This is a genomic window from Streptomyces sp. NPDC059850, assembly GCF_042731515.1.
Taxonomy (GTDB): Bacteria; Actinomycetota; Actinomycetes; order Streptomycetales; family Streptomycetaceae; genus Streptomyces.
On sequence record NZ_JBHWJI010000015.1, the window covers coordinates 39,638 to 129,759 of the forward strand.

Sequence of the window (90,122 nt, forward strand, 5' to 3'; positions counted from 1 at the left end):
CCCTTTCCGGAACTGGGGGCAAGCCCCCAGGCCCTGGACCGTCTGGGGCTCGCCCTGGCGGGGCGGTGCAAGGGGCGTGGTGGCTGGGCGTGGCGTTATTCCCTATCCCGCCCCTTTCCGGAACTGGGGGCAAGCCCCCAGGCCCTGGACCGTCTGGGGCTCGCCCTGGCGGGGCGGTGCAAGGGGCGTGGTGGCTGGGCGTGGCGTCATTCCCCACCCCGCCCCTTCCCGAACCTGGGCCCCCCGGCCCGGATGGGGCCATCCCCCAAGCCCGGGCCCCGGGCACAGCCCCACCCCGTCCGGGGCGCGGGTCCGGCAGGGCACAGCGGGCGGCGCCGCGCCCGCTGCGCCTGCCCGCTGGGGCGGATGGCTCGGGGGCTTGCTCCCGGTGTCGGGGAGGGCCGGGCGCCGCGTTGGCCCGTCTTGCCATCGCAGCGTGCCCGCCGGGTCGGGGGCCTGGGGGCTTGCCTCCAGTTCGGGAAGGGGCGGGGTGGGGAACAAGCCGTGCCGAGCCCTCGCCGCCACGTCGCGCCCGTCGCGCCGACCGGGCCGAGGCCGGGGGGCGGGCGCTCCCGGTTTCGGGAACGGCGGGGCGGGGGGAGTGGTGCCGCGCGCCCGCTGCGCCTGCCCCCGCCGGGGCGGGGCGGGGGAATGACGCCGCGTCGGGGCACCGCCCCGCCTGGCCGGGGTCTGGGGGCCTGCCCCCAGTTTCGGGAAGGGGCGGGGTGGGGGAAAACGCGGCGCCGTCCACCCCATCCGCTTTGTCCTCCCCGCGGACCAAGCCAACCCACCCCGTGTCAAAGGGGTTTCCGAACCGGACAAACCCCGCTACCGTCCTTGAGATGTACCGGTCACATGGGGCCCCTCACCCCGAACCGGTCATCGAACGGCGCGACGGCGCGCGCCTGTGCCAGGTCGGGTGGTCAACGGCCCCCCGTCCGTACACCCCCTCTTTTCCCGGAGGATCAGCGTGCACAGGAAACGGCATGGACTGCGCGGCTCCCTCGCGCTCCTCACGAGCGCGCTGCTCGTGGGCACGGGGCTCGCGTTCACCGCATCACCGCCCGCGGAAGCGGAACAGGCGGACGAGAAATTTCAGCAGGTCACGCTCGCCAAGGGCGCGGCCGAGACCGGTGAGCCCATGTCGCTCGCCGTGCTCCCCGACCGCTCGGTGCTGCACACCTCCCGCGACGGCACCCTCCGCCTGACCGACGCGGGCGGCGACACCAAGGTGTCCGGCAAGCTCCCGGTCTACTCGCACGACGAGGAAGGGCTCCAGGGCGTCGGCATCGACCCCGGCTTCCAGGAGAACCGCGCCATCTACCTCTACTACGCACCCCCGCTGGACACCCCGGCGGGCGACGCCCCCGAAGAGGGCACGGCGGCCGACTTCGCCAAGTTCGACGGCGTCAACCGCCTCTCCCGCTTCACCCTCAACACCGACGGCACCCTGAACACCACCAGCGAGAAGAAGATCCTCGACGTCCCCGCCTCCCGTGGCACCTGTTGCCACGTCGGCGGCGACATCGACTTCGACGCGGCGGGCAACCTCTACCTCTCGACCGGCGACGACACCAACCCGTTCGCCTCCGACGGCTTCACCCCCATCGACGAGCGCCCGAACCGCAACCCCGCCTACGACGCCCGCCGTTCCGCGGGCAACACCAACGACCTGCGCGGCAAGATCCTCCGTATCAAGGTGGCCGCGGACGGCTCGTACACCGTCCCGGACGGCAACCTCTTCGCGCCCGGCACCGACAAGACCCGTCCCGAGATCTACGCGATGGGCTTCCGCAACCCCTTCCGGATGAGTGTCGACAAGCCGACCGGCACGCTGTACGTAGGCGACTACGGACCGGACGCGGGCGCCGCCGACCCCAACCGAGGACCGGCGGGCATGGTGGAGTTCGCGCGCGTCACCAAGCCGGGCAACTTCGGCTGGCCGTACTGCGTCGGCGACAACAAGCCGTACCGCGACTACGACTTCGCCACCGGCACCTCCGGCCCGGCCTTCGACTGCGCCGCGCCGCAGAACACCTCGCCGTACAACACCGGCCTGAGCGAGCTGCCGCCCGCCCAGCCCGCCTGGATCCCGTACGACGACGGCTCGGTCCCCGAGTTCGGCACCGGCTCCGAGTCGCCTATGAGCGGCGCGGTCTACCGCTACGACGCCGCGCTCGACTCGCCGGTCAAGTTCCCCGAAAGCTACGACGGGGACTTCTTCGCGACCGAGTTCGGCCGTCAGTGGATCAAGCGCATCGAGCAGGGCGCCGACGGCACCGTCGAGAAGATCAACGACTTCCCGTGGACCGGCACCCAGGTCATGGACTCCGCCTTCGGCCCGGACGGCGCGCTGTACGTCCTCGACTACGGGCTGAACTGGTTCGGCGGCGACGAACACTCCGCCCTCTACCGCATCGAGAACGCCACCGACGGATACTCCCCGGTCGCCGAGGCCGCCGCCGACCGTACGTCCGGCAAGGCGCCCATGAAGGTCGCGTTCACCTCGGCGGGCACCGCCGACGCCGACGGCGACACCCTCACGTACCGCTGGGACTTCGGTGACGGCCACACCGCCACCACCCCCAACCCCTCCCACCGGTACTCCAAGAACGGCACCTACACCGCCACCGTCACCGCCACCGACCCCTCCGGCCGCAGCGGCAGCGCCAGCGTGCACCTCACGGTCGGCAACACCGCCCCCAAGGTGACGCTGCAACTCCCGGGCGATGGCCAGCTGTTCACCTTCGGCGACGAGGTGCCGTTCAAGGTGAAGGTGACCGACCCCGAGGACCGGAAGATCGACTGCGCCAAGGTCAAGGTCACCCATGTCCTCGGCCACGACAGCCACGGCCATCCCATCACATCGGCCACCGGCTGCTCCGGAACGCTCAAGACCAGCGCCGACAGTGAGCACGACCCCAACGCCAACATCTTCGGGGTCTTCGACGCCGAGTACACCGACAACGGCGGGGGCGGCCAGCCGTCGCTGACCACCCACGACCAGAACGTCGTCCAGCCCCGGCACCGCCAGGCCGAGCACTACGACGACTCCAAGGGCGTCACGGTCGTCAACCACACCCCGGCCAACGGCGGCAAGACGGTCGGCGACATCGACAACGGCGACTGGATCGCCTTCACCCCGTATCTCCTCGGCAACGCCAAGGACTTCACCGCACGCGTCTCCTCCGCGGGCGCGGGCGGCACGCTCGAAGTGCGCGCCGGGTCCGCGACCGGGCGGCTGCTGGGCCGGGCCACCGTGCCGGTGACCGGCGACTGGGAGACGTTCCAGGACGTCAAGACGACGCTGCGCAAGCCCCCGACTCGTACCACCACGCTCTACCTCGTCTTCAAGGGCGGTGCGGGAGCGCTGTACGACGTGGACGACTTCACCATCGGCACCGGCTGACAGCCCGTGGCCCAAGGGCCGGTCGTCCGCCCTTGGGCCACGGTTCCGCACCCGGAGGAAGGAGTACCCGGCCATGCCCGCTCTGTTCCGTACATCCGCCGTGGCCGCACTGCTGCTGGCCGCCACGGCCCTGCCCCCGGCGGCCTCCGCCACGCCGTCGCCGCCGGGCGACCGCGTCCTGGTCTTCTCCAAAACGGCCGCCTACCGCCACGACGCGATCCCCGACGGCATCGCCGCCATCCGGGAACTCGGCGCGCAGCACGGCTTCGCCGTCGACGCCACCGAGGACGCCACCGCCTTCACCCGCGCCAACCTGGCCCGCTACGACGCCGTTGTCTTCCTCTCCACCACCGGCGACGTCCTCGACGCCGCGCAGCAGACCGCCTTCGAGCGCTACATCCGCGCGGGCGGCGGATACGCCGGGGTGCACGCGGCCGCCGACACCGAGTACGACTGGGCGTTCTACGGCGGCCTCGTCGGCGCGTACTTCCAGACCCACCCCGCCATCCAGCAGGCCACGGTCGCGGTCGAGGACCGCGCCCACCCGGCCACCGCGCACCTGGGCGCGCAGTGGCAGCGCACCGACGAGTGGTACGACTACCGCAGCAACCCGCGCGAGCGCGCCCACATCCTCGCCACCCTCGACGAATCGTCCTACGAGGGCGGAGCGATGGGCGAGGACCACCCCATCGCCTGGTGCCAGGACTACCGAGGTGGCCGCGCCTTCTACACCGGCCTCGGCCACACCAAGGAGTCCTACGCCGACCCCGCCTTCCGGCAGCACCTCCTCGGCGGCATCCGCTACGCCACGGGCGCTCTGCGGGCCGACTGCCGCCCGGAGCACGGCTACCGGCCGCTGTTCGACGGCACGTCGGTGGCGGGCTGGAAACAGGCGGGCCCGGGCTCCTTCACCCACGACCCGGCGAACGGCACCCTCACCTCGGCGGGCGGCATGGGCCTGTTCTGGCACGAGGCGCGGGAGCTGCGGTCGTATTCGCTGAAGCTGGACTGGCGGATGGCCGGACCCGCCGGGGACGACAACTCGGGTGTCTTCGTGGGCTTCCCCGCCTCCGACGACCCCTGGTCGGCGGTCGACCGGGGCTACGAGATCCAGATCGACGCGACGGACACCCCCGACCGCACCACCGGCGCGATATACGGCTTCCACTCCGCCGACCTGGAGAAACGGGACGCGGCCCTGAACCCACCGGGCGAGTGGAACACGTACGAGATCCGGGTACGCGGCGAACGCCTCCAGGTCTGGCTGAACGGCGTACGCATCAACCACTTCACCAACCACGACCCGGCCCGCAGCCTGCGCCGAGGCCACGTCGGCATCCAGAACCACGGGGACGGCGACGAGGTCGCGTTCCGCAACATCCGTGTCAAGGAACTGCCGTCCTGACGGACGGCCGCCCGATGGCCCGAGGGGAGCCGCCGGGCGGCTTCAGGCGGCGGGGAGGAGTACGCCGCCTCCTCCCCGCCGCCCCACGCCCCCAACAACGGGACGGTCCCCCGCAACACCCCACAACCCACGCCAGCCCCCTGCCCTCCCGCCGCAGCAACGCCCCGACCCCCGTCCGCCCCAACCACCGCACCGCCACACACGACCTCTGCCCGCCCTCCGCAACCACAGCACCCGCACCAACGCACGGCACCCGTACCCGCACGGGTCACCACCGTCACCGCGTACCCGCACAGCCGTCACCCGGGAGGCAGCCAGTGACCACCGGCCCCGACACCACCCACCGCCACCGCCACCTCGACACCCACCTCACCGGCACTCCGGGCGGGAGGCTTCGCACCGGTGTTTGGCTCATCGGCGCGCGTGGTTCGGTCGCCACCACCGCCATCGCCGGGTGTGCCGCCGTCGCGGCGGGGTTGCAGCCCGCGACCGGGATGGTGACCGAGACCGCGCCGTTCACAGACAGCGACAGCGACAGCGGCAGCGGCACCGGCTGTGGCCTGCCCGCGCTCGGCGACCTCGTGTTCGGTGGCCACGACACCGCCACCACCCCGCTCCTCAAGCGCGCCGAGGCGCTGGCCGCCGAAGGGGTGTTGCCGTACGGTCTGCCCGACGCCGTACGCGCCGAGCTGACCGCCGCCGACGACGCGATCCGCCCCGGCGGCCCGCAACCCGGGGACACCCGCGGCGACGACGAGCTGGTCGCCGCCTTCGCCGACGACCTCGACGACTTCCTCCGTACGCACTGCCTCGCCCGCGCCGTCGTCGTCAACGTCGCCTCCACCGAACCCGCCCCCACCGAAGCCACCCCCGGGAACCGGCTGCCGCCCAGCTCCCTCTACGCCACCGCTGCCCTCCGCGCCGGGTGTCCGTACGTCAACTTCACCCCCTCCACCGGCCTGCACCACCCCCGGCTGCGCGCCGAAGCGGCCCGCGCCGGACTGCCGTACGCGGGCCGCGACGGCAAGACGGGGCAGACGTTGCTGCGGTCCGTCCTCGCGCCGATGTTCGCGCAGCGGGCCCTGCCCGTACGGGCGTGGTCCGGCACCAATCTGCTGGGCGGCGGCGACGGCGCCGCGCTCGCCGACCCCGCCGCCGCGGCGGCGAAGAACGCGGGCAAGGCGCGGGTCCTCGCCGACACCCTCGGCGAACTCCCGGACGGCGAACTGCACATCGACAACGTGCCCGCGCTCGGCGACTGGAAGACGGCGTGGGATCACGTAGCGTTCGAGGGCTTCCTCGGCTCCCGTATGGTCCTGCAGACGATCTGGCAGGGCTGCGACTCGGCCCTCGCCGCGCCCCTCGTCCTCGACCTGGCCCGCCTCGCGGCCCGCGCCCACGAGGCCGGTCTCACCGGGCCGCTCACCGAACTCGGCTTCTACTTCAAGGACCCGGACGGCGGCCCGTCCGCCCTCGCCGACCAGTACGCGGCCCTGACCGGCTTCGCGGCCCGCCTGCGGGAGCACTCATGACATCGGCGCGGGGACGGGCACGCGCCTGGGCCGAACTGCTGCGGATATCCGCCGTGTTCACCGTCCCCGGGGACGCCCTCGCGGGCGCGGCGGCCACGCGGACCGCCCCGAACCGTGGCACCGCGCTCGCCGTGGGCGCGTCGGTGTGCCTGTACGAGGCGGGCATGGCGCTCAACGACTGGGCGGACCGCGACATCGACGCCGTCGAACGCCCCGCCCGCCCGCTGCCGTCGGGCCGGATCACCCCGGCCGCAGCCCTCACCGCAGCGAGCACTCTGACCGGGGCGGGGCTGGTGTGCGCGGCACTCGCGGGCCGCCGGACGCTCGTCACGGCTACGGCCCTGGCGGGCACGGTGTGGGCGTACGACCTGGGGCTGAAGAACACCCCGGCGGGCCCGTACGCGATGGCCACGGCCCGCTCCCTGGACCTCCTCCTCGGCGCGACGGCCACCCACGCCCCGTCCGGCCGCCAGGCGGTAGCCCCGGCGGCCCTCCTGGGCGCGCACACGCTGGCCGTGACGGGGGTCTCCCGCCACGAGACGACCGGCGGCTCGTCGAAGGCCCCTCTGGCGGCCCTGGCCACGGCCGCGACGATCGCCTGGGCAGCCACAAAAGCCCCCACCCGCCCCCCAGCCACCCACGACCCAAGGGCCACCAACCCGGCCACGGCACCGCCAGCTTCCGCCTCGTCGAACCACGCCACCCCGGGCGCCGCCCCCACAGCCGGTAGCGGCGCCGCCCTCGCAGCCAGCAGCCTCCCGGCGTCCAGCGGTGGGCAGCTCGGCAGCCGTCGGCCCCGGTGGGCGTCGCCCATGGCCCGCGCCGTGGCGGCCATCGGCCCACGGCCGGGCGCCGATCCCACGGCAGTCCGCCCGAGGCCCGGCCCGGCCGGGGTGCTTGCCCGGCGAGCCGTCGCCCCCATAGTCAGCCGCGCCCCGGCGGCCCCCGGGGGGCTGGCCGCCAGGCCACGGCGGGGCGTGCCACTCACCCCGCAACCCGCCCACCGCCTCGCCGCCGCGCTCGCCGCCGCCTACCTCGCCACCGCAGCCCGCCCGCTCGCGCACGCCGCGCTCAACCCGTCCCCCTATCTCCTCCAACGCGCCGTCGGCGGCGGCATTCGGGCGATGATTCCGCTTCAGGCGGCGCTGGTCTCGCGCGCGGGGGCGGGGCGGGTCGGGGTGGGGCTCCTGCTGTTGATGCCCGTCGCGCGGCGACTGTCCAGAAAGGTCAGCCCGACATGACCACCCCGACACCGGCCGCCGCCGCCCTCCGCTTCGCCTACGGGACCAACGGGCTCACCGACCTCCGGCTCGACGATGCCCTCACCCTGCTCGCCGACCTCGGCTACGACGGGGTGTCGCTCACGCTCGACCACATGCACCTCGACCCCCTCGCACCGGATCTCGCGGCGCGGACCCAACGGGTCGGGCGGCGGTTGGCTCGGCTGGGGCTGACCGTCGCCGTCGAGACCGGGGCGCGGTACGTGCTCGACCCGGGCCGCAAGCATCACCCGACGCTGCTCGACCCCGACTCCGAGGCCCGCGCCGCGCGCGTGGGGCTGCTCCTGCGGGCCGTGCGGGTGGGCGCGGAGCTGGGGGCGCACGCGGTGCACTGTTTCAGCGGGGTGCGGCCGCCGGGGACGGACGAGGACGCCGCGTGGCAGCGGCTGGCCGACGCCCTGCAACCGGTGCTGGAGGCCGCCGCGTCCGTGGGCGTTCCGCTGGCCGTCGAGCCCGAGCCGGGGCATCTGCTGGGCGATCTGGCCGGGTTCCACCGGCTCCGCGAGACGCTCGGCGACCCGCCCGCCCTCGGGCTGACGCTCGACGTCGGCCACTGCCAGTGCCTGGAGCCGCAGTCGCCCGCCGACTGCGTCCGGGCGGCCGCGCCGTGGATCCGGCATGTGCAGATCGAGGACATGCGGCGCGGTGTGCACGAGCATCTGCCGTTCGGGGAGGGCGAGATGGACGTCCCGCCGGTGCTGGAGGCGCTGCACGCCGTCGACTACCAGGGCCTGGTCGGCGTCGAGCTGCCCCGCCATTCGCACGCCGGACCCGCACTGGCCCGCTCCTCCCTGGCGTACCTCAAGGCGGCGGAGGACGTAGCGGTCAGGGGAGGCGTCGCGTGCTGATCGCCGACCTGCGCGCGACCGTACGCGACCAACTGCACGGCGACGCGGCCACCTGGCTGGACCGCGCCCTCGCCGAGGCGGCGACGGCGACCAGCAACCACTGGGAGGCGGATTTCGCCGCCGCGGCCCGCCACTGCCGCCGCGGCGGTCACGGCGAACTCGCCGACGCCACCCGCGTCCTGCTCCTCCACGCGGCCCGCCCCGACGTGCCCACGCTCACCCGCCTCTACACGCGCGGGACGGCCGCCGAGCGCCGGGCGGTCCTGCTCGCGCTGGCCCATATCGAAGACGTAGGCCCGGCCGCCCTCCCCCTCATCGAGGACGCCCTGCGCACCAACGACACCCGCCTGGTGGCCGCCGCCGTCGGCCCGTACGCGGCTCGCCACCTCGGCGCGCACGGCTGGCGGCAGGCCGTACTGAAGTGCCTGTTCACCGGGGTACCGCTGGACGCCATCGCCGAGTGGCCCGCCCGCGCCAAGGGCGACGCCGAGCTGGCCCGCATGCTGACCGACTACGCCCACGAGCGCACCGCCGCCGGGCGGGACGTGCCCGCCGATCTCCGACGTGTCCTAGCGCTGGCGCACACCACCCCCGAGGAGCCCTGATGCGCATCTTCGACCCGCACATCCACATGACCTCCCGCACCACGGACGACTACGAGGCCATGTACGCCGCGGGCGTGCGCGCCCTCGTAGAGCCGTCCTTCTGGCTCGGTCAGCCCCGCACCTCACCCGCCAGCTTCTACGACTACTTCGACGCCCTCCTCGGCTGGGAACCCTTCCGCGCCGCACAGCACGGCATCGCCCACCACTGCACGCTCGCCCTCAACCCCAAGGAGGCCAACGACCCCCGCTGCCTCCCCGTCCTGGACGAACTGCCGCGCTATCTCGTGAAGGACGGCGTGGTCGCCGTAGGCGAGATCGGCTATGACGCGATGACCCCCGCCGAGGACACCGCACTCGCCGCGCAGCTCCAGCTCGCCGCCGACCACGGGCTGCCCGCCCTCGTGCACACCCCGCACCGCGACAAGGCCGCGGGCCTCGCCCGCACGCTCGACGTCGTCCACGAATCCGCCCTCCCCACCGACCGCGTCCTGCTCGACCACCTCAACGAGACCACCGTAAAGGCCGCCACCGACAGCGGCTGCTGGCTCGGCTTCTCGATCTACCCGGACACCAAGATGGACCCGGACCGCATGGTGCGCGTCCTGCACGAGTACGAAGCCGAAAAGCACCGCATCCTGGTGAACTCAGCCGCCGACTGGGGCCGCAGCGACCCGCTGAAGACACGCCACGTGGGGGAGGCGATGCTCGCGGCGGGCTTCACCGAGGACGACGTCGACCAGGTGCTGTGGCGCAACCCGGTGGCGTTCTACGGGCTCAGCGGGCGACTCGATCTCGACCTCGACGTCGAGACGACCACACCCCAAGCCACCCACGAGGGGAACTCCATCCTCCGCGGCGCCCCGGTGACCACAGCGGTACCGAAGACAGAAGGCCGGTGACCCCATGCGCTTCCGCCACCCCGACGGCTCCACCGTCCACCTGGCCTACTGCACCAACGTCCACCCCGCCGAAGACCTCGACGGCGTCGTGGACCAGCTCCGCCACCACTGCGAGCCGGTACGCCGCCGCCTCGGCCGCGACCGCCTCGGCATCGGCCTGTGGCTGGCCCGCGACGCCGCCCGCACCCTGACCGCCGACCCGGCCGCCCTCCGCCGCCTGCGCACCGAACTCGACCGGCGCGGCCTGGAGGTCGTCACCCTCAATGGCTTCCCGTACGAGGGGTTCGGCGCGCAGGAGGTCAAGTACCGCGTGTACCGCCCGGACTGGACGGAGGCCGAGCGGCTGACGCACACCGGCCACCTGGCCCGGCTGCTGGCCGCGCTGCTCCCGGACGACGTCACCGAGGGCAGTGTCTCGACGCTCCCGCTCGCCTGGCGCACCCCGTTCGACCCCGACCGGCGGCGGGCCGCGCTCGGCCACCTCACCACCCTCGCCACGCGCCTCGACGCGCTGCAGGACCTCACCGGCCGTTCGATCCGCGTCGGTCTGGAACCCGAGCCGGGCTGCACCGTCGAGACCACCGCCCAGGCCATCGACGCGCTCACCGCGCTCCCCGACGGTCCGCCCCGCCGCCGTATCGGCCTGTGCCTGGACACCTGCCACCTCGCCACGCAGTTCGAGGATCCGCACACCGCCACGGAAGCCCTCACCGAGGCCGACGTCCCCATCGTCAAGGCGCAGCTCTCGGCCGCCCTGCACGCCGAGGAGCCGCACCGCCCCGCCGTACGGACCGCCCTGGCCGCGTTCGCCGAGCCGCGCTTCCTCCACCAGACCCGCACCCGCACCTCGGCGGACGGCGTACGCGGTACCGACGACCTCGACCAGGCCCTCGCACCGGGCGGGCTCGACACCACCGCGCCCTGGCGCTCCCACTTCCACGTGCCGCTGCACGCCCCGCCCGAGCCGCCGCTCACCTCCACCCTCCCCGTCCTCACCGACACCCTCGCCCACCTGGTCGGCGGCCCGGCGCCGCTCACCCGCCACCTGGAGGTCGAGACGTACACCTGGCAGGCGCTGCCGCCCGAGCTGCGGCCCCGCAACCGCGACCGGCTGGCCGACGGCATCGCCGCCGAACTCGCCCTGGCCCGCGACCTGTTGACCGACCTCGGCCTCAAGGAGCTGCCGTGAGCGCCCCGGGTAGGCCAACCCCCCTCCTCGTCCTCGACGTCGTCGGCCTCACCCCCCGCCTCCTCGCCCATATGCCCCGGCTGCGCGCCCTGGCCGACTCCGGTTCGTACGCCCCGCTCGGCACCGTGCTGCCCGCCGTCACCTGCGCCGCCCAGTCGACGTTCCTCACCGGTACGACCCCCGCCGAACACGGCATCGTCGGCAACGGCTGGTACTTCCGCGAACAGGGCGACGTCCTGCTGTGGCGCCAGCACAACGGCCTGGTCGGCGGCGACAAGCTGTGGGACGCGGCCCGCCGCGCCCACCCCGGCTATACGGTCGCCAACATCTGCTGGTGGTACGCGATGGGCGCGGACACCGACATCACCGTCACCCCGCGCCCCGTCTACTACGCCGACGGCCGCAAGGAGCCCGACTGCTACACCCGGCCGCCCGCCCTGCACGACGAACTCACCGCCGCCCACGGCACGTTCCCCCTGTTCCACTTCTGGGGCCCCGGCGCCGATCTGGTCTCCTCCCAATGGATCATCGACGCGACCCGCCACATCCTGCGCCACCACCCCACCGACCTCACCCTCACCTACCTCCCTCACCTCGACTACGACCTCCAGCGCTACGGCCCCGACGACCCCCGTTCCCACGCCGCCGCGGCCGCGCTCGACACCGCCCTCGGCCCGCTGCTCGCCGACGCGCGGGCCCGGGGCCACACCGTCGTGGCGCTGTCCGAGTACGGCATCACCCGCGTGTCCCGTCCGGTGGACATCAACCGGGCGCTGCGCCGGGCCGGGCTGCTGGAGGTGCACACCCAGGACGGCATGGAGTACCTGGACCCTGGCTCCTCCCGCGCGTTCGCCGTCGCCGACCACCAGCTCGCCCACGTCTACGTACGCCGCGCCGAGGACCTGGCGGCCACCCGGGCCGCCCTCGACGGCCTGCCCGGCCTCGCCGAACTCCTCGACGACGAGGCGAAGAAGGCGCACGGCCTGGACCACCCCCGCGCCGGGGAGCTGGTGGCGGTGGCCGAGCCGGACGCCTGGTTCACGTACTACTACTGGCTGGACGACGCCCGCGCGCCCGACTTCGCCCAGCTGGTGGACATCCACCGCAAGCCCGGCTACGACCCGGCCGAACTCTTCCTCGACCCGGTCGATCCGTACGTACGCGTCAAGGCGGCCACCGCGCTGGCCCGCAAGAAGCTCGGGATGCGCTACCGGATGGCCGTCGTCCCGCTCGATCCGTCCCCGGTGCGCGGCAGCCACGGACGGCTGCCGGAGCGGGACGAGGACGGTCCGGTGTTCCTCTGCTCCCAGCCGGACGCCGTACCCGGCCGGGTGGCCGCCACCGACGTCAAGTCCCTGCTCCTCCGCCTCGCCGGTCTCGAAAACGCCTGACCCAACCGACAGGAGACACGCACGTGACAAGCGCCCAGCACCCGGAACTCGCCGCCAGACTCCGCCGCCGCGGACTCCTCGGCGTCGCCGCCGGAGCCACCGCGGCCACCCTGCTCGGCACCACCACCGCGCACGCCACCGGCGGCGCCAGGGGCGGTCCGATCGTGCCGCGCGGCCACCTCGGCATCCAGCTCTACACCCTTCGCGACCAGGTGCAGTCCATCGGCTTCGCCCGCGTCTTCGAGCAGCTGGCCCGCTACGGCTACGACCAGGTGGAGTTCGCCGGATACACCCAGGGGTCGGCGGGCGCCATCACCCTCAAGCAGCTCAAGCGGCTGCTGCGCGACCACGGGCTGCGCGGCATCGGCAGCCACGTCGGCTACTACTCCGACGACCCGAACGCGTACACCTTCGCCACCAACCTCACCAAAGTGCTGGACGACGCCCAGGCCCTCGGCCTGCCGCACGTCGGCACCGCCTCCGGCCCCTGGCGGTACGGCACGACCGTCGACGGCTGGAAGCGCTGCGCGGAGGACTTCAACACCTACGGCGCGGCCGCGAAGGCGCGCGGGATGAAGTTCTACCAGCACAACCACGCCGAGGAGTTCTCCTTCGCCACCGACCGGCCGGACGTCCGCCTCTACGATGTGCTGCTGGCCGAGACCGACCCGGAGCTGGTCCATCTGGAGATGGACATCTACTGGGCGTACGTCGCCCAGCACCGCTTCGGCAAGCGCGCCGACGGCACCCCGGCGCCCTTCGAACCGCTCGACTACGTCCTGGCCGACCCGGACCGCTATCCGCTGTTCCACGTCAAGGACGGCGAGCGCGACGAAACCGTCCCCGACGGCTACCGCATGGTGGACGTCGGGGACGGTGACATCGACTACGTACGCTTCCTCGGCAAGGTCGGCAGGACCCACGGGGGGCGCCGGAACCACCACTGGATGGTCGAGCACGACGCCCCGGCCGACTCGCTCACCACCGCCCGCCGCTCCGCCCGCTATCTGCGCACCGGGCGCTGCGGCGACTGAGCACGCGGAGGACGGCTCACACCGCCTCGCGGCTGATCGGCCGCGGGTTCGGGGCGATGTCCCGGGCCCGTGGCCGCCCCGGCTGCCGCAGCAGCAGGGCGACCGCGGCGGCCAGCATGGAGATGCCCCCGGCGAGCGCGTACGCCCCGTCGTAGCCCCAGCCGTCGACCACCATCGAGCCGAGCCCGCCGCCGAACAGCCCGCTGATCAGCTTTCCGCTGTACACCAGGCCGTAGTTGGTGGCGTTGTAGTTCTCGCCGAAATAGTCCGGGGTGAGGGCCGCGAACATCGGATAGAAGGCGCCGCCGCCGAATCCCGAGAGGAAGGCGAAGAACAGGAACAGCCACTCACTGCGGATATTTCCCGCCCAGATCACCCCGAATTGCGCAAGACCCAGCACCACGATGACGAACACCAGGGTCGTCTTGCGCCCCCAGAAGTCCGAGAGCCACCCCACCAGTCCCCGGCCCACGCCGTTGATGACCGACATGATGCCCATCGAGGAGGCCGCGACCAGCGGGCCGAAGCCCACTTCCTTCGCGTAGTCGACCTGGAAGGAGATGCCGAAGATGGACACCCCCGCCGTCAGGACGAGTGAAAGCCACATCAGGGGCAGCACGCCCGTCCTGATGGCCTCCTTGGGGGTGTACTGACGCACCGCGGGTGGATTCTTCGCCAGGCTCTTCGCGCTCTTGGCGTTGCCGCCGAAGGTGAGCGGATCGATGTGCGCGGGCCACCAGTTCTTGGGCGGGTCCTTGAAGAACCAGCCGCAGAGCGCGACGGCGGCCAGCACATAGAAGCCGATGAGGTCCAGCACCTCGTTGTAATTTCCGGTGTCGAACCAGTAGTTGAAGATGAAGATGAAGGGCAGCGAGCCATACGCGAAGCCGCCGTTCACGAACCCCGTCTTCGCCCCGCGCCGCTCCGGGAACCACTTGCCCACCATGTTGATGCAGGTGGCGTAGACGAGCCCGGAGCCGAGCCCGCCGATGACGCCGAATCCGCAGATCGCGGCGAAGACGTCGTCCATGTGCGACAGCGCGAGGAATCCGATCAGGCAGAGCCCCGCCCCGATCAGCATCGCCCGGCGCGCGGTCAGAATGCCCTTCTCCCGCAGCCAGCCCGCCGGAAAGGCGATTCCGGCCTGGAAGAAGACCCAGACACTCAGAATCCAGAAGGTGTCGCTCTGGCTCCAGCCGTGGGCCTCCGACAGCGTGTCCTCCGCGGAGCCGTACGCGTACTCGGACACGCTGATGGCCATCATCGCGATCCACGGCAGATACACCATCAGCTTCCGGTTGAAGCCGAGAATGTCGCGGTCCGTCTCACCGACGCGATACACGCGCCCCTTGCTGTCCCGTATCTCCCGGAAAGCGACTAATCCCTCCGGTCGTTCCGCTGTGCTCATGTGCGTCCCCTTGGCTTCGGGTGCGGTTTACGTGAGCAGCCCCGCCGACCGGGCCCAGCGGTATTTCGCGCCGAGCACGGCCACCGGCTTTTCCGTGGTGTAGGGATAGGCGACGACGCCGCGCTCGTAGAGGTACTGGCACGCCTCCTCGACTTCGGTGTCACCCGCGAGCGAGGCCACCACCGGTTTCGCGATGCCGCGCTCCCGGAATTCCGCCACGACCCGCGCGGTCAGTTCGGCGAAGACCATGGGCGGGGTGACGATGGTGTGCCAGTAGCCGAGGACGAGCGCGTGGATGCGCGGATCCTCCAGACCCAGCCGGATCGTCGCCTCGTACGTGGCGGGCGGCTCGCCGCCCGTGATGTCCACCGGGTTCCCGGCCGCCCCGAACGGCGGGATGAAGCGGCGGAAGGCGGCGTCCAGATCCGGCGGGATCTCCATCAGCGACAGCCCGTTGTCCACGATGGCGTCCGACAGCAGCACCCCCGAGCCCCCGGCGCCGGTGATGACGACGACGTTGTCCCCCTGCGGCGTCGGCAGCACCGGCAGGCCCCGCGCGTACTCCAGCATCTCGTTCAGCCCCGGCGCCCGGATCACCCCGGCCTGCCGCAGGATGTCGTCGTACACCGCGTCGTCCCCGGCCAGCGCCCCGGTGTGCGACCCGGCGGCCCGCGCGCCCGCCGCCGTACGGCCCGCCTTCAGCACCACGACCGGCTTCCTCGGCACGGTCGCGCGCGCCGCCTCCACGAAGGCGCGGCCGTCCTTCAGGTCCTCCAGGTGCATCGCGATGCACTGGGTGTGGGGGTCCTCGCCGAACCAGGTGAGCAGATCGTCCTCGTCCACGTCCGACTTGTTGCCGAGCCCGACGATCGCCGAGACACCGGTCTTCGTCGTCCGCGCGAAACCGAGGATCGCCATCCCGATGCCACCGGACTGCGAGGTGAGCGCCACCGGCCCCTTGACGTCGTACGGGGTGCAGAACGTGGCGCACAGGTCCTGCCAGGTGGAGTAGTAGCCGTAGATGTTCGGCCCCAGCAGCCGCACGCCGTGCTCCTCGGCGATGGCCACGATCCGGTCCTGCAGCGCGTGTTCGCCGGTCTCGGCGAAGCCGGACGGGATCAGCACGGCGTTCGGGATGCCCTTGCGGCCGACCTCCTCCAGCGCGGCCGGTACGAACTTCGCGGGGATCGCGAAGACCGCCACGTCCACCTCGCCCGGCACGTCCGTCACCGACCGGTACGCCTTGCGGCCCAGGATGTCGTCGGCCTTCGGATTGACGGGGTGGATCTCGCCGGGGAAGCCGCCGTCGATGAGGTTGCGCATCACCGAATTTCCGATCTTGCCCGGCTCGTTGGAGGCGCCGATCACCGTCACCGAGCGCGGCCGCATCAGCCGCCCCATGGCGCTCAGGATCTCCTCGCGGGAGTAGCGGCGCCGAGCGGGCGGCGCGCCGTCGCCGAGCAGCAGCCGGACATCGGCGGCGAGCACTCCGCTCCCGGCCGCGAAGACCGGGTTGAGATCGACCTCGGCCACTTCGGGAAAGTCCGTGACCAGGTCGGAGACCCGCACGATCAGATCGGCCAGCGCGTCCCGGTCCACCGGCTCCCCGCCGCGCACCCCGCGCAGTACCTCGGCGGCCCGGATGCCGTCCAGCATCGACAGCGCGTCGTCCCGGCTCGCGGGGGCCAGCCGGAAGGTGATGTCCTTCAGCACCTCCACCAGCACCCCGCCGAGCCCGAACGCGACCACCTTCCCGAACGTCGGATCGGTGACCGCGCCGACGATCACCTCCTGCCCGCCGCCCGGAACCATCCGCTGCACCTGCACGCCCTGGACGCGCGCCGCCGGGTCGTACGCGCGGGCGTTCGTGACGATCGCCGTGTACGCGCCGCGCACCTCGGCCGCCGAGCCAAGACCGACCCGTACGCCGCCCGCGTCCGTCTTGTGCGAGATCTCCGGCGAGACGATCTTCAGCACGACCGGGAAGCCGATCCGGTCGGCGAGCTTCACCGCGTCGTCGGCGGACTCGGCCAGCCCCTCGGCGGGGGTCGGTATGCCGTACGCGTCGGTGATCCGCTTGCCCTCGGGCGCGGTCAGCGTGGTGCGCCCCTCGGCGCGCACGGCGTCCAGCACCGCCCGTACGGCGTCCGTGTCATACGTACTCACGGTCAGATCACCCCGTTCGTCTTGAGCAGCCGCACTTCCTCGTCGCCGAGCCCCAACTCGCCGTAGATCTCCGCGTTGTGCTCGCCCAGCAGCGGGGAGCGGTCGACCTGGACGGGGGAGTCGGAGAGCTTCAGCGGGGAGCCGACCGTGGTGAACGGGCCGCGCTCGGGATGGTCGACCCGGACAACCATCTCGTTGGCCGCCAGCGAGGTGTCCTCGACGATCTCCTTGGTGGACAGGATCGGCCCGCACGGGATGTTGTGGGCGTTCAGCTGCTCCAGCACCTCCCACTTGGGCAGCGTGCTGGACCACTCCTCGATCAGCTGGAACATCTTCCCGAGCTTCGGCAGCCGCACGTCCGGCGTCGCCCACTCCGGGTCCCCGGCCAGCTCCGGCCGCCCGATGAGCCGGGTGATCGGCCCCCAGCCGACCGGCTGCACGATCACGTACACGTAGTCGTTGGGGCCGCCCGGCGCGCACTTGACCGCCCAGCCGGGCTGACCGCCGCCGCTCGCGTTGCCGCTGCGCGGCACCTCGTCGCCGAAGCTGTCGTTCGGGTACTCGGCGAGCGGGCCGTGCGCCAGCCGCTGCTGGTCGCGCAGCTTGACCCGGCACAGATTGAGCACCGCGTGCTGCATCGCCACGTTCACCCGCTGGCCGCGCCCGGTGCGGGTGCGCTGGTAGAGCGCGGCCAGGATGCCCGCCACGCAGTGCACCCCGGTGCCCGAGTCGCCGATCTGCGCGCCGGTCGCCAGCGGCGGCCCGTCCTCGAAGCCGGTCGTGGACATCGACCCGCCCATGGCCTGCGCGACCACCTCGTACGCCTTGAACTGCGTGTACGGGCCCTCGCCGAACCCCTTGATCGACGCGTACACGATCCGCGGATTGATCTCCTGGACGCGCTCCCAGGTGAAGCCCATCCGGTCCACCGCGCCCGGTCCGAAGTTCTCCACCATGACGTCGCTGCGGCGGATCAGCTCGGTCAGGATCTCCTTGCCGCGCTCGGACTTGGTGTTGAGGGTGATGCTCCGCTTGTTGCAGTTGAGCATCGTGAAGTAGAGCGAGTCGACGTCCGGGATGTCGCGCAGCTGCCCCCGTGTGATGTCGCCGGTCGGGGACTCCAGCTTGATGACGTCCGCGCCGAGCCAGGCGAGCAGCTGGGTGGCGGACGGACCGGACTGTACGTGCGTCATGTCGAGGACGCGGACGCCCTCCAGAGCCTTGGTCATGGTTGGCGGGCCCCTCTACTTGTACATGGTCTGGTTCATCGTTCCGGGGGCGTACGCGTCCGGGTCGACCCAGACGTTGATGAGCGACGGCTTGCCGGACTCCCGGGCGCGGCGCAGCGCGGGCGCGATGTCGGCCGGGTCGCGGACCTCCTCGCCGTAGCCGCCGAGCATGCGCGCGAACTGGTCGTACGGAACGTCGCCGAGGGTGTTGCCGATCCGCTCGCGGGCGTCGCCGTACTTGGCCTTCTGGCCGTAACGGATCTGGTTCATCGACGAGTTGTTGCCGACGATGCCGACGAACGGCAGATCGAAGCGGACCAGCGTCTCGAAGTCCCAGCCGGTCAGCGAGAACGCGCCGTCACCGAAGAGCGCCACCACCTCCTTGTCGGGGCGGGCCTTCTTGGCGGCCATCACGAACGGAACCCCGACGCCGAGCGTCCCCAGCGGTCCCGGGTCCATCCAGTGGCCGGGCGTACGGGGCTGGACCACCTGCCCGGAGAACGTGACGATGTCGCCCCCATCGCCGATGTAGACCGAGTCCTCGGTCAGGAAGTCGTTGATCTCGCTGACCAGGCGGTACGGATGGATGGGGGAGGCGTCCGACCGCAACTGCGGCAGCCGCTTCTCCAGCGCCGTCTGCTCGGCGGCCCGCAGCTCGTCCAGCCACTCCTTGCGCTTGCGCGCCCCACCGTTGATCCGGCCGGAGGCCGCCTGGGTGACGGCTGACAGAATCTGATGACTGTCACCCACTATCCCGAGATCAATATCCCGATTCTTGCCGACCGTCCGGTAATCCAGGTCGATCTGAACCACCGTCGCATCGGGCGACAGCCGCTTCCCGTACCCCATCCGGAAGTCGAAGGGCGTGCCGACGATCACGATCAGGTCGGCGTTGGAGAACGCGTACCGGCGCGACAGCTGGAAGTGGTGCGGATCCCCGGGCGGCAGCGTGCCGCGCCCCGCGCCGTTCATGTACGCGGGCACGTTGAGCGTCCGCACCAGCTCGGTCGCGGCGTCGGTCGCCCGGCACGTCCACACCTGGCTCCCCAGCAGGATCGCCGGTTTCTCCGCGCGTACCAGTAGATCGGCCAGCCGCTCGACCGCCTCCGGATCGCCCGCGCTCCGCGTCGACGCCCGATACGCCCCCGCCTTCGGCACCCGCGCCTTCTCCACCGGCACCTTGGCGTCCAGCACATCGCGCGGAATCTCCAGGAACGACGGCCCCGGCGCCCCGTGGAAGCACTCCCGGAACGCCATCGAGACCATGTCCGCGGCCCGTGCCGTGTCCGGCACGGTGGCCGCGAACTTGGTGGTCGGCGCCATCATCTCCACGTGCGGAAGGTCCTGGAGGGACCCCATCTTGTGCTGCGTACGCGCCCCTTGCCCGCCGATCAGCAGCATGGGCGACTCGGCCCGGAAGGCATTGGCCACCCCGGTCACCGCGTCGGTGGTCCCCGGCCCGGCAGTGACCACCGCACACCCGGGCTTCCCGGTGATCCGCGCATGCCCATCGGCGGCATGCGCGGCCACCTGCTCATGGCGCACGTCGACGACATCGATGCCCTCGTCGACGCACCCGTCATAGATGTCGATGATGTGGCCGCCGCAGAGGGTGTAGATGACATCAACCCCCTCCGCCTTGAGCGCCTTGGCGACTAAGTGCCCGCCGGAGATGAGGTCCTGGCTGTCGTCGGGCATGGCGAATCGCGTCCCTTCGTAGGGGTCGGGTCTCGCGTGGATTGCATACAGTCGACGTTATCCTGTATGAAACCCGTTATCCCGCATCGGCCGAACGATGTCCAGGGGTCGTACATCAATCGTTCGACGACGCCGGGCAGGACCGAACAATGCCCGCCGTGTTACCTGCCGTTGGCCCCCGGTTCAGCTCTCGGCGCGAAGATCGGAGCGATTGCGGCCGTGGAGAACGCCGGGGCCGTCGGCGCGCGGCGCAGGCCGCGCGCATGGACGCGTGCCCGGCTGTGAACAGGAGGGACCGAGCGTGGTCAACAACCTGCGGTGGAGCGAGTTGCTCCCCTCCGTCGCCACGGACGTGTCGCCCTTCGTCAAGAGTCTCGGCAAGTTCCAGGACAGCCTGGGCCTCTACGGGGTGGGCACCGGTATCGCCGGTCTCGAAGGGCTGAACCGCATCATCCAGGAGACCCACGCCGCCTACACGGTCTGGATGCGCCCCGATCAGGAGCACGTCAAGCCGAGCCTCCCGAGGTTCGCCTTCGGAGTTCTCAACGTGGCGGGCTACGGGATCTACGGCGCCGGCGCCGGGGGAGTCCTCGGCCGGTACGCCACCGGCGGCGGCCTGCTGCTCGTCACCGCCTCCAACGTCATGAAGCAGCACTTCCTGCCGGAGGAGGAGACGCACCGCCGGCGCGACCCGATCCTCCCGCTGCACCGGAGCGACGTCGCGGCGGACATGCGGCCCGCCGCCGGTGGCGTACCGGACCCGGGTGACGTGGCCCGGTACGCGGCGCTGTCCCCCGCGACGCCCACGGCGGCACCGGGTCCGGACGACCGCTGGCTCATGGCCGGTGGCCTGGAGAGCGGCACGCTGCGGCGGCGGGTGCCCTCCGGGGCACCCGGCCACGCACCCACCCCGCCGACCGGAGCACCAGTCACCGGCGCTCTGCCGCCCCCGGCGGTACGCCCGGGCACGGGGACCCCGGTCGGCGCGCCCGCCGTTCACCGTGCGAACGGTGCCGGGACGGAACCGCGACCCGCTGCGGGCGACGCCCCGCCCCAGGCGCCTGCCGCCGCGTCCGGCGTGCTGCCCGCTCCAGGCGCCGTGAACCCCGTGGCGGCGGCCGCTGCGGCCTGCCTGCCGCAGCGGGGCAGGTCCCATTCGCTGCCGAATCTCAATCCGGCGCCGCAGGCGGACACCGCGGCGCCGCGCCGGGGCAGCACCGGCTCGACCGTTCCCGCCGCCGCGTACCCGGTGACCTCCTCCCGAGCCAACGGCGCACGCCGCCGGTCCCGTTAGGCCGTTGCGCGCGGGCACTCCGGCCGCACGGGCAATCCCGCGATCCGGGGCCCCGCGCCCCTGTCCGGCCGAGATCGCCCCCGCCCGCGCACCCTCCGGCGCCCATCGCTCACCCTCGGTGACACCCCGCCCTCACTCCGTCCGCCCCGCGTCACCGCAGGTCGGAGCGGGGGCGGGCCCCGCGCATACGCGGGTGAAACGCACTCCGAATCCTTGGTATCGTTATCCATGTCGCCGCGGGGAACCGCGGGGCACACCTGGTCCGGGTGGCGGAATGGCAGACGCGCTAGCTTGAGGTGCTAGTGCCCTTTATCGGGCGTGGGGGTTCAAGTCCCCCCTCGGACACGTACCAAATCCCTACGGTTGCTCGTCGACCGTGGGGACTTTTTGTTGTTCGGGTCGAGCGTGACCTCGGCATGTACCGTCGCTTGGGCCGGGACGTAAGTGAGTCGGATGCCCAGCTGCCGGTAGATCTCGGCTTTGTCTTCGGGCTCGGCCTGCTGGATGACGGCGGCCAGGTCGCTGAGGGACCGGACGACTGCTGCCGGAACGCCGTCCGGACCGCCGCGAGGACTCCGCCCGGGCCGGATCTGCCATCCGGTCCGGTACGCCCCGCCGCTCAGCCCAGTACGTCGCGCAGCAGCCTCGCGTTCTTCACTGCCTGGCTCGATCCAGTGCGCGCAGCCGCCGCTGTGACCTCGGGTATCTCCCCCCTCGCCGCGCAGCGCGAGGCGCAGTCCACGCCGAGGGCGAGCAGGGCTCCGGCGCCCCGGACCATGGGGTCGTGCAGCAGATGGGGCAGTGCGGCTTCGAGTACGGACCAGACGGTGGCGTATGCGCCGGTCTCGGCCGCCGTGCGCAGGGCGCCGGTCACCCGGTTCGCCTCGATCGACGTGGTGCGCAGCATCTCGGCCAGCTGTCGCCCGAGGAGGCCGGTGTCGAGCTGGCCCCGTGCGGCGAGCACCAGGAGTGCGTCCACGGTCGCGTCGCGTTCACCCTGCCGTTCATAGGAGAGCGTATTCACCAGTGCCAGGTGTAGCGCGAATCCCGCCGGGCCGCCGGACTCCGCGGCGTACGGCAGCGCGTGGGCCCAGCCCCGGTCGGAACCGTAGCGCCACCTGAAGTAGTCGCGGGCCAGCACGGTTTCACGGTGGTGGGGCAGCTGGGCCAGCCAGAATGGGACCATCGGTTCCATGATGCCCTTGTTGTACTCGTACGGCCCGAGCAGTGCGGCGGCGGCCGGGAGGAGCGGGGGACCGGTGGCCGGCTCGGGTCCCAGATGGCTTACCAAGTCGTTCGGATGGCGGTCCGGGCAGGCGTCGGGCCAGCCCGCCGGCACCGGGTCCGGGTGCGGCAGGCCGCCTTCGCGCAGCCACTGTGTCAGCCGGTGCCCGGCCTCGGACGTGAGTTCCCCGGCCGCTTCCAGCACCTTCTCGTCCACCGTCGGGGTGACGCGCAGCAGCGCCTGGGCCAGGTCGACCGGCGCCGGTGCGACACCGAGCCCGTCGAGAGCCGAGATCCGCCGTACGAGCGCGGCGGCGTCCAGCGCTCCGGTGGCATCGGTCGGCACGGCCAGCAGGAACGGCTGCGCGCCGGCCTCGATGATGTCGATCGCCTCGGCGAGACGAGCGGCCAGCAGAGCGCCGGCCGGCGAGAACGGGAAGTCCTGGCCGAGACAGGCGGTGATGCCGTGGTCCCTCGGCTTGTCGCCCCGCAGCGCCGCGGCCACGTCATAGACGTCGGACTGACCGGCGTCGTCGCGGTCTCGGGGCTGCTTGCGCATGACCGGCTTCAGCGCCTCGGCCAGCGCGGCCCGGTCGAGGTGGGCGTGGCGGACCAGCCCGTCCAGAACCCGTTCGAACACCACCACGTCCTTGTCGTTCGCGACCACCGCCGCGAGCTCCTCGGCGACCTCGACGGCCGTCCCGATGGGGTCCGGCACCGGGCGCGGCTCGGGCACGGTGGGCAGTGTGTCGGTGTACTGGCCGGCGAGCGGGTCCGGTCCGACGCCGAACAGGCCGGCGGCGCGGGCCGCGAGACCGGGATTGATCCGGGCGGCGGCCGTGCGCAGCTCGGGCAGTACGGAGTCGCCCGCGGCCCCGATGTGCCGGGCTACCACGTCGAGGGCGCGCTCCTGTAGGTCGATGTCCCGGTGCTCGAAGGCGGTCGCCGCGTCGAGCACGGTGCGGCCGGCGCGCGTGGGGTCCCGGCGGGCCGCGCGGTCGAGCCGGGTGAGCTGGGTGCGGACGAGCTTCTTCTCCGGGCGGAGCAGGAGGCGTTCGCACATCTCGGTGAGCACGTCGGGCTCCAGCAGACCGGCCTCGTCCATAGCGTTCAGGGCCTCCTGGGCGTAGGCGGCCACCGGTGACGACAGGTCGAGCAGCGTCACGAGGTCCCTGAGGAAGGGCGCGTTCTCGGCCGGGGTGAGGGCGAGCGCCCGCAGGTAGGCGAGTGGCTGCGCGGTCTCCACCCGGGTGCCGTCCTGGAGCAGCGCCGTGCGCAGGGGCTCGGCGAGCGCGAGGCGTTCGCGGGCCACCGAGGCGTGTTCCTCCGGGGTGAGGGCGAGTTCCTTCAGCGAGAGGGCCACGTCCTGGCTTTCGTTGTCGACGGTCAGGCTGGTGAATACGTGCCGGATCAGCGCGGCGCGGTCGACCAGTCCCTCAGCGCTGAGCGTGATGAACACGCCCAGCCTGTCCTCTTCCATCATGTCCGGCAGGCCGCGCGTCATCTCGAATGAGATCAATCCGAGGTAGACCCCCGGCCGTTCCGCGGCCAGCGGGAGGAACTTCGGCGACAGGCCGTCCGCACGCAGCCGGTCCAGGAGGGTGGTGCCCGGGCGTCTCCCGCTCCGCAGGTGCGCGGGCTGTTCAGGGTAGTGGCGGCTGCTCAGCCAGCCGTTGATGAACCAGTCGGTGGTCGGAACCGGACAGCCTGTGTCATGGACCAGGTGTTCCGCCAGGTCGAATCCGGCTGCGTGCCCCGGCGCATTCTCGGCGATCCGTGCGGCCAGTTCGGCCCGCCAGGTGACGGAGTGGAGGTTCACCACGTCGACCATCCAGGCGCTCCTGAGGGGCAGCACGAGCGCGGCCGAGTCGTTCTCGTCCCGCAGGATCCACTCGGCCGCGCTCGCGGGATCGGTCCGGCAGCCGAGTTCGGCGGCGAGCTGGGCGGCCTTCTCCTCCTCGGGGCGGCGATACCAGCCGTCCCGCAGCAGTTCGCGTCTGGCCTCCAAGGCCTCGGTCTGTGCCGCGCGCTCGTCCGGCGTCAGGGCACCGAGTTCCCGGAGCACCCCCTCGACGTCGCATGCCTCCGCGAGTTCGACCAGGCTCATCGTGCCATCTCCGATCGTGTCGAATCCGTCGTCGCTCCGGCGTCCGCATGCGGGAGCACGGCCGCATCCGTGGCCGTGTCGCGTGCCATGCCCACCGCGAGCACGTGCTTGCAAGGGCCGCGACCGCCCCGGTACTTGGCCCACCAGAAGCAGGTACAGCTCAGCTGTCCCGACGCTTCGTCGGAGCGGACCACATGGGCGTCGTCGCCCTGCCCGACCCGGGCGAGCGGGCCGTCAAACCGCACCGCTCCGTCCGCGACGAGTGCCCGCGCACCCCGCAGCCGGGGGTTACGGGTCTCCGCGGCGCCCGCGCTGTACGGGAGGTGGCGGTGGAAGTACGCCTCCTCGGTGAGGTCGTAGCCGATCTGGCCGGACGTTCCCAACATGGTCAACGCGGCCCGCACCCGATGGGCGGGCAGACCGGACTGTCCGGACAGCTCGGCGACGTCGATCCTCGGCTCCCAGGCCAGCAGCTCGGCGACCTGCTCCGCGTCCGCCGCCTGCCCGGTGGCGAGGTCGTGGAGGACACCGCCCTCGCCGGAAAAGCCGCGTGAGGCACTAGAGGAGAGCATCAACGTCAGCCGCATGCCCGGCAGTTCGACCTCCCAGGCGACAGCGGCGGCCCCATCCGCGGCGGGTAGGGCGGTCGGCGCGTACACCCGTACGGTCGTCGCGTGCCGCAGTACCGTCTGTAGGGTCAGCAGCCGCTCGGGGCCCGGCAGGCACACGGCACCCGGCGCCGGCCTGCTCGTAGGCCGCAGGGTGCGGCCCGCGGGCACCACCCAGCGGGTCGTGCGGGCACCGGACCGGCCGGTGGGCCGGGGCAGCGACCGCAGCAGGGCGGCCGCCTCCGCGGCGGGCACTTCGGCCCGCGGGGCGAAGCCCGCCGCGAGCACGTGCGCCTCGGCGAAGCCGCGCAGCCAGCGCTCCGGCAGCGGGACCTTCTTCTCGACGAACGCACCGTCGAAGGTCCTGACCGTCAGTTCCTCGGGTCCGACGGCCAGATGGAGCGGATCGAGCCCGCCGATGCCCGCCAGTGCTCGTCGCAGCGGCGGGTTCACGTCCACGTTCGTGGTGCCGCGGCCGACGTCGTCACCGTCCAGGCCCGGCGCGAGGACGTCGAGCCGGGCGTAGACACCGCAGCAGCCGGAGAACGACTCCAGCCGCAGCCGGTCGCCGTCGGCCGTCACCACCGGGTCGAGCGAGGCCCCTCCGGTCGACCGGTAGTAGCGGGCGGCGGCCACGTCGGCGACCGCGAGGAGCGCCGTCGCCGCGGCGGCCGGCGCGGTCAGGAAGCCGCTGAAAAAGTGGGGGTTGGCTGCCTCTCCCGCCGGGGTAGCACCGCCGGACGTCTCCAGTGCGAGACTGCGCCCGGTCGCGGAGTCGTGCACCGCGGACGGACGTAAGTACGAGTAGGTCTGCATGAGTTGGCTCACATTCATACGCTACGACCGAGGGCTGACAACGAGCCGCGGGGGCGGCCCCGATCGTCTCGGGAGCGGCTGCCCCACCGATCGTCGCTCCTCGGCAAGGACGGCCTCGCTCAGGCAGGAAGCCCTGCCGCGGTGGCAGCGGCTATCGCGGCCGCGCCGTGAGTGGTAGAACGGACGATCACTTGGCTGGGACGGTGCCGCCGTCCGTCGAAGGACTACGAGTGCCCGCGTGTGTGTTCGGAGAACGCCATCTGCCTCACCATGGCCTTGCTCCTCGTGCGACGCCTCGCAGGAACGATCCGCTGACCAGCTTTTCAGACGCCCTCTAAGCTTGTGCTTCATCTTCCGGTCCGTGATCGTTCCTTGATCTCCTGGAGCGTCCTGGCGACCGGTACGGCCCCCCCCAACCACGGCAGCGAACGTCTACGCCGTGGGTGCCTCGCTCTTCATCAGCGCAACCGGACGGCGTTTCCCGGAGTCGTGGGTGTGCCGCACTGGGGTGGGCGGCCGGGCGTTCTCCGGGGCGCATATGGGGACGAGAGGGGATGGCCTCACTTGACCCTCTTGGGCTGATGCTTCTGTAGTTTGTGAGGACCGCTCTGACTCTCCGTGGTGTTACTACGCGCACTCCCGGAGGCCGGTGGCTGAGCCTTCAGAGCCTCGCGGCCCTGTATGTCCAGCAGGTGGCTGGGCGGTACGGGGGCTCTCCTCGGGTTCTCGAATGCCTCGGTCAATATTGGGTTTCCTCCCTCCGGTCCCGGCATGGGTGAGCGGCGGGGCGGTTCAGGGGCCATCCTCGGGTTCTCGAATGGCGGGTTTTCGGTAGGGGGCGTCGGTACAGGAATGGGTGCGCTGATCAATTTTGGGTTGCTCGGAAGGGGCGAGCGGCTGGGCGGTGATCCTTGCTGCGGCTGCGGCTGCGGCTGCGGCTGCGGCTGCGGCTGTGGCTGCGAGCGGAGCCTCTCCGAGGGGAGCATGTACTCCGGCCACCTCTGCATGAATGCATACGGGTCGCTTACATTTGGCTGCCACGTAGTTCTACGTATGGGTGGACGCTGACTTTCTCCTTGCTCAGGTGTTGACTTTCCGCTTGTCAAGCCTGGGCTCTCTTCCTCCCTTTCCGAAACGGGCGAGAGGTCGGCGCGAGCGCCGCGGTGGTAGCGGTACGCCTCTAGTATGTCGTTCAGTGTGTGATCGTATGACGTATCCGATGAACCCGAGCCACGCAGCTCGCTCTCTGGGGAATCTCCTGGGGGAGAATCCTGGCCTGGCATACAGCTACGCCCCTATCTTCCGGTCGTGGGGCAGGAGAGATGCGCTAGACGCTCTTTAGCCTGCACCCTGTTGGCGGTGTGCTTCAGGGGTAGACAACGGAATCGTGCTCGGTGCGGTTCAATGAGGCCCTCGGGGGCTGGAAACGAGGCGTCAGCCTCCGTTCCAGTCCCCGAGGGCCTCAGATCTGCCGTGCCCGGGGCCAGGCTTCACGGTGCGAGGGATCCCGCCAGAGTCCCAGTGCGGCTGCCACACGCCGACCGTCCCGCCTCCGCGTGTGCGGGTGGTGTGGTCGACGTGGTGGTCATCACGGCGGCGGGCATCATCTACGTCGGCTGGGTGAAGCCGGCCGACTTTGATCGCTCATTCCGCTCATTTGAGTTGTGCGACGGGTGATCTGGCCCGGCTCCGGCACGGCGGTGGATCTACCTGTGGGCTGGAGGTCGCGCACATTGGATGCTTGGACAGGGGAGGTCGCGCGCCCGGCTGCGGTCTGCGCGATCTGGTCGGTTACCTGGCTCGCCCAGTTCTCTCCCACCACTTGAACTACCTGGCCAGTAGCTTGCAGGACGAGCCCCGTAAGTTGCCCGTTTTCATTGGAAGTGAAGGCGCCCACTGCGGCACCAACAACCTGAGCTGCGCCCGCAGTGACGTTTGCGGCGCTCCACGGCTCTCCCCGGTATACTTTCTTTCCTTCTATCCACAGGAGGCCGAGGCCATTCAGGCCGCTTATGAACGTACCCCAACGCTCCACAGATTCGTCTATCTTCCCCCCCGCCTGCAAACCCAGCCCAATCGCTGGTAATGACTTGAAGGCGGTATCCCTGATTTTTGTCTCATTTGCAACCGCCCATCCAAACCCGTCTACAGCCTTGCGGCTGAATAGCTGGGTACCCTTAAGCATGAATTCGTAAGTCTCCTCGAGTGCCGTTGTTCCGAACCACGGCTCGCTCTGGAAACCTTCAAGAGGGGCAGCCCTGCTGAGCGGCCGCGCCGGATCCTCGTCGCGCCGCTCCTCGGTGATAGGCAGAATCGACTGTGCGTTGTTTCGGGGCATGGCGAGGATCTACTCCTTCTTATCGGACCTTCGCCTCGTAGCAACGGCCCAGGAGGGCGATCGGTTCAGCAAGCCGCACACTTCCTGCGTCACACGGGTGGTCAGCGGGGGTGGTGAGGCGACAGAACCCCTCGTCGCCGGGGTGGCGATCTCACTCATCCCACCGGCGACCGAGGGGCTCTGTGGGTTCCGTGCGACGGGGCGTCGAAGCCCTGGCCGCGTTCGTGGGTGTGCTTGCGAGCAAGACTCCGCGTTATGAACCACTCGCCTCCCGTACACCTAGTGGCGGTGGATCCGTAACGCGTACTGCAGAGACCGTCTTTCTGCCGACGGCGGCCTTCGCGCCGGACAGCTCTCGTGCTCCGCGGTCACTTGCGGTTGCCCGGTGACTGGCCGACCGACCGCGACGACGGGCTGGGTGGGCGCCCGAGGCGGCGGGGCCGTCGCTCCCCGGATCAGCGGCGCTGCCGTTGCCCCGTCGGCGCCTTCCCGTTCCCCCCGTAGCTTCCGCCGGCGGGTGGCTGCGCACTGCTGATGCCGTGGCTGGAGGTGATGTCCGCGCTTGGCCGCATCACTCGGGTGCCCAGCGCTTGGCCGCCCAGCGCTGGGGCGGAATGCGGAACTGCCGGGGTGGTGTCCTGGGATGAGTGGACAGTCGTCGGCGCGGCTCCCGGCTGGAACTGGCCCGCCCGGTACCCGAGCGGCGGGTTTCTGTGCAGCCCGGGATACATCTCCCTCGGGGCCGCCTTCTCGCGGCTCTGATGGAACCTGTTCGTGATATCCGCGGTCGTCGCGGCCGTGGCAGCCGCGGTTCCCAGCGCGTTGAACGTGTTTGCCGCTGCGCCTCCCTTTGGCAGGGCGACGCCGAGAGCGTTGGTCACCGCGGACGTAATCCGCCCCAGGCTCGCGAGTAACGCCTCTTTGTTGATGACGCCACCCGCGCGGTTCTCCAGGTATTGGTTGGACAGCTCATACAGGCCCTTGCCGGTCTGCAATACGATTCCTGCTGCGCTCACATATATACCGGCCCTGCCCGGAATGTATTTCGCTATCCCCTGTACGAGAGTGGGAGTGAGGTCGAGCACGGCCTCCAGAATCACCCTGCGATGTTCCGTGGACCACGTCTTCGTCGTCGTGGGCCAGGAGACGAAGTCGTCGCCGTCGTGGCTGAAGAACTGAGCGCGCTCCGAGTCGTACAGGCCGATCGCGGCTCCTTGGGGGAGGTCTGGCGCCTCCGCGGGGATTGGTCCCGGCGAGCGCTCCAGCTGCCCCCATCCTTCGGGAGTCGGACTCATCCGGCAGGACACGTAACGGCCGGCGCTGGAGCCCGAAGGGTCTGGCCCTGGCATGTCTCTTCCTTCCCGGAGTGCTCCGTTCGACTCCTGTTCGACGGAAACGTTCTCCGGTCGGGATTCACCACGGCTCCGCCAGGTGTTTGGTTCAAGCTCACTTGCCACCGATGGAAGGTGAACCGCATCCGGGGTCCGTACGTGATGCTCGTGCACCACCCACCACGTCGAAGCACGCCACAGGGAAGGCAGGACGGCCATGTCCACGGCAACCACCGAAGTCGCTGAGAGCGATCGGGACGCTGCTCCCACCCAAACCGCTCCCGCCGAAGGGGGTGACGCAGCGAAGGAGGAGACCCCGAGTCCGCCCAACTTCATCCTCTACAAGGAGGGTCCTGAATACGTACAGGAGCTGCGCCAGCTGACCTTGTGGGCCCACCATGTGCTGCTGCCCGTCTACGGCAGGGAGGTCACCTCGTCGTATCCCTGGTGCTCCAGCTGGTGGGAACACCCTGAAGCGGTTGCCCAACTCCATGGCCTGTGGCTGGCCTGGGCCGAGTTGACCGGTCCCGGCTCGGGGAGGTGTGGGCCCGCCAACTGGCACCGTGACTACCTGCAGCAGGTGATGACCAGTCTGCGGGATCCGTCGGGTCCCTTCGCGGGCTGCAAGGCGGGCTCCCACCGGCCGAAGGAGACCCCACGCATCGAGAGGGCCGACCCGTTCGCGCCCCCTCCCCCTCCGCCCGCCCAGGCCTGACGGAGACGAGAGCGGACAGGGAAGCGGAAGGTGAAGGGTGGTGTGCTCGGCCAGTAGGTGAGTGAGCTTCGGTGAGGGGCGGCCCTGTTCTGTTCTGTAGCAAGAACAGGGTACTTCCGCAATTTTCCTTCACTAGAGTTGTACATGTGAACACGAGCCAGAGGCCCTCCATACGCTACGCCGTACTGGGGCCGATCCGTGCATGGCAAGGGGAAGCGGAGTTGGACCTCGGGTCACCGCAGCAGAGATCAGTGCTGGCGGTACTGTTGTTACGCCATGGGCACCCTGTAACAGCCGGCGAGTTGATCGACGCCGTCTGGGGGGAGAGCCCACCGTCGGCGGCGCTGTCCGTCCTGCGTACGTACGTGTCACGGCTGCGCAAGGTGTTGGACGCGGACCGGGGCGCGGATGGGGCGCCGCAGGTGATCGTATCTGTGACAGACGGCTACGTGGCCCACGTCCCGGAAGGCGCCCTGGACTTGGCCGCGTTCGAGCAGCGGGTCGCCGAAGCGGGCAAGCGACAGGCCGCCGGCGAACTGTCCGCCGCCACGGACTTGCTGCGCGACGCGCTCGACAGCTGGGAGGGCGTACCGCTGGCGGGGCTGCCCGGCCCGCTGGCCGAGACCGAACGCTCGCGGCTCATCGAGAAGCGGCTGAGCACGCTGGAAGCCCTGGTCGATATCGACGTTCAACTCGGGCGGCACCGGGAAGCGATCGCCCAGTTGACCGCGCTGTCCGCCGAGCACCCGCTGCGGGAGCGGCTGTGCCAGCTACTCATGCTGGCGCTGTACCGGTCCGGGCGACAGGCCGAGGCGCTGGCGGCCTACCGCAGGACCCGCAGCATCCTCGTGGAGGAGCTGGGTATCGAACCCAGTGCGCCCTTGCGGACGTTGCACGACCGTATCCTGGCGGCCGACGAGTCCCTGGACCCCGCTTCGCTCTCCCTCCCGGCGGACTTTCCGGCGGATGCCGCTCCGCAGCCGGCCACGCAGGAGTTCCGCCCCGCACAACTGCCCGCCGACCTGCCCACGTTCACCGGTCGGGCCGTCGAACTCGACCACGTGCGCGCCCTGTTGCGGGAAGCCGAGGGACATCCGCCCGCCGTGGTGATCTCCACGATCGGCGGCATGGCCGGGATCGGCAAGACCGCGCTGGCGGTGCACTGGGCCCACTCCGTGGCCGACCGTTTCCCCGACGGACAGTTCTTCATCAACCTGCGCGGCTTCGATCCCACCGGCTCCAGTGTGACGCCGCAGGAAGTGGTCCGTATTTTCCTCGACGCGCTGGGCGTCCCCGCACAGCGGATCCCCGCCGGGTTCGACGCCCAAGTGGGTCTGTACCGAAGCCTGCTCGCCCACCGACGGGTGCTGATCCTTCTCGACAACGCCCGCGACACCGAACAGGTCCGCCCCCTGCTGCCCGGATCTCCCGGCTGTCTGGTCATCGTCACGAGCCGCAACCGGCTCACCGGCCTCATCGCCAAGGACGGGGCGCGTCCGCTGACGCTGCACCAGCTGACGCGCGAAGAAGCACACGAGTTCCTGGCACGACGACTCGGCGCCGGTCGCCTGGCGGCGGAACCTCAGGCGGCCGCCGAGATCCTCACCTGCTGCGCCCGGCTACCGCTGGCTCTCGCCATGGTCGCCGCCCGAGCCGCCGAGACCGGGTTCGCACTGGGGTCCATCGCGGACGAACTGCGCGAGAGCCACGGCAGTCTCGACGCCTTCGCGAGTGACGACAGCGACCTCGACGTACGGGCGGTGTTCTCCTGGTCGTACGAGGCGGTGTCCGCGGCGGCCGCGCGACTATTCTGCCTGCTGGGCCTGCACTCCGGCCCCGACATCTCCGCACACGCCGCGGCAGCCCTGGGCGGGCTGCCGCTCCGGGAGGCCCGCTGCCTGCTGACCGAACTCACCCGTGCCCACCTGCTGACCGAACACTTTCCGGGTCGCTACGCCCTACATGACCTGCTGCGCGCCTACGCCACCGAACGCCTCCTCGCCGAGCGGCAGACGAAGGAACGGGACCAGGCCGTGGAGCGGCTGCTGTCCTGGTACCTGCACACCGCGGAGGCCGCCTACCAGGTCATCACACCGCATCGTCAGCCGGTCCCCCTGGAGCCGCTTCCCCCCGACTGCCAGCCCCTGGCGTTCACGTCGTACGACCAGGCCCTGGACTGGTGCGAAACCGAACGGCCCGGCCTCGTCGCCGCGGTCCATCAAGCCGCCGCGGCCGGTCTGCCGGGTATCGCGTGGCGACTGCCCGCCGCCCTGTGGGGGTTCTTCTACCTCCGTAGCCATGTGCATGACTGGCTTGACACCACCGGAACGGCAGTCACGGCCGCCCGCAGGGCCCGCGATCTGCTGGGCGAGGTCCGGATGCTCGCGGAGAGAGCCAATGCCCTGCGGGTGGCGGAACGTTACGACGAGTGTGTCAACGATCTCTTTCAGGTGCTGGCGTGGTACCGAAAGCTCGGGGACAGCGAAGCGATGTCTACGGCGCTGGGCAATTTGGGCGACGCCTACCTGCACTTGGGCCGACTCGACAAGGCCGTCGAGTACACCCGACGGGCACTGGCCAGGGACCGGCTCCGTGGTGACGCCTGGGGAGAGGGAATCCTTCTGGCCAATCTGGGGGACGCGTACCAGCGACTCGGCCGGTTCGACGAGGCCATCGGCAGCCTGGAGGAGGCGCTGACCGTCCTGCGCGGTATCGGCGATCGCTGGGTCGAAGGCGTCGCCCTCGACATCCTCGGCACGGTCCACCATCGGCTTGACCGCCACGATGAAGCGGCCGCGTACTGCGACCAGGCGCTTGAGGCGCACCGTGAATCCGGCAACCGAGAGGCGGAGGGGCGCGCCCTGACCCGCCGCGGCGACGTGCACCTGGCGGCCGGTGAGCCGAAGGCGGCCCGGGCGAGCTGGGAGCAGGCACTGGTGATCTTCGAAAAGTTCGATCACCGGGAGACACAGGAGGTCAGGGACAGGCTGCGACGCCTGGACGGACTTCCCCCCGGCGCCCCGCCGGATTCCGCCTCCGGCGGGACGGCGACTGCTCGCGCCTGACCGTGCGGCGCCGCTCCGCGGGATGCCGTTGAACCGGTTGGCGCGCCTGACCGTTGTTGCTCGTACGCCTCCCCGTTCGTACCCATGGACACGGTAGGCGGGCTGTAGGCGTCAGCCCGCACGGCCTGGAAGGTCGCGGCATGGCCAACGAGAACGTCAGCACGAGCAGCGAGGCAGGGCGGAACGGTCGAAGTGGATGGCGTGATCGGCTAGCCGCGGGATGGCGGCTGCTGAAAGCTGCGGCAAAGTCGCCAACGTCCTACGAGGCCATGGGAATCGGCCTGCTGGTGGGCGGAGTCATAGCCACGGCTACCGGGGCCGGTGCCGCGGTCGGAGTACCCATGATGGCTGCTGGAGCGGCAGCCCTCTACGGGGGTTACAAGTATCGCAAGTATCGCGAGACGCAAGATGCGGCCAGGCAGGCACAGGGCCAGCAAGCGGGCCTGGGTGGGCAAGGGGCACACCAGAGTGCCTCCATGAGGTCGCAATTGGGCGATGATCCGCAGATTGTGCGGGTCGACGGCAAGGCTTTGCAGGCTCTCCTCGCGGAGGTGCGCAAGCGTCGTCAATCTGACGCGAGGAATACCCAGGAGGGAGCGCACGAGCCCCCGCGGGCGCAGCAGCACGCGGCTCCGTCTCCGCAGCAGCAGGTGAATTCTCAGGAGTGGGCGTTCCAGGGCCCGGCGCCGCAGGAGCGCCCGGGGCCGCAGCAGCGCGCAACCTTGGTAACGCCAACCTCAACCCCCCGTGGCCTTAGCGCCAGGTTAGAGCGCAGCGCCGCGTCGCCGACGCCCAGCGCGTCGTCCGGTACGCCGGAGAATCGACCAGTCTCACGTACCGCCAGCATTGGAAGCCGTGCCGATTCTCCGACGCCCAGCGCGTCGTCCGATGCGCAGGAGAGCGTGGCGGCGTTCGCCCGTTCTGCTGTGCCGAACTTCTCCCGGCCGTTGAGACACCAGGCCTCGACACCCCAGGCCTCGGCGTCGTCACCGCCACCGGCAGTTGCGCAACAGCGGCCTGCCTCACGGCAGGCGCGGGGGAAGTGATGGAGGAAGACCGTCTGCCGCGATCAAGAAAGGCTTGAGCATGGGCACGCCGCCCCAGCCCCCGGGCGCGGGTAATGAAGCGATAACGAACGCGTTGGCCGCTGCTGGAGAGGCAGCGAGGACGAGGAGAAGTTCTGCGCAACAGGACAGGGCGAACGAGCAGGAGTTGAGACAGCTCGTTTACAACGCGCGAGAGTGGATATTCGGTCCGGACAGGCCAGTGCCTGGACGAGAGCGGCCGGGTAGCGAAACCCCGATGCCCCAGGGGGTGAGGGAGGCTGCCAGGGTGGTCGCTCCCCAAATCAAGGACAATCCGCGCCAGGGGTACAAAGACGATTTTGAGCAACCCGCTCATCATCACGCTCGGGGAGAGCCCACTGCCGACAGGCCGAAAGCGGAGACGACAGCCGAGGCGTGGGCTGATCGTCCCAGCCTCCTTACCCGAGTCGGGAAGAGGATCAGAGCCGCGTTTGGCGGGAGCGACTCGCGCAGTGCTCACCAAGGCAAGATCCACGTCACCACCGAGGTCTCTGTGAGCTACAGCCAAGAGCGGCCTACGACACCGGTGTACGGGAACAGGCCCGAGACCAGATCATCGTCACCGGGAACCCCCAGCCCGCGGCTCGTCAACCCCCTCGCCAACTTCCTTCGGGAGCACACACCTCCCGGCCGACCGGGGAGCGGGAACGGTCCCACCGCCGGAAGCTCCCCGAGTGCGGTGCCTCCGGTAAAGAAAGAGAACGTGTCGGCGAGAGGACGAAGGTGACCCCGCGCGCCGGGTGGCGAGGGGTCTGCCGACGAGCTGGCTGCCGTCCTGATCGACCGCGGTCAGCTCGTCGGCCCGACGCTCGAGCTCATCGCAGATCGCGCTCGTAACTCGCCCAAGCGACGTGAGACTCGTGAAGTGTGACCGAGATGCCCGTCAGATCCCTCGCCCCCTCGCCCAGCGCGCCGTCGCAAGCCCGCTCGGTGAGACGGTCCGCGATGACTTTGGCCAGGTATTCGGCTGAGGTATTGATGCAGGTGAACTCGGGTACGTCGTCAAGGTTGCGATAGTTCAGCGGACCGATCGTCTCGCCGAGTTCCTGCGTAGCCAGACCGGTGTCGACGACGATGCCGTCATCGTCAAGCTGCTCGCGCCGGAACGTGGCGTCCACCACGAACGTCACGCCGTGCAGGCTCTGCGCGGGTCCGAAGGCGTCCCCTTGGAAGCTGTGGGCGATCATGATGTGATCGCGGACGGTGACACTGAACAACTGACGACCCTCCAGGTGCTGCGTTGGCGCTCAGCCGGTTCTTGAACGAGAGATTCCGATCGCCACAACGTCCCGCCGGTTCTGCTGGTTCACCCGCATCCCACTTGTCTGGCAACGGTGCAACCGGTGAACCGTGGTGGCGTGGCGTGCGTGGTCCCTTTTGAGCCAGGGAAAGGGGAATCCATGACTGAGTCCGAGCTGCCGCAGTCTGCTGTGCCAGATGAACGTGAACTGACCATGGCTTTGCAGGAAGGGCAGGTGATCTACAAGGGTGAATCACCGCGCAGCATGAGAGGGGAAGATCAGTCGCTGCACGATCTGTGGGATGCACGGCAGAAGCACGGTGCCCAAACTGTAGGCGATGGATATACGCACCATGAACCGCCTAACGTCCACGGTTTGGCGCGATGGCGAGTCCTGAACGGTGAGGCGCGATATCCTGGAGATGGTCAAGAAGAGGTTGTTTTCCTTGATAGATTGAGGGTGCAGGCACAGCTTTTCGGTAAGCAGGTTCGCAAGGCTGGCTCGGAAGAAAAGGTCCTTAAGGCGCGACGTGAAACCAATCTTCGGAGTGAAACTCGGGCGGAAGCGGAGGCAAGGGCGCGGCCGAACGAGGAGGTTGAATCCTTCCGCTCGCTCCTTAAGACACTTCAGAACCCAACCCTCGTCCCGCCGCGAGTCTCACCGCACCCCTCGCCCCCGGCTACTCCCGCGCCAGCCACCAACCGCACCCCCGCAGCGGGTTACCTTCCCAGCGGGGGCCCGCCTCTGAGTCCTCAGAAGGACAGCGCTGCACGGCCCGCTGGCCCGGCGGACACAGACAAAGGCCCACAGCCGAAAAAACGGCGGTAACGCCGATAGCGGCTGCGGGCCCGATCGTATTGCGGTGTGGGTCAGGCGGTCTGGCCACCGGCGTGCCTGGCCCGGCTCTTCGTCTCCTTGTTCCACCTCTTGTTGGTGTTGTTGACCTCCAGCTCCGCCGCCGTCAGCTCCACATGCAGGGGAATCCCAGGACGGTTTCCCACCTTGATGAGGAAGTTGCCGAGGCCGGGCGGGTCGGCTCTGCGGCCGTTCGCGCTGTCCCAGGCGGGCGGCGTAGACCAGTCCGTCAGCAGGCGCTTCTCCGCCTCCGTCAGCTGCACGATCTGGGCCAGCTGTGGCATTTCCGCTGGCGGCAGGCCCGCGCTGATGACCATGCCCGCGCGCTCCACGAAGCCCTTGGCCTTCGTGCGGTCCTCCTCCGTCGGCAGGGCGAGGAGGTCGTCGAGGCTGTGGGTGATCATGGCCAGTCCCACGCCGCGCTGCCGGTCCAGCCGGGTGAGGGCGTTGACCCGGTCGACCAGCCCGCGGCCCGCCTGGAGGACGCGCCACAGCTCGTCCATGACGAGGAAGTAGTTGCGCTGCGGCTCCAGACCGGCGTCCGCGAGCGCGTGGGCGGCGGAAACCGCGCCGAACCCGTACGACCAGCACGACAGCAGCGCCGCGGCCTGGAGCAGGAGTTCGCTGTCGTCGATGCCGCTGATGTCGAAGCAGACGGGGCGGTCCAGCTTCATCGCCTCGGTCGTCTGGTTGGCGAATGTACCCCCCAGGCGGCCGTCGCCGAGCAGGGCCGTGAGCGACGCTTCGAGGTCTTCCGTGATGTCCCGGTAGCGCGTGATGTCACCGCGGTCCAAGGCGACCGAGCGCAGGGCCTCCGGAGCTTCCCTGATGACCCGTACCAAGTCCCCCAGCACCGGTACGCCCCGGCCCGAGCCCGCTCCGTGACGGTCGTCCAGGACGTTCAGCGCCGCCGAGAGGATCGTCTCCTCGCGGTCCGTCGGGGGCGCGGAGCGCAGGATGGTCACCAGGGCGGAGACCATGTGGAGACGGCGGCCGTGGATGTCCGCGAGGAGCCGGTGGCGGGCGCCGCCGGTGAGCCGGGCGGCGGCCTCGAGGGACGCGCCGGGGTCCAGCACGTTGAGGTTGCCGCGGCCCCGCCCCAGGCTGATGACTTGGCCGCCGATGGCCCGGATCAGGTCCACGTAGTCGGGCTTGAGGTCACCGAAGATCATCGGGTGGACGCCGTACCCGGACAGGCCGAGCGCCATCCGCCGTACGACCGTCGACTTGCCGAGCCCGGGGCGGCCCAGGACGAACATCGACGGGTTCGCCAGCAGGCTGGTCCGCGTGAACCACGACACCGGGTCGCAGCACACGGTCGCCCCGGAGCCGAGGTCGCGGCCGAGCGGCACCCCGACCATGGGGGTGCCGGATCCGGCGCCGAACGGCCACAGGCCGCAGACCTGTACGGACGTGCCGCGCCACTCGGGGGCCGGGTCGATGTAGCCGACCATGCCACCGCCGGGCCCGGGCCAGCCCCGTGAGGTCGGGCGCGGTTCGCGTGATTTCTTCGTCGTGCGTGCCATCGAGTCAGTTCTCCGTATCCCGTTGCGTCCGTATCCCGTTACATCGCGTCCCGGACGGTTTGCGGCACGGCCGTGTGCAGCGGCAGCACCAGTCCCAGCGGAAGCGCCGCCGCGAACGCGGCCGCCTGGGAGCCGTGGACCCGGCGTACGGCGATGCGCGCGGCGGGAGCCAGGTTGTCCACGGCCGAGGCCGCCGCCGGCAGTTCGTCTGCGGAACCCACCGTGGCGGTGACCAGCAGACCGAAGCGGATCACTCCATGCCCCTGGGCCTGTTCCTCGGTGGTCCGCCGCGCCGCGGTGACCTCCACGTCGTCGCGAGCCTGGCCGATCTGCGACTGCTGGGCGTTGAACAGGGCGTTCTTGTAGTCCTGCTGGACGACGCGGGCACCCTCTGCGCGGGAATGCGGGCGGTACAACAGGGTGACGCGCTTGCGGGCGATGTCACGGTTCGGCTGGACCAGCGCCGTCAGGACGTTGGAGAACACTTCACCCTGCGGGGCCTCGGTCATGGCCCAGGTCACGCTGAACGCCCCGTCGTGCCGGTAGTGGTCCCAGGCTTCCTGCGTCGCCGTGGGCCCGGCCTCGTCCCAGGTCAGTCCGGTGCCGCCGGTGGCTCGCGCCTCATCCACGAGGGCCGCCACGGACGGGTCGTAGGCGACTCGCACCGCCTCGGCGAGCTCGGTCGCGGTCATCGGTACGGCCGCGCCGGCGCCGGTCATGGACAGACCGGCGGTCAGGCCCGGCAGCCGGGTGCCGATGTGCAGGGCCATGTCCTCGACACTGCGCCGGGGTGAGCCCGGGCGGGCCGTGCCGGAGAAGGTCAGCGCGACCCGGGTGGCGATCTGCGCCGAACCGGCGGGATAGGCGGCCAGCACCTCTCCGAGCATCGACGTGGCCAGATCCGGGGCCTCGGCATGGGTGTTGGCCGCCATCTCCTGCTGGAGCCGCACTCCGGAGTCGGGGGAGGTCTCCACGGTCACGCTCGCGGCGACGAGGCCGGGCTCCGAGCCCAGGGCGGACAGCCACTGGCCCCAGTGGGCCACCCAGGTGTCGACTTGCCGCTCGTCGACGAGGACGGCCCCGTCCGCCTCGCAGGAGAGGACGACGGTGTGGTGCCCGGTCGCCGGGATGGTGATCATGGCGAACGGACGTCCGTAGCCGTCCCGCGCCTCCAGCAGGGCGGACTGGGAGGCCAGACCGGGCAGTTGACAGCTGCCGTAGCCGGCCCGGCCCAGCAGGCCCGAGCGGTACAGATGGCCTCCGGAGGAGGTGGTGCGCCACCAGGCCAGGCGGACCGCGCCACGCTGCATCAGCGTGCGGCCGTGCCGGTCCTTGAGCGCCAGCGGAGCCAGGACCACGGCCAGCGCCACCGCCAGGGCCAACGCGACCCATATGGAGACCAGCATGGCCAGGACCACGGCGATCAGCCCGGCGAACAGCAGCAGGGTCGCGCCCAGGGAGAAGCCGCGCAGACCGAAGGTGCGGGGCTTGCGGAAATTGCCGTACGTGCGGGGGGCGGCGTCTTCAGTGGCTGTCACGGGCGTTCTCCTGCTGGTCATCGGCGTGGTGAGGCGGTCCGGACACGAGGGCCGATGCCGCCTGCCGGTGGTCGGACGGTGTCTCGTCGCTGTCGTTCGGGGCGGTTGCCGGAGCCGCCGGACCGGTGCGGGTCGGTCCGGCGGGGGAGTGCTCGGCGTCCGCGGCGCCGCGTGCCCCGCCGGGGCCCGGCGCGGGCCGCTGCTTGCCCGCTACCGCGCCGCTGGGGGCGGTGCCCGCGGCGGCACCGGCCGCCGGCAGGCCGGTGGGCGACGGGCCGGCGGGCGCGGAGCCCACGGCGGCCCCCGCCACCGATCGGCCGGTGGCCAGGCTGCCCACGTGCGGCACGGGCAGCGCCCCCACCGGCGCGGCGGCCGCGGCACCGGCCCCGGCGGCCCCACGCGCCATGCGGCCCGTACCGGATGCCGCCGCCTGCACGACCGGAGCGGCGAACCGCATCAGGGCGGGGAGGGTGAAGCAGGCCAGGACGATCAGTACCACCCCGGAGACCATGGAGATGACACCGTCGTCCTGGGCCTGTTGTCCGGGCATCGAGAGCGCGGCCGCGTAGACGACGGCCGCGGCCGGTTTGTAGAGCACGAAGGCGAGAAGCCACCCCGCCGACCTGCGGAACCAGATCCGGCCGGTAGGGGTGGAGCTGGCCGCCGCCGCGAGGGGCAGCGTGCCGGTGAGGATCACCAGCATGGCGATGCGCACGATCATCAGGGCGATCTGGGCGATGGCGGCGAGGACCACCAGCACGGCCATGATGAGGACGAGGAACGAGGAGTCCGTCTCGCCCAGTGCCAGCATGGCGGAGATGCGTTTGTCGAACTCGGCCACGCACTGGGCGACCGGTTCGCCACTGGCGCTGATCTGACGGCAGCCGGTGGATCTGTCGATGATCCAGATGCTGAACTTGTCCCCCGCCGAGGTCAGGACAGAGACCGTGGCAACGCCGGCCGACGAGACCAGCACGAGGTTGACCAGCCCGTGGAGGGCCTGCCGCGCGGGTTCGCTGCGGCGTCGCCAGGCGAGGTGCCCGGCGGCGATGAGCAGACACAGCACGGCGATGAACGACGTGAACCACAGCGTGGAGCCGCGCAGGAACGCCACCGGGCCGTCGATGTCGCCCAGGTCGGGGCTGCTCAGGTCCATCCAGGCGCTGCCGAGCGCCTTGACCGTCGTACTCGCCGCCTTCGCGGCGCTCTCCGCGATGTCGTCGAACGCGCTGTCGCCGAGGTCCTTCGGGGCGGTGCCCGATCCGTTCCCCACGCAGTAGCCACCGATCGTGGGGGAGACCCAGCCGAAGTCGCAGCCCGCCATCACACACCTCCCCACTCGACGTATCCGGCCAGGGAACCGACCGGGGTGGGGTCAGGAGGGTCGGCCGGGTACTCCAGCCGCCAGTCCCCGTCCTGCCACAGCACGGTCGTGGTGGCGGCCTGCATCCGGCCGTTCTGGAACCGCCACACGGTCTGGATCACCGCGGTCGTGTCGTTGTACGTGACGAACTTGAACCCGGCGACCTGCCCTTGGGCGCCACCGGGCCCGTCCACGGGTTCGGTCTTCTCCGCCTTGGTCCGAGCGGCGATGTAGGCGTCGCGGCCCGCGCCGACGGTCTGGAACCGCGCCACCTCCAGCCAGTCATCGGCGGCCACGTAGCGCACGCTGATCTGGACGGTGGCCAGCAGGGCGCCGATGGGCGTGCGCGCGTAGCAGCGAGCCACGCCGTCCTTCCCGGCCACGGCAGGGCCCGACTCCTTGGACGAGGGGAGGGCCACGGTTTCGTAGAGGGCCCAGGTCGTGTTCTTGGGAGCGGACGTGGGCACCTTCCGTTGCCGGTCGGGCAGTTCGGGACAGGAGCCCTCGCCGCCGGCGGGTCTCGCGGACGGCAGGGCGAGGCCGGACGGGCGCGCCGTGACGGGCTTGCCGTCCTCGCCGGGCGTTCCCGACGTGGCGATGACCGCCCCGGCGATGACGGCCACGAAGCCGATGAACGTGGCGGCGAGGACGAAGCCGTTGCGCAGCCACGGGCTGGGCGGGCCATCGCCTGGTGTGGACTTGCTGGGCTCTGCCATGTGCCCTCCCCTCATGGGTTGTCGGATGACGGCGGCCGGTCAGACGAGCGCGCCGACGATGCCCGAGGCGGAGCCGACGAGCACACACGCGCCCAGCACGAAGCCGAGCCCCCGGGCGTGTTCGCGGCCGCCGCCACGGGAGTGGTCGATGGCCATCCTGGAGGCGACGCCGAAGATGCCCGCGACGCACAGGGCGGTGACGCTCCAGGCCACCCACCTCAGGACTTGCAGCAGATCATCGGCTCCGGGCGGGGCTTCTCCGCCGCCGACGTCCGGTACGCCCGTGGGCCGGGAAGCGGCGGCGAGTGTGTGAGCCACATGGGGTGAGACGTCCGTAATGGCCGCCAGCAGGCTGGACAAGGTGTTCCCCTCTACGCGGGTCGGGTCAGTCGGGTCAGGTCGTGCGCGAGCGGCGCGCACTCCTTGGGCAGGTGTGCCAGGGGCGGTTCGCCGAGCCTCCAGGGCTCCGACCACGGGATCTCCCACAGGCGAGGCACCGCGCCGGAGACCAGCAGCACCAAGTCCCGCAGGGCCTTGGGGCGTTTGCCGGGAGCATCGGCGACGACGACCAGGCCCAGCAGGTCGACCCCGCTGACCATGCCCGACGCCCACTGCTGCGCGGCGTTCTGCGCGGCCCGGAGACCGTTCGCGCCGGAGCGGGCGACGAGCACGACCGGCTGGGACCCGCCGGCCGCGGGCCAGGCGCGGCCGGCGTCACGGCCACCGGGTACGGCCTGCTCCAGCGTGCTGACACCCGCGCCGCCGTGCACGCCCAGCCACCACCAGGCCTGCCCGTTGTCCAACCGCGGTCGGGCGACGGGCAACGCCCGCTCGGGCGGTGGCACCGCGGCGCCCTGTGGTGCCGTCGGGCCGGTAGGTCCCGTCGGGGTCTGAACCGATCGTCCAGGTTTCCCGTTGGTACCCCGCGGCGGGCGCGATTGCGGCAACCAGGGATTGGCGACCTGCACATCCCCTCCCACGGCATCTCCTTTGGTGAGCGTCACAACGCCCTAAGAATACATATAAGTTGAGAATCTGCCATAGGGTCTATGTTTAAGGCGAAATGTACGATGTTGGGGGTTGCTGATGGACGGCCATACGGCGCAGGCGAGATCGACCCTGCTGGTGACGGGCTGCGCCGTCGTGGGGCTGGTCATGTCTCTCGTCGCGCTGTCGGTGCTCGGAGCCGCGGGTAACGGACAGAGCGATGACGCCGCGCCCACGGGTTTCGTCGGCGGTACCCTCAGCGCCGGACACGTCCCCTCCGAGTACGTGTCATGGATCGAGAAGGCCGCCCGGACCTGCCCGGAGGTCAGCGCTCCGCTGATCGCCGCGCAGATGGAGCAGGAGTCCGGCTGGAAACCCGACGCGGTGAGCCCCGTCGGTGCCCAGGGGCTGAGCCAGTTCATGCCCGGCACCTGGGCGACGTGGGGTGTGGACGCGGCGGGCAAGGACGGCAGCCCTCAACCGGACGGCAAGGCCGACCCGTTCACCCCGGGCGACGCCATCATGACCCAGGCCCGTTACGACTGCTGGCTCGTGGGCAAGGTCGGGAAGACGAAGGCCGGGGACCCTACCCGGCTGATGCTCGCCGCCTATAACGCGGGCCCCGGAGCGGTCGAGCAGTACGGCGGCGTGCCTCCCTATCCGGAGACCCAGACCTATGTCGCCACCATCACCCAGGCGATGGCCAAGTACACCGGCGGCGAACCGGCCGACGAGGGGGAGGGTGCCGGTGGGGGCGGTGGCGGCGGGTTCGGTGAACGGGTGGTGGAGGCCGCCAAGAAGTGGCTCGGCACCCCGTACTCATGGGGCGGTGGCGGACCGGAGGGCCCCGGACGCGGATTCGCGCAGGGCGCGAACACGGTCGGGTTCGACTGCTCCAGCCTTGTGCAGTACGCGGTCTATCACGCCAGCGGCGGCCGCTCGATCCTGCCGCGGGTCAGCCAGCGCCAGGTCACCGTGGGCCGGGGAGTGAGCCGCGACGATCTGCGGACCGGTGACGTCATCGGGTTCAACCTCAACGGCAGTTTCGATCACATCGGCATCTACATCGGCGGTGGGCAGTTCATCCACGCGCCGAAAACCGGCGACGTAGTCAAGATCAGCAACCTCGATGAGCCGTACTACGCGAGCAAGGCACAGAAAATGAGGCGGTTCGGATGACCCCCTTCAGCACACGGAGAACCTTCGCGGTGACGACAGCGCTGACCCTCATGTTCATGGTCGGCGGTTGCGGTCTTGGCGGTGGGGACGACCGGGCCGCCCGTACCGCGCCGTCCGGCCGCCACGAGGCCGCGTCCACGCCGTCCGTGGAGGTTCCCTCTCAAGAGCGTGGCCGGACCGGTGGCGTTGCCCTCGACGATCTCGATCAGAGGGATGCCGACGCGTTCAGCGGGGGCGTCCTCGAAGCGCTGTGGACGTTCGACACCACCGTCGACAGCCGGCCACACGACGCCAGTGTGCGGGTCGCGGACCAGGGCTGGCTGACCAAGGAGTACGCGGCCCGGATACGCGCGGACCGGCCTCAGTCGGTCCCCGGTGCCCAGTGGGAGGAGTGGACCAAGCACCGTGCCCGCACCGTCGTCACGCTGGCGCGGGCGGAGGATGCGGCCAAGCCCGCGGACACCGCCACCGAGGGATGGCGGCAGTGGGAGGTCACCACCAGCCCGCAGGGCCGCGACGGGTGGGCCGGCGAGTCCCGCACCTTCGTGGCCTACGTGCACCTCACCCGCACGGCAGCCAAGGGGGAGTGGCGTGTCGCCAGCATCGCCGTCTCCTAGTACGGACGTCACACCGTCACAGGGTGGAGGTAGCCCATGCACACGACTCACGACCCCACGGATGTTCCCGCCTGGCCGGTCTACGCGCTGACCATGAGCCAGGACGGCCGGGTCGCCGTCTCCGGCCTCTCGGTACCCACCTCGTGGCACCCCACCCGCGCCGCGGCCGTCGGCGAGGTGGCCGGCGCGGCCGCCCGGCTCGGGCGCGCGGTACGGGCCAGGGCCACCGAACAGGACGGCACCGTATGGCACTTGGCCATCTTCCCCGACGGTGAGGTGGGCGAACTACCCGGCCCGGCACCGGGCCCCAAGGCGGGCAAGAAACGCCATGACAAGCGCCCGGCGAACGCGTCCGCCACCACCGATTCGCCCGCCGTGCCCGTCGCGCCCGCTCTGCCGCGTCCCGGACCGCCTCCGGCCGGAGCCGCGGCCCCGGCGCGGCGGCAACCGGAGCCCGAGGCGGGACCTGCCACCTACACCGAGATCCTGGCCTCGGTCCGGGAGCATGTGGAGGCGGGCCGTACGGGCCCGGCCGCCGAGCTAGCCGCACGGCTCGACGAACGGGCCGCGCAGGACTTCGGCGTCTCCCACCCCGACGCCCTGCGTATCCGCGAGGTCCGGGCCCAGTTCACCGCCCTCGCCGGTGACACCGTCGCAGGGGTCGAGCTGTACCGGGACATCGCCGAACGCTGGCACTACCAGAAGGCGGACGAGCAGGCCGAGGAGGCGGCGGTCCGCGCGGAAACGCTGTGGCTGGAGATGACGGACCTGGAGATGGCGCTGGCCACCGGAGGCTCCGTGATCCGCATGCGCAACCAGATTCCGGGCGAGGAGGGCCGTGCGCTCATCGCCGCCCTGGAACGCCTGGCGTGGCTGCGGGAGACGTGTGGCGCACGGCGGGCCCAGGTCGGGTACGTTCCGGCGGTGGATGCCGGTACCCCGATGGCAGGCTGAGCCCGGCTGGCCGAGGGGAGCGGGACCGCGGGTGAGGCGGTCCCGCTGTCGGTGAGTCAGGCCGCGGACATCTGCACGGGCCTCTCGCCGGCCTCCTCGTCAGCGGTCTCGACGACGTTCATAGCCATCCGTAGCGCGCGTACCGCGTGGAACGCGCGCGACTTGACCGTGCCCGGCGGCACGCCGAGCACCAGGGCCGCCTCCCGGACCGACCTGCCGGCGTAGTACGTCTCGTACAGCACTTCCCGGTGCTTCGCCGGCAGTTGCAGGATCGCCTCCTTGAGGATGAGCGAGGAGAGCAACCGCTCGACGTCGTCGGACGCGGGCGTCAGGTCGTCCAGCCAGGAGTTGCCGTTGACCTCCTGGGGGCGGGCCATGCGCGACCGATGCTGGTCGATGACGAGGTTGCGGGCCACCCGGAACAGCCACGGTCGCAGCGGCTGGTCCTCATCCAGTCCCTGAGTGCGCCAGCAGCGCAGCATGGTCTCCTGTACGACATCCTCCGCGCGCTGCCGATCGCCCCCCAGCAGCCGCACCACAAACGCGAACAGATCGTCCACCTGCTCGTCGTAGAGCGTGCGTAGTACGCGCTCCCGCGCAACGACCGATCCAGTGGATCCCATCACGGTCCAGCTCACTTCCGTACTCCCTCGTGTGCAACCCCAGTGGGGCGAGGCAGGCCGCCGGGCGGACCCAGCGGCTGCGAATACGCGAGGAGTTTGGCGAGCGTCAGTCCACGTCGCGTCTACGTTCGATTGATGTCGTGCTTGACGGCGCGTTTGACAGCGTGATGAGTGGGGTAACTCCCCCGCCCGGTCGGCTGTTATCCGCTTGTCGCGAGGGTTCCCGCGGAAACCGGTCCGGGCTCGCTCGCGGCCGTCATGACGGCGAGCTTGCGCAGACGGCGATTGACATGGCCTATCAACTCGGCTTCCCGACCGGTCCGGCCGCGCTGTTCCGTGAGTTCGGACCACACAGCGGCAAGTGCCTTGCCGTGGTCGATGGCGGGCAGCGGGTCGTCGATCAGCCACCATGCGGCCGCCGCGCGCGCGAGTTCCTCGGAAGCATGTGGATCGCCCAGCTGATGCCGGATCCGGGCGAGTTCGAGGCACGTGGTCATCGCGGTGCCGTAATCCCCCCTTTGGTGTGCGGTGTACGCCTCCAGGGAACGTGCTTCGAGGGTGTACGGATGGTTGGCGCCGAAGACGCGCATGGTGTGCGCCCGCAGCCGGAAGGAGAGAGCCGCCGCCCGTTCCAGGGAGCCGGACCGCAGCGCCTGGGTGACCGGGCTGACGAGATCGGCGAGCTGGTTCGGTACGGAGAGCGGGGTGTCCACCTCGGCGCGCTGGAGCTCGGCGGCAGAGGGTTCGAGATCCCATGCCGGACCGGCGGCCGGCGGATCGGATGGCGGGGCAGCGGATGGTGGCGGTCCAGAGGCCGGTCCGGGCTCGGACGGGGGCTGCTCCTGGTATTCGGCGTCTCGCAGCATCCGGCTGGAACCATCGGGGGCGACCTCGATGTGGGTGACCGAACCCTCCTGCCGGTCGTCGATCGCCGCCTCGACGGGGGTGCCCCGGGTCAGCGCGTGGTGGTGGAGCGCGTCGAGCACCACGCCGTGGACCGGCTCGCCGCGTGGCACGGCGACGGGCGCTCCGGCGATCATCGCGCTGCCGTCGCGGCGGATCAGTACTTCCAGCACTTCCGTCACCTCCAGCGCCTCGGGCCCGTCCTGGTCCTGGCGCGTCTTCTTCGTGAACATGTGGTGGTCACCTCGCTGTCCTTGCTGTCCTTGCTGTCCTGGTCACGGTTCGGCCCTGGTCACGACGAGGGCGTGGGCCGCGGGCTGAGGGAGGGGGGTGACGTCGCCCCGGGCAGACCCCCGTCCGCGGAGTACATGGCGAACCCCGACCTGACGCCGACGACGTAGCTTCCCGTGCGCGTGTCGCCCTTCGGCACGCCCTTGGCCTGCTTGACCGCGTCCAGGCCCAGTTCGTACGCCGCCAGCGTCATGTTCAGGCGGTCTCCCCGGATCTCGTTGTTGTCGGCGAGGCGGTCGATGTCCTTGGCCAGCGCGCACATATACCTGGCCTGCGCCATGATCGAGTCCTCGGCGTTCAGGGCCGAGGTCTCTCCGCTGTCGTCGTCGTCCTCGCCGAACTCCGTGAACTTGTCCGGCGGCATCTGGGAGATGCCCTTGGCCCCGTCGGGGCCGACCAGGCTCGCGTTGAACCCGGATTCCTGCTGGATCTGCGCGGCGATGACGATCGGGCCGATCTGCGGGCACTGCGCCCCGGCTTCCTTGACGTACGCGAGGTACTCCGAGGGCACGGTGGCTTCATTCAGCGCGCCCCGGCCATCGCTGTTGTACGCCGCCACGACCTTGTCGTTGTCGACGCCTCCGCCGCTGTTCGCGTCGCAGGACAGGAGGCCGATCTTGCAGAGCAGTACGAGGGGCCAGAAGATCCACCCGAGGGCGGCGACGACGAACGTCCCGAAGAGGAGCACCAGGAAGAGCGAGCAGCCCAGGCATCCCAAGGTGCCGCCCGCTGCCCACTTGGTCGGGTCGGTCTGAGTCTCCCCACCGGCTTCCGCGCCCACGTTCCGTCACTCCTCTTGCCTTCACCTGTACGACATGGCTCATCTCCGGATGCCGTGAACCGCGGCACCCGATTTCCCGTAGTGGCTGCCCGACGGACCACTACGGCCTCGCATGCCGCAACGCAGACAGCGGCCCAAGAGTTCAATCCGGATCCGTCGCCTACACGAATCGAGGGAAGGAGGGGGTGTGCATGGGCGTCCCTACGGCGCCATCCGCCGGCTCCCAGATGTGGGTCCGCGGGCCCACCGCGCAGCAGGCCGCGCCGGCGCCGGTCCGGCCATCGGCGGCAGCCGAGGAAACCGTGCTGCTCGAGCAACCCGCGGTGGCGGGCCGAGCGCCGTCACCCCACCAGGGCCAGCAGGTCGCGTGGATCACCACGCACGGCGGCGCCGGGGCGAGCACGCTCGCCCGGATCCTGGGCGGCGCGGACATCGGCAGGCGGTGGCCCGACCCGGCCAGGGGAGAACCCGGTCAGGTGCTGCTGGTGGCACGTACCCATCACGCGGGCATGCGAGCGGTCTCCCACGCGCTGAACGCACTGCGCAAGGGGGAGCACCCCGACGGGGTGCGGTCCCTCGCCGTGGTGCTGGTCGCCGACGCGCCGGGGCGGCTGCCGCGCCCGCTCGGCCGGCAGGTGCGGGTGATGCGTTCGGCGGCCGAGGTCCACCGCATCCCGTGGGTACCGGCCTGGCGCCTCGGTGAAGACCCCGACCGTCTGCCGAGGCAGGTGCGTGTTCTGGCACGGCTCGTCTCGGCCCAGAGCGAATCCGCGGGCGAGTGGTGATGAACCTCAACCTGATCGCCGCGCCGGCGGATAAACCCGTGTTCAATCCGGGGACCGAGGGGGCCGAACTGCTCGGCATCCTCGCCTGGTGCGTGACGGCCGCCGCGGTGGCGGGCCTGATGATCGTGGGCCTCCAGCTGGCCCTCCAGCTGCGCCGGGGCGAGATGGGTGAAGGGGCGACGTACTTCCGAGGCGGAGTCATCGTCATGGCCGCCTGCACCATCGGCGCCACCGCGCGCCCGATCTTCGTCTTCGTGGTGGAGCCTTTCCTCCTCCGCTAGCGGTAACCGTCCCATTCCAATTTATTTTTCAGCAACGGAGAATCTCATGAAGGAAGCCCTCCTTTCCCTCTACACCAAGGGCTTTGTCAACCTGGCCGCCGGCGGCGGCAACAACGGCGACATCCCCGACCCGAAGCGAAACGCTCCGAGTTCGCTCGCCAACGCCGTCGATATCGTCCTGGGGATCCTCGGGTGGGCCGGGACCGCGGCCGGCGTGGCGGGCATCATGATCACCGGGACCATGATGGCCGTGTCCATGAAGCGCGGAGAGGGATCGGAGCACATCAGCCGCCTCGGCATGGTGCTGGGCGGCTGTGTCCTGGTGGCCGTAGCCGGACCGACGGTCGTGTTCTTCTTCGGCAACGTGGGGGGCAAGGGCGGCGGTGGTGAGTAAGCCGGCACAGGGGCGGTCGGAGTGTTCCGCGTATTCGGCCCACGGCGGAAAAAGGCCCCGCCCGTCGGGCCTTTCTACAAGCAGGGCGGCTGGATCAACGCGGCCGCGTTCCTGGGGTGCCTCGTCCTCATGGCGTTGGTGGGCCTCGTGACGGGAACCACGGGCCCCGACACAGCGGCCGACAGCCGCGAGGAGTTGGCCGGTCTCAGCGGCCCGCTGTCACCCGGTGATCCGCAGCGGGTCCGTGGCGGCCCGGGTGGCCGGCCGGGGAACTGCCGTACCGACGACCGGGACACGGCGCGGCCGGTCTCCGCGCCGAAGGAGGTGAAGTGGCGCAAGCTCGTTTCCCTCATGGTGCCCACCTCGCCGGTAGCCGGACCGCTGCACACCAAGGGCGCCATGTGGTGGTGCTTCGCCCACACCCCCACCGGGGCGGTGCTGGCGGCGCACACCATTCCCGTCCAGTTGAGCGGTACCGCCTGGCGTGTCGTCGCGGAGCAGCAGATCGTGCCCGGCGCGTCCCGCGACACGTTCGTCACCAGCAAGGCCGGGGCCGCTACGGAGTCCCCGGGGGAGAACGCGCTCGGACGGTTCGTGGGCTTCTCCCTGGCGTCCTACTCGGGCGGCTCCGCGAAGGTACGGCTGCTCCTGACCAATCCCATGGGCGGCTACCTGTCGACGTCGATATCCGTGCGCTGGCGGGACGGTGACTGGAAGGTGGCCCTCTACGGCGACGGGGCCCTCTATTCATCCGTGAAGCGAGTGGGACCCAACGGGTTCGTCATGTGGGGTGCGTGAGATGGCGAAGTGCGAAGGCGGCGTCGACTTCCTGGGGATGTTCAGCGACCCCGTCGGCGAGATGATCGGCGTGGTGGCCAGGTACCTCATGAACGCCGCCTACGAGGTCATAGGCACCTCGATGGGCACACCGTCCGAGAACCAGGATGTGTCGGCGGACATCACCCGTCAGACACAGTGGATCGTCGTGTATCTCTCCATCGGCTCGATGCTGTTCGCCGCCACCAAGATGGCTTTGGACCGGCGCGGAGAGCCGGGCCAGACGATGGTGAAGGGCATCCTGCGCATCGTCGTGGTCAGCACGTCGGCCAGCGTCGTGGTCAACCTGTTCGTCAGACTCATGAACAACTACTCCGACCATCTGCTCCAGGGCGCCACGGAGGACCTGCGGAAGGGCATGGGGTGCGATGGGCACATCGAGAGCATGCTGCTGCTCGTCATCGCGGGGCTCATGCTCCTCTCGGGTCTCCTCATGGCCGTCCTGATGTGGGTCCGGCTCGGAGTGGAGATCATCCTCATGGGCACGCTCCCCGTCGCCGCCGCCGCCTCGATGACGGACTGGGGCCAGACGTGGTGGCGCAAGCACATCGGCTGGCTGGTCGCCTGGCTGCTGTACAAGCCCACAGTCGCTCTCATCATCTGGTCGGGGACCCTCATGATGACGGGGGCGAAGGACGACCAGGCCAGCACGCAGATCGCGGGCATGGCCGTGCTCCTGCTCACGGCCATCGCGCTGCCGGCCCTGATGCGAGTCGTCGTCCCGGCGACGGGCGCCCTCGGCGGCGACTCCGTCGGGCAGACCACCATGGGCATCGCCTCGGGTGCGCTCCAGAGTGTCAAGTCAGGCGGCGGCTCCTCCGGGCCTCAGGGCCCCTCGGGAGCGAGCGGCGCCAGCCCCTCCGGCGCGGGAAGCCGTGGCGGCGGTGCGGCCGCGGGCGGTGGCAGGGCGGCCGCGGCGGCGGGAGGTCCGGCCGCCGTGGCGATCGTGGCCGCGCAAAAGGCGGGGGCGGCTGCCAAGACCGTCGCGGATGTCGCCAGGAGCGGGGTCGATACCCCCGACCGGGAGCAGTACTGAGGAACCAACAGCTGACCGCGCGTTGCACTTCACGGAAAGGAACAGGTAACACCCATGTCCACTGATGCCGTTGTCGCCGATCCCACCTACGGGAACTGGCGCAGGCCCAGGCGGCCCGGCCTCGGGCCGTTCGGCCTTATCGGCACCGTCGGGGTGTTCGGCGGGCTCCTCTTCGACCTGCTCGCATCGCTGATCTCACTGAAGATCACGATTGTGCTGGTCGTCATCCAGGTCATCTTCCTGGTGCCGATGGCCGTGCGGACGCAGGACGGGCGCAACGTCTACCAGATGTTCGCCGTACGCATCGGCTGGTTCCGGCGCAAGGCCAAGGGGTCGGCCACCTATCTCTCCGGGCCGCTGTCCCGGCGGCCGGACGGCAAGTTCCGTCCGCCGGGGCTGCTGAGCCGGGTGAAGGTCATGGAGGGCAGGGACGCCTACGACCAGCCGTTCGGGGTGCTGCACCACCGCGGCCGCAATCTGTACACCATCGTGCTCGGCTGTGAACCCGACGGCGGATCCCTGGTCGACCCCGACCAGATCGACAACTGGGTGGCGTCGTGGGGCCAGTGGCTGGCCCGGCTCTCCAACGAGCCGGGGCTCCGCGGAGCCACCGTGATCGTGGAAACCGCTCCGGACACCGGAACCCGGCTGGCCAGCGAGATTCTGCCGCGCATCAGCCCCGACGCCCCGCCGGCGGCGCGGGCCGTGATGGAAGAGGTGGTGCAGCGGTATCCGGCCGCGTCGTCGGAGATGCACACCTACATCGCGCTGACCTACGGCACCCAGCCCGGTCAGAAGCGCAAGACCGAGGACCTCATCGCCGACCTGGCCATCCGCATCCCCGGTCTGCTGGAGGGAGTGGTGAGCGCGGGTGGCGGGGCCGCCGCCCCCCTGTCGGCCGAGCGCATCGCCGAAGTCGTACGGGTGGCCTACGACCCGGGCGTGGCGGGGGATGTCCTCGAGGCCCGTGCCGTCCACGGCGGCACCGGCCTCGAGTGGGAGGACGCGGGACCCGCGGCGACGGTCGAGAAGGTCAACGCGTACCAGCACGACTCGGCGGTGTCGCGGACCTGGATGCTGACCCTCGCACCGCGCGGATCGGTGCGCTCGCAGGTGCTGCGCGGCCTGCTGGAGGACGCGCCGGGCACCCGCCGCAAGCGGGTGGCGCTGCTGTACCGGCCCATTGACCCGGCGACCTCGGCGCGCATCGTCGAGGCCGACCGCCGGGCCGCGCAGTTCATGGCCACCTCCAAGCGCGGCATGGTGCAGGCGCGGGCCGCCAACGAGGTGCGGGCCGCCGAGCAGACCGCGGTGGAGGAGGCCACCGGCGCCGGCCTGGTGGAGTTCTCGCTGATGGTCACGGTGACGGTCGACTCCGACTCCGAGCTGGAAGACGCGAACGTGATGGTGCGCAATCTGCTGGCCGGGGCGCGGCTGCTGATGCGCCCGGCCGACCGGATGCAGGCGGCGGCGTTCAGCTGCACCCTGCCCGTCGGAATCCTGCCGTGGGAGCACACGCTGGTGCCGCGCGAACTGAAGGAAGCGCTGTGAAGACGAAGGCCGCACACGAGGAGAGCAAGCTCGCGCCCCAGGAAGGGGACGACGCCCCGATCAGATACAAGGACGAGGGCCCGGACTGGAAGCCCGCCAAGGCCGCGAAGCAGAACAAGAAGCAGCAGGCCAGGAAAGAGCAGGCCGCGAAGAGGCCCGCCGCGACCAGGGAGGCGATGCCGCCCGCTCGCGGCTGGCACGGCCCCGGCGGTGGCCAGGTCGCCCACATGGACCCGCCGTCGATGTGGCGGGCCACCACCGTGCAGGCCTGTGGGCTGTGGCCGTTCGCGGCCGGCTCGGGCGCCCCCATGACGGGCGTACCGCTCGGCCAGCACCTCTACACGGGGGCCACCGTCTGCGGCGACCCCCTGTCCTGGTTCACCCGCGCCCACTACATCTCCAACCCGTCGCTGTTCATGCTCGGCATGCCGGGCCTGGGCAAGTCCACGCTCGTCAACCGCATGCTCATCGGCCTGGCCGCCACCGGAGTGGTGCCCTTGGTCCTCGGCGACCTCAAGCCCGACTACGCCGACACCGTGCGCGCCCTGGGCGGACAGGTCATCTCCATCGGCCGTGGGGTGGGCGGCATCAACGTCCTCGACCCCGGCGCCATGGGCGCCGCCGCCCAGCGCATCGGCGGGGACGCGGGGCGGGTGCTGGCCGCCGAGACCCACGGCCGCGTGCTCAACATGGTCGCCGCGCTCATCACCATCGTGCGCGATCGCGCCATGGACGACCATGAGCAGTCCGTGCTGTCCGCGGCCCTCCACCACTTGCGGGAACGCACGCCGCCGGACCGTGCGCCGCTGCTGCCCGACCTGGTGCGGGTCATCGTCGAAGGACCGGACCGGGTGCGGGCGGTGACCCTGGACCGGGGGGAGGAGACCCGGTACCGCGATGCCGTCGACCCGCTGCACCGCTCCCTGCTCGGCATCCTGGACGGGCCGCTGGGCGACACCTTCGCCGCCGAGACCTCCACCCGCATCAACCTGAACGCGCCCGCCGTGTGCGTGGACATCTCCCGGATCGGCGAGGCCGACACCCAGCTCACCGCGGCGGCCATGCTGGCCGCCTGGTCCGACGGACTGGGCACGGTGGCCGCCTCGCACGCCCTGGCGGACGCCGGTCTCGCGCCCCGGCGCTGGTTCTTCACCGTGCTCGACGAGCTGTGGCGGCCGCTGCGCTCGGCCTCCGGCATCGTCGACCGCATCGACGCCCTGACCCGCCTCAACCGAACCCTCGGCCTGGGCGATGCCAAGATCACGCACACCCTGAAGGACGCCGAGGCGCTGGGCAGCGACGCCGACCGGGTCAAGGCGCGCGGCTTCGTCGAACGCGCCGGCATGGTGGTGTGCGCGGGACTGCCGCGCCAGGAGATGGAGGACCTCGGTCAGGTCGTCGGCCTGTCCGAACGGGAGATCTCCCTGGTCTCGTCCTGGTCGTCACCGCCGGGCTGGGCCGCGCACGGCGAGCGTGAGGAACCGCCCGGGCGGGGCCGATTCCTGATCAAGGTCGGTGGCCGTCCCGGTATCCCGATCCAGGTCGCCATCACCGACACCGAGCGGCATCTGCACGACACCAACAAGCGGTGGGCGGCGAACAAGCCGATCGCCGACGGCACATCGCTCCGCGTCCCCGACCTCTCGAAATCAGCGGCGGAAAGCAGGTGGGTCCGATGACGGGCGGCGCGGCCAAAGGGGGGATGTACGGCAGCGACCAAATCGCGTGGGCGATCACGGCGGTGGCCGGCGCGTGCCTGGTGGTCTTCGGGGGGATCTGGCTGGGCGGAACGACGGGCGCCGCGCTGTCCGGCGCGGGCTGGGCCCCTCCGCCCTTCTCCCTCGCCACGTTCGCCACCCTGATGTCGGACGGTCCGGCAACGCTGTGGCCGGCGGCGTCACCAGCCGCCGTGGTGGCCGGGATCGTCGGGTTCTTCGTCACCCTCCTCGGGATCTGCTTCCTGGTCGTGCGCAAGGTGATGCGCTTCGTTTCCCGGCCCAAAGGACTGGCCGGGCGCCGTGAGCTGGCGGGCCTGGCTCCGGCCGGCATCACGGCGCGCGCCCGCGAACTGCGCCCCACGCTCAAAGGCCGGGCGCAACTCCACCCCGATGAGACGGGCAATCTCCTGGGCAACCTGGAGCCGAACGGCCCCGAACTGCGGTCCTCGTTCGAGGACGTGGAACTCGACCTGATGGCTCCGCGTGCCGGCAAGTCCACCGGTATCGCCGTACCCCGTGTGCTGCGGGCGCAGGGGTCGGTGCTGCTGACCTCCAACAAGTCCGATGTGTACGCCGTCACCCGGGCCGAACGCGAGAAGTCCGGCCGGGTGTGGACGTTCGACCCCCAGGGCATCGCCCATACCCCGCGCGCCATGTGGTGGGACATCCTCTCCGACTGTCACACCATCGAGGGCGCCCGCCGACTGGCCGGGCACTTCGTAGCATCGGTCAACGATGACCAGTCCAAGAAGGACTTCTGGATCTCCGCGGCCCAGAACACCATCACCGCGCTCTTCCTCGCCGCCGCCCGGGGCAAGGCATCTGTGACCGACCTGCTGGGCTGGCTGGCCGACCCCGCCGACCGCACCCCCGTCGACCTGTTGCGGGACGTCGACATGCTCGCCATGGCCGAACAGTTGCAGGGCACGGTCCGCGGCGCCGTCGAGACCCGCGACGGCATCTACGAGACCGCGCGGCAGTGCGTGGCCTGTCTGCTCGACCCCGAGATCGTGGCCTGGGTGATGCCCGATCCCCACCTTCCGCAGTTCAAGCCGCATGAGCACGCGGTGAGCACGGACACGCTCTACCTGCTGTCCAAGGACGGCGGTGGCTCCGCCGCGGGCGTGATCGCGGGCCTCGCCGACGCGACGATGCGCGCGGGCGTCCTGGCCGCCGAACGCATGGGCGGCCGCCTGGATCCTCCGATGACGGCCGTCCTCGACGAAGCCGCCAACGTGTGCCGCATCTCCGACCTGCCCGACCTGTACAGCCACTTCGGCTCGCGCGGCATCAACGTCGTGACGCTGCTGCAGAGTTACCGCCAGGGCAGCCGGGTGTGGGGCGAGGCGGGCATGGACGCGATGTGGAGCGCGGCCACGATCAAGCTGCTGGGCGCGGGTCTGGACGACGCGGATTTCGTGGAGAAGATCTCCAAACTCGTCGGCCAGGCCGACGTACGCACCCCGTCGATCTCCAAGAGCAAGGACGGGACCTCCCGCTCGTACTCCTACCGCCTGGACCCGGTGCTGCCCGCGGACCGCATCCGCGCCCTGCCCAAGGGCACCGCCCTGCTGTTGGCCACCGGCGTGCGGCCTGCACTGATCCGGCTGCGCCCCTGGTACAAGGAGCCCAACGCGGCCGTCATCTCGGCGGCGGCCAAGGCCGAGACGGACGCCATCACCGAGCGGGCCGCCCGCTCGTGGTCCGGCCATGCGGTCGTCGACGCGGTTGGCGACGCGAAGAGCAGGTGGGAGCGGCAGGGAGCGCCGCTGCGGAAACCGTAGGCCTGAAGAGGTGGCGCCCGGCGGCCTCATGGCCTGCGTGCCAACGTCGCCGTGCGCAACAGCCACTCGGCCGGGCCGTAGCGAACGTGGCGCAACAGGACGCGGCTGACAGCCAGTTGCGCCACGTACAGGAAAAGGCACCCGGCCAATACCGCTGTCGTCCCGTACCGGCCGTACCAGGCCAGGCCGTATCCGGTGAAGACCAGGGCCATCACCAGGGACTGGCCGAGGTAGTTGGTCAGGGCCATCCGGCCAGCCGGGGCCAGGGCGCGGCCCACCCGGCGTCCGGGCCCGGTGCGCAGCAGGAGCAGCAGGCCGCAGACGTACACCGCGGACAGGAGCGGGGCGGTGAGGACGCCGATGGCCGAACCGACGTCGTACCAGCGCGCGTCCAGCGGCCCGTTGCGGCAGATCGCCATGAAGACGCCTCCGGCCAGGCCGATCGGCAGGCACCACAGAACGATCCGCCGCATCTGGGCGCGGTACCTGCCGCTGTCGGCGAGCAGGTGACGCCGGCCCGCGACGAGTCCGGCCAGGAAGGCGGCCAGCATGTCGGCGCCGTAGACGATGTTCCAGCCCAGCATGGTGCGCAGCGACCGCAGATGGGTTTCGACGACCGAGCCGGGACCGCCCCGGTAGGCCGCCACATTCGTCTCCACCGCGGAGGCGATGTCCTGCGGACGCAGCGGCTCCCCGAACGAGACCGTAACGGCGCCCCAGGCCAGCAGGCACACCGAGGTACCGACGACGAGCCAGGCCGCGGCCCGCAGCAGGGTGCGCGCCGGGGTGTCCCGCAGCGCGAACAGTACGAGGCTCAGCACCGCGTAAACCGTCAGGACGTCACCCGAGAACAGCAGCACGCCGTGGGCCAGCCCGAGTAGGAACAGACAGATCAGGCGGCGCAGATGCCGGGGTGCGAAGGGCTCGCCCGCGCGCTCGGCCGAGGCTCGCTGCAGGGCGAAGCTGTACCCGAACAAGAACGAGAACAGCAGATAGAACTTGGCGGAGATCAGGGCCGTGACCAGCCACTCGACCACCTGGTCCGGATGTGAGGCGACCAGCACGCCCCCGGGTCGCACCTGTGGCCCGGCCATCATCTGGACGTTGACCAGGAGGATGCCCAGCAGCGCGAACCCGCGCAGCACATCCACCTCCCAGACGCGGGCTCCCGGTGGAACCGGGTGGGGACCGGCAGGTGTTCGCGTAGGAGGAAAAGAGCGCAAGGGAGTCTCCGTGGCCGGTCCGCAAGCCGCCGGGCGCGGCTCTGGAGGCCACGACGAACCACCCGCCGAGGTGGTTCAGTCCGTACCCCCTCGGTTGGGTGCTCTCGGTGCCACGGTTCGTCAGGTTCTCAAAGTCTCCGCAGCGATGGCGGGTCGGTTGAACCATTCCCGCCGCACAGCCGTTTGTGACCCCTGTCGGGGCCCGATGGGCCTCTTGCATTGAGCAAAGGGAAGAGAAGCGGATGAGCGTACGCGGTGTAGCGGTGGCGGGTGCGATGGTTCTCGCGGTCGTCGGTATCACTGGTTGCGGCAAGGGCGACGGCGCCAAGGAGAGCGGTACGGGCAAGGTCTCGGACAAGCGGACGGCAGGCTCGGCCGGTTCCAAGGCGAAGCAGCCGAAGCAGCCGGCGCAGGCGGCCAATGGTGTCGCGCAGCTGACGCCGAAGGAGATCCTGACCAAGGCCGAGGATGCGCTGGAAAAGGCCCCGTCATGGCATCTCGTATCGGAGGGCGGCACGAACAAGATCGACTTCTCCGTGGACGCCCAGGACAACTGCCGGGGATCACGGTCCGACGAAGGCGAGCAGATGGAGTTCATCCAGCAGCGTGACACCATCTACGCCAAGCCCCAGGCCGGGTTCTATCAGGGCCACTTCGAGGACAAGGCCGCGCAGGCTCAGCAGTTCGTGGGTGACCGCTATGTGAAGACCACATCCGGTGATATCGAGTTCGCCGCCATCTTCTGCGTCCGGAACATGCTGAGCGCGTCCCTGCTCTCCGAGGATGCCATCGAGGCCTCGAACATGAACAACAGCGGGGAGACCGACATCAACGGAGTCCGTGCCCTCCGGCTCACCGGCACACTCGCCGGGGCACCGACGACCGTGTACGTCGCCACGGCCGGCGACCCCTACCCGGTGCTGATCGAATCCGAGGAGGAAGGGCAGAAGGTGCGCATGAGCTTCTCCGACTTCGGTAAGCCGCTTCCCACCGACACGCCGCCGATCGAGAACACCGTGGACGCGCGAGAACTCAGGAAGGCGATCGGAATCAGCAGCTGACCGCCGGTCGACCCGCCGCCTCGAGGTCCGGCGGTTGAATCGGAACGGTCGACCACATGGCCGGTGATGACAGGAGGAACGGGCATGAGCCGGGGTGAAGAAGAGGACGAGCCGATCGCAGGAGGCGGCTACGAGATGTCCAAGGAGACGATCGAATCGCCTCCTCCCGACTTCACGGTGACCATTTCCAGCGACGGCTCCGCCGCCATCGACGGTGAACCGGTGTTGGCGGGAGAGGGGGAGGCGGTCGACTCCGCGATCATCGACATCTTGCAGGGGTACGCGCAGGCCCGGGACGCCAGCGTGACGGCTGCCATCTCCGATACCGGAATGGGCTATCGGACATTGGTCGAAGTCGCTCCTGATGGTTCGAGCAGGCTTGTGGAAGAACCTCGTGAAGCGTCGACCGGGCCTGCCGAGGCACCGCCGGTGCCGCCGCCTTCAGCCGGCGATGACCACGATACGTTCGCTGTGGGCATCGATGACCGCGACAGCGATCCCGACGCCGGGAAGTACGCGCTGCCGCAGCCAGCGATGCCGTCCTTCACGCCACCCTCTCTCCGAAGCTCCGATTCGGGCCCGAGCGTGTCCCCGCCTTCGAAGATCGGCCGCAGCAGCACATCACGTCAGTCGGACGACGAGTATGAGCCGCCCGGGCTGTTTCAGAGACCCCTGGTCGTGGGAACGGCGGCGGCCGCTGTGCTGGCTCTCGTCGTCGTTGGCTCGGTGGTGATGTTGACCAGTGGCGGATCCAGCGACGGTGGGGACCGAACGCAAGCCGTGGGTTCGGAGAGCAAGCCGAGTAAGACCGCTTCGGATGGTAAGTCGGCGAAGCCCAAGCCCTCCGCGACGCCGTCCCGTACGCCTAAGCCGTCCAAGACGCCGACGGCTGATACGACTCGCTCGCCGAAACCCAGTGACTCGCCGAAACCCAGTGAGAAGCCGGGCGGACCGAGCGGACCGAGCGGACCGAGCGGACCGAACGGGGGCGCTGATGATGAGGAATCCGAGGGGCCTCGCAGGGAGACCGCCGCCACCGCGGTGAAGCGTCTTTCCGATGAAGACCCTTCCGGGCGGCACATTTGTTATCGCGCGTACGTCGACGGGCAAGGCTGGCAAAAACCTGAATGCGACGGCGCGATGGCCGGTGTGGCCGAGCGTAACCGTCCGATCAAGTCCCTCAATATCGCGGTGTATGGAGTCGACGGCTCGTCAGCGAACGCTTTCATCGAAAAGCCCAATTCCTCTGATGGAAAGGGGGGCTGGGAGCCGCAATGGACTCCGGTGATGGACGATGGCAAGGACAACTACATCGGTACCACGTCGGAAGACGCCCCCAAGATGCTCGGCTTCGCCATCAACGTCGGTACTGGCCAGGTCTGCCAGTCGACCCGACTTCGTGAGTCGGACTGGCGAACCAAGGGTTGCGCGAAGGCGCGCCCCAACCTCATTTTCGGCGGGTCGTTGAAGAACGGCACGTGGCTGGAGGCCGTCAAACTGACCGTGTGATCCGTCGCGGTCTCGCATTGAGGCTTGTGAGGGGGACTGGGACGGTGGCTGACGCCTCGTTCCCAGTCCCCGTCGCATTTCTGGGGGTGCCGTCGTGCGCGGCGTCACCGTAGGGCCCGGCTCCGGCGCTGGACGTACAGGCGGTTGCCCGCCGGGCCCGTCCACTCCACCCGTACGACGCCCGGCACGGCGGCGTCGGCGGTGCGCGATGGGGCGGACCAGTAGCCGGCGGCCGGGTTGCGGAAGAAGGTGGCCCAGAGGCCGCCGTGGTGGTCCGCGAAGAAGTTGTTGTGGCCCGCGCCGACGCCCGCCGTCCAGCGTGGGGAGTACGGGCCCTCGAAGCGGTCCGCGACGGCGACGATCGCGTCGTACTGGTACTGCACACGGCCCGCCCCGGGCGGGTCGTAGGCGTGGCGGGTGGTGCCGTCGGCGTTGACCGAGGTGCGGTTCCAGGCGGCGTGGAGGAGGTGGTACCGGCCCCCGTGCTTGAAGACGTACGCGCCTTCGAGGTACGGCTCGGGGGAGTAGGGCGCCTGCCGGAACCTCGGGAGGTTCGTCGTCGGGACGATGTCCTCCATGTCGTCCCGGAACCTCGCGTACAGGTCGTTGTGCAGCACCAGCCACGCGTCGTCGCCCTCGGCGTAGAGGCTGCCGTCGATGTGGTGGTAGGCGCCGGGCTCGATGAAGTCCGGCCCGCCGGGGGCCAGGTCGCCGAAGGGCTTGTCGAGGTTGCCTTTGACGAGCCGGTACGGGCCCTCGACGCCGCCGTCGCTCACCAGCAGGAACGAGCCGACCTTCCGCGAGTGGTCGCCCATGCACGCGACGAGGTACCACCTGCCCCGGATGTAGTGCACCTCCGGCGCCCAGGCCTGGCCGCGCTTGCCGAACCGGTCGTCGTGCCAGTACTCCTGCCAGGGGGCGACGACCGTGCGGCCGGGCCGGTTCTCGCCGGTGAACTCCGGCGACCACACCTTGCCCCGCTCGGCGCCGGGCCGGATGCCGGTCGTGTCGGCCAGCCGCCACGGCCCCCGCAGCGACCGGGACACCCACACGAAGATGCCGTCGTTCCACGGCCCGGCGGCGGTGAGCCCCGGTGCGCGGGTGGTGCCGGTGGCGACGTACAGCGGACGGCCGCCGACGACGAAGCAGTTGACGTACGTGTCCCGCATCCACACCCGGCCCAGCTCCCGGTCACGGGGGCGCAACTCCAGCGGCAGGACGAAGGAGTTGTCCTCCCGCGGCCACAGATCCAGCCGGGTGTCCGCGTGGCCGTACGGCTCGGGGTCGGGCCAGTTCGACGGATACCGCCCGCCACGCGAGGGCGCCGCCCGCGCGGCGGTGGCGGGCAGCGCCGCCGCCCCCAGGGAACCGGCGGTACCGGTCAGGAAGAACCGCCGGTCGAGGTGTAATCCGTGCTCGGAGCTGGCCATCCGTGCGTCCTCCTCTTCGTCCGTGCGGGACACCGGCGGTGCCCTGCCCGGGAAGCCACGGTAGGGATCCGCTCCGGCGGTGAACAAGACGACCCGCCCGGGGCGCCGTTCAGGGGGAGGAGGCAGGCCATGCCGATGGCCTCGTAGGCGGAGGTGCACGTGGGCTCGCTCAAGGTTGTTCCTATCGCCGGGGCCGGGTCGTGGTCGCCTCGTACGACCTGCTCACGACGCCGTGCCGACGCGCAACGCAGCCGTACCGCCGTCCTCGACGCGGCCATCCAGCTCCTCGGCGGGGACCCCGACGCGGGCATGGCCGCCACCGACGCCACGGACGCCCTCCACTCGGGACTCCTGCGGCTCCTTGCGCCGTAGGGCGAGAATGGTCGTATGACGGAGCGCCGGAGCCGGGGAGGAGCGGTTATGGACGCGGTGGTGCAGTGGGTGGACGCGCGCGAGAGGTTGCCGAGGAGCGGGCTACCCGTGGCGGCGGCGACGTCGGGGCGCTTTCCGCCCGAGCCGGGGCAGGCGGCGGGGGAGGACTTCTGGCTGGTGTTGCCGATGTACTTCACCACCCGTCACATCGCGGAGGACGGCACCGAGTACCGCGATTGTTTTGTCGATTCCGACCGTGTCGTCCGCCTGCCCTACGGCCGCCCCTGCGCCGAACCCGTCACCCACTGGGCTGAGTTGCCCGCGCTGCCGGGCATGGCCACCCACCACGTGCTGGGGGAGGACGCGCGGACCGCCGTCAGGAACGCCATGGGGTGAGACGGCCCAGGACAGGGGTTCCAGAAGACATCGGTGAACACGCGGTCGCAGCGCCGCGCGGCCAGTTCCTCGGAGCGGGGATGCCCTGCGCGATCGCCCTCTCACGGAAGGGACATAACCGGTCCCGCGTCTCAGGAGTCATGGGCGAACCGTAGAGGAGAGGACTGACACAGCGGCTACGCGTCGAGGGTGATGAGCCCGGCGGCCAGGAGGTGGTGGATGCCCTCGCTCACGTGCCGGGTGGCCTCGGGTGAGTCGGCCGGGAGGCCGGCGGCGCGGACGTAGGACGTGTGCAGGGCGGTGAGGTCACGGCCGTCGCACAGGGAGTAGACCGTCCATGAGCGGGAGTTCAGCCAGTGCATTCTGGCCGTGTCGGCGGGGCTGACGACGAGCTGGCCGAGGGTCGGCAGGGCGCAGGCGTCGACGGGGGTGACTCTGCGGGGTGCGGCCCCGGGCGGGAAGCCCGCGGGGTGCGGGGGCGCCGGGCGGGGTGGGGTGGGCGGCTGGGCGGGGGCCTCGGGGTCCACCAGGCGGAACGCGGTGAGGAGCCAGCGGACGAAACGCCGGCCGTGTTCCGTCAGGGCCCGCTCGGGCAGGGACAGTGCGCACTCGGCGAGGTAGCGGGCGCGTTCGGCGCTGGTGCGGTACGTGCCGTGCTGGGCAGCGGGGGTGCCTGGAGTGGGTTCGTCGATGACCTCGGCCGGTGGGGGCGGGCCGAATCGCTCCCGTACAGCTTCGCCCGCCGCGGCCGCCGCGGTCTGGAAGACCAGGAGGTGTACGTAGAAATGGAGGGCGACGAGGACCCGGATGACGGTCCAGGAGCCGATGCGCCAGGGGATCGGGACGCGTTCGGTGGCGTTCGTGGCCACGGAGCCCGTCCGTAGCGCGTCGAAGAGCTTGAGGTGAGCGCCTTCGTGCAGCAGGCTCTCGGCGACGAGCCAGGGGCTCGCGCAGCGTTCGGGCGCGAGCAGCACCGAGGAGGGGAGCGGGTCGCCACCGGACATGGACTGGAGGGGGCCTTCCCGGCTCTCCCGGTGGGTGAATCCGACCATGGTGATGTGCCGGAGCACACCGGCTCCCGCCGCGGGCATGAGCGTGGCGAGGAGTTCCGCGCCGTCCCGAAGCGCGGCGCACAGGTCGTCCGTCGGGTGGACCGGACGCGGTGCCCCGCTTGCGCCGAGCGCGCCGCGGTACAGCTCCATGAGGCGCTCGGCCAGCAGCTCCTCCGGGCCGCCGTGGGGTTTCGGCTCGGTGAGGACCCACGCGTCCCCGAGACCTGGCCAGGCGCGCCGGTGGGGGTGGGTGAGGGCTTCGCAGGGGCCCGTGGGGGAGTCGTTCACTGGTGGGGAAGGCACGTACCTGGCGAGCGAGCTGCGTTCGAGTGAGCCGTTTTCCAGGCGCGCGATGTCGACTTCGAAGCAGTTGCGCAACACCGGGTCGAAAAGCAGCGGATGGAGGCGCCCTTCCGGGGCCGCGGCAGTCGAGCGCAGCACATCGGCGCAGATGTCGTCCTGCCGCGCCAGCATGGTCAGCCCCACGCGGAACCGGGCCATGTTGCGCTGGTAGATGGCGGCGGAGTCGCCGAACTGCCGGTCGACGCAGAGGATCGTGTCGGCCCGGGACGCCACGTCAAGGGCGGTGGAGCCGAAGGCTGTTGACTCGGACAAGCGACATACCGTCCTTCGGGGGCAGGCGGCGGCGGTCAGGCGGCGGTCAGGCAGCGGTCAGATGGCGAGCCTTCAGCACTCGGCCGGGCCACCCCGTCGCCTCATCCTCCGCGCGTCGGTGTGCCCCGGCCCGCCGTGCGTGGTCAGGTGGTCAGGGCCGCCTGGTAAGAGGGAAGCCAGGCGCGCTCCGCCGCCGAGTCGACGGCGACGTCCGGGGCCTCGTCCTCGAGGTACATCTCCGGAGCCAGTTCAGGTGTGTCGATCTGGTCGATCAGCATGTCCTGTCCCTTTCGGTCGCTGGACGAAGGTGATGAGCAGATGGCTTTGGCGCTTTTCCGGGACGACGAGAAGGCACTCATCTAACCGGAGCGGTTGTCACCTGTCGAGATGGCACGGTGGACGGAACGCCGAACAGCCAGCACGATCCTCCCGTGACAACTCCCCCCGCTCCGGAGCAGGGCGCCACATACCGGGAAGTGCTGGCGAACCCCCGCTTCCGTCTCCTCTTCCTGACCAGAACACTGACGATCACGGCAGATTCGCTGCGGATCATGACCTTGTCGGTGCTGGTCTTCGGGACGACCGGCTCGCCACTTCTGGGTGCTTTGGCGTTCGGTATCGGCTTCTTGCCGCAGCTTCTCGGCTCGTTCTTCCTCGGCTCGCTCGCCGACCGATTACGCCCGCGTCGACTCATCATCGCGGGCTACGGCTTCGAATGTGCGGCCGCCGCCACCATGGGGCTGACGCACCTGCCGGTGACGGCGATCCTGCTCCTCATCGCGGCCGTTGCCTGCCTAACGCCGGTCTTCGGCGGGGTGTCGAACCGGCTCGTGGCCGAGACGCTCAGCGGTGACGCCTATGTTCTCGGGCGTTCGATGTACAACATGTCCGCGTCCGCGGCGCAGTTGCTCGGCCTGGCGGGCGGTGGCATCGCGGTCGCGCTGCTGGGGCCGCGCCACGCGCTGCTGGTCAGTGCGGGGGGCTACGCCGTCGCCGCCGTCGCCATCCGCCTCCGCCTGCCCGATCTGCCCGCGCCCAATCCGCCCGCGCCCGAGCAGGCAGCGGCACCGGGCGGGGCACGGAAGGACTCCGACTCGGTGATGCGGCACAGCTGGTCCCGCGCCACGCGGCTGTTCGCGGACCGGAGGGTGCGGAGGCTGCTGATCGCCCAGTGGCTGCCGCCCGCGTTCGTCGCCGGGGCCGAAAGCCTCATCGTCCCCTTCGCGGGCAGCCGGGACCTGCCCGCGGGCGCCTCCGGACCCCTGCTCGCGTGTCTGCCGATGGGCATGCTCGCGGGTGACCTGGCCATCGGCCGCTTCGTCCGCCCCGCCGCGCGGGAACGCTTCGTCGTGGCGCTCGTGGCGGTTCTCGGCCTGCCGCTGGTGGGCTTCGTTCTCGATCCGCCGTACGCGGTCTGCGCGGTGCTCCTGTTGATCAGTGGGACCGGGTTCGCCTACGGGCTCGGACTCCAGCGTGACTTCCTCGACGCACTCCCGGAGGAAAGCCGCGGCCAGGCGTTCGGGCTGCTCACCTCCGGGCTGATGTCCTTCCAGGGGGTGGCACCGGTCGTGCTCGGCGCGGCCGCCGAGTTCACCGACGCGGGCGCGGCGATGGCCATGGCGGGGGTGGCGACGCTGTGCATGGTGCCCTACCTGGTGCGTACGCGGAACGCGACGTAGACGCCGCCCGCGAACACGCCGCCGGGCGGGCGGCCTCGCCGCTCCTACCCGTGGTCCAGCGAGGCCCAGAAGCGGGCGAGGGCGCGGGCGCCACGGGCCGGGGCGTGGGTCATCCACCAGTGGCCCAGCCCGTCGAGGGTTACGACACCGGCCCCGGCCCGGCGGGCGGCGCGGCGGCGCTGCTCGGCGGTGCCGACCGCGTGGTCGTCGGTGGGGAGCAGCGTGAGTCCCGGCCGTAGCGACGCGCGTTCCAGGTCCCGGCCCAGCTCGGCCATCACCGGTTGCGCGGCGGAGCGGTAGAGCGCGAGTACGGCCCGGCCCATCGCCTCGTTCTGGCCCCGGGCCACCTGCTCGGCCACCGCCTCGTGCATCCCCCGCTCGGCGAGCGTCGCGACCCGCTCGCCGAGGGGTGCGCCGAACCGCGCCGTCACCTCGGCTTCCCCGGCGTCCGGTGTCTGCCACCGCTGGGCCAACTCGTGCCAGGTGTAGTCGGGTTCGTAGATGCCGATGGAGTCGCTGACCCAGCTGTGCACGAGGTCCGGGCGGCTCATCACCGCGTTCAGGACGTGGCCGCCGCCCCAGTCGTGCCCCACCAGGTGGACGGGTTCGGCGAAGCGGGTCAGCTCGCCGATCAGCCAGTCGCGGTAGTCGTTGACGGTCGCGCCGAACCCGGCCGGTAGCGGTGCGCCGAACCCGGGCGGGGACAGGCACACCAGGCGCGGGCGTGGCACACCGGCGCGCTCCAGTTCGGGGAGCAGCCGGTCCCAGACCGCCGCCGTCTCGGGGTTGCCATGCACGAAGACAACGGGTGCGAAGACAACGGGTGCGGGGTCACTCAACGGGAGCCTCCTGGTCGGCGCGTGGATGCCGTGATCCTTGCCTACTTGTTGGTCGGCTGACAAGTTTGTTGTAGGTTCCTGACCATGACGACCACCCGCCGCACCCAGCAGCAGCGCCGTGACCAGGCCGAATCCGCGTTGCTCCACGCCGCCGCCGAGCTGGTGGTCGAGCAGGGGGTGCGGGCGCTGACGCTGGTGCGCGTCAGCGAGCGAGCCGGGTACAGCCGTGGACTCGTCACCCACCACTTCGGGTCCAAGCAGGCGCTCCTCGAACGCCTGGCGCACGCGACCCAGGCCGGGTTCGTCCCCGGGCTCGACGGTCTGCCGCCCGGTTTTGACCGTCTTCTGCGGCTGATCGACGGATACCTCGGAGCGCTCGGCCGGGTGGGCGTGTGGAACCGGGCGTTTCTGCTGCTCTGGGCCGAGGCCGCCACGGCGCCCGAACTGGCCCCGATCTTCCACGAGCGGGACGAGGCGTTCCGCGCCGAGTTGAGCGAGGACGTGGCCGCCGGGCTCGCCGACGGCACCATCCGCCCCGATGTCGTACCCGGCGAGGCGGCGATCGCCATCGTCGGGCAGCTTCGTGGCATCGGGCTGCAACGGCTGCTCGACCACGAGGCTGTCGACACCGAACGGCTGCGGCACGCGGTCACCGGGCAGTGGCGCCGGGCGTTGGCGCGCGACCGCTGAAACCGCTGAAACCCGCCACGAAGGAGCCCCAACTCTGCTTCGCAGCACTATGGTTGGCGGATGCGCGCACATCGTGTTGACCACCCGGCTGATCTCGACGTGGTCCGTGATTCCTATGACCGAGTGGCCGACAACTACGCCCACATGGTGGAGACGACGGGAATCGGCGACATCCGCCGCCACCCATGGCACAAGGCTTCCATCGACGCCTTCGCCGACGCCGTGAGCGGGCTCGGGCCGGTCCTCGACGTCGGCTGCGGGCCCGGCACGGTGACCGCCTACCTCGCCGAGCGCGGACTCGACGTGTCCGGGGTGGACCTCTCCCCTCGCATGATCGAGAACGCGCGCCGCCTGCATCCGCAGTGCCGCTTCAGCGTCGGCTCCGCCACCGACCTCGACCTCGCCGAAGCTTCCCTCGGCGGCGTGCTCGGGTGGTGGTCGCTGTTCAACCTCCCCCGTGACGTCCTTCCTCAGGTCCTCGCCCACTTCGCGCGCGCCCTGAAGCCGGGCGGACACTTCATCACCGCGACACACGTCGGCGACGAAGACGCGCTGCGTACGGAGGCCTACGGAGGTGTCCCCGTTCGCTGGACGACACACAAGTGGCGGCCGGAACCGCTGGTGGAGCTGATCGAGCAGGCCGGACTGCGCCCCGTCGCCGAACTCCGGCTCCCGCCGGAGGAGTACAGCGGGCCGGGGCTGGTCGTCATGGCCCAGCGCCCCGGGGGCCCCGGGCTCGACGGGGCGGCTGGCTAGCATCGGCGCATGCCCTTACGCCGTAGCCATGACAAGCTCGCCGACCTGCCGCGCGATCCGCGCGCCGACGCGTACCCGATGCCGCCCGTTCCGTACGGCTGGTACGCCGTGCTCCGCAGCGGCGAGTTGCGGCCGGGCAAGGTCGTCAGCCTGCACTACTTCGGGCGAGCACTGATCGCCTTCCGTGGCGCGGACGGGCAGGCGGGCGTGCGGGACGCGCACTGTCCGCACTACGGCGCGCATCTGGGGGCCGGGGGCAAGGTTGTCGACGGGGCCGTGGAGTGTCCGTTCCACGGGTGGCGGTTCGGGGCGGACGGGCGGTGTACGCACGCGCCCTTCGCGGCCCGCACCCCCAAGGTGTCCCTCGGTGGCTTCCCGGTACGCGAGCACAGCGGGCTCATCTTCGTGTACCACGGCCCGGACGAACCATCATGGGAGGTGCCGGACATCCCGGAGACGGCCGCCAGGGACTTCGCGACGCCGATCGACGATGTGTGCCGCGCGCGCATCCACATCCAGGAGATGCGCGAGAACATCGTGGACGAGTCCCACTTCCACTTCATCCACGGCCAGAGCGAGCCGCCGGTGCAGGAGTTGCGGCCGGACGGTCCGTTCGCCGAGGTCCGGGGCCGGATCCACCGCCGTGTGCTCGGCCGGGACATCAACAACACCTTCGATGTGTTCATGTACGGGCCGGGGGTGATGGTGGTGCGGGTCCTCGGCCCTGTTCTGTCGCTCACCGCCGTCGCGCTGACCACGCCCATCGACGACCGTACGAGCGAGATGCGGATGCTGTACTACGTCCGCAAGCCCGCCCGACTGCCGTTCCTGGCGCCCCTCCTCAAGCTGGTCTTCCGTGCGGAAGCCCTGAGGGAGGTGCGCGAGGAGCTACGGATCTGGGACCACAAGATCCACCAGCCGCGCCCCGTCCTGCTCCCGCACGAGAAGGGCATCAGGGCGCTGCGCCGCTGGTACGCCCAGTTCTACCCAGCGGCGGCGAACGACTGACCGGCCACCGCGCGCACGGCAGAGACCGTCAGGTGCCGTACTCGGCGTGCATCCAGCGCGCCGATGCGACCGCGCTCTCGTACGGGTCGGTGATGTCCGGGCGGTCGACCTCGACCATCAGCCAGCCGTCGAACGTGCTGGGCAGGTTGCCGATGATGCCGGTGAGGTCCAGTTCGCCACGTCCGGGTTCGGCCCAAAGGCCTGCCAGGACGGTCTGCTGGTAGCCCCAATCGCCCTCTCGGCCCTGCGCCGCGACGCTGAGCCGACAGTCCTTCACGTGCACGAACGGGATCCGCTCCGCGTAGTCCTTGATGAACGCGCCCACATCCGAGCCCGCCCACGCCAAGTGCCCCGTGTCGGGCAGGAAGCCGAGCCGGGTGTCCGGGATGGCGTCGAGGACGGAACGGCCCTCCTCCTCGGTCTCGATCCACGTGCCGATGTGGGGATGGAGGTTGGGCCGGACGCCCTCGGCGGTCATGGTGTCGGCGATCTTCCCGATCAGCGCCGTCACGGCCTCGACGCGCGACGGATCCGCCTCGTACGCCTGCGCCGGATGCGCCACGCGCGGCATGTCCTTGCCCATTCCGAGGCCGAGGCCGATGTCCGTCAGCCCGAGTTCGGCGTGCTGACGCGCGACGGCGGTGGCGTTCGCGAGGACGTCGGCCTCCTTCCCGTCCCGGCCGTCCGACCGGCAGACGAAGTAGCCGGGGGCCAGGGTGAGGCCGACCTCGTCCAGGACGGCCCGGTACTGGTCGACGGTCCAGTCGGCCGGGACTTCGGCCATGACCGCGTCGAAACCGGACTGCTTGATGAGCGACAGCAGCTGCTTCCGCTCGGGCGCCTTGGACGGGTCGAGCCAGCCGTCGTCGCTGGCCATCCACTGGATGGGGTTGAGTGCGATACGCGGGGCCACGGGGGCTCCTTTCAACGAAGAGGGGAGAGTTCACCGGCGAAGTGGCAGGCGGCACGCTGGCCCGCCGGGGTGAGGGTGAGTTCGGGGGCGCGCTCCGCGCAGATGGTCCGCTCCGGGTGGGTCAGCGGGCCGATGGGGCACCTTGTGCGGAACCGGCAGCCCGAGGGCGGGTTGGCCGGGCTCGGGAGGTCGCCGCGCAGGACGATGCGTTCCCGCGTACGCGCCGAGACGCTGGGGACCGGCGACGACGAGAGCAGCGAGGCGGTGTACGGATGCTGCGGGTTGCCGTACACCTCGGCGACGTCGCCGTGCTCGACGATCCTGCCGAGGTACATCACGGCGACCGTGTCGCTGAGGTGGCGCACCACCGACAGGTCGTGGGCGATGAACAGGTAGGCGAGGCCGAGTTCGTTCTGCAGTTTCTCCAGCAGGTTGATGATCTGGGCCTGGATGGACATGTCCAGCGCGGACACCGGCTCGTCCAGGATCAGCGTCTGCGGCTGACGGGCCAGGGCGCGGGCGATGCCGATGCGCTGGCGCTGGCCGCCCGAGAACGCGTGCGGGTAGCGGTCGAGGTGTTCCGGGCGCAGCCCGACCTGTGTCATCAGCGACTGCGCCGCCGCTTCGAGGGCCCGTCCGCCGATGCCCCGGAACGCGAGCGCTTCGGCGAGGGACTGTCCGATCGTGCGCCGTGGGTTCAGCGACGCGTAGGGGTCCTGGAACAGATACTGCACGGACCCACGGACCCGTTTGAGGTCTTCCTCGCGCATCGCGCTCACGTCGGTCCCGTCGACATGAACCGAGCCGCCAGCGATCGGGTTGATGCCGACGATGCCGCGCGACAGTGTCGACTTGCCGCAGCCGCTCTCGCCCACGAGCCCGAGGGTGCGGCCCGGGTGGACGGCCAGGCTCACCGAGTCGACGGCGTACACCGGAGGTTCCCGGCGGAACAGCCCGCGCCCGCGCGATCCGACGTCGACCCTGAGGTCGCGTATCTCCAGCACGGGTGCGGCAGCCGGAGGAGCGGTCGCGGCCTCGGCGCGCGGAGTCGCGGAAATATCACCAACGGAGAGGCCCACACCGCGCTGGGCGACAAAGCATGCCGCCGTCTGCCCCGCCGCGCCCCCGATCCGCAGCAGCGCGGGCGTTTCGTGCTCGCACACGTCCTCCGCGTACCGGCAGCGTGGCGCGAACGCGCAACCGTCCGGGGGCGATGCGGGGTCGGGCGGGCTGCCGGGGATCGCGGGCAGCGGCTGGCCGACGCGGTCGTCGTCCAGGCGGGGCATGGCTTCGAGCAGCGCCGCCGTGTAGGGGTGGCGCGGATGCGTGAAGACCTGCTCGACCGTCCCCTTCTCGACCGTCCGCCCGCCGTACATCACCACCACGTCCGTGCACAGCTCGGCGACCACGCCCATGTCGTGGGTGATGATGGCGATGGCGATGCCGAGTTCGGTGCGCAGCCTGGCCAGCAACCGCAGGATCTGGGCCTGGATGGTGACGTCGAGGGCCGTCGTCGGTTCGTCGGCGATGAGCAGCGCGGGATCGTTCGCCAGGGCGATCGCGATCACGACGCGCTGGCGCATCCCGCCGGAGAACTGATGCGGATAGTGGTCGATCTTCGTCGGGACGTCGGGGATGCCGACCTGTTCCAGCAGCTCGACCGCCCGCGTGCGCGCGGTCTTCTTGTCGACACCGTGGACCGTCATGGCCTCCACGATCTGATCGCCGACCTTGAGGACGGGATTGAGCGCGGCCTGCGGGTCCTGGAAGACCATCGCCACCTTGGCTCCGCGCCGCCGCCGCATCTCCCGCTCCGGCAGCGCGAGCAGGTCTTCGTCCTCGAACCGCACCGATCCGGCGACGATGTCGCCCGGTGGCCGCACCATCCGCATGATCGAGCGCGCGGTGACGGACTTGCCGGAGCCGGATTCGCCGACGATGCCGAGGACGTCGCCCGGGTAGATGTCGAAGCTGACGTCGTTGACGGCCTTGACAGCACCGCTCTTCAGCTTGAATTCCGTACGCAGGCCCTCGACGCGCAGCAGTGGCGCGCCCTTGCCCGCCACCGGCGCTGGAGGTTCGGCCATCGTAGAACTGGTCGTCGTGGTCACCGACGGTTCACCGCCTCGTTGAGCGCGTCCGAGATCAGGCTGAAGCCCACCGAGAGCAGCAGAAGCACCACTCCGGGGCCGATGATGTACGTGGGGGCCTGGGTCACGAACCGGAGTCCGTTGTTGAGCAGTACGCCGATCGACGGCGTCGGCGGTTGCACACCGAGGCCGACGATGGACAGGCCCGCCTCGATGTAGACGCCGACGACCATCCAGACGGCGCCGTTGACGACGATGGAGTCCATCGCGTTCGGCAGGACGTGCCGCACGAGCAGCTTCCGGCGCGGGACGCCGAGCACCCGGGCGGCCAGGACGTACTCCCTGCTCTGCTGGGTGAGCCAGGCGCTGCGGGCCTGGCGTCCGGCCGTCGGCAGGCCGCCGATGAGGATGGTGAGGAACAGCGGGAACCACCCGGGGCCGAGGATGGCCACCAGGCAGACGCCGAGGATCAGGCCGGGGAAGCCGATGATGACGTCGAGCACCCGTTGCAGCCCGGCGCCGAGCCATTCGGAGATCGCGCCGGAGAGGCCGATCAGCGTGCCGAGCGCCATGCTGAGCGGTACGGCGGTGAGGATGAGGGTGAGGTCGACGCGGAGTCCGTAGACGCTGCGGATGAAGATGTCGCGGCCGAACTCGTCCACCCCGAAGATGTGCGCGCCCGAGGGCCCGGCCAGGGCGTTCGACCCCTGCTGGTCGTAGCCGCCGGGGAACAGGACGGGGGCGAGCAGGGCGGCGAGCACCATGATTCCGAGGATCGACAGCCCGATGATGCCCCTCGGGGTGTGGAACGCGGACAGATAGCGCGCGAGCGTCGGGTTGAGCCTGCGGCGCGTCGCCGTGGCCGCCTCCGCGCCGGGCGCCGACAGGGGAACGTCTGTCATGACGGGGCTCCCAACCTGATCCGCGGGTCGAGTGTCGCGAGGACCATCTCGGTGATGAGCTGGCAGATCACCGCCACGAACACCACACCGAGGATGAGCACTTGAAGGACGGTGAAGTCGCGTGACTGCACGCTGGTGACGGCGAGCTGGCCGAGGCCGTTGCGGTTGAAGATGGACTCCATGATCACGGCACCGGCGAGCAGGGTGCCGATCTCCAGCCCGATCGCGACGACCGCGGTGCCGAAGCTGTTGCGCAGTACGTGGCGCAGGGTGATCCGCCGGGACGAGGCACCCTTGGCGAGGGCCAGGTCGACGTAGTCCTCGTTGCGGACTTTGGCCATCTCCGTCTGGAGCAGGCGGGCCACGATGCCCGAGGGCGACAGGGCCAGGGCGACGGCGGGGAGGGTCAGATACTGGATCCCGATCGCGGGATTCTCCAGCATGCTCACCTCGCCGCTGACCGGCAGCCAGCGGTGGTACACACCGAAGATCAGGATCAGCGCCAGGGCGATGAGGAACGCCGGTACGGCGACCAGGAGGCTGTTGCCCAGGTCGAGGGTCGCCCGCGTCCACCGGCGCTTGGTGGAACCGGCGAGTACCCCGAGCGCGGTGCCGAGGACGACGACGAGCAGCGTGGCGAACACGGCCAGCTCCACGGTGCTCTCCAGACGGTCGCCGATGAGGCTCGCGACGCTGCGGTGGAGGCGGTAGGACTGGCCCAGGTCGCCGTGGAACAGCCCGGAGATCCAGTCCCAATACTGCACGACGGGGGACCGGTCAAGACCCAGTTCCTCGCGGATGGCGGCGACGTTGGCGGCGGTCGGATCCGCACCGGCCAGGCTGACCGCGACGTCTCCGGGGGCGAGCCGGGGCAGGGAGAAGGCGACGACGGAGCTGGCGAGGAGGACGAAGACGACGGACGGCGCCTTGCGCGCCAGGAACCGGATCATCGCCTCGCTACCCCTGGTCCGGCTCGGACAGCCACGCCTGGCCGAGGTTCAGGAAGCCCGCCTGGGTGGGCGCGATGCCGCCGACGGACGTCGAGTGGACCGTCAGGGTCGGGCGGGTGATCAGCGGAACCGTGAACGCCTGGTCGAGGAAGTAGGCGTTGTAGTCGTGCAGCGCCGTCTTCTGCGCGGCGGGCGTGCTCGCGCCGGTGACGTCCTGGACGAGCTTCGTGTACGCGGGGCTCTTGACGTGCAGCAGGTTGTCCTCGGGTACGAACTCGGGCCTGCTGGCAACCGCGCTCGCGGGCAGCAGCGCGTTGCTGTTCATCATCAGCACCGCGGGCGTGCCCATGTCCCGCTTGGCGATCCGCTCGTCGTACTCGGTGGCGCTGAGCACCTCGGGCTTGGCGTTCAGCCCGACCGCGGCCAGGTTGTTCTTGACGATCTGGAAGATGCTGGTGGCCTCGGGGGTGTTGAGGGTGACGACCTTGAACGTGGCGCCCTTCACCCCCGCCTTGGCCAGCAGCTTCTTGGCCTTGTCCGGCTGGTACGTGTAGTGCTTCGCCTGAGCGGCGTCGTAGCCCACGGCGGTCTTCTTCCACGGCAGGCTCGTCGCGTCCGCGTGACCGCCCTCGACCTGCTGGACGATGCGGCCGCGGTCGATCGCGTACTGCACCGCCTGCCGCACCTCCTTCTTGTCGAACGGCGCCTTCGTCACGTCCATCGACAGCGGGATCGCCGAACCGCCCGACGACAGGAGGGCGTAGCCCGGCTGTTTGCTCAGGCTGCGGGCGTCGAGGGCGGCCACCCCGACGCCGTACTGGGCGCGACCGCTGCGGATCGCCGAGACGATGGCGGTCGGGTCGTTGATGACCTCGATGTTGATCTTGTCGAGGTGGGTGTTCCCGGCGTCGCGGTACTTCGCGTACTTGGTGAGCGCGATGCGGCCGCCGGGCGTCCACGACTTCCAGACGAAGCGGCCGGTGCCGTCGACGACCTTGCCCGCCGCGTAGTCGTCGTAGGTGGCGGGGTTGAGGATCGGTGCCGTCTCGAACAGGTCGAAGACGTTCGGCGTCGGCTTGCTGAAGGTGAGCTTCAGCTCGTGGTCGCCCTCGGCCTTCATCGACGTGATCTGCTCGGCGATGGCCTGGCCCGCCGCGCCCGTCGCCGGGTCCCGCACCTTCTTCAGCGTGAAGATGACATCGTCCGCCGTCAGCTTGCGGCCGCTGTGGAACGTCACATCGTCCCGGAGCGTGATGTCGATGCTCTTCGCGTCGGGCGCGAGCTTCCACGACTTCGCGAGGACGCCCTTGGGCTTGCCCGTCTTGGCGTCCATCAGGGTCAGCGTCTCGAGGACCGTGTACTCGGACAGGATGTTGCCGACCGAGGTCTTGAGGAACGAACCGGGGTCGGCGTCGCTCGTCTGCGCGACGGTGAGGGTGCCGCCGTTACGTACCGGTCCTGTGGTCGCGGACTTCCCGTCGGTGGGGTGGGTCGCGGCGCTGCATGCGGAGGTGAGGAGCGCCGCGCCCACGGCGGCGCCTGCTATGAGTCGGCTTTGCCAGGCCGACGTTCTCAGCGACATCGGTTGTGCTCCTTGACGTGTCCGGGGGCCGGGTTTCCAGGGGGGCCGGGGGAGGTCCGCCGCTCCGCGCGAGCGAGGCTCAAGCGGGGTAGCGGGGCTGCGGCCGTTCGCACGTGCTGCTCAGGCGGACGACGCGGGTCTGCTGGGAGGCTTCCTCGACGGCGCACAGCGCTTCGAGGACATGGAAGGCGAACGAGGCGGTCGCGCGGTGCGGGCCGCCCTCGATCGCGTTCGCGAGGTCTCGGACGCCGAGGCCGCGCCGGGCCTGTTCCTTGGTGCCGACGGCGCCGAACAGCCCGACCACCGGCTCCAGCGCCGTCCACTCGGCGTCGCCGTGCCGCCGGAGCCGCACCTCGCCGTCGAAGTGGTTCGGGTTGCCCAGGGACAGCGTGCCCTCGGTGCCGTAGATCTCCATGAAGGGCAGCTCCGAGTCCCACACGTCGAAGCTCATCTGCGCCGTCCCGAGGACTCCCGAGGCGAACGTCAGCACCGCCGCGGTGTGCGTGGGGACCGTGACCTCGATGGAGTCGACGGCCCGGCCGGGCGAGGTCACCGCCCGGTGCGGTGCGCCGATCCGGCTCGCCGCGGCGATGGACTGGATCGGGCCCAGGCAGTTGACCAGGATGGCGATGTAGTACGGCCCCATGTCCATCACCGGGCCGCCGCCCTGCTGGAAGAGGAAGCGGGGGTCCGGATGCCACGTCTCCGCCTTGCTGTGGCCGATGAAGGCCGAGGCGCCGATCGGTGCGCCGATGAGCCCGTCGTCGATGGCCTTGCGTGCCGTCTGGCTCGCGCTGCCGAGGAACGTGTCCGGCGCCGAGCCGAGGAGCCGCCCGCTGCGGGCCGCCGCTTCGAGTACGGCCCGGCCCTCCTCGACCGTCGTGGCCAGGGGCTTTTCGACGTAGACGTGTTTTCCGGCCTCCAGCGCGGTGATGATCGTGCGCGCGTGGTGCACCGGCGGGGTGAGGTTCACGATGATGTCCACCGACTCGTCGGCGTACAGCTCCGCGTCGTCGCCCCAGGCCGGAATGGAGTGCTCGGCGGCGGCCTGCTTGGCCCGGTCCGGGTCGATGTCGCCCACCCGCACGATCTCCAGCTCCGGGTAGCGGGCCAGCCCGGTGACGTACCGGCCGAAGATGTTGCCGCTGCCCAGAATGCCGATGCGATGCGATATGCCCATGCGGTGGGGTCCTCTCGGGGAGAACGAACCGGCCATGCGTGGCCGGAAGTTTTGTGTGGGCATCACCATCGTTTAGTGCGCGTCGCGGGAACAAGACGCCACTTTTAATTTTTTGGGTGGACTAAAGATGGGCTGCTTGTCGGGTTGATCGCCGGGCATTTACTGTCACGGCGTGCATAAAGGCGATGGCTACGAGTCCGATCCGGTCCTTCTGCCCTCCGTTCCGGTCGGGCTGCGCAGGGTGCTGGATCTCGTGGTGTCGGGCGAGGCGACCAGCCGTGCGGAGATCGCGCGGCGCAGCGGTCTGGTCCGGACGACCGTGGGCAAGCAGGTCGACCACCTCGTCGGGCGCGGCATTCTCCAAGAGACCGAGTCGAACGAATCGGTGCGGGGACGGCCGCCCAGGGTGCTGACGCTCAGCCCGGAGGCGGGGACCGTCGCCGTGGCGGACGTCGACACGCTGGCCTCACAGGTCGCGATCGCCGATCTCAGGGGGCGAGTGCTCGCGCGGGAGACCGTGGACGTCCGGATCGCGGCCGGGCCGGAAATCGTGCTGGACACGGTGACCGAGCGTCTTCGCGGCCTGTTGTCCGAATGCGGGCACGACGTCGGCCGGGTGCGCCAAGTGGTGATGGGCCTGCCCGCGCCCGTGGACTTCCAGCGCGGCTATACGGCGCGGCCGACCGGGATGCCCGGGTGGGCCGGATATCCGGTGGCCGACGAGCTGAGGAAGCGCTTCCGCTGCCCCGCCCTGGTGGACAACGACGCCAATCTCATGGCCCTCGGCGAGGCGTCCCAGGAGCAGGCCGAGACCCCGCTGCTGTGCATCAAGATCTCGGCGGGGGTGGGGGCCGGGATCGTCACCGCGGGAGGCCAGCTCTACCGCGGGGCGGACGGCGCCGCCGGGGACATCGGCCACATCCGGGCCACCGGTGGCGGCGATGCCCTGTGCTCCTGCGGCAACGTCGGCTGCCTCAGCGCGCTGGCCTCCCGCCCGGCCGTCCTGCGCCGCCTCGGCATCCCCGAGTCGACGGACGAGGATCCGCTGCACGGTGTGCGGGTGCTGGCGGGACGCGTCGCCGACAACGAACCGAACGCCGTGCGGGCCCTGCGCCAGGCCGGTACCGATGTCGGCGAGATCGCGGCCATGCTGGTCGCCATGTACAACCCGCGCACGCTGGTCGTCGGCGGCCCGCTGAGCGAACTCCGCGACGACCTCCTGTCCGGGGTCCGCGCCGTGGTCTACCGGCGCGCGCTGGCCCTGGCCACCAGCAAGATCACCATCAGCACGCCCCGGCTCGGCGAGAGCGCCGGGATCCATGGCGGGATCGTCCTCGCCATCCGGGAGGTGTTCAGCCCGCAGGGCATCGCCCGGATGATGGTCGGCAGCCCGTGAGGTGGCTGAGCCTTGGGCCCAGCCACCTGGCGTGGTGTCAGCCGACGCGCATCAGCAACCGGCACGCCTCGTCGCCGTCGCGCAGACACGCGGTGGCGCAGTTGCGGGTGAGTTCGACGCCGAGCCCCTCCGACCAGCCCGCGTGGATGTCCGTACACGGGCAGTCGTAGCCCTCCAGCGAACCGGCCATCCGCACCATCGCCACGGCGAAGTTCTGCCGCATGGTCAGCTCGATGTCGCCGTCCGGGAGTACGGCCGTACCGCCGTCGCGCAGTTCGCTCGGGAACATCCACTCGGCGCACGCGTCGTACCGGCAGCGGAGTTCTTCGAGGTCGGCGGCGGGTTTTCCGCCGTGCTGGCGGGTGATGCGCTTGCCGACCTGGACGGCCACGTAGCGCAGCGCCTCCGCGTTGATCTCGTTGGCCACCGCGTGGCCGAACCGCTTCGCCACGCCCTGGTACCAGCGGGCGTCGTGCAGCCACCACTGGCGGTAGACGTCCATGGGCCTGGGGCTCGGGGTGGTCATCGGGCCGTCCCGTCCAGCTCGCCGCCTGCCATGCGGGCCCGGAAGCGTTCGCGCATCTCGCGTTTGAGCACCTTGCCGGTGGCTCCCTTCACCACGTCGTTCGCGTCCATGCGGAGCGCTCCGGTGAGGGGCGGGAAGCCCTCGGTGGTGAGGACCTGGTTGACCCTGGCCGTCCAGTCGTCCGTGTCCGCCACGTCCGGGCGTACTTGGAGCAGTACGTACGCGTCGGCCGTACCGTCGCCGTCCCAGTCGGCGCGTACGCCCTCGGGGGCGACCGCCACCACCGTGCAGTCGTCGAGTCCGGGCAGCTCGCGCAGCAGCAACTCCTCGGTGCGGGTGCTGAACACCAAACCCGCGGGGGTGCGGATGGCGTCGGGGGCGCGGTCGAGGTGGTAGAAGTTGCCCTCCTCGTCGCGGTACGACAGGTCGCCGGTGAGCCAGTAGCCGCCGAGCCGCAGCCGGTGGAAGGTCAGCGAGTCGTTCCAGTAGCCGGGGGTGAGGGTGGGGGAGCGCACGCCGAGGCGGCCCACTTCGCCGGGTGGCAGCGGCGTGCCGTCTTCGGAGAGGACGGCGGCCTCGGCGAAGCTCATCGGTTTGCCGACGCAGCGGGAGAACGACGACCTGCCTGGCTTGTGGCCGTTGTGGAAGAGCGAGTAGCCGGTCTCGGAGGAGCCGAGGCCGTCGGTGAAGACGGAGCCGGGCACCCGGCAGCGCTTGAGGTCAGGGCCGACCGTGTCGTGGCTGCCCTGCGCGATGAGCGCCCTGATGTGTGCCTCGTGTGCCGCGTCGCCGGTGTTGTACCAGGCCTCGACGCTGGACAGCTCGCGGGCGGCGAGGTCCTGGGCCGCCATTTCCCCGTACGTCCCGGCGAACGCGAACACCGTGGTCGGGCGGAACGATTCCATCGCGTCCAGGACGTCGGTGCCGCGCTGGCTGGAGAGCAGGAGCACGGGTGAGCGCAGCAGGAAGCCGAACATCATGACCGAGATGGAGGCGTTGTGCGACCCGGGCATCGCGACGAGCAGCCTGCCCATCGCGGAGCCGACGGACAGCTTCAGCCGGTGCAGTTGCGCGTACAGCAGCGTCTGGTGGGTGTGCGGGACGGCCTTGGGCATGCCGGTGGTGCCCGAGGAGTGGGAGATGACGATCGGGTCGGTGGGGTGGTGGGCGTACGGGTACGAGGCGGGGAGGGGGTGGCGGGTCTTCGTGTCGATGTCGGCGGCGGTGGCGCAGAAGGCGAGGCCCAGTTCGTCCTGGTGGGGAGCCAGGACGGGGCGGTGGGCCCGGTCGGTGATCGCGCCCACCGCGCCCTGGCGGCGTACGTACTCGCGGGCGATCTCGGGGCGGAGGTTGCCGTTGACGAAGGACGGGATCGCGCCGAGGGAGGTGAGCGCGAGGAAGTTGATGGCGAACTCGGTGCTGGAGTACGTCTGGATCGCCACCGGGTCGCGGGGCCGCACGCCGTGTGCGTGGTACCAGCTGGCGTAGGTTTCGACGGTCTCGTGCAGCTCGCCCAGGGTCAGCACCTCGGGGTGCCCGCCGTCCGGGGCCTGCCAGGTGGCGTCGGTCCACAGCACCTGATCGTCGGGGGATCTGCCGTACGCCTTCAGCCGGTGGATCACGTTTCCGGCACCCAAGGCGGCGTCCTGGCTGATCAGCGCGCGTTCTTCCTTGGTGATCATGGGTGGGTCCCTTGGATTTGGGCGGCCAGCTCGGCCAGGCCGCGGAGGGTGCCGTACTCGGCGGGTTCGTGGGAGAGCGGGGTGTCGCCCCGGTCGAGCACGATCGCCACGGCCAGATCGGTGGCGGGCGGGTCGGTGTTCAGCTCGTGGTACGCGGCCGTGGTGCGCTCCGTACCGGCCAGCTCGACGCCGACGAGGACGACGCGGTCCAACTCCTCGTCTTCCAGGAGGAGTTCGGCGGTGTTCAGCAGTTCCACGGCCAGGTCGGTGGCGGCGGACAGGCACAGCAGCGGGCCGGTGATGGCGAACTCGCGGCTGAGCTGGCCGAGGATCGCGTTGGCGGTGCTCTGCATGAACAGCAGCGGGTTGTGCACCTGCCCGGCGACGAGCAGACGGCTGCCGAGGTCGAGGGTGGTGGCGTCGCCCATCGTGCTGGCCAGGACCATCGCGGTCCGCGAGCCGTCGCCGGGGTGGGCGGTGAGGGCGCGCTCGACGGCCTGGTACACGAGCGGGCTGAAGGCGGATTCCACGAACCCGGCCACAGGCGGCGCGATGGGGTCGGACCTCGCGGCGATCACGCCCGCTCCAGGAGCAGCGCGGTGTTGGCGCCACCGAACGCCGCGTTGAGGGAGAGCGCCCGCCGGATGTCGGCCTTGCGGGGACGGTTCGGTACGTAGTCGAGGTCGCAGGCCGGATCGGGGTCGGTGAACCCGGCGGTGGGCGGCAGAACGCCGTCTCGCAGCGCGAGCAGGGTGATGACGAGTTCCACCACTCCGGCGGCCTCCAGCAGGTGTCCGGTCGTGCTCTTCGTCGAACTGACGGGAATGTGGGGCGCGTTCGCGCCGAAGAGCGTGTGCAGTCCGCGTGTCTCGGCGGGGTCGTTGGTCTTGGTCGCGGTGCCGTGTGCGTTGACGTAGTCGACGCGGGGTCCGCCCGCCCGTTTGAGGGCGCGGCGGGCGGCGGTGACCAGCCCGATGCCTTCGGGGTGCGGGCGTGCGATGTGGTGAGCGTCGGAGGCGGCGCCCCAGCCGGTCAGCGCGCCGAGTACACGCGCCCCTCTGCGCCGGGCGGACGCGGCCGATTCGAGCACGACTGCGGCGGCCCCGTCGCCGAGCAGCAGCCCACTGCGGTCGGCGGAGAACGGCCGCACCATGCCGTCCCGCGAGAGCGCGAACCCCGACCCGAACTTGGCCAGGTTCTCCTCCTCCACCAGATAGGCCCCCGCGCAGATGACGATGTCGGCCCGCCCGGAGGCGATGAGCTGGCATCCGTACGCGACGGCGGTGGCGGAGGCGACGCACGCGTTGGTGAACGCGAGCCGGGGCCCGCGCGCCCCGAGCACATCGGCGAGCGCCCCGGCCTGCCACGCGGGCACGGTCTCGACGGCGCCTGCCGCGGCCCCGACCCCGGCGCCGCCGAGGCGAGGGCCCTGCGCGCCGCCGGGCGAGCCGGGGGACCCTGTTTCACCGGGGGAGTTGGCGGACGCCGTGCCACGACGGAGGCCCGGGGGCACCGTGCCGTCGGGGAAAGTGGCAGCAGGCGTCGCGCCGCCGGGTGTGCCGGGGAGCGGCGTCCCGCCGGGGGAGTCAGCGGGGCCTGGGTGGCCGGGGGAGCCGCCGGGTCCCTCGTGGCCGGGAGTGCCAGCAGACGTCGTGCCGCCCGGCGGATCGGCGGCATCCGCCACACCCCCGGTGGGGGCCGGGTGGGTGCGCCAGAAGTGGGTCAGGGCGGTGAAGTCGCCTGCTGTGCCCACCAGAACCGTGGCCTCCGTGCCGGGGCGCAGGTCGGCCATCGCGGCTGCCGCGTCGGCCACCTCGGTCAGGGCCTCGTGGAGGGAGGCGGATCCGGCGCTCGTGGCGGCCACGTCCGTGCGGTAGGGGGTGGGGTCGAAGCGGGTGATGGGGGCGAACGTGGGGCTTCCGTCGAACACGCCCGCCCGCAGCGCGTCCGGCCCGGTGCCGAAGGCCGTTCGTACTCCGTAGCCGGTCAGCAGGACCTCATGACCCATGGACGTCCACCAGGTAGTCCGTGATCCGGCGGACCGAGGTGAACTCGGCGAGGAACGCTTCGGCGGGCTCGATCTCCAGACCGCAGCGCAGCTCCAGTTGGTGCAGGAACCACACCAGGCCCAGCGAGTCCAGCGCGAGATCGGCGTCGTCGTCCAGTTCCGCCGGTAGCTCGGCGAAGATCTTGGGGTCGGACAGCAGCTCCCGCACCACGTCGGTGGTGATCATCATGCCGTGGCGCCCCGCTTGATGACGTCGTCGATCAGGTCGCCCAGGTTCATCGCGCCGACCGGTTCGATATCGGTGTCCGGGAATTTCACGCCGAAGCGGCGCTCGATGCGCAGGACCAGCTCGATCAGGCTCAGCGAGTCGATGTCGATGCCACCGGTGCCCAGGGGGCTGGCGTCGGTGACCTCGTCCGTGTCGAGCGGGTGGTTCATGTCCTCGCTGATCGTGCTGAGCACGAACTGCCGGATTTCCTTCTCCAATGCCGTCTGCATGGTGTGCGAAACCCTTCGGTGGGATGAGTGGTCAGTGGCCGGGGGAGCGGGCGAGCAGGGCCTCGCGGTGGCGGACGAGCTTGCCGTTGGAGGTGCGGGGCAGGTCCGGGAGGAGCTGGACGACGCGCGGCACCTTGTAGTCGGCCAGCCGGTCCCGGCACCAGCGCAGCAGCTCCCCGGCCGAGGGGCCGTCCGGCTCGGTGGACACGTACGCCTCGGTGGCACCGGCGTGGACGACCACGGCCCCGCTGACCCCGGGGTGGCGGCGCAACACGTCCTCCACCTCGGTCAGATCGACCTTGAGGCCGCCGATGACCACGAGCGAGTCGCCACGGCCCAGCAGCCGCAGGCCGCCGCCGGGGTCCAGCTCGGCGCGGTCGCGGGTGTGCAGCCAGCCGTCGGTGTACCGGCCGCCGCCGGAGTCGTGCAGATACGGCGAGCCGTCCGGCAGCCAGACGTCCAGCTCGCCCTCGTGGATCCGTAACCGGACGCCGGGGGCAGCCCGGCCGACGGAGGGCCGCGCGGCGCCGCTGATGTCCATCGCGATGACGCCCGTCTCCGTCGTTCCGTACGACTCGCCGACCCCGATGCCGAACCGTTCGGCGAACCGTGTGGCCGTTTCCGGGGGCATGATCTCGCCGCCGGACGTCGCCGCGCGGAGGGAAGGGAGCTGGGGCAACTCACGTGCCGTGCCCAGGAGTTCGTAGTGGAAGGGGGTGCCGAAGATGATGTGCGCATCGTGGCGCTCGGCGGCGGCCAGGATGTCCTTCGCCGACACCCGGCGCGCGAACACGGCCGCCACGCCCGCCGTGAGCGAGTGCAGCACTCCGGCGATCAGCCCGAAGCTGTGTGCGGTGGAGCTGAGCAGCAGCACCCGTTCGCCGAGGGTCGGCATGCCCTCGATCCGGGTGAAGCGTTCGATCTCGGCCGCCATGGAGGCCGGGGTCCGGCCGATCACCTTGGGCAGCCCGGTGGAGCCCGAGCTGAACTGCACCAGCCGGTGGCCGGTCGCCGCGGTGCGGCCGTCCGGGAAGCGGGAGGTGACCACCTCGTACCGGGGCTCGAACCGCAGTGGCGAGCGCCCGACCGCACCCGCGCCGACCAGGAACTGCGGATGGCACAGCGCCCGCAGCGCGTCCACTTCGGACTGCTTGAGCCGGTGGTCGATCAGCATCACCTGGGCGCCCAGCCGCCACAGCGCGAGCAGCACCTCGATCTGGGTGAAGCTCGGCGGTATCCGGAGCATCACCGTGGTGCCCTCGCCGATGCCGTACTCGGCGAAGACGTCCGCCTCCCTGGCCGCGGCGGCGCGCACCTCGGCGCGGCTCACCGGGTGGTCGCCGTGGACGAGGCAGGGCAGCTCGCCGGGGTGGGCGTCGAAGAGGGTGTCGACCAGCGCCCGCATGCCGCCGGGTTCGCCGCTCATCATTGTTCCTGGCAGAACTCGCCGATGGGGAAGCCCACATGGCGCTGGTCCGTGGCCAGATAGCCGAGCAGTTCGTCGCCGGGCCGCAGCTCGGTGACGTTGTGGACCTTCGCGCCGGGCCCGAGCACCCGTACGTGCCAGTCGTCCTGCACGGTCAGGCTCACCACGGTGCCGTCGGCGGAGCGCGCGGTGATGGTCAGCAGCGGCCGGGACTCCAGCTTGGCGCGGCCGACCGTGACCGGGCGGGTCCGGCCCTCGGCGTTGACGGCGAGCGTGGTGCCGCCGGAGCGCAGCTCGCTCAGGTAGTTGGTGCGGTTGTCCGGGCCGAGGACGTAGGAGTGCAGGGCGCCCGCGTTGACCCGGAAGGGGCGGGTCGGCATGTACGGCAGCGGGTGGGTCTCGCTGCAGCACAGGATGAAGCCGGTCGAGTACGAGCCGACGAGGATGCCCTCGTCCTCGGCGAAGTGGCTGCAGGTGTCCACGCACACGCGGTCGCCGAGACCGTGGTGCTCGATGCCGTCGACGGTGAGCGTGGTGAGGTTGAGCGGTGCCGTACCGGCCTCCAGCAGCCGGGCCAGCGCGAACACGTCGCCCGCGGTCTCGGGGGCCAACAGGATGCCGTCCGAGCCGCGTTCGAGCACGTCGAGGACGGTGGCGGCCTCTTCCAGGTCGGCGCAGACGGTGATCAGTTTGCCCTCGGAGCGGTCCGCGGCGGCGAGCACGATCTCCAGCGGGATCTTGGTCGGGTCGGCGAAGCGGACCACGGTGAGGGGCAGGGTGACGGCGGCGGTGCACGCCAGCCGCAGCGACGGTTCGTCGTGGACGTCGACCCAGCCCGCGGTGTCGGCGTCGAGGGCGTACAGCTCCTTCTCGTCGGACACCGGGGTGGTGGGGACGGCCGTGATGGTCGGGGGCAGCGCCTTGAGGACGGCTTCGTCGTCGCACACCACGCCCCGCATCCGGGTGTGGATGGCGGCGTCCACGACGGACTCCAGCTGGTTCTGGGGCACGCTTCTGAGGTCGATCCAGGCGAACTTCATACGGCACCTGTCGCAATCGTCGAGGGGTGGTGGGCCGCTCCGGTGTCTGCCGAGTGGACGACGGCGGCGAGCCGTCTCACCAGGGCGGCGGGGGAGGGCGAGGAGAAGATCCGGCGGCCGACCGCGAGGCCCCGGCAACCGGAGTGCATCAACGAGGTTCCGTGGCGGATCAGATCCGTACCGTCGGGCGGTCCGCCCGCCGCGAGGACCGGCAGCGGGCTGCTGTCCACCACCTCGGCCATCCGGTCCAGCGGCAGCGCGACCGTCGTCTTCACCAGGTCGGCGCCGAGATCCGCGGCGATGTTCACGGCGTGGGCGAGCAGCGCCGGATCGTGCGGATCGGCGATCCGCGGGCCCCTCGGATAGATCATCGCGAGCAGTGGCATGTTCCAGGTGTCGCAGGAGGCCGCGACGGTTCCGAGGTCGGCGAGCTGGCGGTGTTCGGTGTCCGAGCCGAGGTTCACGTGCACGCTCACCGCGTCCGCGCCGAGGCGTACGGCCTCTTCCACCTCGCCGACGAGCACCTTGGCGTCGGCGTCGGCCGCGTACACGGTTCCGGCGCTCAGGTGCACCACCAGGGCGCAGTGGCGCAGGATGTCCGGGGCGATCGCGCGCGCCCGGCCCTTGTGGACGACGACCGCGTCCGCGCCGCCGTCCACCAGCGCGCCGAGCAGCCCGTTCCAGCGGGCCTGGGGCACCACCGGCCCGTCGGACACGCTGTGGTCGAGCGGGACGAAGAGGTATCGCCCGTCGCCCACGGCGGAGAGTCTCCGCATCCGGAATTGTTTACCCACATCGGTCATGTGCCGGGCACACCTCTTCCAACGGGTGGACGGTGCTTCGGGGGTGGTTCGGGAGTCCTGGGGGACTGCCGGGTCAGAATGGCACGGCTGTGCGAAGGCGAGCCGATATCGAATCGCCATCACTCCGCGGTTATGCGGCTCTGAGAAACCTCTGAGACTCCTGTGGCAGGCTGGCCGACGGCTCTGCGCCAGAACCGGACCCGGAACAGCGTTTTCAGCGTTTTCGAGGAGGCCGGATTGACCGCCCTGACCGACCCGGTACACATCACCGGCCCCGTACACATCGCCATCGCCTGCCACGGCGGACGCGGACACACCGCCGCGCTGGGGGAGGCCGTACGAGCCGGAGCGAGCCGGGCCCCGGACACCAAGGTCACCCCCGTTCGGGTCGACCACCTCACCGACGAGGACTGGCGCCTGCTCGACGACGCCCACGCCATCGTCTTCGGCGCGCCCACGTACATGGGCACGGCCTCCGCCGCCTTCCACACCTTCGCCGAGGCGAGCGCCCGGCGCTGGCTCACCCGCCGCTGGCAGGACAAAGTGGCGGCGGGATTCACCAACTCCGGCTCCATGGCCGGGGACAAGGCGGGCACCCTCGGCTACTTCGCCACCCTCGCCGCACAGCACGGCATGCTCTGGGTCAGCCTCGGCCTGGCGTCCGGCTGGAACCGCTCCTCCGGCAGCGAGTCCGAGCTGAACCGGCTCGGGTTCTACCAGGGCGCGGGCGCGCAGTCCCCGGTGGACGACCGGTCGGGCACGGCGCATCCCTCCGACCTCGCCACCGCCGAACACCTCGGCCAGCGGGTCGCGGAGGTCACCCGGACCGTCGTCGCGGGCAGACGAGCGCTGGCGCGGTGAAGCAGTGGTGGACCGTGGCCGTGGCGGTCCTCGCGCAGACCCTGGTCCTGCTGGACAACACGGTCCTCAACGTGGCGATGGAAACCCTCGCCGACCCGGTACGCGGCCTCGGCGCCGACTCCGCCGAGCTGGCGTGGGCCAACGCCTCGTACTCGCTGGTCTTCGCCGCGGGCAGCTTCGCCGGTGGCGCCCTCGCCGACCGCTACGGGCCGCGCCGCACCCTGACCGCCGGGCTGCTGCTCCTGGCCGTGGCCTCCACGCTGGCCGCGTTCTCGCCCGGCGCCACCGAACTCATCGTCACCCGTGGGTTCATGGGCGCGGGCGGGGCGCTCATCACCCCGGCCACGCTGGCGCTCGTCACCCGTGGCACCGCGCCCGCCCACCGCACCCGGGCCATCGCGGTGTGGGCCTCCGCGGGCGGCGCGGCCGTGGCGCTCGGGCCGGTGGCGGGCGGTGCGCTGCTGACCCGGTTCTGGTGGGGGTCGGTGTTCCTCGTCAACCTGCCGGTGGTGGCCGTATGCCTGGCCGGTGTGGCGCTCCTGGTGCCCGAGCTGCGCTACGCCGAGCGCCGGGTGCTCGACCCGGTGGCGCTGCTGCTGTCCGTCCTGGGTCTTGGCCTGGTGGTGTACGGCGTCATCCAGGGCGGCCGCCCGTCCGGCTGGACGGCCCCGGGCGCGCTGCTGCCGCTGGTGGCCGGGCTCGCCCTGCTGGTGGTGTTCGTGACGACGCAGAGCCGCCGGGAGACGCCGGGGTTCGACGTGCGCCTGTTCACCGAACCGCGTTTCGCGGGCGGCAGCGTGACCCTCCTGCTGCTCTTCTTCGGCCTGTCCGGGCAGCTCTTCTACTGCGCCTTCTATCTGCAGGGGGTGCACGGCCTGTCGGCGCTGGCCGCCGGGCTGGTCATGGCGTCCGCCGCGGGTGGCATCGTCCTCGGCAACCAGGTCTCCCCGGCGCTGGCCCGGCGGCTGACCGTCCGCTGGTGCGCGGTGGCCGGAGTCCTCCTCGCGGGCGCCACGTTCGGCGCGTACGTGTTCTTCGACGCGGACACCCCGGTGGCCGCGATCGCCGTGGTGCTGTTCGCTCAGGGTGTGGGGATCGGGCTGGTGGTCGCGCCGATGACGGCGGAGATGATGGCCGCCCTGCCCGCGCGGTACACCGGCGCGGGCGCGGCCATCAGCGCCGCCACCCGGCCCGTGGGCAGCACCCTCGGGGTCGCGGTCCTCGGCTCGGTGCTCGCCACCTCCTACCGGGGGGAGGTCCGGCCCGCGCTCGACGGGCTGGGGACCGGGGCCCGGGACCGGGCGCTGGACTCGGCGGAGGCCACCCGGGCGGTGGCCGCGTCGCTGGGCCGGTCCGATCTCCTCGCCGCCGCCGACCGGGCCTATCTGCACGCCCTGTACGTCACCGCCACCTGGACGGCGCTGCTGTCTTTGGCCGGTGCCGTCCTCGTCATCGTCTCTTTCCGGCCACGACCATCACCGACGGAGGCAGGAAGTGGATATGGGTCTGCGCCACCTGCGGATCGTGCTCACCGTGGCTGAATCCGGCAGTATCAGCCGCGCGGCCGCCACGCTGAACATCGCGCAATCCGGCCTCTCCACGCAACTCAGGCGCATCGAGGGGGAATTGGGCGGCCCGCTGTTCCGCCGCCGCCCGCAAGGTGTCGTACCGACCGAGCTGGGTGTGCATGTGGTGGGCCGGGCGCGGGAGTTGCTCGACGCGTTCGGCGATCTGCTCGCCACGGCCCGTACGCTCGCCCAGCCCGCCGAACCGCCGCAGGCCGTCGCGCTGGGCGGCGTGGACAACCCGTGGGTGCCGCTGATCGCCGCCCTCATCCGGGAGCGGCTGCCGCACCATGAGCAGCTGACCTATCTGGAACCCTCCTCCCAGGCCGTGCTGGAGCTGCTGCGCACCGAGAAGATCGCGCTCGCGGTCGTCAGCGAGTTCCCGGACGTGGGACCGCCCGCGGTCCGCGAGTTCGCCGTGCGCGACCTCGGCACCGAACCGGTGCTGATCGGCCTGGCCCCGGGCCACCGGCTGGCCCACCGGCAGACGATCACCCTCGAAGAGCTGGCCGACGAGATCTGGGTCGCCCCCGGCGACCGCTCCGACGGCCTCGGCCTGAGCCTGCGGATCGCCTGCGAGCGTGCCGGGTTCACCCCCCGCTTCCGCTACTTCGGCGCCGACCAGACCACCGCGGCGGCCATCGTCAGCGCCGGAAACGCGGTCGCAGTCTTCGCCACCCCGGCCGACCGCTGCCCGGGCATCACCCTGAAACGCCTGGCCAACGGCCGCCTATGGCGCCGGACCCGACTGGTATGGCCTCCCGGCTCGCCCCTGGCCGCGCTGGCGGAGGATCTGGACAGCGGCGCGCTGGACGGGCGCCGCCCACGGGTGCCGTGAGCGGCGGGCGCGCCTGCGGTGGGCGAGGGGCTTTCCCCCGCCCCGCCCCTTCCCGGAACTTGGGGCTCCGCCCCAAGACCCCGCCGCACGCGCCGCTCCGGCGTGCGCCTGCGCCGGGGCGGCACGTGCCTCGGCGGGGGCGGTTCGCGCCTGCGGGCGCGGCGCTGTCGGGCGCGGCCTGGCCCGCGCTGCGCCCGCGTGCGGCGCAGCCGAACCGCGCACGGGTGCGGTGCACTGGGCTGCCCATCCGGTAGGGGGATTCGGCGGTGCGCCCGGTCGTGGTTCAGCTCCCCGGCCCGTTCGGGTTGCCGGGCCACCGGCCTCGGTTCGCCGCCGGGTGCGGCGCGCCCGCGCTGGGCTCGTGTGCGGTGCGGCGTGTGCAGCCGTACCGGGTTGGTGCACTCGGCGAGTGCGGGATGGTGTGCCCGGCGGGGCGTTCGGTCGGGACCGGGCGTACCGGGTTGCGGGTCCGGTGGTGGCGCGCTCGCGCTGGGCGCGCTTGCGGTGCGGCGTGTGCAGCCGTACCGGGTTGGTGCACTCGGCGAGTGCGGGATGGTGTGCCCGGCGGGGCGTTCGGTCGGGACCGGGCGTACCGG

At 70.8% G+C, this 90,122-nt stretch carries 74 protein-coding genes and 1 tRNA gene; 37 read left to right on the top strand and 38 right to left on the bottom strand.

Translation table 11 applies throughout. The annotated features are described in order from the left end of the window. The first annotated feature begins 970 nt into the window (after positions 1–970). The 10 genes from ACFV9T_RS14695 (at position 971) to ACFV9T_RS14740 (ending at position 13,592) form a co-directional block, all read left to right on the top strand. Complete coding sequence (locus tag ACFV9T_RS14695; protein WP_385439994.1) at positions 971–3,409, top strand: PQQ-dependent sugar dehydrogenase; 2,439 nt, start codon at positions 971–973, stop codon at positions 3,407–3,409. A gap of 73 nt (positions 3,410–3,482) precedes the next feature. Further along, complete coding sequence (locus ACFV9T_RS14700) at positions 3,483–4,814, top strand: ThuA domain-containing protein (protein WP_385439996.1); 1,332 nt, start codon at positions 3,483–3,485, stop codon at positions 4,812–4,814. Between the two features lie 413 nt (positions 4,815–5,227). Next, complete coding sequence (locus tag ACFV9T_RS14705) at positions 5,228–6,346, top strand: inositol-3-phosphate synthase (RefSeq protein WP_385440197.1); 1,119 nt, start codon at positions 5,228–5,230, stop codon at positions 6,344–6,346. Further along, complete coding sequence (locus tag ACFV9T_RS14710) at positions 6,343–7,587, top strand: SCO3242 family prenyltransferase (protein WP_385439998.1); 1,245 nt, start codon at positions 6,343–6,345, stop codon at positions 7,585–7,587. The genes ACFV9T_RS14705 and ACFV9T_RS14710 overlap by 4 nt, the downstream gene beginning before the upstream one ends. Further along, complete coding sequence (locus ACFV9T_RS14715; protein ID WP_385440000.1) at positions 7,584–8,474, top strand: sugar phosphate isomerase/epimerase family protein; 891 nt, start codon at positions 7,584–7,586, stop codon at positions 8,472–8,474. Before ACFV9T_RS14710 ends, ACFV9T_RS14715 begins: the two co-directional genes overlap by 4 nt. Beyond that, positions 8,468–9,079 carry an EboA domain-containing protein gene (locus tag ACFV9T_RS14720; RefSeq protein WP_385440002.1) on the top strand — a complete coding sequence of 204 codons (612 nt, stop codon included), beginning with the start codon at positions 8,468–8,470 and terminating at the stop codon, positions 9,077–9,079. The genes ACFV9T_RS14715 and ACFV9T_RS14720 overlap by 7 nt, the downstream gene beginning before the upstream one ends. After that, the gene (locus ACFV9T_RS14725; protein ID WP_385440004.1) at positions 9,079–9,978 is read left to right on the top strand and encodes a TatD family hydrolase; all 900 of its coding nucleotides are present in this window, start codon (positions 9,079–9,081) and stop codon (positions 9,976–9,978) included. The genes ACFV9T_RS14720 and ACFV9T_RS14725 overlap by 1 nt, the downstream gene beginning before the upstream one ends. A gap of 4 nt (positions 9,979–9,982) precedes the next feature. Continuing rightward, complete coding sequence (gene eboE, locus ACFV9T_RS14730) at positions 9,983–11,167, top strand: metabolite traffic protein EboE (protein WP_385440006.1); 1,185 nt, start codon at positions 9,983–9,985, stop codon at positions 11,165–11,167. After that, the gene (locus ACFV9T_RS14735; protein ID WP_385440009.1) at positions 11,164–12,558 is read left to right on the top strand and encodes an alkaline phosphatase family protein; all 1,395 of its coding nucleotides are present in this window, start codon (positions 11,164–11,166) and stop codon (positions 12,556–12,558) included. The genes eboE and ACFV9T_RS14735 overlap by 4 nt, the downstream gene beginning before the upstream one ends. A 23-nt stretch (positions 12,559–12,581) precedes the next feature. Further along, the gene (locus ACFV9T_RS14740) at positions 12,582–13,592 is read left to right on the top strand and encodes a sugar phosphate isomerase/epimerase family protein (RefSeq protein ID WP_385440012.1); all 1,011 of its coding nucleotides are present in this window, start codon (positions 12,582–12,584) and stop codon (positions 13,590–13,592) included. A 16-nt stretch (positions 13,593–13,608) separates the two neighbouring features. On the opposite strand, the gene ACFV9T_RS14745 is transcribed toward ACFV9T_RS14740, so the two are convergent. The 4 genes from ACFV9T_RS14745 to ACFV9T_RS14760 are packed head-to-tail and all read right to left on the bottom strand — an operon-like array spanning position 13,609 to position 20,093. Then, positions 13,609–15,000, bottom strand: coding sequence for an OFA family MFS transporter (locus ACFV9T_RS14745; RefSeq protein WP_385440014.1), 1,392 nt, complete (start codon positions 14,998–15,000; stop codon positions 13,609–13,611). Between the two features lie 27 nt (positions 15,001–15,027). Beyond that, positions 15,028–17,166, bottom strand: a complete 2,139-nt coding sequence (locus tag ACFV9T_RS14750; protein WP_385440015.1) for an acetate--CoA ligase family protein — start codon at positions 17,164–17,166, stop codon at positions 15,028–15,030. Positions 17,167–17,168: 2 nt separating this feature from the next. Beyond that, positions 17,169–18,395 (bottom strand): formyl-CoA transferase, encoded by a 1,227-nt coding sequence (gene frc / locus ACFV9T_RS14755; protein WP_385440017.1) that lies wholly within the window; start codon positions 18,393–18,395, stop codon positions 17,169–17,171. Positions 18,396–18,410: 15 nt separating this feature from the next. After that, complete coding sequence (locus ACFV9T_RS14760; protein ID WP_385440019.1) at positions 18,411–20,093, bottom strand: thiamine pyrophosphate-binding protein; 1,683 nt, start codon at positions 20,091–20,093, stop codon at positions 18,411–18,413. Between the two features lie 301 nt (positions 20,094–20,394). On the opposite strand from ACFV9T_RS14760, the gene ACFV9T_RS14765 reads away from it, so the two are divergent. Both ACFV9T_RS14765 and ACFV9T_RS14770 read left to right on the top strand, forming a co-directional pair. After that, complete coding sequence (locus tag ACFV9T_RS14765; RefSeq protein WP_385440021.1) at positions 20,395–21,387, top strand: hypothetical protein; 993 nt, start codon at positions 20,395–20,397, stop codon at positions 21,385–21,387. Positions 21,388–21,647: 260 nt separating this feature from the next. Further along, positions 21,648–21,732, top strand: a tRNA-Leu gene (locus ACFV9T_RS14770). 274 nt (positions 21,733–22,006) lie between these two features. Here ACFV9T_RS14770 and ACFV9T_RS14775 read toward each other — a convergent pair. The 4 genes from ACFV9T_RS14775 to ACFV9T_RS14790 all read right to left on the bottom strand — a co-directional run bounded on the left by ACFV9T_RS14775 (position 22,007) and on the right by ACFV9T_RS14790 (position 29,580). Beyond that, on the bottom strand, positions 22,007–24,718 hold the full coding sequence (locus ACFV9T_RS14775; protein WP_385440024.1) for a hypothetical protein: 2,712 nt from the start codon (positions 24,716–24,718) through the stop codon (positions 22,007–22,009). Further along, positions 24,715–26,142, bottom strand: a complete 1,428-nt coding sequence (locus ACFV9T_RS14780; RefSeq protein WP_385440198.1) for an SWIM zinc finger family protein — start codon at positions 26,140–26,142, stop codon at positions 24,715–24,717. The genes ACFV9T_RS14775 and ACFV9T_RS14780 overlap by 4 nt, the downstream gene beginning before the upstream one ends. A gap of 1,603 nt (positions 26,143–27,745) precedes the next feature. Then, the gene (locus ACFV9T_RS14785; protein WP_385440026.1) at positions 27,746–28,480 is read right to left on the bottom strand and encodes a hypothetical protein; all 735 of its coding nucleotides are present in this window, start codon (positions 28,478–28,480) and stop codon (positions 27,746–27,748) included. 455 nt (positions 28,481–28,935) lie between these two features. Next, positions 28,936–29,580, bottom strand: coding sequence for a hypothetical protein (locus ACFV9T_RS14790; protein WP_385440028.1), 645 nt, complete (start codon positions 29,578–29,580; stop codon positions 28,936–28,938). Positions 29,581–30,028: 448 nt separating this feature from the next. Here ACFV9T_RS14790 and ACFV9T_RS14795 point away from each other — a divergent pair, with 448 nt between their 5' ends. Further along, positions 30,029–30,526: a DUF4913 domain-containing protein gene (locus tag ACFV9T_RS14795; RefSeq protein WP_385440030.1), complete on the top strand. Its 498-nt coding sequence runs from the start codon at positions 30,029–30,031 to the stop codon at positions 30,524–30,526. 146 nt (positions 30,527–30,672) lie between these two features. After that, positions 30,673–33,591 carry a BTAD domain-containing putative transcriptional regulator gene (locus ACFV9T_RS14800; RefSeq protein WP_385440032.1) on the top strand — a complete coding sequence of 973 codons (2,919 nt, stop codon included), beginning with the start codon at positions 30,673–30,675 and terminating at the stop codon, positions 33,589–33,591. A gap of 1,900 nt (positions 33,592–35,491) precedes the next feature. Here ACFV9T_RS14800 and ACFV9T_RS14805 read toward each other — a convergent pair. The 7 genes from ACFV9T_RS14805 to ACFV9T_RS14835 form a co-directional block, all read right to left on the bottom strand. Beyond that, complete coding sequence (locus tag ACFV9T_RS14805) at positions 35,492–35,893, bottom strand: 6-pyruvoyl tetrahydropterin synthase family protein (protein ID WP_385440034.1); 402 nt, start codon at positions 35,891–35,893, stop codon at positions 35,492–35,494. An 893-nt stretch (positions 35,894–36,786) separates the two neighbouring features. Beyond that, positions 36,787–38,298 carry an ATP/GTP-binding protein gene (locus ACFV9T_RS14810; RefSeq protein ID WP_385440035.1) on the bottom strand — a complete coding sequence of 504 codons (1,512 nt, stop codon included), beginning with the start codon at positions 38,296–38,298 and terminating at the stop codon, positions 36,787–36,789. Positions 38,299–38,336: 38 nt separating this feature from the next. Next, positions 38,337–39,836, bottom strand: a complete 1,500-nt coding sequence (locus ACFV9T_RS14815; protein ID WP_385440037.1) for an SCO6880 family protein — start codon at positions 39,834–39,836, stop codon at positions 38,337–38,339. Next, entirely contained in the window at positions 39,823–41,160 is a 1,338-nt protein-coding gene (locus ACFV9T_RS14820) for a hypothetical protein (protein WP_385440039.1), read from the bottom strand. The genes ACFV9T_RS14815 and ACFV9T_RS14820 overlap by 14 nt, the downstream gene beginning before the upstream one ends. Beyond that, positions 41,160–41,915, bottom strand: a complete 756-nt coding sequence (locus tag ACFV9T_RS14825) for a hypothetical protein (protein WP_385440041.1) — start codon at positions 41,913–41,915, stop codon at positions 41,160–41,162. The genes ACFV9T_RS14820 and ACFV9T_RS14825 overlap by 1 nt, the downstream gene beginning before the upstream one ends. 39 nt (positions 41,916–41,954) lie before the next feature. Beyond that, complete coding sequence (locus tag ACFV9T_RS14830) at positions 41,955–42,275, bottom strand: hypothetical protein (protein WP_385440042.1); 321 nt, start codon at positions 42,273–42,275, stop codon at positions 41,955–41,957. Between the two features lie 11 nt (positions 42,276–42,286). Next, on the bottom strand, positions 42,287–42,718 hold the full coding sequence (locus ACFV9T_RS14835) for a DUF6668 family protein (protein ID WP_385440044.1): 432 nt from the start codon (positions 42,716–42,718) through the stop codon (positions 42,287–42,289). 283 nt (positions 42,719–43,001) lie between these two features. On the opposite strand from ACFV9T_RS14835, the gene ACFV9T_RS14840 reads away from it, so the two are divergent. From ACFV9T_RS14840 to ACFV9T_RS14850, 3 genes are read left to right on the top strand one after another with little or no spacing between them, the layout of a single operon-like run. After that, positions 43,002–44,081 carry an NlpC/P60 family protein gene (locus ACFV9T_RS14840; RefSeq protein ID WP_385440045.1) on the top strand — a complete coding sequence of 360 codons (1,080 nt, stop codon included), beginning with the start codon at positions 43,002–43,004 and terminating at the stop codon, positions 44,079–44,081. A 29-nt stretch (positions 44,082–44,110) separates the two neighbouring features. Beyond that, the gene (locus ACFV9T_RS14845) at positions 44,111–44,698 is read left to right on the top strand and encodes a hypothetical protein (protein ID WP_385440047.1); all 588 of its coding nucleotides are present in this window, start codon (positions 44,111–44,113) and stop codon (positions 44,696–44,698) included. A 36-nt stretch (positions 44,699–44,734) separates the two neighbouring features. Further along, positions 44,735–45,652 (top strand): hypothetical protein, encoded by a 918-nt coding sequence (locus ACFV9T_RS14850; protein WP_385440048.1) that lies wholly within the window; start codon positions 44,735–44,737, stop codon positions 45,650–45,652. 56 nt (positions 45,653–45,708) lie between these two features. Here the strand turns inward: ACFV9T_RS14850 and ACFV9T_RS14855 are convergent, their stop codons facing one another. From ACFV9T_RS14855 to ACFV9T_RS14865, 3 genes are all read right to left on the bottom strand, one after another. After that, the gene (locus ACFV9T_RS14855) at positions 45,709–46,290 is read right to left on the bottom strand and encodes a sigma-70 family RNA polymerase sigma factor (RefSeq protein WP_385440050.1); all 582 of its coding nucleotides are present in this window, start codon (positions 46,288–46,290) and stop codon (positions 45,709–45,711) included. A 185-nt stretch (positions 46,291–46,475) separates the two neighbouring features. Beyond that, a complete protein-coding gene (locus ACFV9T_RS14860) occupies positions 46,476–47,411 on the bottom strand; it encodes a hypothetical protein (protein WP_385440052.1) in 936 nt (311 codons plus the stop codon). Positions 47,412–47,470: 59 nt separating this feature from the next. Next, positions 47,471–48,250 carry a transglycosylase SLT domain-containing protein gene (locus ACFV9T_RS14865; protein WP_385440054.1) on the bottom strand — a complete coding sequence of 260 codons (780 nt, stop codon included), beginning with the start codon at positions 48,248–48,250 and terminating at the stop codon, positions 47,471–47,473. A 302-nt stretch (positions 48,251–48,552) separates the two neighbouring features. Between ACFV9T_RS14865 and ACFV9T_RS14870 the strand changes: the two genes are divergently transcribed. From ACFV9T_RS14870 to ACFV9T_RS14905, 8 genes are all read left to right on the top strand, one after another. Continuing rightward, entirely contained in the window at positions 48,553–49,035 is a 483-nt protein-coding gene (locus ACFV9T_RS14870; RefSeq protein WP_385440055.1) for a DUF6668 family protein, read from the top strand. 38 nt (positions 49,036–49,073) lie between these two features. Further along, positions 49,074–49,316 (top strand): hypothetical protein, encoded by a 243-nt coding sequence (locus ACFV9T_RS14875; RefSeq protein WP_385440056.1) that lies wholly within the window; start codon positions 49,074–49,076, stop codon positions 49,314–49,316. A 46-nt stretch (positions 49,317–49,362) separates the two neighbouring features. After that, the gene (locus tag ACFV9T_RS14880) at positions 49,363–49,710 is read left to right on the top strand and encodes a hypothetical protein (RefSeq protein WP_385440058.1); all 348 of its coding nucleotides are present in this window, start codon (positions 49,363–49,365) and stop codon (positions 49,708–49,710) included. Between the two features lie 21 nt (positions 49,711–49,731). Then, positions 49,732–50,508 carry a hypothetical protein gene (locus tag ACFV9T_RS14885; protein WP_385440060.1) on the top strand — a complete coding sequence of 259 codons (777 nt, stop codon included), beginning with the start codon at positions 49,732–49,734 and terminating at the stop codon, positions 50,506–50,508. Between the two features lies 1 nt (position 50,509). Continuing rightward, positions 50,510–51,583, top strand: coding sequence for a hypothetical protein (locus ACFV9T_RS14890; RefSeq protein WP_385440061.1), 1,074 nt, complete (start codon positions 50,510–50,512; stop codon positions 51,581–51,583). 54 nt (positions 51,584–51,637) lie between these two features. Beyond that, positions 51,638–53,134 carry an SCO6880 family protein gene (locus tag ACFV9T_RS14895; RefSeq protein ID WP_385440064.1) on the top strand — a complete coding sequence of 499 codons (1,497 nt, stop codon included), beginning with the start codon at positions 51,638–51,640 and terminating at the stop codon, positions 53,132–53,134. Positions 53,135–53,376: 242 nt separating this feature from the next. Beyond that, on the top strand, positions 53,377–54,813 hold the full coding sequence (locus tag ACFV9T_RS14900) for an ATP/GTP-binding protein (protein WP_385440200.1): 1,437 nt from the start codon (positions 53,377–53,379) through the stop codon (positions 54,811–54,813). Next, positions 54,810–56,636 (top strand): TraM recognition domain-containing protein, encoded by a 1,827-nt coding sequence (locus tag ACFV9T_RS14905; RefSeq protein ID WP_385440066.1) that lies wholly within the window; start codon positions 54,810–54,812, stop codon positions 56,634–56,636. Before ACFV9T_RS14900 ends, ACFV9T_RS14905 begins: the two co-directional genes overlap by 4 nt. Positions 56,637–56,662: 26 nt before the next feature. On the opposite strand, the gene ACFV9T_RS14910 is transcribed toward ACFV9T_RS14905, so the two are convergent. Beyond that, complete coding sequence (locus ACFV9T_RS14910) at positions 56,663–57,787, bottom strand: DUF418 domain-containing protein (RefSeq protein ID WP_385440067.1); 1,125 nt, start codon at positions 57,785–57,787, stop codon at positions 56,663–56,665. A 314-nt stretch (positions 57,788–58,101) separates the two neighbouring features. Between ACFV9T_RS14910 and ACFV9T_RS14915 the strand changes: the two genes are divergently transcribed. Continuing rightward, positions 58,102–58,920: a hypothetical protein gene (locus ACFV9T_RS14915; RefSeq protein WP_385440069.1), complete on the top strand. Its 819-nt coding sequence runs from the start codon at positions 58,102–58,104 to the stop codon at positions 58,918–58,920. An 84-nt stretch (positions 58,921–59,004) separates the two neighbouring features. Then, positions 59,005–60,429 (top strand): hypothetical protein, encoded by a 1,425-nt coding sequence (locus tag ACFV9T_RS14920; RefSeq protein ID WP_385440070.1) that lies wholly within the window; start codon positions 59,005–59,007, stop codon positions 60,427–60,429. A 104-nt stretch (positions 60,430–60,533) separates the two neighbouring features. Here ACFV9T_RS14920 and ACFV9T_RS14925 read toward each other — a convergent pair whose 3' ends face one another. Next, positions 60,534–61,859, bottom strand: coding sequence for a family 43 glycosylhydrolase (locus tag ACFV9T_RS14925; RefSeq protein WP_385440073.1), 1,326 nt, complete (start codon positions 61,857–61,859; stop codon positions 60,534–60,536). Between the two features lie 159 nt (positions 61,860–62,018). Here ACFV9T_RS14925 and ACFV9T_RS14930 point away from each other — a divergent pair, with 159 nt between their 5' ends. Next, a complete protein-coding gene (locus ACFV9T_RS14930; protein WP_385440075.1) occupies positions 62,019–62,231 on the top strand; it encodes a hypothetical protein in 213 nt (70 codons plus the stop codon). A 48-nt stretch (positions 62,232–62,279) separates the two neighbouring features. Beyond that, positions 62,280–62,627 carry an AQJ64_40280 family protein gene (locus tag ACFV9T_RS14935; RefSeq protein WP_385440078.1) on the top strand — a complete coding sequence of 116 codons (348 nt, stop codon included), beginning with the start codon at positions 62,280–62,282 and terminating at the stop codon, positions 62,625–62,627. A 176-nt stretch (positions 62,628–62,803) separates the two neighbouring features. Here the strand turns inward: ACFV9T_RS14935 and ACFV9T_RS14940 are convergent, their stop codons facing one another. Both ACFV9T_RS14940 and ACFV9T_RS14945 read right to left on the bottom strand, forming a co-directional pair. After that, on the bottom strand, positions 62,804–64,294 hold the full coding sequence (locus ACFV9T_RS14940) for an aKG-HExxH-type peptide beta-hydroxylase (protein ID WP_385440079.1): 1,491 nt from the start codon (positions 64,292–64,294) through the stop codon (positions 62,804–62,806). A gap of 143 nt (positions 64,295–64,437) precedes the next feature. Further along, entirely contained in the window at positions 64,438–64,572 is a 135-nt protein-coding gene (locus ACFV9T_RS14945; protein ID WP_385440080.1) for a hypothetical protein, read from the bottom strand. Positions 64,573–64,725: 153 nt separating this feature from the next. Here ACFV9T_RS14945 and ACFV9T_RS14950 point away from each other — a divergent pair, with 153 nt between their 5' ends. Beyond that, entirely contained in the window at positions 64,726–65,973 is a 1,248-nt protein-coding gene (locus ACFV9T_RS14950) for an MFS transporter (RefSeq protein ID WP_385440083.1), read from the top strand. A 44-nt stretch (positions 65,974–66,017) separates the two neighbouring features. Here the strand turns inward: ACFV9T_RS14950 and ACFV9T_RS14955 are convergent, their stop codons facing one another. Then, the gene (locus ACFV9T_RS14955; RefSeq protein WP_385440085.1) at positions 66,018–66,812 is read right to left on the bottom strand and encodes an alpha/beta fold hydrolase; all 795 of its coding nucleotides are present in this window, start codon (positions 66,810–66,812) and stop codon (positions 66,018–66,020) included. Between the two features lie 84 nt (positions 66,813–66,896). Here ACFV9T_RS14955 and ACFV9T_RS14960 point away from each other — a divergent pair, with 84 nt between their 5' ends. From ACFV9T_RS14960 to ACFV9T_RS14970, 3 genes are read left to right on the top strand one after another with little or no spacing between them, the layout of a single operon-like run. Further along, positions 66,897–67,502, top strand: a complete 606-nt coding sequence (locus ACFV9T_RS14960) for a TetR/AcrR family transcriptional regulator (protein WP_385440087.1) — start codon at positions 66,897–66,899, stop codon at positions 67,500–67,502. A gap of 60 nt (positions 67,503–67,562) precedes the next feature. Further along, positions 67,563–68,258, top strand: a complete 696-nt coding sequence (locus ACFV9T_RS14965) for a methyltransferase domain-containing protein (RefSeq protein WP_385440090.1) — start codon at positions 67,563–67,565, stop codon at positions 68,256–68,258. Between the two features lie 9 nt (positions 68,259–68,267). Next, complete coding sequence (locus ACFV9T_RS14970) at positions 68,268–69,266, top strand: Rieske 2Fe-2S domain-containing protein (protein WP_385440091.1); 999 nt, start codon at positions 68,268–68,270, stop codon at positions 69,264–69,266. A 28-nt stretch (positions 69,267–69,294) separates the two neighbouring features. Here ACFV9T_RS14970 and ACFV9T_RS14975 read toward each other — a convergent pair whose 3' ends face one another. The 6 genes from ACFV9T_RS14975 to ACFV9T_RS15000 all read right to left on the bottom strand — a co-directional run bounded on the left by ACFV9T_RS14975 (position 69,295) and on the right by ACFV9T_RS15000 (position 76,883). Next, positions 69,295–70,179 (bottom strand): sugar phosphate isomerase/epimerase family protein, encoded by an 885-nt coding sequence (locus ACFV9T_RS14975; RefSeq protein WP_385440093.1) that lies wholly within the window; start codon positions 70,177–70,179, stop codon positions 69,295–69,297. Between the two features lie 11 nt (positions 70,180–70,190). Further along, positions 70,191–72,266, bottom strand: coding sequence for a dipeptide ABC transporter ATP-binding protein (locus ACFV9T_RS14980; RefSeq protein WP_385440094.1), 2,076 nt, complete (start codon positions 72,264–72,266; stop codon positions 70,191–70,193). A 20-nt stretch (positions 72,267–72,286) separates the two neighbouring features. Next, positions 72,287–73,171, bottom strand: a complete 885-nt coding sequence (locus ACFV9T_RS14985) for an ABC transporter permease (RefSeq protein ID WP_385440096.1) — start codon at positions 73,169–73,171, stop codon at positions 72,287–72,289. Beyond that, positions 73,168–74,121 carry an ABC transporter permease gene (locus tag ACFV9T_RS14990; RefSeq protein ID WP_385440099.1) on the bottom strand — a complete coding sequence of 318 codons (954 nt, stop codon included), beginning with the start codon at positions 74,119–74,121 and terminating at the stop codon, positions 73,168–73,170. Before ACFV9T_RS14990 ends, ACFV9T_RS14985 begins: the two co-directional genes overlap by 4 nt. Before the next feature lie 7 nt (positions 74,122–74,128). Further along, a complete protein-coding gene (locus tag ACFV9T_RS14995) occupies positions 74,129–75,703 on the bottom strand; it encodes an ABC transporter substrate-binding protein (RefSeq protein WP_385440101.1) in 1,575 nt (524 codons plus the stop codon). Between the two features lie 79 nt (positions 75,704–75,782). After that, entirely contained in the window at positions 75,783–76,883 is a 1,101-nt protein-coding gene (locus ACFV9T_RS15000; protein WP_385440103.1) for a Gfo/Idh/MocA family protein, read from the bottom strand. Between the two features lie 172 nt (positions 76,884–77,055). Here ACFV9T_RS15000 and ACFV9T_RS15005 point away from each other — a divergent pair, with 172 nt between their 5' ends. Further along, the gene (locus ACFV9T_RS15005; protein ID WP_385440105.1) at positions 77,056–78,279 is read left to right on the top strand and encodes an ROK family protein; all 1,224 of its coding nucleotides are present in this window, start codon (positions 77,056–77,058) and stop codon (positions 78,277–78,279) included. A 37-nt stretch (positions 78,280–78,316) separates the two neighbouring features. Here the strand turns inward: ACFV9T_RS15005 and ACFV9T_RS15010 are convergent, their stop codons facing one another. Genes ACFV9T_RS15010 through ACFV9T_RS15050 form a run of 9 tightly spaced genes read right to left on the bottom strand, consistent with a single transcriptional unit; the run spans position 78,317 to position 86,262 of the window. Continuing rightward, entirely contained in the window at positions 78,317–78,805 is a 489-nt protein-coding gene (locus ACFV9T_RS15010) for a hypothetical protein (RefSeq protein WP_385440107.1), read from the bottom strand. Beyond that, positions 78,802–80,487 carry a class I adenylate-forming enzyme family protein gene (locus ACFV9T_RS15015; RefSeq protein WP_385440110.1) on the bottom strand — a complete coding sequence of 562 codons (1,686 nt, stop codon included), beginning with the start codon at positions 80,485–80,487 and terminating at the stop codon, positions 78,802–78,804. Before ACFV9T_RS15015 ends, ACFV9T_RS15010 begins: the two co-directional genes overlap by 4 nt. Further along, entirely contained in the window at positions 80,484–81,065 is a 582-nt protein-coding gene (locus ACFV9T_RS15020; RefSeq protein ID WP_385440111.1) for a beta-ketoacyl synthase chain length factor, read from the bottom strand. Before ACFV9T_RS15020 ends, ACFV9T_RS15015 begins: the two co-directional genes overlap by 4 nt. Then, positions 81,062–82,495: a beta-ketoacyl-[acyl-carrier-protein] synthase family protein gene (locus ACFV9T_RS15025; protein ID WP_385440113.1), complete on the bottom strand. Its 1,434-nt coding sequence runs from the start codon at positions 82,493–82,495 to the stop codon at positions 81,062–81,064. The genes ACFV9T_RS15020 and ACFV9T_RS15025 overlap by 4 nt, the downstream gene beginning before the upstream one ends. Continuing rightward, positions 82,485–82,724 (bottom strand): phosphopantetheine-binding protein, encoded by a 240-nt coding sequence (locus ACFV9T_RS15030; RefSeq protein WP_385440116.1) that lies wholly within the window; start codon positions 82,722–82,724, stop codon positions 82,485–82,487. Before ACFV9T_RS15030 ends, ACFV9T_RS15025 begins: the two co-directional genes overlap by 11 nt. Beyond that, positions 82,721–82,993, bottom strand: a complete 273-nt coding sequence (locus ACFV9T_RS15035; RefSeq protein WP_385440117.1) for an acyl carrier protein — start codon at positions 82,991–82,993, stop codon at positions 82,721–82,723. Before ACFV9T_RS15035 ends, ACFV9T_RS15030 begins: the two co-directional genes overlap by 4 nt. 31 nt (positions 82,994–83,024) lie before the next feature. Further along, positions 83,025–84,419, bottom strand: a complete 1,395-nt coding sequence (locus tag ACFV9T_RS15040; protein ID WP_385440119.1) for a class I adenylate-forming enzyme family protein — start codon at positions 84,417–84,419, stop codon at positions 83,025–83,027. Next, positions 84,419–85,459 (bottom strand): 3-dehydroquinate synthase II, encoded by a 1,041-nt coding sequence (locus ACFV9T_RS15045; RefSeq protein WP_385440121.1) that lies wholly within the window; start codon positions 85,457–85,459, stop codon positions 84,419–84,421. The genes ACFV9T_RS15040 and ACFV9T_RS15045 overlap by 1 nt, the downstream gene beginning before the upstream one ends. After that, positions 85,456–86,262 carry a 2-amino-3,7-dideoxy-D-threo-hept-6-ulosonate synthase gene (locus tag ACFV9T_RS15050; protein ID WP_385440122.1) on the bottom strand — a complete coding sequence of 269 codons (807 nt, stop codon included), beginning with the start codon at positions 86,260–86,262 and terminating at the stop codon, positions 85,456–85,458. Before ACFV9T_RS15050 ends, ACFV9T_RS15045 begins: the two co-directional genes overlap by 4 nt. 237 nt (positions 86,263–86,499) lie before the next feature. On the opposite strand from ACFV9T_RS15050, the gene ACFV9T_RS15055 reads away from it, so the two are divergent. Genes ACFV9T_RS15055 through ACFV9T_RS15065 form a run of 3 tightly spaced genes read left to right on the top strand, consistent with a single transcriptional unit; the run spans position 86,500 to position 89,526 of the window. Further along, complete coding sequence (locus ACFV9T_RS15055; protein ID WP_385440124.1) at positions 86,500–87,123, top strand: flavodoxin family protein; 624 nt, start codon at positions 86,500–86,502, stop codon at positions 87,121–87,123. After that, positions 87,120–88,664: an MFS transporter gene (locus tag ACFV9T_RS15060; protein ID WP_385440126.1), complete on the top strand. Its 1,545-nt coding sequence runs from the start codon at positions 87,120–87,122 to the stop codon at positions 88,662–88,664. Before ACFV9T_RS15055 ends, ACFV9T_RS15060 begins: the two co-directional genes overlap by 4 nt. Continuing rightward, on the top strand, positions 88,624–89,526 hold the full coding sequence (locus tag ACFV9T_RS15065; protein ID WP_385440128.1) for a LysR family transcriptional regulator: 903 nt from the start codon (positions 88,624–88,626) through the stop codon (positions 89,524–89,526). Before ACFV9T_RS15060 ends, ACFV9T_RS15065 begins: the two co-directional genes overlap by 41 nt. Positions 89,527–90,122 lie beyond the last annotated feature (596 nt).

Excerpts from the sequence above, each read along its gene's own strand:
- ACFV9T_RS14700 (WP_385439996.1), top strand. The coding sequence starts at position 3,483 with ATGCCCGCTCTGTTCCGTACATCCGCCGTGGCCGCACTGCTGCTGGCC.
- ACFV9T_RS14710 (WP_385439998.1), top strand. The coding sequence starts at position 6,343 with ATGACATCGGCGCGGGGACGGGCACGCGCCTGGGCCGAACTGCTGCGG.
- ACFV9T_RS14715 (WP_385440000.1), top strand. The coding sequence starts at position 7,584 with ATGACCACCCCGACACCGGCCGCCGCCGCCCTCCGCTTCGCCTACGGG.
- ACFV9T_RS14725 (WP_385440004.1), top strand. The coding sequence starts at position 9,079 with ATGCGCATCTTCGACCCGCACATCCACATGACCTCCCGCACCACGGAC.
- eboE (WP_385440006.1), top strand. The coding sequence starts at position 9,983 with ATGCGCTTCCGCCACCCCGACGGCTCCACCGTCCACCTGGCCTACTGC.
- ACFV9T_RS14745 (WP_385440014.1), bottom strand. The coding sequence starts at position 15,000 with ATGAGCACAGCGGAACGACCGGAGGGATTAGTCGCTTTCCGGGAGATA.
- frc (WP_385440017.1), bottom strand. The coding sequence starts at position 18,395 with ATGACCAAGGCTCTGGAGGGCGTCCGCGTCCTCGACATGACGCACGTA.
- ACFV9T_RS14760 (WP_385440019.1), bottom strand. The coding sequence starts at position 20,093 with ATGCCCGACGACAGCCAGGACCTCATCTCCGGCGGGCACTTAGTCGCC.
- ACFV9T_RS14775 (WP_385440024.1), bottom strand. The coding sequence starts at position 24,718 with ATGAGCCTGGTCGAACTCGCGGAGGCATGCGACGTCGAGGGGGTGCTC.
- ACFV9T_RS14780 (WP_385440198.1), bottom strand. The coding sequence starts at position 26,142 with ATGCAGACCTACTCGTACTTACGTCCGTCCGCGGTGCACGACTCCGCG.
- ACFV9T_RS14785 (WP_385440026.1), bottom strand. The coding sequence starts at position 28,480 with ATGCCCCGAAACAACGCACAGTCGATTCTGCCTATCACCGAGGAGCGG.
- ACFV9T_RS14795 (WP_385440030.1), top strand. The coding sequence starts at position 30,029 with ATGTCCACGGCAACCACCGAAGTCGCTGAGAGCGATCGGGACGCTGCT.
- ACFV9T_RS14810 (WP_385440035.1), bottom strand. The coding sequence starts at position 38,298 with ATGGCACGCACGACGAAGAAATCACGCGAACCGCGCCCGACCTCACGG.
- ACFV9T_RS14820 (WP_385440039.1), bottom strand. The coding sequence starts at position 41,160 with ATGGCGGGCTGCGACTTCGGCTGGGTCTCCCCCACGATCGGTGGCTAC.
- ACFV9T_RS14825 (WP_385440041.1), bottom strand. The coding sequence starts at position 41,915 with ATGGCAGAGCCCAGCAAGTCCACACCAGGCGATGGCCCGCCCAGCCCG.
- ACFV9T_RS14840 (WP_385440045.1), top strand. The coding sequence starts at position 43,002 with ATGGACGGCCATACGGCGCAGGCGAGATCGACCCTGCTGGTGACGGGC.
- ACFV9T_RS14850 (WP_385440048.1), top strand. The coding sequence starts at position 44,735 with ATGCACACGACTCACGACCCCACGGATGTTCCCGCCTGGCCGGTCTAC.
- ACFV9T_RS14860 (WP_385440052.1), bottom strand. The coding sequence starts at position 47,411 with ATGTTCACGAAGAAGACGCGCCAGGACCAGGACGGGCCCGAGGCGCTG.
- ACFV9T_RS14880 (WP_385440058.1), top strand. The coding sequence starts at position 49,363 with ATGAAGGAAGCCCTCCTTTCCCTCTACACCAAGGGCTTTGTCAACCTG.
- ACFV9T_RS14890 (WP_385440061.1), top strand. The coding sequence starts at position 50,510 with ATGGCGAAGTGCGAAGGCGGCGTCGACTTCCTGGGGATGTTCAGCGAC.
- ACFV9T_RS14895 (WP_385440064.1), top strand. The coding sequence starts at position 51,638 with ATGTCCACTGATGCCGTTGTCGCCGATCCCACCTACGGGAACTGGCGC.
- ACFV9T_RS14900 (WP_385440200.1), top strand. The coding sequence starts at position 53,377 with ATGTGGCGGGCCACCACCGTGCAGGCCTGTGGGCTGTGGCCGTTCGCG.
- ACFV9T_RS14905 (WP_385440066.1), top strand. The coding sequence starts at position 54,810 with ATGACGGGCGGCGCGGCCAAAGGGGGGATGTACGGCAGCGACCAAATC.
- ACFV9T_RS14915 (WP_385440069.1), top strand. The coding sequence starts at position 58,102 with ATGAGCGTACGCGGTGTAGCGGTGGCGGGTGCGATGGTTCTCGCGGTC.
- ACFV9T_RS14920 (WP_385440070.1), top strand. The coding sequence starts at position 59,005 with ATGAGCCGGGGTGAAGAAGAGGACGAGCCGATCGCAGGAGGCGGCTAC.
- ACFV9T_RS14925 (WP_385440073.1), bottom strand. The coding sequence starts at position 61,859 with ATGGCCAGCTCCGAGCACGGATTACACCTCGACCGGCGGTTCTTCCTG.
- ACFV9T_RS14935 (WP_385440078.1), top strand. The coding sequence starts at position 62,280 with ATGGACGCGGTGGTGCAGTGGGTGGACGCGCGCGAGAGGTTGCCGAGG.
- ACFV9T_RS14945 (WP_385440080.1), bottom strand. The coding sequence starts at position 64,572 with ATGCTGATCGACCAGATCGACACACCTGAACTGGCTCCGGAGATGTAC.
- ACFV9T_RS14960 (WP_385440087.1), top strand. The coding sequence starts at position 66,897 with ATGACGACCACCCGCCGCACCCAGCAGCAGCGCCGTGACCAGGCCGAA.
- ACFV9T_RS14965 (WP_385440090.1), top strand. The coding sequence starts at position 67,563 with ATGCGCGCACATCGTGTTGACCACCCGGCTGATCTCGACGTGGTCCGT.
- ACFV9T_RS14970 (WP_385440091.1), top strand. The coding sequence starts at position 68,268 with ATGCCCTTACGCCGTAGCCATGACAAGCTCGCCGACCTGCCGCGCGAT.
- ACFV9T_RS14980 (WP_385440094.1), bottom strand. The coding sequence starts at position 72,266 with ATGGCCGAACCTCCAGCGCCGGTGGCGGGCAAGGGCGCGCCACTGCTG.
- ACFV9T_RS14985 (WP_385440096.1), bottom strand. The coding sequence starts at position 73,171 with ATGACAGACGTTCCCCTGTCGGCGCCCGGCGCGGAGGCGGCCACGGCG.
- ACFV9T_RS14990 (WP_385440099.1), bottom strand. The coding sequence starts at position 74,121 with ATGATCCGGTTCCTGGCGCGCAAGGCGCCGTCCGTCGTCTTCGTCCTC.
- ACFV9T_RS14995 (WP_385440101.1), bottom strand. The coding sequence starts at position 75,703 with ATGTCGCTGAGAACGTCGGCCTGGCAAAGCCGACTCATAGCAGGCGCC.
- ACFV9T_RS15000 (WP_385440103.1), bottom strand. The coding sequence starts at position 76,883 with ATGGGCATATCGCATCGCATCGGCATTCTGGGCAGCGGCAACATCTTC.
- ACFV9T_RS15010 (WP_385440107.1), bottom strand. The coding sequence starts at position 78,805 with ATGACCACCCCGAGCCCCAGGCCCATGGACGTCTACCGCCAGTGGTGG.
- ACFV9T_RS15015 (WP_385440110.1), bottom strand. The coding sequence starts at position 80,487 with ATGATCACCAAGGAAGAACGCGCGCTGATCAGCCAGGACGCCGCCTTG.
- ACFV9T_RS15025 (WP_385440113.1), bottom strand. The coding sequence starts at position 82,495 with ATGGGTCATGAGGTCCTGCTGACCGGCTACGGAGTACGAACGGCCTTC.
- ACFV9T_RS15030 (WP_385440116.1), bottom strand. The coding sequence starts at position 82,724 with ATGATGATCACCACCGACGTGGTGCGGGAGCTGCTGTCCGACCCCAAG.
- ACFV9T_RS15035 (WP_385440117.1), bottom strand. The coding sequence starts at position 82,993 with ATGCAGACGGCATTGGAGAAGGAAATCCGGCAGTTCGTGCTCAGCACG.
- ACFV9T_RS15040 (WP_385440119.1), bottom strand. The coding sequence starts at position 84,419 with ATGAGCGGCGAACCCGGCGGCATGCGGGCGCTGGTCGACACCCTCTTC.
- ACFV9T_RS15045 (WP_385440121.1), bottom strand. The coding sequence starts at position 85,459 with ATGAAGTTCGCCTGGATCGACCTCAGAAGCGTGCCCCAGAACCAGCTG.
- ACFV9T_RS15050 (WP_385440122.1), bottom strand. The coding sequence starts at position 86,262 with ATGACCGATGTGGGTAAACAATTCCGGATGCGGAGACTCTCCGCCGTG.
- ACFV9T_RS15065 (WP_385440128.1), top strand. The coding sequence starts at position 88,624 with ATGGGTCTGCGCCACCTGCGGATCGTGCTCACCGTGGCTGAATCCGGC.